This window comes from Acinetobacter sp. SH024 (assembly GCF_000163635.1).
Classification (GTDB): domain Bacteria; phylum Pseudomonadota; class Gammaproteobacteria; order Pseudomonadales; family Moraxellaceae; genus Acinetobacter; species Acinetobacter pittii.
Genome location: NZ_GG753603.1, coordinates 374420 through 472110, shown reverse-complemented (window position 1 = coordinate 472110; position 97691 = coordinate 374420). Strand labels below are relative to the sequence as shown.

The 97691-nt window shown below is 39.4% G+C and carries 103 protein-coding genes, 4 tRNA genes and 2 pseudogenes (1 of these 109 cut by a window edge); 35 read left to right on the top strand and 74 right to left on the bottom strand.

All coding sequences use genetic code 11. The features are described 5' to 3' along the window. Positions 1-217: 217 nt before the first annotated feature. From HMPREF0013_RS21085 to HMPREF0013_RS21075, 3 genes and pseudogenes are all read right to left on the bottom strand, one after another. Positions 218-1304, bottom strand: a pseudogene (locus HMPREF0013_RS21085) (DUF6670 family protein). A gap of 17 nt (positions 1305-1321) precedes the next feature. After that, the gene (gene pssA / locus HMPREF0013_RS21080) at positions 1322-2155 is read right to left on the bottom strand and encodes a CDP-diacylglycerol--serine O-phosphatidyltransferase (RefSeq protein WP_002119541.1); all 834 of its coding nucleotides are present in this window, start codon (positions 2153-2155) and stop codon (positions 1322-1324) included. 41 nt (positions 2156-2196) lie between these two features. Further along, positions 2197-3054 carry a 23S rRNA (adenine(2030)-N(6))-methyltransferase RlmJ gene (locus HMPREF0013_RS21075; RefSeq protein WP_002119552.1) on the bottom strand — a complete coding sequence of 286 codons (858 nt, stop codon included), beginning with the start codon at positions 3052-3054 and terminating at the stop codon, positions 2197-2199. 117 nt (positions 3055-3171) lie between these two features. Here HMPREF0013_RS21075 and HMPREF0013_RS21070 point away from each other — a divergent pair, with 117 nt between their 5' ends. Both HMPREF0013_RS21070 and HMPREF0013_RS21065 read left to right on the top strand, forming a co-directional pair. Then, entirely contained in the window at positions 3172-3777 is a 606-nt protein-coding gene (locus HMPREF0013_RS21070) for a 2OG-Fe(II) oxygenase (protein WP_005804636.1), read from the top strand. A 67-nt stretch (positions 3778-3844) separates the two neighbouring features. Then, positions 3845-4372 carry a hypothetical protein gene (locus HMPREF0013_RS21065; protein WP_005804635.1) on the top strand — a complete coding sequence of 176 codons (528 nt, stop codon included), beginning with the start codon at positions 3845-3847 and terminating at the stop codon, positions 4370-4372. 62 nt (positions 4373-4434) lie between these two features. Here HMPREF0013_RS21065 and HMPREF0013_RS21060 read toward each other — a convergent pair whose 3' ends face one another. The 4 genes from HMPREF0013_RS21060 to HMPREF0013_RS21045 form a co-directional block, all read right to left on the bottom strand. Continuing rightward, entirely contained in the window at positions 4435-4680 is a 246-nt protein-coding gene (locus HMPREF0013_RS21060) for a DUF2789 family protein (protein ID WP_002119522.1), read from the bottom strand. 171 nt (positions 4681-4851) lie between these two features. Continuing rightward, the gene (locus HMPREF0013_RS21055; protein WP_002119517.1) at positions 4852-5838 is read right to left on the bottom strand and encodes a malate dehydrogenase; all 987 of its coding nucleotides are present in this window, start codon (positions 5836-5838) and stop codon (positions 4852-4854) included. A 211-nt stretch (positions 5839-6049) separates the two neighbouring features. Continuing rightward, on the bottom strand, positions 6050-6712 hold the full coding sequence (locus HMPREF0013_RS21050) for a ribonuclease T2 family protein (protein WP_005804634.1): 663 nt from the start codon (positions 6710-6712) through the stop codon (positions 6050-6052). A gap of 57 nt (positions 6713-6769) precedes the next feature. Then, complete coding sequence (locus HMPREF0013_RS21045) at positions 6770-8713, bottom strand: lytic transglycosylase domain-containing protein (protein WP_005804633.1); 1944 nt, start codon at positions 8711-8713, stop codon at positions 6770-6772. Between the two features lie 285 nt (positions 8714-8998). Here HMPREF0013_RS21045 and miaB point away from each other — a divergent pair, with 285 nt between their 5' ends. Genes miaB through ybeY form a run of 3 tightly spaced genes read left to right on the top strand, consistent with a single transcriptional unit; the run spans position 8999 to position 12062 of the window. Next, entirely contained in the window at positions 8999-10450 is a 1452-nt protein-coding gene (miaB, locus tag HMPREF0013_RS21040; protein ID WP_002119558.1) for a tRNA (N6-isopentenyl adenosine(37)-C2)-methylthiotransferase MiaB, read from the top strand. A gap of 37 nt (positions 10451-10487) precedes the next feature. After that, positions 10488-11576, top strand: coding sequence for a PhoH family protein (locus tag HMPREF0013_RS21035; RefSeq protein ID WP_002119513.1), 1089 nt, complete (start codon positions 10488-10490; stop codon positions 11574-11576). Positions 11577-11585: 9 nt separating this feature from the next. Beyond that, entirely contained in the window at positions 11586-12062 is a 477-nt protein-coding gene (gene ybeY / locus HMPREF0013_RS21030; protein WP_005804632.1) for an rRNA maturation RNase YbeY, read from the top strand. A gap of 51 nt (positions 12063-12113) precedes the next feature. Here the strand turns inward: ybeY and HMPREF0013_RS21025 are convergent, their stop codons facing one another. Beyond that, a complete protein-coding gene (locus HMPREF0013_RS21025) occupies positions 12114-12998 on the bottom strand; it encodes an energy transducer TonB (protein WP_005804631.1) in 885 nt (294 codons plus the stop codon). A 232-nt stretch (positions 12999-13230) separates the two neighbouring features. Here HMPREF0013_RS21025 and HMPREF0013_RS21020 point away from each other — a divergent pair, with 232 nt between their 5' ends. From HMPREF0013_RS21020 to HMPREF0013_RS21010, 3 genes are all read left to right on the top strand, one after another. Further along, positions 13231-13902: a hypothetical protein gene (locus HMPREF0013_RS21020; RefSeq protein WP_017386970.1), complete on the top strand. Its 672-nt coding sequence runs from the start codon at positions 13231-13233 to the stop codon at positions 13900-13902. Positions 13903-14060: 158 nt separating this feature from the next. Continuing rightward, complete coding sequence (locus tag HMPREF0013_RS21015) at positions 14061-14774, top strand: DUF3108 domain-containing protein (protein ID WP_002119525.1); 714 nt, start codon at positions 14061-14063, stop codon at positions 14772-14774. Between the two features lie 72 nt (positions 14775-14846). Continuing rightward, a complete protein-coding gene (locus HMPREF0013_RS21010; protein ID WP_002119547.1) occupies positions 14847-15422 on the top strand; it encodes a xanthine phosphoribosyltransferase in 576 nt (191 codons plus the stop codon). A gap of 52 nt (positions 15423-15474) precedes the next feature. Here the strand turns inward: HMPREF0013_RS21010 and wrbA are convergent, their stop codons facing one another. Then, on the bottom strand, positions 15475-16077 hold the full coding sequence (gene wrbA / locus HMPREF0013_RS21005; RefSeq protein ID WP_081313625.1) for an NAD(P)H:quinone oxidoreductase: 603 nt from the start codon (positions 16075-16077) through the stop codon (positions 15475-15477). A 361-nt stretch (positions 16078-16438) separates the two neighbouring features. Between wrbA and HMPREF0013_RS21000 the strand changes: the two genes are divergently transcribed. After that, entirely contained in the window at positions 16439-17686 is a 1248-nt protein-coding gene (locus HMPREF0013_RS21000; protein WP_002119535.1) for a YihY family inner membrane protein, read from the top strand. Positions 17687-17789: 103 nt separating this feature from the next. Here the strand turns inward: HMPREF0013_RS21000 and HMPREF0013_RS20995 are convergent, their stop codons facing one another. Next, positions 17790-18431 carry a fumarylacetoacetate hydrolase family protein gene (locus HMPREF0013_RS20995; RefSeq protein WP_005804628.1) on the bottom strand — a complete coding sequence of 214 codons (642 nt, stop codon included), beginning with the start codon at positions 18429-18431 and terminating at the stop codon, positions 17790-17792. A 39-nt stretch (positions 18432-18470) separates the two neighbouring features. After that, positions 18471-18968: a YcxB family protein gene (locus HMPREF0013_RS20990; protein WP_005804627.1), complete on the bottom strand. Its 498-nt coding sequence runs from the start codon at positions 18966-18968 to the stop codon at positions 18471-18473. A gap of 223 nt (positions 18969-19191) precedes the next feature. Here HMPREF0013_RS20990 and HMPREF0013_RS20985 point away from each other — a divergent pair, with 223 nt between their 5' ends. Then, positions 19192-19884, top strand: a complete 693-nt coding sequence (locus HMPREF0013_RS20985) for a nitroreductase family protein (RefSeq protein WP_005804626.1) — start codon at positions 19192-19194, stop codon at positions 19882-19884. A 115-nt stretch (positions 19885-19999) separates the two neighbouring features. Here the strand turns inward: HMPREF0013_RS20985 and HMPREF0013_RS20980 are convergent. Together HMPREF0013_RS20980 and HMPREF0013_RS25020 are read right to left on the bottom strand one after the other, a co-directional pair. After that, positions 20000-20076, bottom strand: a tRNA-Arg gene (locus tag HMPREF0013_RS20980). A gap of 88 nt (positions 20077-20164) precedes the next feature. Continuing rightward, positions 20165-20284: a hypothetical protein gene (locus HMPREF0013_RS25020; protein WP_225247865.1), complete on the bottom strand. Its 120-nt coding sequence runs from the start codon at positions 20282-20284 to the stop codon at positions 20165-20167. A gap of 372 nt (positions 20285-20656) precedes the next feature. Here HMPREF0013_RS25020 and HMPREF0013_RS20975 point away from each other — a divergent pair, with 372 nt between their 5' ends. Next, positions 20657-22888 carry a beta strand repeat-containing protein gene (locus HMPREF0013_RS20975; RefSeq protein ID WP_005804625.1) on the top strand — a complete coding sequence of 744 codons (2232 nt, stop codon included), beginning with the start codon at positions 20657-20659 and terminating at the stop codon, positions 22886-22888. Between the two features lie 64 nt (positions 22889-22952). On the opposite strand, the gene HMPREF0013_RS20970 is transcribed toward HMPREF0013_RS20975, so the two are convergent. From HMPREF0013_RS20970 to HMPREF0013_RS20955, 4 genes are all read right to left on the bottom strand, one after another. Next, complete coding sequence (locus tag HMPREF0013_RS20970; RefSeq protein ID WP_005804624.1) at positions 22953-23546, bottom strand: HAD-IB family hydrolase; 594 nt, start codon at positions 23544-23546, stop codon at positions 22953-22955. A gap of 105 nt (positions 23547-23651) precedes the next feature. Next, positions 23652-23728 (bottom strand) — tRNA-Arg (locus tag HMPREF0013_RS20965). A gap of 39 nt (positions 23729-23767) precedes the next feature. Continuing rightward, positions 23768-23844 (bottom strand) — tRNA-Arg (locus HMPREF0013_RS20960). Positions 23845-23854: 10 nt separating this feature from the next. Then, positions 23855-23945: transfer RNA gene (locus tag HMPREF0013_RS20955), tRNA-Ser, on the bottom strand. Positions 23946-24206: 261 nt separating this feature from the next. Here HMPREF0013_RS20955 and rnr point away from each other — a divergent pair. The 4 genes from rnr (at position 24207) to HMPREF0013_RS20935 (ending at position 29507) form a co-directional block, all read left to right on the top strand. Then, on the top strand, positions 24207-26624 hold the full coding sequence (gene rnr / locus HMPREF0013_RS20950) for a ribonuclease R (RefSeq protein ID WP_025464190.1): 2418 nt from the start codon (positions 24207-24209) through the stop codon (positions 26622-26624). A gap of 135 nt (positions 26625-26759) precedes the next feature. Continuing rightward, positions 26760-28814 carry a M3 family metallopeptidase gene (locus HMPREF0013_RS20945; RefSeq protein ID WP_005804621.1) on the top strand — a complete coding sequence of 685 codons (2055 nt, stop codon included), beginning with the start codon at positions 26760-26762 and terminating at the stop codon, positions 28812-28814. Positions 28815-28854: 40 nt separating this feature from the next. Continuing rightward, entirely contained in the window at positions 28855-29064 is a 210-nt protein-coding gene (locus tag HMPREF0013_RS20940; RefSeq protein ID WP_005804620.1) for a YheV family putative zinc ribbon protein, read from the top strand. A gap of 11 nt (positions 29065-29075) precedes the next feature. Continuing rightward, a complete protein-coding gene (locus tag HMPREF0013_RS20935) occupies positions 29076-29507 on the top strand; it encodes a hypothetical protein (protein WP_005804619.1) in 432 nt (143 codons plus the stop codon). A 168-nt stretch (positions 29508-29675) separates the two neighbouring features. Here HMPREF0013_RS20935 and HMPREF0013_RS20930 read toward each other — a convergent pair whose 3' ends face one another. The 5 genes from HMPREF0013_RS20930 to HMPREF0013_RS20910 all read right to left on the bottom strand — a co-directional run bounded on the left by HMPREF0013_RS20930 (position 29676) and on the right by HMPREF0013_RS20910 (position 35238). Further along, a complete protein-coding gene (locus HMPREF0013_RS20930; protein ID WP_005804618.1) occupies positions 29676-31886 on the bottom strand; it encodes a TRAP transporter large permease subunit in 2211 nt (736 codons plus the stop codon). A gap of 179 nt (positions 31887-32065) precedes the next feature. Next, positions 32066-32641, bottom strand: a complete 576-nt coding sequence (gene rrtA / locus HMPREF0013_RS20925) for a rhombosortase (protein ID WP_025464189.1) — start codon at positions 32639-32641, stop codon at positions 32066-32068. Positions 32642-32725: 84 nt separating this feature from the next. After that, on the bottom strand, positions 32726-33814 hold the full coding sequence (locus HMPREF0013_RS20920) for a hypothetical protein (RefSeq protein ID WP_005804616.1): 1089 nt from the start codon (positions 33812-33814) through the stop codon (positions 32726-32728). 770 nt (positions 33815-34584) lie between these two features. Further along, positions 34585-34974 carry a hypothetical protein gene (locus HMPREF0013_RS20915; protein ID WP_005804615.1) on the bottom strand — a complete coding sequence of 130 codons (390 nt, stop codon included), beginning with the start codon at positions 34972-34974 and terminating at the stop codon, positions 34585-34587. Between the two features lie 6 nt (positions 34975-34980). Next, positions 34981-35238 (bottom strand): succinate dehydrogenase assembly factor 2, encoded by a 258-nt coding sequence (locus HMPREF0013_RS20910; protein WP_002117064.1) that lies wholly within the window; start codon positions 35236-35238, stop codon positions 34981-34983. Positions 35239-35426: 188 nt separating this feature from the next. On the opposite strand from HMPREF0013_RS20910, the gene HMPREF0013_RS20905 reads away from it, so the two are divergent. Next, the gene (locus tag HMPREF0013_RS20905) at positions 35427-36599 is read left to right on the top strand and encodes an acyl-CoA dehydrogenase family protein (RefSeq protein WP_025464188.1); all 1173 of its coding nucleotides are present in this window, start codon (positions 35427-35429) and stop codon (positions 36597-36599) included. Positions 36600-36649: 50 nt separating this feature from the next. Here the strand turns inward: HMPREF0013_RS20905 and HMPREF0013_RS20900 are convergent, their stop codons facing one another. The 30 genes and pseudogenes from HMPREF0013_RS20900 to HMPREF0013_RS20755 form a co-directional block, all read right to left on the bottom strand. Next, positions 36650-38140: a flavin-containing monooxygenase gene (locus HMPREF0013_RS20900; protein ID WP_002116796.1), complete on the bottom strand. Its 1491-nt coding sequence runs from the start codon at positions 38138-38140 to the stop codon at positions 36650-36652. Positions 38141-38321: 181 nt separating this feature from the next. Beyond that, positions 38322-38699 (bottom strand): 50S ribosomal protein L17, encoded by a 378-nt coding sequence (rplQ, locus tag HMPREF0013_RS20895; protein ID WP_002049717.1) that lies wholly within the window; start codon positions 38697-38699, stop codon positions 38322-38324. An 18-nt stretch (positions 38700-38717) separates the two neighbouring features. After that, positions 38718-39725, bottom strand: coding sequence for a DNA-directed RNA polymerase subunit alpha (locus HMPREF0013_RS20890; protein ID WP_002116730.1), 1008 nt, complete (start codon positions 39723-39725; stop codon positions 38718-38720). A 17-nt stretch (positions 39726-39742) separates the two neighbouring features. Further along, complete coding sequence (gene rpsD, locus HMPREF0013_RS20885) at positions 39743-40369, bottom strand: 30S ribosomal protein S4 (RefSeq protein WP_000135204.1); 627 nt, start codon at positions 40367-40369, stop codon at positions 39743-39745. Between the two features lie 12 nt (positions 40370-40381). Next, complete coding sequence (rpsK, locus tag HMPREF0013_RS20880; RefSeq protein WP_001040166.1) at positions 40382-40768, bottom strand: 30S ribosomal protein S11; 387 nt, start codon at positions 40766-40768, stop codon at positions 40382-40384. A 19-nt stretch (positions 40769-40787) separates the two neighbouring features. Beyond that, entirely contained in the window at positions 40788-41144 is a 357-nt protein-coding gene (rpsM, locus tag HMPREF0013_RS20875) for a 30S ribosomal protein S13 (RefSeq protein WP_000090816.1), read from the bottom strand. 106 nt (positions 41145-41250) lie between these two features. Next, positions 41251-41367, bottom strand: coding sequence for a 50S ribosomal protein L36 (gene rpmJ, locus HMPREF0013_RS20870; protein ID WP_000867907.1), 117 nt, complete (start codon positions 41365-41367; stop codon positions 41251-41253). Positions 41368-41387: 20 nt separating this feature from the next. Beyond that, positions 41388-42707 (bottom strand): preprotein translocase subunit SecY, encoded by a 1320-nt coding sequence (secY, locus tag HMPREF0013_RS20865; protein WP_014207743.1) that lies wholly within the window; start codon positions 42705-42707, stop codon positions 41388-41390. Between the two features lie 45 nt (positions 42708-42752). Further along, complete coding sequence (gene rplO / locus HMPREF0013_RS20860) at positions 42753-43193, bottom strand: 50S ribosomal protein L15 (protein ID WP_002116985.1); 441 nt, start codon at positions 43191-43193, stop codon at positions 42753-42755. A 3-nt stretch (positions 43194-43196) separates the two neighbouring features. Further along, positions 43197-43373 (bottom strand): 50S ribosomal protein L30, encoded by a 177-nt coding sequence (gene rpmD, locus HMPREF0013_RS20855; RefSeq protein WP_000849088.1) that lies wholly within the window; start codon positions 43371-43373, stop codon positions 43197-43199. 6 nt (positions 43374-43379) lie between these two features. Then, positions 43380-43877 (bottom strand): 30S ribosomal protein S5, encoded by a 498-nt coding sequence (rpsE, locus tag HMPREF0013_RS20850; RefSeq protein WP_001141025.1) that lies wholly within the window; start codon positions 43875-43877, stop codon positions 43380-43382. Positions 43878-43879: 2 nt separating this feature from the next. Beyond that, positions 43880-44230 (bottom strand): 50S ribosomal protein L18, encoded by a 351-nt coding sequence (rplR, locus tag HMPREF0013_RS20845; protein ID WP_002049741.1) that lies wholly within the window; start codon positions 44228-44230, stop codon positions 43880-43882. Between the two features lie 14 nt (positions 44231-44244). After that, positions 44245-44778, bottom strand: coding sequence for a 50S ribosomal protein L6 (gene rplF / locus HMPREF0013_RS20840; RefSeq protein WP_002116801.1), 534 nt, complete (start codon positions 44776-44778; stop codon positions 44245-44247). Positions 44779-44791: 13 nt separating this feature from the next. Continuing rightward, the gene (gene rpsH / locus HMPREF0013_RS20835) at positions 44792-45187 is read right to left on the bottom strand and encodes a 30S ribosomal protein S8 (protein WP_002049732.1); all 396 of its coding nucleotides are present in this window, start codon (positions 45185-45187) and stop codon (positions 44792-44794) included. 11 nt (positions 45188-45198) lie between these two features. After that, positions 45199-45504, bottom strand: a complete 306-nt coding sequence (rpsN, locus tag HMPREF0013_RS20830; protein ID WP_002049689.1) for a 30S ribosomal protein S14 — start codon at positions 45502-45504, stop codon at positions 45199-45201. A 9-nt stretch (positions 45505-45513) separates the two neighbouring features. Further along, positions 45514-46050: a 50S ribosomal protein L5 gene (rplE, locus tag HMPREF0013_RS20825; protein ID WP_002116961.1), complete on the bottom strand. Its 537-nt coding sequence runs from the start codon at positions 46048-46050 to the stop codon at positions 45514-45516. Positions 46051-46065: 15 nt separating this feature from the next. Beyond that, positions 46066-46383 (bottom strand): 50S ribosomal protein L24, encoded by a 318-nt coding sequence (rplX, locus tag HMPREF0013_RS20820; RefSeq protein WP_002116820.1) that lies wholly within the window; start codon positions 46381-46383, stop codon positions 46066-46068. A 9-nt stretch (positions 46384-46392) separates the two neighbouring features. Then, complete coding sequence (gene rplN, locus HMPREF0013_RS20815) at positions 46393-46761, bottom strand: 50S ribosomal protein L14 (protein ID WP_001982634.1); 369 nt, start codon at positions 46759-46761, stop codon at positions 46393-46395. A gap of 92 nt (positions 46762-46853) precedes the next feature. Continuing rightward, a complete protein-coding gene (gene rpsQ, locus HMPREF0013_RS20810) occupies positions 46854-47111 on the bottom strand; it encodes a 30S ribosomal protein S17 (RefSeq protein ID WP_002116661.1) in 258 nt (85 codons plus the stop codon). Beyond that, positions 47108-47305 carry a 50S ribosomal protein L29 gene (gene rpmC / locus HMPREF0013_RS20805; protein ID WP_000849928.1) on the bottom strand — a complete coding sequence of 66 codons (198 nt, stop codon included), beginning with the start codon at positions 47303-47305 and terminating at the stop codon, positions 47108-47110. Before rpmC ends, rpsQ begins: the two co-directional genes overlap by 4 nt. Beyond that, on the bottom strand, positions 47305-47718 hold the full coding sequence (gene rplP, locus HMPREF0013_RS20800; protein ID WP_002049688.1) for a 50S ribosomal protein L16: 414 nt from the start codon (positions 47716-47718) through the stop codon (positions 47305-47307). The genes rpmC and rplP overlap by 1 nt, the downstream gene beginning before the upstream one ends. Beyond that, positions 47658-48474, bottom strand: a pseudogene (rpsC, locus tag HMPREF0013_RS20795) (30S ribosomal protein S3). Before rpsC ends, rplP begins: the two are co-directional and overlap by 61 nt. A 1-nt stretch (position 48475) precedes the next feature. Further along, positions 48476-48805, bottom strand: coding sequence for a 50S ribosomal protein L22 (rplV, locus tag HMPREF0013_RS20790; RefSeq protein WP_001982638.1), 330 nt, complete (start codon positions 48803-48805; stop codon positions 48476-48478). Between the two features lie 11 nt (positions 48806-48816). Beyond that, a complete protein-coding gene (gene rpsS, locus HMPREF0013_RS20785; protein WP_001138119.1) occupies positions 48817-49092 on the bottom strand; it encodes a 30S ribosomal protein S19 in 276 nt (91 codons plus the stop codon). A 13-nt stretch (positions 49093-49105) separates the two neighbouring features. Continuing rightward, complete coding sequence (rplB, locus tag HMPREF0013_RS20780) at positions 49106-49930, bottom strand: 50S ribosomal protein L2 (protein WP_002049686.1); 825 nt, start codon at positions 49928-49930, stop codon at positions 49106-49108. Between the two features lie 11 nt (positions 49931-49941). Then, positions 49942-50262, bottom strand: coding sequence for a 50S ribosomal protein L23 (rplW, locus tag HMPREF0013_RS20775; protein ID WP_002049693.1), 321 nt, complete (start codon positions 50260-50262; stop codon positions 49942-49944). Next, positions 50259-50861, bottom strand: a complete 603-nt coding sequence (gene rplD / locus HMPREF0013_RS20770; RefSeq protein ID WP_002049755.1) for a 50S ribosomal protein L4 — start codon at positions 50859-50861, stop codon at positions 50259-50261. Before rplD ends, rplW begins: the two co-directional genes overlap by 4 nt. An 11-nt stretch (positions 50862-50872) precedes the next feature. Beyond that, positions 50873-51511, bottom strand: a complete 639-nt coding sequence (gene rplC, locus HMPREF0013_RS20765; RefSeq protein ID WP_002117051.1) for a 50S ribosomal protein L3 — start codon at positions 51509-51511, stop codon at positions 50873-50875. 58 nt (positions 51512-51569) lie between these two features. Beyond that, positions 51570-51881: a 30S ribosomal protein S10 gene (rpsJ, locus tag HMPREF0013_RS20760; RefSeq protein WP_000070912.1), complete on the bottom strand. Its 312-nt coding sequence runs from the start codon at positions 51879-51881 to the stop codon at positions 51570-51572. A gap of 252 nt (positions 51882-52133) precedes the next feature. Further along, positions 52134-52862, bottom strand: a complete 729-nt coding sequence (locus HMPREF0013_RS20755; protein ID WP_002116949.1) for a type 1 glutamine amidotransferase — start codon at positions 52860-52862, stop codon at positions 52134-52136. Positions 52863-53030: 168 nt separating this feature from the next. Here HMPREF0013_RS20755 and HMPREF0013_RS20750 point away from each other — a divergent pair, with 168 nt between their 5' ends. From HMPREF0013_RS20750 to HMPREF0013_RS20725, 7 genes are all read left to right on the top strand, one after another. Further along, on the top strand, positions 53031-54221 hold the full coding sequence (locus HMPREF0013_RS20750; protein ID WP_005804610.1) for a PLP-dependent transferase: 1191 nt from the start codon (positions 53031-53033) through the stop codon (positions 54219-54221). A gap of 42 nt (positions 54222-54263) precedes the next feature. Beyond that, positions 54264-55811, top strand: coding sequence for a helicase HerA-like domain-containing protein (locus tag HMPREF0013_RS20745; protein WP_005804609.1), 1548 nt, complete (start codon positions 54264-54266; stop codon positions 55809-55811). Then, complete coding sequence (locus HMPREF0013_RS25015; RefSeq protein ID WP_014207750.1) at positions 55801-55953, top strand: hypothetical protein; 153 nt, start codon at positions 55801-55803, stop codon at positions 55951-55953. Before HMPREF0013_RS20745 ends, HMPREF0013_RS25015 begins: the two co-directional genes overlap by 11 nt. Positions 55954-55955: 2 nt before the next feature. Beyond that, a complete protein-coding gene (locus HMPREF0013_RS20740) occupies positions 55956-56720 on the top strand; it encodes a globin domain-containing protein (RefSeq protein ID WP_005804608.1) in 765 nt (254 codons plus the stop codon). Positions 56721-56807: 87 nt separating this feature from the next. Next, complete coding sequence (locus HMPREF0013_RS20735) at positions 56808-57245, top strand: RrF2 family transcriptional regulator (protein WP_002116968.1); 438 nt, start codon at positions 56808-56810, stop codon at positions 57243-57245. 100 nt (positions 57246-57345) lie between these two features. Continuing rightward, on the top strand, positions 57346-58122 hold the full coding sequence (yihA, locus tag HMPREF0013_RS20730) for a ribosome biogenesis GTP-binding protein YihA/YsxC (RefSeq protein WP_002116788.1): 777 nt from the start codon (positions 57346-57348) through the stop codon (positions 58120-58122). A 124-nt stretch (positions 58123-58246) separates the two neighbouring features. Continuing rightward, a complete protein-coding gene (locus tag HMPREF0013_RS20725; RefSeq protein ID WP_005804606.1) occupies positions 58247-59197 on the top strand; it encodes a metal-dependent hydrolase in 951 nt (316 codons plus the stop codon). 45 nt (positions 59198-59242) lie between these two features. On the opposite strand, the gene HMPREF0013_RS20720 is transcribed toward HMPREF0013_RS20725, so the two are convergent. Beyond that, entirely contained in the window at positions 59243-60529 is a 1287-nt protein-coding gene (locus tag HMPREF0013_RS20720) for a dicarboxylate/amino acid:cation symporter (protein ID WP_044118931.1), read from the bottom strand. A 95-nt stretch (positions 60530-60624) separates the two neighbouring features. Further along, positions 60625-61497: an acyl-CoA thioesterase gene (locus HMPREF0013_RS20715; protein WP_002116924.1), complete on the bottom strand. Its 873-nt coding sequence runs from the start codon at positions 61495-61497 to the stop codon at positions 60625-60627. 276 nt (positions 61498-61773) lie between these two features. Between HMPREF0013_RS20715 and plsB the strand changes: the two genes are divergently transcribed. After that, the gene (gene plsB / locus HMPREF0013_RS20710; protein WP_005067259.1) at positions 61774-64347 is read left to right on the top strand and encodes a glycerol-3-phosphate 1-O-acyltransferase PlsB; all 2574 of its coding nucleotides are present in this window, start codon (positions 61774-61776) and stop codon (positions 64345-64347) included. A 46-nt stretch (positions 64348-64393) separates the two neighbouring features. On the opposite strand, the gene HMPREF0013_RS20705 is transcribed toward plsB, so the two are convergent. Further along, a complete protein-coding gene (locus HMPREF0013_RS20705; protein WP_025464186.1) occupies positions 64394-65377 on the bottom strand; it encodes a putative solute-binding protein in 984 nt (327 codons plus the stop codon). Between the two features lie 79 nt (positions 65378-65456). Next, on the bottom strand, positions 65457-66272 hold the full coding sequence (locus HMPREF0013_RS20700; protein WP_005804602.1) for an NAD-dependent epimerase/dehydratase family protein: 816 nt from the start codon (positions 66270-66272) through the stop codon (positions 65457-65459). Positions 66273-66292: 20 nt separating this feature from the next. Between HMPREF0013_RS20700 and recG the strand changes: the two genes are divergently transcribed. Further along, the gene (recG, locus tag HMPREF0013_RS20695) at positions 66293-68338 is read left to right on the top strand and encodes an ATP-dependent DNA helicase RecG (RefSeq protein WP_005804601.1); all 2046 of its coding nucleotides are present in this window, start codon (positions 66293-66295) and stop codon (positions 68336-68338) included. After that, positions 68331-68960, top strand: a complete 630-nt coding sequence (locus HMPREF0013_RS20690; RefSeq protein WP_005804600.1) for a ComF family protein — start codon at positions 68331-68333, stop codon at positions 68958-68960. The genes recG and HMPREF0013_RS20690 overlap by 8 nt, the downstream gene beginning before the upstream one ends. A 1-nt stretch (position 68961) precedes the next feature. On the opposite strand, the gene HMPREF0013_RS20685 is transcribed toward HMPREF0013_RS20690, so the two are convergent. Together HMPREF0013_RS20685 and HMPREF0013_RS20680 are read right to left on the bottom strand one after the other, a co-directional pair. Continuing rightward, the gene (locus HMPREF0013_RS20685) at positions 68962-69363 is read right to left on the bottom strand and encodes an NUDIX hydrolase (protein ID WP_002116701.1); all 402 of its coding nucleotides are present in this window, start codon (positions 69361-69363) and stop codon (positions 68962-68964) included. 14 nt (positions 69364-69377) lie between these two features. After that, positions 69378-69959 (bottom strand): TIGR00730 family Rossman fold protein, encoded by a 582-nt coding sequence (locus tag HMPREF0013_RS20680; protein ID WP_005804599.1) that lies wholly within the window; start codon positions 69957-69959, stop codon positions 69378-69380. A gap of 158 nt (positions 69960-70117) precedes the next feature. Between HMPREF0013_RS20680 and HMPREF0013_RS20675 the strand changes: the two genes are divergently transcribed. Beyond that, positions 70118-71131: a magnesium and cobalt transport protein CorA gene (locus HMPREF0013_RS20675; RefSeq protein ID WP_002116978.1), complete on the top strand. Its 1014-nt coding sequence runs from the start codon at positions 70118-70120 to the stop codon at positions 71129-71131. Between the two features lie 72 nt (positions 71132-71203). Here the strand turns inward: HMPREF0013_RS20675 and HMPREF0013_RS20670 are convergent, their stop codons facing one another. The 9 genes from HMPREF0013_RS20670 to dxs form a co-directional block, all read right to left on the bottom strand. Then, positions 71204-71491: an STAS domain-containing protein gene (locus HMPREF0013_RS20670; RefSeq protein ID WP_005078357.1), complete on the bottom strand. Its 288-nt coding sequence runs from the start codon at positions 71489-71491 to the stop codon at positions 71204-71206. A gap of 11 nt (positions 71492-71502) precedes the next feature. Next, positions 71503-72144, bottom strand: a complete 642-nt coding sequence (locus HMPREF0013_RS20665) for an MlaC/ttg2D family ABC transporter substrate-binding protein (RefSeq protein WP_002116826.1) — start codon at positions 72142-72144, stop codon at positions 71503-71505. Positions 72145-72170: 26 nt separating this feature from the next. Further along, positions 72171-72851 carry an outer membrane lipid asymmetry maintenance protein MlaD gene (locus tag HMPREF0013_RS20660; RefSeq protein WP_005067241.1) on the bottom strand — a complete coding sequence of 227 codons (681 nt, stop codon included), beginning with the start codon at positions 72849-72851 and terminating at the stop codon, positions 72171-72173. Beyond that, positions 72851-73627 carry a lipid asymmetry maintenance ABC transporter permease subunit MlaE gene (gene mlaE / locus HMPREF0013_RS20655; protein WP_002117010.1) on the bottom strand — a complete coding sequence of 259 codons (777 nt, stop codon included), beginning with the start codon at positions 73625-73627 and terminating at the stop codon, positions 72851-72853. Before mlaE ends, HMPREF0013_RS20660 begins: the two co-directional genes overlap by 1 nt. Continuing rightward, the gene (locus tag HMPREF0013_RS20650; protein ID WP_002116999.1) at positions 73624-74442 is read right to left on the bottom strand and encodes an ABC transporter ATP-binding protein; all 819 of its coding nucleotides are present in this window, start codon (positions 74440-74442) and stop codon (positions 73624-73626) included. Before HMPREF0013_RS20650 ends, mlaE begins: the two co-directional genes overlap by 4 nt. A 90-nt stretch (positions 74443-74532) precedes the next feature. After that, positions 74533-74742, bottom strand: coding sequence for a hypothetical protein (locus HMPREF0013_RS20645; protein ID WP_019767452.1), 210 nt, complete (start codon positions 74740-74742; stop codon positions 74533-74535). A 106-nt stretch (positions 74743-74848) separates the two neighbouring features. Beyond that, positions 74849-76699: a DEAD/DEAH box helicase gene (locus HMPREF0013_RS20640; protein WP_025464185.1), complete on the bottom strand. Its 1851-nt coding sequence runs from the start codon at positions 76697-76699 to the stop codon at positions 74849-74851. Between the two features lie 406 nt (positions 76700-77105). Then, entirely contained in the window at positions 77106-77936 is an 831-nt protein-coding gene (locus tag HMPREF0013_RS20635) for an inositol monophosphatase family protein (protein ID WP_002117045.1), read from the bottom strand. Positions 77937-78057: 121 nt separating this feature from the next. Further along, positions 78058-79962, bottom strand: a complete 1905-nt coding sequence (gene dxs, locus HMPREF0013_RS20630) for a 1-deoxy-D-xylulose-5-phosphate synthase (RefSeq protein ID WP_025464184.1) — start codon at positions 79960-79962, stop codon at positions 78058-78060. A 303-nt stretch (positions 79963-80265) separates the two neighbouring features. Here dxs and ribA point away from each other — a divergent pair, with 303 nt between their 5' ends. The 3 genes from ribA (at position 80266) to aroE (ending at position 82915) form a co-directional block, all read left to right on the top strand. After that, a complete protein-coding gene (ribA, locus tag HMPREF0013_RS20625; RefSeq protein ID WP_002116908.1) occupies positions 80266-80868 on the top strand; it encodes a GTP cyclohydrolase II in 603 nt (200 codons plus the stop codon). 128 nt (positions 80869-80996) lie between these two features. Next, positions 80997-81947, top strand: coding sequence for an oxygen-dependent coproporphyrinogen oxidase (gene hemF, locus HMPREF0013_RS20620; protein WP_025464183.1), 951 nt, complete (start codon positions 80997-80999; stop codon positions 81945-81947). 179 nt (positions 81948-82126) lie between these two features. Continuing rightward, positions 82127-82915 carry a shikimate dehydrogenase gene (aroE, locus tag HMPREF0013_RS20615; protein ID WP_005804591.1) on the top strand — a complete coding sequence of 263 codons (789 nt, stop codon included), beginning with the start codon at positions 82127-82129 and terminating at the stop codon, positions 82913-82915. Positions 82916-82962: 47 nt separating this feature from the next. On the opposite strand, the gene HMPREF0013_RS20610 is transcribed toward aroE, so the two are convergent. Further along, entirely contained in the window at positions 82963-85332 is a 2370-nt protein-coding gene (locus HMPREF0013_RS20610; RefSeq protein WP_005804590.1) for a hypothetical protein, read from the bottom strand. Positions 85333-85589: 257 nt separating this feature from the next. On the opposite strand from HMPREF0013_RS20610, the gene HMPREF0013_RS20605 reads away from it, so the two are divergent. Beyond that, a complete protein-coding gene (locus tag HMPREF0013_RS20605; RefSeq protein ID WP_002116803.1) occupies positions 85590-87413 on the top strand; it encodes an acyl-CoA dehydrogenase C-terminal domain-containing protein in 1824 nt (607 codons plus the stop codon). A gap of 69 nt (positions 87414-87482) precedes the next feature. Here HMPREF0013_RS20605 and HMPREF0013_RS20600 read toward each other — a convergent pair whose 3' ends face one another. Further along, positions 87483-88130 (bottom strand): hypothetical protein, encoded by a 648-nt coding sequence (locus HMPREF0013_RS20600; RefSeq protein WP_025464182.1) that lies wholly within the window; start codon positions 88128-88130, stop codon positions 87483-87485. Positions 88131-88378: 248 nt separating this feature from the next. Between HMPREF0013_RS20600 and HMPREF0013_RS20595 the strand changes: the two genes are divergently transcribed. Beyond that, positions 88379-88633: a PspC domain-containing protein gene (locus HMPREF0013_RS20595; protein ID WP_002116779.1), complete on the top strand. Its 255-nt coding sequence runs from the start codon at positions 88379-88381 to the stop codon at positions 88631-88633. 63 nt (positions 88634-88696) lie between these two features. On the opposite strand, the gene HMPREF0013_RS20590 is transcribed toward HMPREF0013_RS20595, so the two are convergent. The 4 genes from HMPREF0013_RS20590 to HMPREF0013_RS20575 form a co-directional block, all read right to left on the bottom strand. Then, complete coding sequence (locus HMPREF0013_RS20590) at positions 88697-89797, bottom strand: HPP family protein (protein WP_025464181.1); 1101 nt, start codon at positions 89795-89797, stop codon at positions 88697-88699. Positions 89798-89929: 132 nt separating this feature from the next. Then, a complete protein-coding gene (locus HMPREF0013_RS20585) occupies positions 89930-90727 on the bottom strand; it encodes a TIGR03915 family putative DNA repair protein (protein ID WP_025464180.1) in 798 nt (265 codons plus the stop codon). A gap of 2 nt (positions 90728-90729) precedes the next feature. Then, a complete protein-coding gene (locus HMPREF0013_RS20580) occupies positions 90730-91992 on the bottom strand; it encodes a putative DNA modification/repair radical SAM protein (RefSeq protein WP_005804586.1) in 1263 nt (420 codons plus the stop codon). A 109-nt stretch (positions 91993-92101) separates the two neighbouring features. Beyond that, the gene (locus HMPREF0013_RS20575) at positions 92102-92518 is read right to left on the bottom strand and encodes a lysozyme inhibitor LprI family protein (protein WP_005804585.1); all 417 of its coding nucleotides are present in this window, start codon (positions 92516-92518) and stop codon (positions 92102-92104) included. A gap of 801 nt (positions 92519-93319) precedes the next feature. Between HMPREF0013_RS20575 and glyQ the strand changes: the two genes are divergently transcribed. From glyQ to HMPREF0013_RS20555, 3 genes are all read left to right on the top strand, one after another. Continuing rightward, positions 93320-94297, top strand: a complete 978-nt coding sequence (gene glyQ, locus HMPREF0013_RS20565) for a glycine--tRNA ligase subunit alpha (RefSeq protein WP_002044989.1) — start codon at positions 93320-93322, stop codon at positions 94295-94297. Beyond that, positions 94297-96366: a glycine--tRNA ligase subunit beta gene (gene glyS / locus HMPREF0013_RS20560; protein ID WP_005804584.1), complete on the top strand. Its 2070-nt coding sequence runs from the start codon at positions 94297-94299 to the stop codon at positions 96364-96366. Before glyQ ends, glyS begins: the two co-directional genes overlap by 1 nt. 223 nt (positions 96367-96589) lie before the next feature. Next, positions 96590-97420, top strand: a complete 831-nt coding sequence (locus HMPREF0013_RS20555) for a hypothetical protein (RefSeq protein WP_005804583.1) — start codon at positions 96590-96592, stop codon at positions 97418-97420. A 57-nt stretch (positions 97421-97477) separates the two neighbouring features. Here HMPREF0013_RS20555 and HMPREF0013_RS20550 read toward each other — a convergent pair whose 3' ends face one another. Continuing rightward, positions 97478-97691: the 3' portion of a YciI family protein gene (locus tag HMPREF0013_RS20550; protein WP_005804582.1), read on the bottom strand. 71 nt of this gene lie beyond the right edge of the window; only the last 214 of its 285 coding nucleotides appear in the window; its start codon lies beyond the right edge, outside the window — the gene reads right to left on this strand; its stop codon occupies positions 97478-97480.

Sequence of the window (97691 nt, the reverse complement as noted above, 5' to 3'; positions counted from 1 at the left end):
TCTTAAAAGTCAACAGGTAATTTCGATATTTTTAAAACTTATCTCTTAAACCAACTTACCATCAAATTCATCACTTAAAGCAACCAATCTAATCACAAGTAACTGTTTTTCAACAAGTTTCCATCTGCATCACCGCCGATGGATGTGCATTATAGACCATCTCATCCCCTTTGCAATACCTTTTTTAATATTAGCGCAACAACAGTTCGCTTTTTAATCAAAAATGATAAAAATAGTCATTTTTTATACAAACATGGTTGTAAAAGCATCAATTTATCTAAAATTTTCTCGTCTTGATTCTTTTCTTGCCATCTAAGTGGGCGACAATCAATATATTCACAGTACCCACCCTCTCCTTGCAAACACTGTTCATTCCAGCTTAATTGATATTGAAAGCTTCCCACATATCCAGCCGCCAAACCAAACTTATAGTCACCTCGGCTTTGTGCATAAAGTTCAAAAATTATTTTTCCATTTTTCTCACATTGCCAAGAAAACTCCCTAGGCAAGTACATCTCTTTACCATTCGGTGTTTTAACCTTTGGATAAACTCGGTGGATATGTAAATTTACGTCTTCTGTAAAACTTTCAACAGGCTTCCCAAATTCTTGAATATCTAATCTTGAACATAGGATGATATTCCACTGATTTCTTATTTGTAAGAATGTAAGCTGAGTAGTTTCATTTAAGTTAATAATTTGGCACGTATAGAAACATAAAGATAAGAACGGCAAGTGCAAAGCTCGCGCGTGTTTAAATCGCCCCAACCCTTCAATTTGATATTTCTGTCCTTTATAAAAAATTTCCCCTTCACATACACATAGTGTTGACCAATAGTCAGAAACACCCCACTGCAAAGCAGAGGCATTAGATATATTTTCTGGAATCTGAATCGTAAGATCACACCCCATTTCTGGGTCTAATCTCTGAAGGCGAATCACGGGAATTTGCCATTGAATCAGATCGGTTTTATCAAATTGATATAGCGTCGAATCAAACTGGCATTGGCGTCGAATAGAATATGTTTTTAAATGTCCCACACTATGTTGGCTATTACTTACAAGCACTGTTGCAGTGTCGATAGCTGAAGTTGTAATGCTGTGGCTGTTATAACACAGAGGAATACGTGGCTGTCCCACTAAACTAATATAATTAAAATAACGAAGTGGGGTTGGTAAATTTGGAAGGATCAAGCCTTGATAAACAATTTTAAAAAAGCCACGAGAAGGTTGATAAACAACCCCCTCTTTAGCATTAGGGCCCAGCTGCTGTAATTGATTAATTTCACTTATCAACTTAGGCATACTGAACCTCTTCTATTTTATGTTTTTAGTGTTTCATTACTCTTGCGTGCAAATAAAGTCGTAACAAAACCAGATAGAGCATAGATAATTGAAACTGTCAAAATGCCCATTGGAATATTATAAGTGATTGCCGCAAAAATCAGTACTACTGGCAACATAACTACAAAAGGAACGCGTTTACGATCCATCTGTTTGAAAGAATAATATTTAATATTGGAAATCATGAGTAATCCCACAATTACCATAAGAACAGCATTAATAGTTTGAATCGCAATATCACGTAAATCAAAAATGAAAGGATAATCGCGAGCAACCCAGACGAGTGAAATAATGATAATAGCAGCGAGTGGACTTGCAATGCCGATAAAATAACGCTTATCAACAACGCCAATTTGCACATTAAAACGCGCTAGTCGGAAGGCTGCGCAGGCTGTATAAACAAAACAACAAGCTAAACCAATACGGCCTAAATCATGCAAACTCCAGCTATACATCAGCATTGCTGGAGCCACACCAAAAGCTAACAAGTCTGAGAGAGAATCATATTGTTCGCCAAAAGCACTTTGTGCACCAATCGCTCGAGCAACTCGACCATCTAAGCCATCTAATAGCGCTGCAATAAAAATGGCATAGATCGCTTGGTTAAAATCCCCATTCATACTTGCAATGATGGAATAGAAACCGGACAACAGAGCAGCGGTTGTAATTAAGTTAGGCCAAAGATAAATACCTCGGCGCTTCACTTTTTGTCCTTCCGGATTATCTTCTTCTTCAACCACTTCAAATGTAATCCCATCAAATGAATGTTCATTATGAGTTAAATCTTGCTCTGGTTTAGGCGCATTTGTCATTATTTTCTATTCCAAACATGTGCATTGATTTAAGTTAACTGTTACTCACCTACCAACCAGCGAACAGCAGCATGACCACCGGTTTCTTGCATGCGAAGATGCGGGAATAACCACTGTAGTGCTTGGTCTGCTTGTTCAGAGAACTGCCAAGGTGGGTTAATCACTAATAGACCACAACCATTTAGACCTACAGGTGTGTCATCTGGCCATACACAAATTTCACAAACTAACTGACGGCGGATGCCCGTTTTAAACATTTTCTTTTCAAAACGCTCAATCATCGCTCGGTCTTTGATTGGATACCAAACTGCAAAAACGCCTGTTGGCCATTTTTTATAAGCTTGTTGTAAAAGTTCAACTAATTGCGGAAAGTCTTTACGTTCTAATTCGTAAGGAGGGTCGATCATAACCAGACCGCGCTTTTCTTTTGGCGGAATTACGCCAAGCAAGCCCTCATATGCATCACGCTCATGTAAACCTGCACGTTTATCACGAATGTTATGACGTAATTGCTGAAATACATCGCGCTGCATTTCAAATATAGTCGCCTTGTCGATTTCACGCATGCCTTGCAGAGCGAACCAAGGAGAACCTGGATAGCTTCCCTTACCTTCTTCAGAACGCAATTGTTCGACTAACTTCAAATATTGTTGGATTGCTTCAGGTGCCTGACGCTTTTCCATTTCAGATAGTTGAACTAGACGATGAATGCCTGTGAGAAATTCTCCAGACTTTTGTGCAGGTGCCAGAGATAAATCATATTTGCCTGCCCCTCCATGCGTATCGATATAACGATAAGGTTTATCTTTAGCATTTAAACGGTTGAGAAGCTGTAGCAAAAGCACATGCTTCATAACATCTGCAAAGTTGCCCGCATGGAAATGGTGACGGTAATTCATGTTGACTTTAATTCCTCAATTCAACAAATAGTTTAACATGAAAAAAATATTCTTTCGTAAGGTTGTGATCATCTAAAATAGAGCTGCTTGATATTTTTACGATCTACTCGAGGTTATATGCGTTCTCACTCACTTCCTGATTCATGGAATTTGGATCAAATTTTAGATGATTTAAATGCGCATGGCTTTGCCATTATAAATCAAGCATATCCAGATCAATATCGCGCACAGGTTTCTCAAGAATGTAGCCATCATATGGATGAATTTAGAGAAGCAGGCATTCAAAACGGCGTTGTAAGCAATATTCGTAGCGACCATATTCTCTGGATTAATGATCAGCTCCCTATTGCTCAGCAACATATTGAAACCTTAACTTTATTTTCACAAAGTCTAAATCAAGCATTCTACTTAGGGATTAAAGAGGTTGAAGCTCATTTTGCTCGTTATAATTTGGGTGAATTTTATGCTTTACACCGAGACAATCCTCAACAAAAAAATGATCGTATTATCTCAACTGTCTATTATCTACATCCAGAATGGCAAGAGGATTGGGGTGGGCAATTGCGACTACAAGATAAAAACGAGAAATGGCATATTGTTAATCCCGAACCCAATCGACTGGTAATATTTCAAAGTGATTTACTACATGAAGTATTAACTTCAAAACAGCAAAGACTCTCTATTACAGCTTGGCTTCGTAGTGGAAATTCCATTTGGGTCTAAAGGTTACTCTTTAAATTTGGTAAATGAACCCGATATAAGAGCTATTGATTAAAAAAGGTGATGGCGTATGTCTATTGAAAGTAAAACAATTGTGAGCCGAATTGGTGAAACAGACCAACTTTATTTGACTGAAAATACGCCTGAGCTTGCTTTAGAGCGTGCCGAGTTACGCATGCAACTTGTAGTATTAAGTCGTGTTCGCCAAGAACAACTTCATTTCTTACAAGAAGCTATTGTCTTGCTTGAACAAGCTCGTATGGAATATGAAGAAATGCCATTGAGCTTATACCTTAATTTGTCTCTACACTTAGCCAAAGCCTATATGCTTTATTTTGAACTCAATAAAGAAAAACGTTTTGCGCTGATTACTCAACAAATTTTGAAGCCATTAGCACATCATGAACATGCAGATATCTATTTCTTTCTGGCATATGCGTCAGCAGCACGACAAGAGTCAGCATTAACCCGACATTGGTTAACTAAATATTTATCAACGTCTACATGTGATCTTGAATTGCTTCATGGCCAACCCGTATTTGACCTTGTACGTCATGAGCCATGGTATAAAGATAAATTAAAAGTAAAGACACATTAAACTCTTCATGTAATAAAGCCTGTTTTACATATTACTTGTAAAACAGGCTTTATTTTTTGAAATTATTTTTTCACACTGTCTTCATGCAGTTGTTCATTAAGCTCATCAATAACCACAATCCATTCATCATCTTTTTCCCAATGACTCTTCAAAAAATCGCTTTGGCCTTTTGACCAAAAAGACGCTTCATGTAATTTTTGCTCGGCTGGCAATTGATGTGTTTTGATAAAGTTTTCAATACTTGCTTCATCAGAATCTAAACCCAACTGATCAAATAAAAGCTCTAAAGTCGGTTGCTGTTCAAACATTGTTATTCTCCTATAACTTCTTTTAAATCATCTATTAACTAATCTAACAATAAAACGTTTTTACTTGCATGATAGTGTATATATTTTCTTGTTGCTTTTTGTGTTTGCTTTTTCAGTATTTAATAAAAAAGCACTCTAAAAGAGTGCTTTTTAACTCATCAAGCTGATGAATTATTTTACCATGTCAGCAATTGCTGCACGTTCTTCTTCAAGCTCGTTTAGAGTGAAGTTGATACGCTCACGGCTGAATTCATCGATTTCTAAACCTTGAACGATTTTGTATTCACCGTTTTCAGTTGTAACAGGGAAACCGAACATAACGCCTTCAGGAATACCATAAGAACCATCAGATGGAATACCCATAGTTACCCATTTGCCGTTTGTACCAAGCGCCCAGTCACGCATATGGTCAATTGCAGCGTTAGCAGCAGAAGCAGCCGAAGACAAACCACGCGCTTCGATGATCGCAGCACCACGTTTACCAACAGTTGGAAGGAATACGTCTTTGTTCCAAGCTGGATCGTTGATTTTGTCTTTTAAGCTTTCGCCATTTGCAGTTGCAAAACGGTAGTCAGCATACATTGTTGGAGAGTGGTTACCCCAAACTGTTAAGTTTTCGATATCAGCAACTGCAACACCAGCTTTTTGAGCAACTTGAGTCAACGCACGGTTGTGGTCAAGACGCAACATAGCTGTGAAGTTTTTCGCTGGAAGATCTGGAGCAGATTTCATTGCGATGTAAGCGTTAGTGTTTGCAGGGTTACCTACAACTAATACTTTAACGTTACGGCTAGCAACTTCGTTTAATGCTTGACCTTGGCCGATGAAAATTTCACCGTTAACTTTTAACAAGTCAGCACGTTCCATACCAGGACCACGTGGACGAGAACCTACCAATAATGCGTAGTCAGCATCTTTAAATGCAACTTTCGGATCATCAGTCCCGATCATGCCAGCCAATAAAGGGAAAGCACAGTCATCAAGTTCCATCATTACGCCTTTAAGCGCTTGTTGTGCTTTTTCAACTGGAACTTCAAGCAATTGTAAAATAACAGGTTGATCTTTACCTAGCATTTCACCGCTTGCGATACGGAATAATAAGCTGTAACCAATTTGACCTGCAGCGCCAGTCACGGCAACACGAACGGGTTGCTTCATGTAATTGTCTCCAATGAGTGTCCTTAATCGGGCTAAATAGGAATTCCATCTAACCAAATCATCATAAACGGCAAAGATTGTACTCTAAAGATTTGGCAGATGCATGTAAAAGCGACTCGTTTTCACCAAAAGTCTGATAGAAAATACAAATTAATCTTTACAAATAGATTCGATGTATGGTGAGCATTTCCTTACGAAATGTTCGTAATCTTTAATAACTACCTTTAATCATGATTTCACCAGGGCAATTCGATACCACATGATTTGCACACTGTTTATATTGGCCCTTTACCGTGTAACAAACTTTCACTTCCGTTAAGACCACATCCGAACGTGATAATTGACAACTAAAACGGATACCATTTTGAGGTAAGCTCGGATTAAGACGTACAAACTGCTGTCTTAACGCGGATTGCTGCATTTCAACATTTGTTGAACTTGTGAGACTAGCCGGAATTTTTAAACGTTCAGCAAAATTAATAACCGTACGGAAATATTGGCTTGCATTCATAGGAACGCATCCGCCTACACTTTTCCATAGCTGTACACGAGCATTATTATCAGGCATAACCCGAGCCACGACTTTAGCTTGCAATGGAGACAAGGTTGCAGAACTGTCTGTTGAGCAATTACTTTGGTTTGTTTCTGGCATGAGACCTGTAATTGTCAGTGAATATCCTTCAAGACATTTACGTTGTTTTTGTTTAGAGGGATCTAATGCACATGCGGCAGGTGTCATTTGCACATGCATAACATACCCCTGTAAATTAACAGGTTCGGCATGTAAAACGGAACTCATCAACCCTACTCCCGCACAGATGAGCCACCATGCAAGTTGCAAAATTGAACGAAGTTCCAAATATCTATATTTCATTTAATTAAAACTTGAATATGCCAATTAAAAGAAGATCCATCATCAACCACCTTAAAGTTAAGGCGACGTACGCATTGGAATGACTTTCATACGCTGCGATAACGACTGGGCCCCTTGACCCAATATTACGCCATAATGTGTTGCATTCGTCATAACGTGCTTGACGTAGTCTCTGGTTTCTAACAATGGAATTGTCTCAGTATATTGGTCAGCCGAAATTGATTGATAGTCCGGTTGCCAACGTCTAGCCCGATTAGGCCCCGCATTATAACCTGCTGTCGCCAAAACAGGGTTATTGCTTAATTGTCCCTGAATCATCGACAAATAAAATGTTCCATATCGAATATTGGTATTCATTTCATTTAATGCAGCCGGATTATAAGTTTCACCCATTTGACGTGCAATCAACTTCGCTGTATCAGGCATAATTTGCATAAGACCACCCGCCCCAACGTGAGAACGCGCAGAAGTTACAAACCGACTTTCTTGACGCATTAAACCATAAGCCCATGCAGGATCAATTCCTGCATTGTAACTATGACTTACGACATTAGTCTTATGAGGAGTCACATAGCGATAAGCATCATTGTGCTTATTTTTTGTACGATCTGCTGCATAAATTGCACGGTCATACCACCCCATGTCATGAGCACGCTTTGCCGCAGCTAAAAGTAAACCGTCATCATGCTGAAGATACGCTTGACGAACTGCCCAATTCCACTCTCGATTCGTATAAGTTGGATTTGCATTAATACGTCTTAAAGTAAAAGCACGATTAAAGTGAATATTCTGATCTAAACGTCTTAAATCACTTGCTGTCGGCTGATCATCATAAGGTTGGTGGTTATAACGCTCACCTAAGCGATCTTTTGCTAAAAGGTTATGATAGTCATCACCCGCCTGAGCCAGTTTTCTATAAATTTGTTGTGCTGTTGCTTTAGAAGCACTATCACCACGCTGCTCTGACGCACGAGCAAGCCAATATTGCCAACGGTCTTCTTGTTTTTGGGTTACCGTCATACTATCGATAGCGCGAATTAAACTTTCCCACGCCCCAAAACGAATCGCCTGACGCGCATAAATTTCAGCTTCTTCCGGACTTAATGGATAACCATAACTTGCATCAAAGTATTGAAGAACTTCACGATTAAAATTATTTTTCATTACCGTGGTGCCACCAATATAGGCTACCGTACGATATAAATATTTTTGAACATTTTGTGGCGTACCTTGGGCAACACGCTGTACATTTGAAAAAGCATTACTCAAATCATTATTAGCTAAACGCCCTAAAGCAAAAATTAAATAAGCATAATCTGCATCATTTGTCTTAGGCGCACTCCATAAGTAGTTAAGTGGGTTGGCCTGAATTTGGTTAAGCTGGGCCAAAGAAAGATTCAAGCCCAAAGTCTGTGCTGTCGCGAGTGCCTGTCCCGACAAACCTGCACGCAATTGTACCCATAGACGCTGTTGTTTATCTTGTGCGCTCATTAAAGGACTAGATAACATCATACGCCCTAAACCTAAGCAAGATTCCGGTTGTGATTCAGTTGCTAACCAAACATCTTTATATTCAGCAAAAACTAATGCATCACCGCTTTTCGCCCGCACTTGTGCTAAAGCACAATTTTCGGCTTGGTCAGGATTGGTAACATAAGATAAGACAGGTTGTGCAGATGCAAAGTCAGCTTGTTTAACTTTTTCTTCAACATAATCGGCTGCTAATTTTTCAGCCATTGCTGATTGTGGATAGCGTTGAGCAAAGCTTACGATAGAGGCAGTAGGTTGAAAGCCAAGGTTGGTATTGAGTTTCCAATACTCTGGATAATATCCCAATACATCATTTTGCATTGCAAGCTGATATTGGTCTAATAACGCAGTATTACCGCTATTTGCAGCATTTAGTGCATCATTAAACTGCTCTTCAGCAGCATAGGTAAATGAACAACCAAGTAAACACATAGCTCCTAACCAGCTACGATGCATATATTTATTTTTCATTACACGACTACGTATTGATGAGCTCTTTCTACTTGGTCTCATATATGTGCTAAACCCTGACTATTCACCTTCAACGCATAGTTTAATTATTCTTCGTGCTTTCTTTTGTTGTGTTATGTAACTCTATGATTCAACATCATTAAAATTCACCTAATTTACTTCACAAAAACCGCGTCATATTCTGAAAGTTTACTGTTATCGGTTCAGCTCAAATACTGCTATAATAGACGGTTTGACCCATTTTGGGCCAATTTATTTTTTTAGATCGATCTGTTAGGAGCCTGCATGACGGTTCAAACCTTCATTCCCAATGGTGCCAAAGCTGCCTCAGAAAACACTGTTACCCAGCCAACGCACACCACTGATGTTTCAATAAAAAAACTTTATATTGAAACTCAAGGGTGTCAGATGAATGAGTATGACAGTCACCGTATGGCAGACCTTTTAGGGGATTCTCACGGTTACGTTTTGACGACCAACCCTAATGAAGCAGACATTCTGCTCATGAATACGTGTTCTATTCGTGAAAAAGCGCAGGAAAAAGTATTTAGTGAATTAGGTCGTTGGCGCAAACTAAAAGACAAAAATCCTGATCTTGTGATTGGTGTCGGTGGATGTGTTGCATCTCAAGAGGGTGACAATATTCAAAAACGTGCGCCTTATGTAGACATGATTTTTGGTCCACAAACATTACACCGTTTACCGCAAATGCTTGATCAACATAATGCTCAAGTAGAAAAACCTAAAAAAGATAAAATCAAACTGGTTGATATTTCTTTCCCAGATATTGAAAAATTCGACTTCTTGCCCGAACCACGTGTAGAAGGCTTTAAAGCATTCGTTTCTATTATGGAAGGCTGCTCTAAATACTGTTCTTTCTGTGTAGTTCCCTACACACGCGGTGAAGAAGTTTCTCGTCCATTAGATGATGTACTTGCAGAAATTGCAGGTCTTGCGGAAAAAGGTGTCCGTGAAATTTCACTTCTGGGTCAGAATGTAAATGGATATCGCGGAGAAACCTTTGAAGGTGGTATCTGTACCTTCCCTGAATTGTTACGACTCGTTGCAGAAATTCCAGGTATTGGACGTTTACGTTATACAACATCGCACCCACTTGAGTTCTCTGACGAGCTAATTCAGTGTTATGAAGATTTACCTCAAATGGTGTCGCATTTACACTTGCCTGTTCAAAGTGGATCTAATGATGTTTTACAGGCAATGAAACGAAATCATACGATTGATGTTTATATCGACAAGATTGCCAAATTAAGAAAAATACGTCCTGATATGCACTTATCGAGTGACTTTATTATTGGTTTCCCTGGTGAAACTGATGAAAACTTCGCCGAAACACTTCAATTTATCAAAGACTTAGATTTTGATCACTCATATAGCTTTGTTTATTCAAAACGTCCGGGTACACCTGCATCAGACTTACCTGATACTACGCCTGAGCACGTTAAGAAAGAGCGTTTAGCTCAAGTTCAGAAAGTGATTAAACAGTCTAGCATTGAAAAAACTGATGCAATGCTTGGCAAAATTGAACGTGTTCTTATTGAAAAAGTTTCGGACCAAGACCCTAATATTTTACTAGGTACAGCCGATAATACACGTCTAGTCACTTTTGTAGGTGATGCTTCTTGGGTAGGTCGTTTTGCAGAGATCGAGATTACTGAAATTAAAACTTTAAATTTAGTTTACGGTGAGCTCTTGAATCTTGAGCCTGACGTGGCGTAATGTAGAGGTATTCTAAAGTCTACTGAAAGGTTTTCTCTTGACTGCAGCGATTCGACGTACCGTAACATTTCCTGAAATTTCAATGGAACGTTTAAAGAGCATCTTGGGTGCCTATAATGGGCACCTTAAGCAAATTGAACAGCGTTTAGATGTCAAAATTACTCATCGTGGAGATGTTTTTCATATCGATGGTGAGATAGATGCTGTTGGGAGAGCCGAAGCATTATTGCAACGACTCTACGAAGAGTCTGAGGTATCCCAACAAATCAGTGCGGATCTGTTGCATCTGTTAATTCAGTCTTCTCAAACTGAACGTAATTTCGAGTTAGTTGGAGAAGAAATGGATGAACATGATGCACCAATGGATGTCTATTTCCAAACTAGAAAAGGTCGTATTAACCCACGTGGTGCTAATCAAAAACGCTACGTACAGCGTATTTTGCAAAGCGATATTTCTTTTGGTGTTGGCCCTGCGGGTACAGGTAAAACCTATTTAGCAGTTGCCGCCGCAGTAGATATGCTCGAACGTAACGAAATTCAGCGTATTTTACTTGTACGTCCTGCTGTAGAAGCTGGAGAAAAGCTAGGTTTCTTACCGGGTGATTTAACTCAGAAAATCGACCCATACCTACGCCCTCTTTACGACGCTCTTTACGAAATGCTTGGCTTTGAAAAAGTTGCCAAGTTAATCGAGCGTCAAGTGATTGAAGTTGCACCTCTTGCCTATATGCGTGGTCGCACACTTAACCATTCATTTGTAATTTTGGATGAAGCTCAAAACACAACACCTGAACAAATGAAAATGTTCTTGACCCGTTTAGGTTTTGGTTCTCGTGCAGTGATTACAGGTGATATTACCCAAGTAGATTTACCTCGAGGCCAACAATCTGGTTTGGCACATGCACTACGTGTACTCGAGAACATTAAAGAAATTCATATTACCCGTTTCCATTCCCGTGACGTTGTACGTCATCAACTTGTCCAAAAAATTGTTGAAGCGTATGAAGGTTGGGATGGTGAACAACAGCGTCTTAATGCTGAAGCACGTGCTGAACGTAAAGCACGTCAAGAAGCATTAGTTGCTGAAAACGATACAGCAGCAGACTTGCAACATCAGGATGCTTAAGGATTCATTTTGAAAATCAGTTTAAGTTTACAACAAGACTTTCAATCACCTGAGTTAGAGCTCAAACGAGCTCAACTCAAAAAAATTATTGAGACAACTTTACACCACGTTGGTTATAAAGAAGATTGTGAAATTGGAGTTGCTTGCGTTGATCTGGATGAAAGCCAGCAACTCAATTTGCAATACCGAGAAAAAGATAAACCAACTAATGTTTTATCTTTCCCAAGTGATATTCCAGAAGAAGTTCTACCAATGCTAGATGCCTTACCACTAGGTGATTTAGTTATTTGTATTCCAGTGGTATTACAAGAAGCATTAGAACAGAAAAAAACTGCCCAAAATCATTTTGCACATCTATTAGTACATGGTGTTTTACATTTGCTTGGCTATGACCATGAAACTAGTGATGAAGATGCAGAAGAGATGGAAGGCTTAGAAATTGAAATTTTAGCAAAAATCAATATTGCTAACCCTTATCAGGAATAATGTGATCATTAGTAAAATGTGGATATCCTAAAAGTTATCCACATTTTTTAATTAGTGAACCTCAAATTCAGCTTCAGCTGGGTCAAAACGCCAAGTACGTACAATACGCAACTCCGAAATATCTTTCATATTGGCATCAAAATGCCCAAATGGTGCGCCGCGGCGTACTGAAGACTTCGCTGCTTCGTCTAGTATTGAATGCCCTGAACTTTCAAGCAGACGGATTGCACGAATTCCCCCTTGAGCATTCAAAATAACCATTAAACGCACTTCACCTCTTAGCTGTTGCTGTTTGGCTTCTTCAGGGTAATAGCGATTACCGTAAAGCTCTACTTTTTCACGAAATTTATCTAAATAAATAGCTGAAGCATCTTTCTTTGCTTGAATACCATCTACTGTTTTAATTTTTTGCTGACGGCTGAAATCTTGTTGGCGTTGCAAATATTGTGCTTCAAGGCTTGCAACCATGGCAGCTTTTGCTTGAAATTGACTTTGTAGTTGTTCTAGTTCTTTTTTTCTTTGGCTTGCATCCGCTTGTTTCTGCCAACTCAAAACCGTCATTAAAACTTTTTCTTCAAATTTAAGCTCTCTTTGTTGATGAATCTTTTGCAAACTTTCTAACTCAGTATCTCCAGTTGAAGCATCATTGAGCATCGGATTTGGAGTATCACTAGAAGTCCGATGAGCTTCACGAAATGCGCCCGAGCCTTGCTGATCTGCTTGTGCCAAAAAATCTGCCTGATGAACTGGCTCATTGCTTGGCCGAATTGAAATTGCAATTTCTTTAGTAGATTGCTCTGATGGGCTAGGCATGGCAAAGTGAATGAGCAACACAAAAATATGCAGTAAGATTGCCAATATTGTTGCAGCAATAAAGACTCGGTCTTGCCACCAATGATGAAAAGGCTCTATGGATAAACTTCTTTTGTTCAACATAATCTTAAAAGCATATAAATGCCTTTTCCCCACGGTTTAATACCGAATAAAATACAAACTAATATTCAAATATGGATAAAAGTGTGATTCACTTCAAATATAGGGTTTTATCCATTTTCATTTTGTCAAAATGTATCAAGTAAATTTGCTACACTGCAATATCAAAACCCGTTTTTTATCATAATAAAGATTGTGTGGGCTCTTTAGTAAATTATCTTCTGGAAGTTCTTTTATGCAAACGCTATTTTCCTCATTAGTCAGACGCCTTCAAAAAGTTTATAAAAAAGCAGAAGCATTCATTGAGGAAGAAAGAGATTTTACATTATCGCAAACCTTTCTGAATGCTACTTTGCAACGTTATGTCACCAATAATGTTGAGTTTTTAGATGACCTGCATGCAGATCTTTATCATGACTGGTTAAGATTATATGCAACTATGCATGTAAAAGGTTTAGAAACCACACTATCGGTTGATTTAAAATTGATCCAGATGGAATTTAATAAAGAACAGCAACTTTTAGTTTTTGAACAAATTAGTAATACACAAATTATTGAAGCGAAATATAAAAACTTTTGGCAAAAGATCGCCGTAAAAGCCGCAATTTTTTATTACCATAAAATTTTGAAAAAAGACCCTTTGGGGATGATTCTTGAACGTTTTAATGTAGCAGAAGAACGCGATGAACTTATATTTCTTGATCTCAACCGTTGGTTTGGCAAAAAAGCTAGCATCATCGAAACATTAGGCAAAGTACATATAAATTACGCACGAGTTCGTGAAGCTGAGTTAGTTGTATTTGGAAATGTGAATTTAGCAGCCTTACTTTCTCGTGATCAGGACGACGATTTTGAAGAAGAATTCGCGGATTCTGAAATAACGCCAATTCAGCAAAAAGATGAATAAACGGTTTATAAATGAAGATTAATTAACTGCCAAAAAACACAAATAGATTACACATTTAGCATAAATCCTGATTTTTTCTCCATGATCAACAGGCATAATATGTTGAAGTTACAGATGCATCAGCACTGACTTTTTAGTCTGTACAAGGATATTTACTTATGGCAACAAAATTTCTGAAATCATTTGGCATCGCAACAGGTATTTCAACAACTTTGCTTTTTGCAGGCTTCTCAAGCCATGCACTTGCCATGAGTCCATTTCAGGCGAATTATCAGTTTACTTACAATAATAAAGGCATGGGGTCGGCTACACGTGCCTTAAGCCAGCAAGGTAATAACTGGACTTATAAATTCACTGCAAAAGCAGGCGGAATTGCGTCCGCAAGTGAAACAAGTAAATTTAGTTTCACCAATGGTAAAATTGGGTCTCAAAGTTTTAGCCGTACCAGCAAAATTTTGATTCATAACAACACCATGAGTATTAACTTTAATCCAAATAGCAAAACTATCTCTACCAAGAAAGATGATAAAGCTCGTTCATTTGCTTGGCAGGCAGGCGTTCTTGATGAGTTAAACGCAGAGTTACAACTGCGTGAAGACTTAAAAAATGGTTCACTGAAGTCGTCTTATCCACTTGCAGATGCAAAAGAGGTTGAAAATCGTCGATTTGTAAAACAAGGTAATGAGAAAATTAAAACCTCTTATGGAACATTCGATACCATTAAAGTGGTTTTACAACACAACAAACCTGAACGCAGTACAATCTTTTGGTTAGCGCCGAAATTAGATTATTTACCAGTTAAAGTAAGTCATATTGATGGTAAAACTTCTTATGGATTGTTATTAACAAGTTATACAGGTAAGACGAATTAAAGCTTGCATTTTTTTGGATGCTTTTTAAAATACGCATTTGCTTTAAAAAGCATCCGTCTAGAGGATTCTCCCGTGCACGCACTAGAACAGAAAATCTTAACAGAAGGTATCGTTCTATCTGATCAAGTCTTGAAAGTCGACGCTTTCTTAAACCACCAAATTGATCCTGTATTAATGCAGCAGATTGGTAAAGAATTTGCCGCTCGCTTTAAAGATGCAGGGATTACCAAGATTATTACCATTGAAGCATCAGGTATTGCACCTGCAATCATGGCAGGTTTAGAACTTGGTGTACCTGTAATTTTTGCTCGCAAATATCAGTCATTGACTTTAAAAGATGACTTATATCGCTCTAAAGTATTTAGTTTTACTAAACAAACTGAAAGCACGATTGCGATTTCAAATAAACATCTTCATTCAACTGATAAAGCATTAGTTATTGATGACTTCTTGGCAAATGGTCAAGCAGCATTAGGCCTGATTGATTTAATTCACCAAGCAAATGCAGAAGTTGTAGGTGTGGGTATTGTGATTGAAAAATCATTCCAGCCAGGTCGTGATTTATTGCTTGAAAAAGGCTACCGCGTTGAATCATTAGCACGTGTTCACTCTCTTACAGATGGCAAAGTAACTTTTGTAAAAGAATAAGATGTACATCTAAAAAAAGAGCGGATATCCGCTCTTTTTTATTTGCTCAAAGTTAATCTAAAAGCTTTTTAGCAATCTCTCCTAAACGTTTTCCTTGAGCTTCACACAAAATCTTTTCGTCCTGACTTAAGTTCTGGTCATGACGCGGTCCACTTACATGGCTTGCGCCATAAGGTGTTCCACCTGTTTTAGTATTAGATAAGGCTGGAATTGCATTAGGTAATCCCAAAATCATCATGCCATGATGAAATAACGGCGGCAGCATAGTCAGCAAAGTACTTTCCTGCCCACCATGCATTGAACCAGAAGAAGTGAAAACGCAAGCGGGTTTATTATGTAATGCCCCATTGAGCCAAAGACTGGTTGTTTGATCCCAAAAATATTTCATTTCACTTGCCATATTGCCAAAGCGAGTTGGAGAACCTAACGCTAAACCTGAACAATTCGTTAGATCATCTAACGTACAATAGATATCACCTTCTTCCGGAATGCTTGGCTCGGCTATTGTGACAGCTGGAGCAATATTTGGTACTGTCCGAATTTTCACTGACATACCCGCAGACTCAACACCGTTGGCAATTAAATGAGCCATTTCTTTAGTAGAACCATATTTGCTGTAATAGAGTACAAGAATGTAAGGTTGCATCGGTTTCATAAATTTTGTTAAAAAGAACACTATACGGGATTTTTTATTTTTTTGGCGCAACCAATTTTATGAAATTCTAGAGGTGATTGATGGTGCAGTACAAAAGATAACACGAGCAAATTTCTCGGACTCATCGAGTAAAAAGTTTATCTACTTTTGGTAAACCCTTGCTTAGACAACAGAAAGCCTACTTTGTTGAAAAAAGTTTATGGCTACAATTCTTTCTATAGCACATAGTAAACTTACAGAACGACTTTAATTCTATAAGTTATTATTTTGCTTTAATCTACGATTTGAGTTCTTAAGCTCATACTTTGATAAGCTATCAATCGCCCAACATGATGATTAAAAAAATCGGGATAGACGACGCATGTTACAACGTTTTTTAAGTAAGCTTCCTTTTTATAATAAAACCTGGTTTCAGTTCGTTTTATATGTATTTAAGCGTTTTGAAGCTGATCGGTGCCGTGAACAAGCTGGCTCTCTCACCTATACAACGCTATTCGCAGTTGTGCCGATGTTAACAGTTTTTCTAGTAATTATTTCTTCAATCAAAGCGTTAGAACCCGCAAGACAACAGCTGCAACATTTAATCTATAGTAACTTTTTACCAAAGAGCACGATCGCATTTGATAAAGCGCTAAATGCTTTTACAGAAAAATCTAGCAACTTAACCGTTATTGGTGTGCTTTTTTTATTCGTTACTACTGTCTTAATGCTGACCTCAATTGAAACCGTCTTTAACCGTATTTGGCGTGTAAAAGAAACTCGTAGTGGTATTATGGGCTTTATGCGCTATTGGACAATCATCTCTTTAGGTCCGATTATTTTAGGTAGTGCATTTGTTATTTCATCAACAGTTGCATCGATGAACTTATTAAGCAATAACTTCACAGGTTATCAACTTGATGGCGCATTTCTACTCTGGCTAATTTCTTTTGTACTCACTATTTTGGGTTTCTTCATTTTATATTGGACCATTCCCAATCGTACAGTCCCAGTTTATGCAGCAGGAATAGCGGCTTGTTTAAGTGCGGTACTGTTCGAAATACTCAAAAATTTCTTTAGCTTTGTGATGTCAAATTTCACTAGTTATGAAATTATTTATGGTGCATTTGCAGCAGTGCCAATTTTCCTTCTATGGATCTTTCTTTCATGGAACATTATTTTACTTGGTGTAGAAGTAAGTTTTGCTCTAACTGCTTTTCACTCGGGTAAAGAGCAGAAACGTCATCCTGTTTTAATGCTATTAGATATTCTCGAGCTGTTTTATAAAAAACAGAAACTCGGTGAAAGTGTAAGTGACAAAGAAGCTTTAGAAATTTTAGGTCGTGGAGAGATTGGCCGCTGGCCAGCTTATGTACTTTTGCTTGAAGAGCAAAATTTGGTTAAACGTACCGATAAAGATGAATATGTTCTTGCGCGCAATTTATCCCAAGTTGACTTCTGGAGCTTTTTCACTGCTCTTCCATACCCTCTGCCATTACGTGAAGATGTTCTAAATGTACACGATGACGATGAATGGATGGAAAAAATAGGACCTGCCTTGGTCGAATCTAATGATTATTTAGCAGCAAAACTTTCTATTCCGCTCTCAACAATTTTTGAAGAGAAATAAGAAAGTAAAACTATTTAACAGTATAGGCACTCTTTCCTACCCAATAAAAAACCCTATTATTAAAAAAATAATAGGGTTAAAAATTGGCAATTTTAGGAATGGGTTATGCTTTTACAAAAGTTTCCCATGCAAAATCTTGCGTTGCACCTTTTAATGTCATTTTCAACTGATCGCCTGCATGTAATGGTCCAACCCCAGCAGGTGAACCTGTCATAATCACATCACCTGGTTCTAGTGAAAAAACCTGATTAATATCAGTTAAAAGTTCACCAATAGTAAACATTAACAGTGCAGTATTACCATCTTGACGCAATTCATCATTAATATGGAAAGTGAATTTGGTCTCTTGCCAATTGGTAATTTCTTTTGTATCAACCCAATCTGCCAAAACACAAGCACCATCAAAAGCTTTAGCTCGCTCCCATGGGTGGCCTTTACTTTTCAGATCATTCTGTAAGTCACGCATTGTTAAATCAAGACCTAAAGTTACTGCCCCAATCGCTTTTAAAGCTTTTCCAGGGTCAGTTTCACCTTTCAAAGGTTGATCAATACGTAACACTAACTCACACTCAAAATGGCAACTGCCCCACGCTGGATTCCAAGAAATACCGTCATTTAAACCAATCAAACTACTCGGTGGTTTAATAAATAATATAGGGCTGTCAGGCATAGCATTATTTAATTCTTTGACATGATCGGCGTAACTTCTGCCCACGCAAACGATTTTTGAAGGACGTGTATTCATGAGGCTTCCTTTGTTATTGCGGCTAATAATTCCAATAATTTATTTCTTAAATGTATTTTCAAATATGGTTTGATCTGAAACCTGTGCAAATGCACGCTTTGGTACAATAATTACAGTTTTATTCTTTAGCTCAAGCATGTAGGTCAATTTACCTTTAGCAAAAGTTTGCACATCCGTATATTGCATCACCTGCTTACGACCATTGGCATAAAGCTCAAAGTAATCTTGATATAAGTCGATTCCCTGCTCACTCTTTCCAAATTGGTAACGAACAAATTGACGCTTAAATAACATAGGTAAAAGCCAGTAACGCATCAGGCCTTGCATCACCAGAAAAAATACGCCTAACCCGACATAATATCGTCCAACCCCAGAGAGACCTAAATAAAATCCCCAAATAATAATTGCGATACTAATTGCAGGTGTAAGAAAACGGGTAAATTGCTTTTTCCCAAATGTCACTAATGAAAATCCATCTTGTGACTCTTCTAAATTCAAATAGTAACGTAAAGATAAAGCTGTTTTTTGCTCAGTCATTGCACTGCATCAATACTCAATAAATCGAAACTATTAGAGCATATTCATTTCAGCTTTAAAATGAATCAAAGGCTATTTTTTATTTTGTTTAAAAGTAGAGCTTATTATGAGATTCGAAGATCAACTACGTTGCATATATAGAACGTAGATTCATATTTTTTGAGCTTATTTCAGTTTTTAAAATTTCTACAATAAGAGCATTACCTTCTTAGTGGAATGTCTCATGTCTTTCTTTGCAAAATTATTTGGCTTAAATCAAAAAGCAACAGTCTCAAAAGATGTGGTTACTCAAGCCACTCAAGAGTCCTCTCTTTTCAATCAGCCAAGCTTTTCAGAATTAATTAAAAAACGTCGTTCTATCTATTCGATCGGGAAAAACTTACAACATACTCCTTCGGAGATTGAAGGATTAATTCAAGAAGCGGTCAAACATAGCCCCTCAGCATTTAACTCTCAGTCATCTCGCGTTGTAATTTTATTTAATGAGTCTCATCAAAATTTCTGGAATATTGTTTTAGATGTATTAAAAACGATTGTTCCTGCCGAAGCACTAGCGGGAACTGAACAAAAAATTCAAAGTTTTGCAGCGGGTGCTGGTACAGTTTTATTTTTTGAAGATCAAGATGTGATTAAAGGTCTACAAGAACAATTTGAATTGTATGCTGATAATTTTCCAGTCTGGTCTGAACACTCAACAGCAATTGCACAATTTGCAGTATGGAATGTATTGGCTGAACAAGGTATTGGAGCTTCTTTACAACATTACAATCCAATTATCGATGAGAAAATTAATACTGCTTTTGATATTCCTGCTCAATGGAAACTAAGAGCCCAATTAGTATTTGGTTCAATTGAAGGCGAAGCAGGTGAAAAAGCTTTTATTGAAGACGAAAGCCGTTTTAAAACATTTGGCTAATTTTTTTCAACTACAAATCATTTAAGAGCTGGTTGCCATGAGCACTAGCTTTTAAATCGAAATAATAAAAAATAGGTACAAAAAAACCGCTATATATAGCGGTTAATTCTTCAAGTGGTGCGCTCAGAGAGATTCGAACTCCCGACCCCTTAGTTCGTAGCCAAGTGCTCTATCCAGCTGAGCTATGAGCGCGTACTTGATGTTGCGCATTATACGCATTTTTTAAGTCTTAGGAAGCCTTTTTTCATCTTTCTGTCATCAAACGTCTAGTTCTTAGCCATCACTCTAGTTTACATAGCTTTGTAGCTAAAATTATTGAAACTTTGCTCACCAAAGATGTATCTGAAATATTTTTTTTCAAATAAGTTTTATAGAATTTTTGAAGCTTTTTGCCATCTATCTAGAAGATAAAGGCTACTGTTTTAGTCAACATTATATAAATAATATATTTCTGGTTGAACCTAACTATTATAAGACTGTTTGAAATTTAACTAAGATAATGCTTCAAATAAGTGAAAATATGATTAAAAAAATGATTAGTTAAAATTATATAATATAAAAATTATTATTATTTTTATGTCTAAATTAAATAAATTATTATTTCTTTAAATATTATTTAATAACAAAAAATGTGACTAAAAATACACATTGACAGCTTTTGAGATCTAACCAATACTAAATCGCAATTATTGAGATACACATCTCATTAATTATAAAGCGCAATAAATAATACTTACTTAAAAATACAAAATTATATAGGAAATAGACCAACATGTTCTTACTAACAAACCTCGTATCTTCGATATCAAAAATTACTCAAGATTTGGGTAATATTGTATCGGTGAACACTACTGTAACTGGTAGCTCTTCTGTTGAAGGCCAGATATCAACTTCTGGTTTACTTTCAGATACTTTATCTACAGTAACAAATACTCTTACAGCAACCACAACAGGCCTTGTTTCTGATGCGGTTGGTACTGTTACTGGCAGTATCGGTTCTACAAGTCCTGTAGACACAGTAACTAATATTATTGGCGGAGTAACTGGCGGTATTGATCTTGGAACTTCTCCAATTGCTCCAGTGATTGACGTTGTTCAAGGTGGCATCGACATTCTTCAGGGTGTTGAAAGCCTAAAAACTGAAATCATCAATACAGGTATCGACACTGTTGCTGATACTATCATTGGTGTCCTTCCTCAAACTGAACACCCTGTTTCTGAAATTGCTGATCTTGGCACTTTAACTTTCGAAACTTCTCGTGACACAGTAAATGGCACGCTTGAAGTCATTTCTGATCTAGTGGGAGGAGACATTCAAGGCGCAACTGAGTCTGCTACTGGTGTCGTTGAAACATTAATCACTAATGGTACAACTGCTACAGGTATTGTTACTGACGTTGTCGGAAGCATTACAGACGTCGTTGGTGGTGTAACTGGTGGCGTTGATGGCAACCCGCTTGAAGTAATTACTGACATCATCGGTGGCGTAACTGGTGGCGTTGACGGTAACCCGCTTGAAGTAATTACTGATATTATCGGTGGTGTAACTGGTGGTGTTGATGGCAACCCGCTTGAAGTAATTACCGATATTATCGGCGGCGTAACTGGCGGTATCGGTGATGGCACATCTCCAATCGCTCCAGTGATTGATGTCGTTCAAGGCGGTATTGATATTCTACAAGGTGTAGAGAGCCTAAAAACTGAGATCATCAATACTGGTATCGACACTGTTGCTGATACTATTATTGGTATTCTTCCACAAACTGAATATCCTGTTTCAGACCTAGCAGATCTTGGCACTTTAACTTTCGAAACTTCTCGTGACACAGTAAACGGTGCACTTGAAGTTGTTTCTGATTTAGTCGGTGGTGATATTCAAGGTGCTACTGAATCTGCTACCGGTATTCTCGATACGCTGATTACAAATGGGTCAACTGCTACCGGAATTATTAATAACATTATCGGCGGTGCAACAAGTGGTGATAGCCCACTTGGCGTGGTAACCGACATTATTGGTGGTGTAACTGGCGGTGTTAGTGGTAATCCTCTTGAAGTCGTGACTGACATTATCGGCGGTGTAACTGGTGGTGTTGACGGTAACCCGCTTGAAGTAATTACTGACATCATCGGTGGCGTAACTGGTGGTGTTGATGGCAACCCACTTGAAGTAATTACTGACATTATTGGCGGTGTAACTGGTGGTGTTGACGGTAACCCACTTGAAGTAATTACTGACATTATTGGCGGTGTAACTGGTGGTATCGGTGATGGAACCTCTCCAATCTCTCCAGTGATTGATGTTGTTCAAGGCGGTATTGATATCCTTCAGGGCGTAGAAAGCTTAAAAACTGAAATTATCAACACTGGCATTGATACAGTTGCAGATACAATTATCAGCATTCTTCCACAAGCAGAACATCCTGTTTCTGAACTTGCAGACCTCGGCACATTAACTTTCGAAACTTCTCGTGACACAGTAAATGGCACGCTTGAAGTCATTTCTGATCTAGTGGGTGGAGACATTCAAGGTGCTACTGAATCTGCTACCGGTATTCTCGATACGCTGATTACAAATGGCACAACTGCTACTGGCTTAGTAACAGAAATCATTGGTGGATTGACAGGAACTATTGGTGGAGTTACTGGTGGAGATAGCTCACTAGGCTTAGTCACTGATTTACTTGGCGGTTTAACTGGTAGCGTAGATGGTGATAGTCCTCTTGGCTTAGTGACCGACCTTCTAGGCGGCTTAACTGGTGGCGTTACTGGCGGTACAGACAACCCTATCGGCATCGTAACAGATATCGTGGGTAGCTTAACGGGCGGTGTGACTGGTGAAGGCGGATTAGATGTTATTTCTAATTTACTAGGTGGATTAACTGGTGGTAGCTTACTCGGTGGAGTAACGTCGACAGTATCAAGCGTAACTAATACAACGCATACTATCGTACCTACATCATTACTTACCGATAACTTCTTAGAAAACTCTTTCAATACTGTTTAATATAAGTCATTAAAATAAAGCCACTTATTACAAGTGGCTTTATTTATTAATATATCTTTAAATATTAATTCACTTCTTCCCATCTATAATATTTCTTATGCGCTAGCTCTAACATTGCATAATCATTAGGTGTATCACCATAAGCATAAATTGTAGAATACTGAGTTAAATCATATTTGTTTTTTATTCTATTTACTTTTTCTAAATAACCACAATCACCATTAATAAAATCACCTGTCAAAATACCATCACGTATTTCAAGTTGATTACATATAACTTCTAAATCTAAAGATTGGCACCAGCTTTCTAAATAAACACCTAATGATGCAGATACAACAACAATCCGATCACCTTGTTTTTTATGCCAAAGAATACGTTCCAAAGCATTTTGACGCACACAGGTAGGAAGGATATTTTTAGCAAACTCTTCCCCCATATATTTTAGGGAAGCCGCATCATAGCCCACGTATCCCACCTGACAGAGTTTAGTTCGAATAGTTTTATCGGTTACCCATCCAAGCTTATAACCCGCTATATAAGGTGCAAGTCGAATACCACCTAGTATTTGAGTTTTTTTATTTAAAGAAAATTTAAGGAATAGGCTGAATGTATCGCTGTGAGTGATCGTGCCGTCAAAGTCAAATAAAGCTAAGTTCATTTATGATTATCTCTAATATAATTAAAAAGTTATAAATTTAGATTTTTTAAAGTACTAAAAAATAGGCACAAAAAAACCGCTATAAAAGCGGTTAATTCTTCAAGTTGGTGCGCTCAGAGAGATTCGAACTCCCGACCCCTTAGTTCGTAGCCAAGTGCTCTATCCAGCTGAGCTATGAGCGCGTAACTTGTGTGCCTTTCAGCGATTCGTTCTATTTTACTTGGTGCGCTCAGAGAGATTCGAACTCCCGACCCCTTAGTTCGTAGCCAAGTGCTCTATCCAGCTGAGCTATGAGCGCATTAAGTAAATGGCGGTGAGAGAGGGATTCGAACCCTCGATACCAGTAATAGGTATGCTTCCTTAGCAGGGAAGTGATTTCAGCCACTCATCCACCTCACCGGAACGAGCCGCCATAATACAAACTAAAACCCTATTGTTCAAGTCATCATAGTGAAATTTTCTTGTTTTTTAGTTCAATGAATTATTTTTTAAGCAATTTTCTCATTATTTTCGTCTTTTTCGATCAAACGCTTGTTAAGATAGATATTATTTCTTCATCAAAATACTGTAGTGCATAACACATTATTGCAAACCTAAACGTGCAGTTCGGGTCTGCATGACTTATGCTAAACTTATCTGCCAAGCGTGAAACCAAACGACATGACAAAAAACTGGGCTGACCCCGAAGCGAAAGCTGAAGCTGAACGTTATGACAATCCTATTCCAAGCCGTACTCTTATTTTAGATACATTGGAACAATTGCAGACACCGCAATCTCATGCAGAACTTGTCGATCATTTTAATATTCATGACCAAAAAAGTATTGAAGCACTCAGTCACCGCTTAAGTGCTATGGTTCGTGACGGTCAAATCATGAAAGACGGGTTTAAATTTCAGTTGGTGGCAGATCAACCGACCTATGAAGCAACTGTTTATATCAATAGTAAAGGTTTAGGCACAGCGCATATTGATGGTCAAAGTGACCTTTTACTTCCTGAACGTGAATTACGTTTAGTCTTTAACGGTGACCGAGTTAGAGTGCGACAGACTTCAGTTGATCGTAAAGGCAAACCTTGGGGATTTATCACAGAAGTTTTACAACATCGTGTTAAACAATTAATTGGTAAATTGTCGGTTCACGATGGCGAATATTTTATTCAGCCCAACAATCCAAATCAGCACCAGCCTATTCCTTTAGAAAAAGAACTGGTAACACATGCTGAAGCAAATGTTGGCGATATGCTACGTGTCGCAATAGACAGTTATCCGACTCGTGAAGAATTTGCGACGGCGCATATTATTCAATCTATGGCCGACAAAGCTGATACAGAAATTATTATTCCGCAGACTATTCTTGAGTTTGGCTTACCTTACGAATTTCCAGATGAAGTTCTAAAAGAAGCTGAAAGCTTTAAAGAACCATCTGCTCAAGACCGTGAAGGCCGCATTGATTTACGAGATTTAGCATTAGTTACGATCGATGGTGAAGATGCTCGAGATTTTGATGATGCAGTTTATGCAGAAAAACGTCCGGGTGGTGGTTACCGCGTTGTAGTCGCAATTGCCGATGTCAGCCATTATGTACGCTTAGACTCAGCCCTCAATGAAGAAGCTGAGGAACGTGGTACTTCGGTATACTTCCCGCATTTCGTATTACCGATGCTACCAGAGGCATTGTCAAATGGCTTATGCTCTCTAAACCCTCATGTAGACCGTTTATGTATGGTCTGTGACTTGAAACTCTCTCGTACAGGCCGTGTAACTGGTTACGATTTTTATCCATCAGTGATGCATTCAAAAGCGCGTTTGACCTATACACAAGTAGCACAATATTTTGACGGCGCAACAGATGCGATTCCAAAAGATCGTGATGTTCATAAATCTTTAAATACGCTTTTCCAGCTTTATCAGATTTTGAAAAATTTACGTGCTGATCGTCATGCAATGGAATTTGAAACCATTGAAACTTACATGACTTTTGATGAGCTAGGCGGGATTAAAGAAATTTTGCCACGTACACGTAATGAAGCACATAAACTTATTGAAGAGTGCATGTTACTTGCTAACGTTGCTGCGGCTGAATATGCATTAGAACATGATGTTCCAATGTTGTATCGCGTGCATGAAGCTCCAGAGTTTTCACGTATTCAGAAAGTAAAAGACTTTGTTAAATTACTGGGTCTACCCTTCCCTGACCAACCAACTCAAGCAGACTATCAAAGAGTAATTGAAGCAACTAAAGATCGTATTGATGCTCCTAGTATTCATGCCGTCTTATTACGCTCAATGATGCAAGCTTATTATGGCGCAAAAAATGCTGGGCACTATGGTTTGGCCTATGAAGCTTATACACATTTCACTTCGCCAATTCGTCGTTACCCAGATTTATTATTACACCGTGCCATTAAAGCACATCTCAAACAAAAGCCTTATCCACTCTCTGGTGCTGCACTAGATGATGCAGGTGAACATTTCTCTCAAACAGAGCGCCGTGCTGATGAAGCTTCTCGTAGCGTAACAACTTGGTTGAAATGTCACTACATGCAGCAGCATCTAGGTGATGAATTCATTGGTATTGTAAGTGCGGTGACCGAATTCGGTTTATTCGTGACACTGAAAGATCTATATGTCGATGGCATGATTCATATTAGCCAACTCGGCGATGACTTCTTTATTTATGACCAAGCGAGCCAAAATCTAGTAGGTCAAAATCGTGGACAAGTCTTTGGTTTGGGCGATGAAGTTAAAATTCAGGTCGCTGGTGTCAATCTGGAAGAACGTAAAATTGACTTCCAGCTCATTAAGCAAGTTACCCATGCAGGCCGAGTAGTTCGTAGCCGTGCGCCGCGTACGACTAAAACTACTACGCAGGCGACTGAAGAAGTTTTCAGTAAACCAACTGTCAGTAGTGATGGTGAGCGACCTGTTCACAAAAAGAAAGAAAAAAGTAAGCCAAGTTCTTACACCAAAAAATCTGGTAAAAAAACCTCAGCAAAAGCCGAGACTAAATCAGAAAAGGTGAAGAAAAAATCTAAGCCTAAAAAGAAAAAGTCGAATGCAAAATCAAAGGCTGAATAGTGAGTAAATAATTATCACGTTTCAAAAATAAGTCTCCAATAGGAGGCTTATTTCTTTTTAAAAGGGGTTATTTTACACATTAAGCTTGATTTCCGACTTGAGAGGACCTACATCTAATACCATGTTTAAAAAATAATGTGGCTATTAGCAATGACTTTACAGCAAGCGACTTTACCAACTCCGCGTTTTGACCAAATTGAATTAGAAAATTTAAAACAAGACATTCAACAAGCGATCCAAGCAGGTCAGGAATTTTTAAATACTCTTACGGCTGCACCTACAGATGCAGCTCAGCAACTTGCCGTACTTGAGCAAGTCGATACGCTTGAAAATAATCTAAGTGAATCATGGGGCGTTTTATCGCATTTAAACGCTGTAATGAGCAATGCAGAAACGAGAGAAGTCTATAAATCTTTATTACCAGCATTAAGTGAATATTACACTCAGCTTGGTCAACACACGGCGCTTTATCAGACCTATCAACACATCCATGATGGTCAAGGTTATAGCTCTCTTAGCCCTGCACAGCAAAGTGCTATCCGTCTAGCTTTACGTGACTTTAAACTTTCAGGTGTAGCCTTAGAGGGTGAAGAGAAAAAACGTTATGCAGAGATTTCTGCGCGTCTTTCACAGCTTTCTTCTGATTTTTCAAACCACGTACTTGATGCAACACAAGCTTACTTTAAACCACTTACCGAAGATCAGCTAAAAGGTCTTCCAGAAAGTAATATTGAGTTATTAAAACAGTACGGCAAACAACGTGAACTTGACCAAGCTGTAGCAACCCTAGATTTCCCAGCATATTTTGCAATCATGACTTATGCAGATGACCGTGCATTGCGTGAAGAGCTTTATAGAGCTTATGTGACTCGCGCATCTGATCAGTCTGAACCAACTGAATTTGATAACAGCAAAATTATGGAAGAAATTTTGAGTCTTCGTCAGGAAATGGCGAAACTACTTGGTTTCAATAACTATGCTGAATATTCTCTTGCAAGCAAAATGGCACCGGACGTAAAAACAGTACATGAGTTTTTGGTTGACCTAGCAGAGCATGCGCGTGCTCCTGCGCTTCAAGAAGTTGCCGAACTTCAAGAAATTGCTAAACAAGATGGTGTTGATGAGCTTAAACCTTGGGATACAACTTACTATTCTGAAAAACTTAAACAGCAACAATTCAACTTATCTCAAGAAGCATTAAAACCTTATTTCCCTGCACCTAAAGTTATTCAGGGATTATTCCAGATTGTGCAGCGTCTATACGGCATTAACATTATTGAAAGACAAGCACCTGTCTGGCATCCAGATGCACGTTATTTTGAATTAGAAGATCAAGGCCAAGTGATTGGTGGCTTCTTCTTTGACATCTATGCACGTACAGGCAAACGTGGTGGCGCATGGATGAATGGCTTCCGCTCGCGCATGCAAACACTTCATGGTTTACAAAAACCAATTTGCTATATGGTGTGTAATTTCACTCCTCCTGTAGGTGACCAACCTGCGTTATTGACTCATGATGAAGTGATTACTTTGTTCCATGAGTTCGGACATGGTTTACATCATATGTTGACCGAAGTAGATAATATCTCGGTTGCAGGAACTCATGGCGTTGCTTGGGATGCAGTAGAACTACCAAGCCAATTTATGGAATTCTGGTCATGGGATAAAGAAAGCCTAGATGTATTAAGTGAACACATCGATAGTAAACAGACTTTGCCACAAGAATTACTAGATGCTTTATTAAATGCTCGATTCTTCCAATCTGGTATGCAAACTTTACGTCAGCTTGAATTTGCATTATTTGACTTGACCATTCACACCAAAACGCCAGCCCTGAACAGTGAGCAAATTCAGCAAACCTTAAACGATATTCGTAAGCAATATGCGGTCGTTCCTACTGTCGACTACAACCGTTTCCAACATAGTTTTAGTCATATTTTTGCTGGCGGTTATGCCGCAGGTTATTACTCTTACAAATGGGCAGAAGTCTTAGCGAGCGATGCATTTGATCGTTTTGAAAATGAAGGCATTTTTAACACTCAAACGGGTAAAGAATTCCGTCAGGCAATTCTAGCTGTGGGTGGAAAAGACACTGCGCTTGAGGCATTTGTGAATTTCCGTGGACGCGAGCCTAAAATTGACGCATTGTTACGTCATCAAGGTTGGACGAATGACAACAAAACCGCTTAAACTATGGGCCTAAATTGATCGTGTGGTTAGGGTGATAAAGATGAAAAAACGTTTCATTGCTGGGGCAAAATGTCCAAAATGTGAAGCCATGGATCGGATTATCATGCTAACCACCGCAGAAGACCAATGGATTGAATGTATCGAATGCGGTTATAGCGAAAATCGTCCGACTCATGTTGATGAGCCTGAAACACCTGCTGAACCGGATGAAATTGGGGTAATACAGTTCAAGCCACGTCGTCCCGACTAAAGGTCTTAAACATGCCACTACAAAGAAAACAAAACTCAAAATTATTATGGATTTTAATTGGGGGCTTAAGCATTGTCGTAGTGCTTTTTTTTGCAGCGCAATGGTTTTTTAAAAAAACCGAGTCGTCAGCACCACTGGTTGATCCACAACCTGTCTCGACTCCTGCTCCTGCTAAACCGAAACCAGCTGACCCATTACCAAGTTCTGAACCCTTAGCTGAAAATGCAAGCTCTCAGCAACTTGTTAGTGAAAATGTGCTTAAAGAGCCTGTCCCTGTCCAAGAGTCTTTAGCAAAAGAAGAAGTATCTAAACTTGAAGATGTTCATCGGCAGCTAAAAGATCAGGAAGCAACCTTAAAAGCTCAGCATGCAGATGCGGATCAATTAACTAAACTCAAAGAAGAACAAGTTAAATTGCTGGAAGCTCAGCTTAAACAGCAATAGTTTTTCAATCAAATCTAAAAAAGCTAAAGTTATCTATCTTTAGCTTTCTAATTTTAAGAAGAAAATTAGATTGTTATCGAACGCAAAATACTCATATTGTATCATCCAAAAAAACACCCTCTTTAAGAGGGTGTTTTTTAATCAAGATATTTACTTCAAATTATTAGATTAGTGATACCAACCGAATAATTTAAAGAAGTAAGGTGCATAAGCAATAATAAGCATTGCAGGCACCATTACAATTAGTGGAAGTACCCATCGCTCGAAGCGGTAGAAGAATGATTTATGACGAACTTCTGCATCTGCTTCAGATACCTCATCGTCGCCAATTGCTTGTCTGGCCAATAAGTGGTTTAAAGCAACTGGAGGAGTAATATAGCCAAGCTCAAAACCAATTAAAGCGATCATCCAGAAATGCACAGGATCAATTCCGTATTTATATGCTACGGGTGCTACGGTTGCTGAAATTAAAATAACAGCACCGAATGGATCCATGATCATCCCAACAAATACCATGAGAATCACAATCAAAGAGATCACAACAAATAGACTATTAATATCTGTTGGGAAAGCCTCCATAATTTCGATTCGTTCCAAGAATCCACCGACACTTACAGACAATGCCATTAGAATAACTAATGCACCAATATGTCCAACAGTTTCACTTGTAGCTGTGTGTAAAGCTGATCGGAAAGAAACTCTACGCTCAGGATTACGTGGATCATCTGTAGACTTTACTTGAGGTACAGGCTGAGAACCATCGGCTGGAGCAGTATAAACATTAAGGGTACTATCCCAATGACCGACTGGTGCTAACGGAGCAGGCTCCCTACGTAACTTATCAAATAGCACCATTAGTAATAAGATTACAGGCATCATGACTGGTGCTGTGAACTCATTCAAATCTGTTGCCAAGGCATGCTTGTAAAACAACCAGATTAGGATAAAAATAACAATATATGGCGATACAGGAACAAAAGCGCGTAAGGATTTAGGAAATGCTATTTTTACTGGTGCAATACGAAATTTTTGCTCAGCAAAAAATAAAGAAACTATTAAAAATAAAGTTGAAGACAGCAGAAATGTATATATTCCATAGTGATATAACAAATCTGTTGTGACTTCTTTATTCAAAGACGCAACAACAACAATCAGCAAACATGGTCGTAACACAACACCTAATGAACCAGACATAGCTGTTGCTGCCAAAGCGAATTGACGGCGACCACCTGCATTCCAGACTTCTTTATAAATAATTGCACCAGCTGCAATAACGAAGATACCCGAAGCCCCTGTATAAGCTGTAGGTAAAGCTGCTGCAATTAGAATTAACCAAGTTAAAGTTTCAGGTGCTAGATTCCAAGGCCGTAGTATATTAAGAAATAAATCAACTATGCGTGTTTGTTTAAGTAACATACCTGCCCATATAAATAGAGCAAGATTTAAAAAGATACTTGAGAATTCAACCAACTGTCCAAGGTAAATACCTTGTCCCATTGGATAATCCATAAAGAAAGTAAATGCAATACCAGTAATAATTGCCATATAGGCATAAAGTGGCACACTTAAGAAAGCAAGCCCAAGATTTCCCCCCTTTTTCGTCGGAGTTGGAGATTTAATCAACTGAAATAAACTGATTAATGTCAAAATCGCAAATAACGTAATCCATAACCAGTAAATCACTTGCATTTCAATTGCTACAGGCACCCCCGAACCCGTTACCGAACGATATTGACTAATCGTTGATGATGTTAAAAGACCATTAGCAAATAACATCGCAATTGAATATACACGAAAATCAATTTTCGTTGCTGGGCTACGTAAACCGATATGATGTGTCTTCAATGTCGCAGTTATCGCGGCCAAAACAACCATCACAACTAAAAGCATTGCCCTATTTTCAGTACCAAATTTAAAGAGACCAAAAAAAGAGGTTTCTATTGTTCGATACGTACGGATACTTGGATGTGCATCCATATAAGCGATTGCTTTATCATAGAACTGATATTTTTCATCACATTGTTGTTGCGCTGCGAGTAGTGATGCACGGACATCACTTTCCGATGCTGCACCAAAGAAACTCGCGAAATCATCAGACGCATTCGCTTTCATTTGTTCTTTTACTTGAGCCTCGATATTTGGATGTCGATCACAAGTTGGCTTTTCAGGCTCAGCACGCAAAAAAGAATATTGCATACCTGTAGCAGGGTCGCCATATAGACGCTCCCCGATACGCAATAATTGTCCGTGGATCATTTCCCCGGTACCAATAATTAGCGTCATTAATAGCAGAATGAGGATGACGAATGTTGAGATCCATTCGTTCCAGATATAACCCAGCAGACCTAATCCAGATCTTTTTTCTTGATGTTCTTGCATAAATATTCCAATTTTGTTCTCTCAAGTCCTTAAAAATTAAAGAATTGAGTCATGCAATTTTTCTTGGTCAGGGGTTAAATCCATCCCCCTTCTACCAATCCCTTTATTCAACGATCAAATTTGCATCAAACTTTGTTAATAAAGAATGACTAAAATCTCTTTTTTAACAGTTTGTATTGTCAATGTTTCTTTTTTAATCTCTGAAAAAGCCAATAGCATCCTCCAAAGATTGCGCCACCAATTGCTCCATATAGGTGAGCTTCAGTTAAAACTGGACTCCCTATTAACTGAGCGGTCCCTGTTTGCCCAAAAGTGTTTTCCCATATAAGTTTGGCAATAATTAACCCTAAAACCAGCAAAGCAAAATTTTGCTCTTTACGATATTGCAGATAGACCAAAGCAACCGCTGTATATAGTCCATGTAAGACACCAGACAGACCTGCGTAAGCTTCGATATAAGGTAAATAAAAGTAGAACACCAAACTAATAAAGAGTGGCAATAGTAAAAGTAGACTTAGAAGATGCCATGCTTTTGTATGTGGAAAGATAAAGGGTAAACAGGCGAATGCCATCATATTTAAAAGAAAATGAACCCATCCAACGTGTACCCAATGTGCAGTCCATAAACGCCAGAATTCGCCAAGTAAACTTTCGCGCCAATAAATAAAAGTATCAGGAAACACCTGTAGACAAGCAGATATGGAAATGCACACTGCGACCAGAAGCACTTTACTATTCAGTACATGATCCTTCATGGCACACTCCTTGAAATTAAACTTCTTACGATTATTGTAGAACTTAACAATAGACTCGCAAGAAGTTAGCCTTTCAAATATTCTTTACTGCGCTGCTGATGGAGCAGATGAATCAGCAGGAACTTCAGACGCGGCTCCCCCATCAAACAACTCATCTAGCTCTGCTGCACCTTCATTCTTATCATCCCAGAAATGAGACATACCATCATCTCCGGTACGTACACCAGTATGTTCAGTCCAGTAACGGTCAGAGATACCACGTACAATAAGGCCAGCCATACTATCAATTAACTTAAAGTTAGGATTGACAGGTTTGTCATCAGCTTGAGACGCCGCATAAGATCTTAATGCATCACGGATTTTTGCATCATCACCGCTTGCTTGGGCAGCTACGGCATATAAGGCATGAGATAGGCGAACACCTTTTTTCTCACCAATCTGAATTGACTGTTTTAAAGTTTGGTATGGATCAGGTTTCCCTTCATCAGCACCTGGCAATAAAGTCCAGATAACAGCACGCGTTGCGTTAGGTGCGCCCCAGAATTTTTCATTATCTAGACAAACCATGCCACGCTCTACAATAGCAGCAATATCTTTAGGAACATTGACTGCGCCGCCTGAGTTAATATCGTTGGTCACAGCCTGAAGACCACTGATCATGCCAAGTAAATAAACGGTTTGATCAGTATCATTACGCATCGTTGGGCAAGAGTCACCTAAGTGATATTTATATTTAGATTCCCAACGATCAGCAAATAACTTATAGCCTGTATACTGACGTTCAGCTGCAATTGCTGCCCAACGCTTCTGTGCAATACGTGCATCTTGGGCTTCTGTCACTTGACCTGCTTTTGAAGCACGTAAATAACGCAGTTCTTGTTCTAAAGCTTGATTTTCCGCACATACACCTGATGCTGCATACATTAATACTGCAACACGTGTCGGATCTGCACCCATCCCTTTAGTAGACATGATTGCAGGTGTTAACGCACTACCGGTATTACATACCATTTCAGCATCTTGCATCGCCAAAATAGGTGGAACGACATGCTTTTCCGTAAAACCTAGAGCAACATTTGCTCCGGTTTTCACGACGTATGAACAACCTGATAAAACTGAAGCTGTAAGAAAACTCACCGCCAAACCTTGGCTTATTTTTTGGACTTTAGACATCTTCCTGTCCTCTATGTAATTTGTTTTTTCCTTTTCAGATGTACATTAGCAGATGCATATCTTGAATAAAAGAGTAATTACTCTAATTGTAGCGCTTATACTTTGACACACTTCACAGCAGATAAAATTGACAGTTTTTTGAGGAAACACAAATTTTAGGCAAAAAAAAGTAGCATTGCGACGGTTCAGCACATGCTACTTATTAACTGGGATAAGCTTTTAACAGCTTATATTATTTTTGTTCTATATAATCCTTAAGTAAAGTTCCTGCTCTTCCTACTACTACAGCCATAACAACTGAAATTAACAGAAACATCCACATTGAAATCTCCATGAGAGACCTCCTTACTACAATCGCACCCAGTTATAAACTGGACACTTGATGAAATTAATCGATTAACCAATTTTAATAATTGACTGATCGACGACCTTGCATCCTCTGTCTCTTAACCTTGTTAAAGCTAACTTTGTTAAGATGTTCCCTGAGTAAAGTTCCTGCTCTTCCTATCACCACTGCCAGAATGATGGCAATGACCAAGAACGACCATGTTGGCATCTCCATTTTGAGACCTCCGACACACTTTACGTTGGTGTTTGTACTTTAACCGATCAAATAGCTACCCATAGGCGAAATTGTCAGACAATTGTCTTTCCTTGGCTTTTTTCTATATTTTAATTAGACAATCCGAAGTTTAATAAAGAAAATAATTATTAAGTTTTTGTTTTTTATGTATTTTAAATAAATATACAATTGTAGAATTGTCTAACAATTAATAGAGTTTTTCTAAAACTTTTAATCTTTTCCACTGCTGAATAGGAAGCTGATCGAACCAAACAATAGCTATATTCGTAGGAGTTTCTTCAAAATAAATAACTACAAATAACTGATAATCAATTATTTTAGTAATTTCCCCACGGTAAATTTCTTTTTTCGAAAAATATGCAATCGACCATAATTTTTGATCTAAATATTCAATTTGAGATATTTGTGCTTGCTTTAGAAAGAAAATAAAACCAATAAATAGAAGAATGACAGCACATAGCCACCATATCGGTGTTAATAATTGATAAAGCAGGATTGCTAAACCCAAACCAACAAAAAGCTGAAATATTACCGAGACACGGCTATATTTCAGCTCAAAATTTAATTCTTTTATCAAAACAGTTTAGCCATGCACATACTGTTTTAGTTTATAAATAAATTCACGTAACTCAGTACGTGGAGGCTCAGAAACTTCCATGAACCAATCTAATAAATCTGGATCTTCTTGATCAACTAGCTCTGCAAATAATGCTTTTTCTGCTGGATCAGCTTTTAAATAATAATTTTTTACATACGGGTCAAAATAGACGTCAATTTCTTTTAAGCCACGGCGTGCTCGATAAATTACTTTACGTTCTTCCAAGGTCATTTCGTCAGACATTTACGTCCCCATCTGTGTTGATAGTGCGCCTAGTTTACCTGATCACATCCTAAAGATCGCTAAAAATATCAAATTGACCAAATTTATCATCTTGTCCGCATAATTGAGCATTCATCACATTGTGGGGCATGAAATGCTTACGTATGTTTAGGGCATAACATCACACCTGAACCAAGGAAGAAATACAAATGCAATCTGGTGCCATCCGTCCTATTCCAAATATGTTACCGAGAAAATTATTCAATGAAGAACACGAAGCTTTCCGTGAGACAGTGCGTAAATTCTATGAAAAGGAAGTCGTTCCCAATATAGAAAAATATGAAAAACAGCAACATGTTGACCGAGATCTTTGGAATAAAGCTGGAGAACTAGGTCTTCTTTGCACCACAATGCCAGAGCAATATGGAGGCTCTGGGGTAGATCGCCTATACAGTATGATTCTTATAGAAGAACAAGCGTATGCGATGGACTCAAGTACTGGTTTTTCTCTACATTCCGATATTGTTGCTAATTACATTAATAATTTTGGTAATGAAGAGCAAAAACAAAAATGGTTACCCACAATGGCAACTGGAGAAGTTGTTACTGCTATTGCAATGACGGAACCAGGCACTGGCTCAGATTTACAAGCGGTAAGAACCACCGCCGTACTTGAGGGTGATGAATATGTCATTAATGGTTCCAAAATTTTTATTACAAATGGCTACTTATGCGACATGGCCGTAGTCGTTTGTAAGACTGGCAATAGTGATAAAGGTTCGGCGAACTTATCCTTAATTATTGTAGAAGCAAATCGTGCTGGTTTTAGTAAAGGTAAACCACTAAACAAAATTGGTATGAAAGGCCAAGATACCTGCGAATTATTCTTTGATAACGTTCGCGTTCCTAAAGAAAACCTTTTAGGCATGGAAGGTATGGGCTTTATCATGCTCATGAAAGAATTAGCATGGGAACGAATGTTAGTTGCTATTATTTGTCAGGCAGGTGCTGAAGCAGCATTTGCACATACCGTCCAATATACAAAAGATCGCAAGGCATTTGGTAAACCTATTGGCGCATTTCAGAATACACGCTTTAAACTTGCCGAACTCAGAACAGAAATAGATTTCTGCCGGACATATTTAGATCGTTGTATGGAATTACAACTTGAAGAAAAGTTAAGTGTAGAAGCTGCAGCAGCTGCTAAATATAAAATTTCTGATATGTTCTCAAAGATTGTAGATGAATGTCTTCAGTTACATGGGGGTTATGGCTATATGCTTGAATATCCAATTGCACGTGCATACATTGATCATCGAGCAAATCGAATTTATGCAGGTACAAATGAAATCATGAAAGAATTAATTTCAAGAACACTTTAATACCTTCATAAGAAAAGGGGCATTACGCCCCTTTTCTTATTTAACACGACTTAAGATACTAATTTTGGTTTACGCTCATTCGCTTCAGAACGCTTATGAAAATGAAGAATGCCATCTTCAAATTTTGCATTTTTCAAAGACTTTCTATCTTCTAAATAATTATTAGTCACCTGCCATGGAGCACGCTTACCTTGTTTAGGAAGTTCATGTGCTGCACGGTTAATATAACCTGAAGATAATTTACCCATTACAGTATCTTCTTCCATCACAGTCTTATCACCCGATGGAATCACTTCATCATAACTATTTTTGTCCATATAGTTTAATAAGCGACAAATATATTCGGCAGCGATATCTACTTTGAGTGTCCATGAAGCATTCACATAGCCAATAATCATAGCCATATTCGGCACATCACTTAGCATTATACCGTTATAAAGCATATGTTCAGATGAGTTGATTGGTTTCCCATCAAGAGTCGCCTGAACTCCGCCCATAATCTGAACTTGTAATCCTGTTGCAGAAACAACGATATCAGCATCAAGATGTTTGCCAGATTTAAGTAAAATACCTTTTTCAGTAAATTTCTCGATTTGATCAGTTTCTACGCTCGCTTTGCCTTCACGTAAAATCTTAAACAAGTCCCCATCTGGCACTACACATAAACGCTGATCCCAAGGATTGTATGAAGGTGTAAAATGCTTCATATCAACCTTACCTTTAAGCTGCACTTCAATTGCTTTTAAAAGTAAACGACGTACAGTTTTAGGATGTTTCTGAGACAGCGCATAAATAGCGCGCTGCATACCAATGTTGCGAGCTCGAGTAAATTTATAAGCTGCCTCTTCAGACATAAATTTACGCGTTTTTTCATAGATAAAATCGATAGAAGGAACGCTAGCAATATATGTTGGTGAACGCTGCAACATGGTCACATGACCTGCCCCACCTTTAGCCATTGCTGGTACTAAAGTAATCGCTGTTGCACCACTACCAATAATAACCACCTTTTTACCTGTGTAATCTAAGTTTTCAGGCCAATGCTGTGGGTGAATGAGTTGCCCTTTAAATGCTTCTTGATTTGGGAAAGAAGGCGCATAACCCTGATCATAATTATAGTAACCTGTACAACCGACCACAAAGTTAGCAATCCAAGTCTGCTGTTTTTTATTGCTATCTTCGACTACAACCTGCCATTTTTTTGAAGCCGAATCATAATTAGCAGAAAGTACGCGATGACCAAAATGAATTTTTTCTTTTAATTTAAATTCATTAATTACTTCACCTAAATATCCTTTAATAGAAGCACCATCAGCTAATACATTCGCTTTACACCATGGTTTAAAGTTAAAACCAAAGGTAGACATATCTGAATCTGAACGGATACCAGGATAACGGAAAAGATCCCATGTTCCACCAAAAGACTCACGACGTTCTAAAATCTCGAATTGTCGTTGTGGTGAATTTTTTGACAAATGGGCAGCAATTCCGATTCCTGAAATACCTGCGCCAATGATTAAAATATCAACTTGCTTTTCCATTTTATTTTTATACCCATTGTTGAGAATATAAGTTTATTAAAACACAATTTTGACAATACACAATGTCAAGTTTGACCGTTTATCTGCTTTTTTATGTCACTTGAGGACATTTTTATAATTTATTTTGTGAATAGAAATAAAAAAGACCGGTATAAAACCGGTCTTTTTTGAATAAAATCAATTATTCAGCTGAAGTGTTTACTTCACGATCTACAAGCTCAACGTAAGCCATCGGTGCTGCATCACCAGCACGGAAGCCCGCTTTAAGAACACGTAGATAACCGCCGTTACGTTCTTTGTAACGAGGGCCGAGTACGGTAAATAATTTACCAACAGTTGCAGCATTACGAGTACGAGCAAATGCTAAACGACGATTTGCTACAGTATCGTTTTTTGCTAGAGTGATTAAAGGCTCAGCAACACGACGTAATTCTTTAGCTTTAGGCACAGTTGTTTTGATCAACTCGTGTTCAAATAAAGAATTAGCCAAGTTTTGGAACATCGCTTTACGATGGCTGCTTGTACGGCCTAATTTCACACCACTATTACGATGACGCATGGTGATAGTCCTACTTAATTAACGGCTACGATAGGCAAAACGGTCGTCCATACGAAGACTAGCTGGTGGCCAGTTTTCAAGACGCATACCGAGTTGTAAGCCTTTCGATGCCAAAACATCTTTGATCTCTGTTAACGATTTTTTACCAAGGTTAGGAGTTTTTAATAACTCAACTTCAGTACGTTGAACAAGATCACCAATGTAGTAAATATTTTCTGCTTTCAAACAGTTAGCAGAACGAACAGTAAGCTCTAGATCATCTACTGGGCGAAGCAAGATTGGGTCAACTTCTTCACGAGGCTCTTGAGCAACTGGAGTTTGGTCTTTCTGAAGATCAACAAAAATTGCAATTTGTTGTTGCAAGATTGTTGCCGCTTTGCGGATAGCTTCTTCAGGATCAACCGTTCCATTTGTTTCAAGGTCGATTACCAGTTTATCTAAATCGGTACGTTGTTCTACACGCGCATTTTCAACGGTGTAAGAAACACGCTTAATCGGGCTATAAGAAGCATCTAATTGCAAACGACCAACAGGACGTGTTTCACCTTCAGGGAAACGAGAATCAGATGTTTCATAACCACGACCTTGAGCAACTTTCAAGCGCATTTTTAATGAGCCTGAAGCACTTAAAGTACCGATTAAATGTTCTGGGTTAACCACTTCAACATTATGAGGTAAACGAAGGTCAGCAGCAGTAATATCGCCAGGACCTTGTTTTTCTAATGTTAAATATGCTTCATTTTGATCGAACAGCTTAATAGACAATCCTTTTAGGTTCAGCAAGAGCTCGACGATGTCCTGCTGCAAGCCTTCTAAAGTACTGTACTCGTGCTCGACACCTTCTATTTCTACTTCAACCACAGCAGCGCCAGGTAAAGAAGACAATAGAATGCGACGTAAAGCATTACCTAGAGTGTGGCCAAAACCACGCTCTAAAGGTTCTAGAATCACTTTTGCCGAGGTCCCGCTTACCGCTTCGACCTTGATCGCTTGCGGAGTTAGAAACTCGTTTGCAGTACGCGTCATTATTGCTACCTCAAGGATTATTTAGAATACAATTCTACAATCAAGCTTTCGTTGATTTCAGCAGGTAAATCAGAACGATCTGGTGCAGCTTTAAACGTACCTTCAAGCTTAGAATGATCAACTTCGATCCAAGCTGGAATACCACGTTGTGCAGCTAACTCAATCGCGTTTTTAATACGCAATTGTTGTTTAGCACCTTCGTGAACCGCAATTACATCACCAGCTTTAACTTGAATAGATGCGATGTTTACACGACGACCATTCAAAGTAATGCTACGGTGACTTACTAACTGACGAGCTTCTGCACGTGTAGAACCAAAACCCATGCGATAAACAACGTTATCAAGACGGCTTTCAAGCAATTTCAACAAGTTCTCACCTGTTGCGCCTTTAACACGAGCTGCTTCTTTATAGTAGTTACTAAATTGACGTTCTAACACACCGTAAATACGACGGACTTTTTGTTTTTCACGTAATTGTAGTGAATACTCAGATTGCTTACCACCGCGTGCCTGACCATGTTGACCAGGTGCTTTGTTAGCTTTTTTAGTTTTGACGTCAAATGGTTTAACGCCAGATTTAAGTTGCAGGTCTGTCCCTTCGCGGCGAGAGAGTTTGCATTTTGGACCAATATAACGAGCCATGAATGTTTCTCCTTACACGCGACGTTTTTTAGGTGGACGGCAACCGTTGTGAGGAATTGGAGTCACATCGGTAATGCTGTTAATCTTATAACCCACTGCGCCTAATGCACGAACCGCAGACTCACGACCTGGACCAGGACCTTTTACAAGGACGTCCAGATTTTTCAAACCGTAATCTAAAGCTGCTTTACCAGCAACTTCAGCAGCTACCTGAGCAGCAAACGGAGTTGATTTACGTGAACCACGGAAGCCTTGTCCACCTGAGGTGGCCCAAGCCAATGCATTACCTTGACGATCAGTAATCGTAACAATGGTGTTATTAAAAGACGCGTGAATGTGTGCAACACCTTCAGAGACGGTACGAGTGACCTTCTTGCGTGTGCGAGTATCTTTAGCCATCTTTTAGCTTCCAGAAATCTTACTTTTTAATCGGTTTGCGCGGACCTTTACGGGTACGTGCGTTAGTTTTGGTGCGTTGACCACGGACAGGCAAGCTGCGACGATGGCGAAGGCCGCGGTAGCAACCCAAATCCATTAAACGTTTAATGTTCATGGAAATTTCGCGACGTAAGTCACCTTCGGTAGGAACCTTAGCAACTTCTGCACGAATCGCATCAAGCTGAGCATCGTCCAACTCACGGATCTTAGTAGTTTCAGTAATACCAACTGTAGCTAAGATATTCTTAGCAGTGTGGCGACCGATACCAAAGATGTAAGTGAGGGAGATAACAGCATGCTTGTTATCCGGAATGTTTACACCGGCAATACGAGCCATTCACTTTCTCCAAAAAGGCAGTAGAGATAATCAACCGCCCCACAAAAATCTTGAGGGGCGGATATTAACCCAATTCGCCTACTGAAATCAACAGGTCTTGATTAGATTAACCTTGACGCTGCTTATGACGAGGTTCTGCGCTACAAATTACGCGAATAACCCCATTACGACGGATAACTTTACAGCTACCACAAATTTTCTTTACAGAAGCTTGTACTTTCATGATGAAACCTCTAAGTGCGCTTATCCCTTAGGATGAGCAGTCGTTTTTCTCATTAATGTTTGATTGTCATATTGATGAGATGTTAAATGCGCTTGTAGCTGAGCCATAAAGTCCATAACCACGACAACTACGATCAATAATGAGGTACCACCCAAATAGAATGGAATCCCAAAAGAGCTTTGTAGAATCATTGGCATTAAACAAATGACCGTAATATAAATCGCACCAATAAACGTCAAACGATTAAGAATATGATCTAAGTAACGAGCAGTTTGCTCACCTGGGCGAATACCAGGCACATAAGCTCCGCTGCGTTTTAGATTTTCTGATACTTCCTTAGGGCTAAATACTAAAGCCGTATAAAAGTAACAGAAAAAGATAATTAACGCACCAAAGAGCACCAAATACAAAGGCTGTCCAGGCGACAATACTAAAGCTAAATCTTGTAAGCTGCTTTTAATAAAACCAGCATTTGGATCTGCACTTCCCACCCATTGACCAAGACTTGCCGGGAACAAGAGTAAAGAACTTGCAAAAATCGCAGGAATAACACCCGCCATATTAATTTTTAATGGCAAATGCGTCTGCTGTGCTGTAAATATACGACGCCCTTGTTGCTTTTGCGCATAGTTTACTGGAATGCGACGTTGTGCTTTTTCAATAAACACAATAGCTGCCAATACACCTAAAGACAAAAGACCAAAGATTACAAGACCAATTAAACTTGTCTGACCATTATCTACAGAAGAAACTGATTGCATAATTAGTTTAGGCAAACCAGCGACAATACCTGCAAAAATAATCATTGAGATACCGTTACCAATACCTCTTTCAGTGATTTGCTCACCTAGCCACATTAAGAACATAGTTCCAGCGACAAGTGAAGTTACTGCTGGGATGTAAAACGCAAGACCAACTGACAGAGTAATACCCTGACCAATCAAACCTGCGCACATACCAACTGCTTGAACCACTGCAAGCAACAATGTGCCCTGACGTGTATACTGATTAATTTTACGCTTACCTTGCTCACCTTCCTTTTTCAAGGCTTCAAGTGATGGAATTACAGTAGACATTAACTGCACAATAATTGACGCAGAAATGTACGGCATAATCCCTAAAGCAAGAATAGACATTCGCTCTAAAGCACCGCCAGAAAACATATTGAATAGCCCAAGAATAGTTCCTTGGTTCGCATGAAATAAATTTTCTAACGCAGCATTATTAATGCCTGGTACTGGAATATGCGCTCCTAGTCGAAAGACCAGCAATGCACCGATTAGAAAACTCATCCGGCGAATAATTTCACGGTATTTCACATGAAATGGCTGACCTTTCATCATGTTGACATGACCTGAAGAACTAGGAGACATAGACACTCGAGATTACTCCTCGACTTTACCGCCAGCTGCTTCAATCGCAGCTTTAGCGCCTTTAGTCAATGCAACACCTTGAACAGTGAATGCACGAGTGATTTCACCAGAAAGTACGATACGAGCACGAATTTGGTCACGACGAACAACATTCGCAGCTTTCAAAGTTTCTAGGCTAACGATGTCGCCTTCAACTTTGCTTAACTCAGATAAACGTACTTCAGCAGTTTTTAAAGCGATTTGGCTAGTGAAACCGAATTTAGGTAAACGACGATAAATCGCAGTTTGACCGCCTTCAAAGCCTGGACGAACGCCACCACTTTTACGTGATTTTTGACCTTTGACACCACGGCCACCAGTCTTACCAACGCCAGAACCGATACCACGGCCTAAACGACGGTGTTCACGTTTTGCACCTTCTGCAGGCGCAAGTTCATTTAAACGCAGAGTCATGGCTTATTCCTCTACACTAACCATATAGTAGACTTTGTTGATCATACCGCGGTTAGAAGGCGTATCTTGCACTTCTACAGTATGACCAATACGACGCAGACCTAAACCTTGTAAGCAAAGCTTGTGATTTTTCAAGCGATGTGAAGAAGATTTAGTCTGGGTAACTTTAATCGTTTTCATGATTGATTACCCTTGAATTTCTTCTACTGATTTACCACGTTTCGCAGCGACTTTCTCAGGAGAAGTCATATCACGCAAACCTTTGAAAGTTGCGTTTACTACGTTTGCAGCATTAGTAGAACCATAACATTTAGCAAGTACGTTATGTACACCTGCAGCTTCTAGAACGGCACGCATAGCGCCACCAGCGATTACGCCAGTACCTTCAGAAGCAGGTTGCATATATACACGGCTTGCACCATGACGAGCATTCACAGGGTGTTGTAAAGTAGTACCTGCAAGGTCTACAGTAATCATGTTGCGACGTGCAGCTTCAAGTGCTTTAGAAATAGCAGCTGGAACTTCACGAGCTTTACCACGACCAAAACCAACACGACCATTACCATCACCCACCACAGTTAATGCTGTGAAAGAGAAGATACGACCACCCTTAACAACTTTGGCTACACGATCAACGGCAACCAGCTTTTCAACAAGACCTTCGTTTTGTTCAACTTTAGCCATGATTAGAACTCCAAGCCGTTTTCACGAGCAGCATCAGCCAAGGCTTTGATACGACCATGATATTTAAAACCAGAACGGTCAAATGCAACTTTAGTTACACCAGCTGCTTTCGCACGCTCTGCGATTAAAGCGCCTACTTTAGTAGCCGCGTCTACATTACCTGTAGTACCGCTACGTAAAGATGCATCCAAAGTTGAAGCTTGTGCTAAAACTTTGCCACCATCTGCTGAAATAACTTGAGCATAGATGTGACGCGGAGTGCGGTTTACACACAAACGAGTCGCACCCAATGCACGAATGTGCAAGCGTGTGCTTTTCGCACGACGCAAACGGGATTGTTTCTTTTCGTTCATAAGAACCTCGCGCCTTATTTCTTCTTAGCTTCTTTACGAAGAATGACTTCATCCGAATAACGAACACCTTTACCTTTATATGGTTCAGGAGAACGATATGCACGGATTTCTGCCGCTACTTGACCTAACAACTGCTTGTTTGCTGATTTCAAAATGATTTCAGTAGCAGTTGGAGTTTCCGCTGTTACACCTTCAGGTAAAGCGTAGTCAATTGGGTGTGAAAAACCAAGGTTAAGGTTTACAACAGTACCTTTAACCGCAGCTTTATAACCAACACCAACTAGCTGCAACTTACGTTCGAAGCCTTCACTAACCCCTTTTACAAGGTTATTCAATACAGCGCGAGCAGTACCAGCTTGCATCCAAGCATCTTTCGATTCTTTAACTGGAGCAAGTTGAAGTTTACCTTCTTCCTGTTTTAGCTCGACCAGCGCATGCAGGTTGAAAGACAATGTACCTTTGCTGCCTTTCACTTCGACCTGCCGGCCGTTCTGAGTAACTGCTACACCATTAGGTACAGTTACTGGGGCTTTAGCCACACGAGACATGAGGAATCACCTATTAAGAAACAAAAGCAATAACTTCACCACCAACGCCCGCAGCACGTGCAGCGCGATCAGTCATGATGCCTTTGCTTGTAGAAACAATTGCAATACCTAAACCTTGCTTAACGCTTGGAAGTTTATCTTTACCACGGTATTGGCGAAGACCTGGACGGCTTACGCGTTTAACCATTTCGATAACTGGTTTGCCTTCGAAATATTTTAAAGTAATTGTCAAAGTAGATTTTGTCTCTTCTTGAGCAACTTCTACATTTGAAATATAACCTTCTTGTTGAAGTACGTTTGCAATTGCAACTTTCAACTTAGAAGAAGGCATAGAAACAGTTTGTTTCTTAGCCATTTGTGCGTTACGAACACGTGTTAGCATGTCGGCAACGGTATCTTGCATACTCATTTAGTCGCTCCTTACCAGCTTGCCTTAACAACGCCTGGTACATCACCCTGCATTACTGTGTCACGTAATTTGTTACGGCTTAAACCGAACTTACGGAAGTAACCATGAGGACGACCAGTTAAACCACAACGGTTACGAAGACGTACCGGAGATGCATTACGTGGCAATGCTTGTAACTTTAACATCGCTTCGAAACGCTCTTCTTCACTTGCATTTACGTTTGCAATCGTAGCTTTTAATTCAGCACGTTTTGCAGCGTATTTAGCAACTGTTTTTTCGCGTTTCAATTCGCGATTAATCATACCTTTCTTAGCCATATCGACCTCTTATTTGAACGGGAAGCCGAATGCACGCATAAGCGCACGGCCTTCGTCATCGGTGCGAGCAGTCGTAGTAATAGTAATATCCATACCACGAATACGATCAATCTTATCGAAATCGATTTCAGGGAAAACGATTTGCTCTTTCAAACCCATTGAGTAGTTACCACGACCATCAAATGATTTCGAAGAGAAACCACGGAAGTCACGGATACGAGGGATTGCGATTGAGATCAAACGGTCCAAGAATTCGTACATTTGGTCGCCACGTAAAGTAACTTTACAACCAATCGGCCAACCATCACGGATTTTGAAACCAGCGATAGATTTACGAGCAAGTGTAATTACTGGTTTTTGACCAGCAATTAATTGCATATCGACAACAGCGCCATCTAATAATTTCTTATCAGTTGCAGCTGCGCCTACACCCATGTTTAGGGTAATTTTTGTGATGCGTGGAATTTCCATCACGTTCTTAATGCTAAGTTCTTCTTGTAACTTCGCTTTAAGTTCTTCGTTGTAACGTGCTTTAAGTCTGGCCATTGCCTTTTCAACCTATTACTTCGCTACCGCCACTGATTCACCATTTGATTTATAAACGCGAGTTTTCACGCCATCAATCACTTGGTAACCAACACGGTCAGCCTTCTGGGTTGTAGCATTTAAAATTGCCACGTTTGAAATATGAAGCGAAGCTTCTTGAGTAACGATACCGCCTTCAGCGCCAGTTACACGATTCGGCTTTTGATGCTTCTTCACTAAGTTAAGGCCTTCAACCTTAACGCGGTCTTCAGAAACAGACAATACAGTACCCTGTTTGCCTTTTTCTTTACCTGCGATCACGATAACTTGATCGCCTTTTTTAATCTTAGCCATGATTGCCTCTTATAGAACTTCAGGAGCCAATGAAATGATTTTCATGAACTGTTCAGTACGAAGTTCACGAGTCACTGGTCCGAAGATACGAGTAGCAATCGGAGCTTTGTTGTTGTTCAGGATAACTGCAGCATTATCATCAAAACGGATCACAGAACCATCTGGACGACGAATGCCGAATTTAGTACGAACTACAACCGCATTCATCACGTCACCTTTTTTAACACGTGCGCGTGGGATTGCTTCTTTTACAGTAACTTTAATAATGTCGCCAACAGAAGCATAACGACGATGTGAACCACCAAGTACTTTAATACATTGTACGCGGCGAGCACCACTGTTGTCTGCTACGTCGAGCATAGTTTCGGTTTGAATCATTGCCCTACTCCAAAACCGAGCATCACCGGTCACAATTTCGAAAGGCTCAAAGAGTACTCGAAATTGACCGATGATGCAACAAGAACGTCGAATTACTCAGCAGCTGCTTCAACTACTTCCACTAAAGTCCAAGCTTTAGTTTTAGAAATTGGGCGGCTTTCTTTAATGGTCACAACATCGCCAAGTTTAGCAACATTGTTCTCATCATGAGCGTGTAACTTAGTTGAACGGCGAATTGATTTGCCATACAACGGGTGTTGAACGCGGCGTTCGATAAGAACAACAATAGACTTGTCCATTTTGTCGCTTACTACTTTGCCGGTTAACGTGCGGACTGTTTTTTCACTCATTGTCCGTTCCCCTGTTTTTCGGTAAGGAGTGTCTTAATACGAGCAATTGTCTTACGAGCAACTTGCACTTCATGCGATTTACCCAACTGACCAGTTGCTTTCGCCATACGAAGACGGAATTGATTAAGCTGTTGCTCATCAAGCAAAGCTTTCAACTCTTCTACCGATTTTTCACGTAGATCTTTAGTTTTCATTACATTACCGTCCGAGTCACGATAGTGGTTTTAAACGGAAGTTTAGCAGCAGCTAAAGCAAATGCTTCACGCGCTAATTCTTCGTTCACACCTTCAATTTCGTACAGGATCTTACCTGGTTGGATCTGGCAAACCCAGTACTCCACGCTACCCTTACCTTTACCCATACGCACTTCAAGAGGCTTTTGAGTAATTGGTTTATCCGGGAATACGCGAATAAAGATTTTACCACCACGCTTAATACGGCGGCTAATAGTACGACGTGCAGCTTCAATCTGACGAGCAGTCATACGACCACGTTCAGTTGCTTTGATTGCAATCGAACCAAATGATACTGTACTACCACGATGCGCTAGACCAGTATTACGGCCTTTGTGCACCTTACGGAATTTGGTACGTTTAGGTTGCAACATGGATTATTCTCCCTTGTCAGCAGCACGGTCACCGCGACGACCACGACGCTCTTGACCTTCACCACGACCACGACCACGTTTAGCTGGACGATCTTCAGCAGGAGCAGGGTTCATGACTTGTTTCATGCCACCTAAAATCTCGCCACGGAAAATCCAAACTTTAACACCAATCGTACCGTAAGTTGTTTCTGCACGCATAGTTGCATAGTCAATGTCTGCACGTAGCGTATGTAAAGGTACACGACCTTCACGATACCATTCTGTACGAGCAATCTCTGCACCACCTAAACGGCCAGACACTTCAACTTTGATACCTTTAGCACCAGCACGCATAGTGTTTTGAACCGCACGCTTCATAGCACGACGGAACATTACACGCTTTTCTAATTGAGAAGCGATTGCTTCAGCAACTAAACGCGCATCTAAGTCTGGGCGATCAATTTCGTTGATACTTACTTGCGCTGGAACACCCATAATGCTGGTAAGTTCGCGCTGTAATTTCTCAATATCTTCGCCTTTTTTACCGATTACGATACCAGGACGAGCTGTGCTAATAGTTACTTTAGCAGCGCCTGATGGACGTTCGATAAGAATGTTGCTTACCATCGCATTCTTAAGTTTTTTAGTTAAAAACTCACGAACTTGAAGATCTTTAAGCAAGTATTCAGCGTATTGTTTCGGATTCGCATACCAGTTAGCGTTATGACGTTTCACAACACCTAGGCGGATACCGATTGGATGAACCTTCTGACCCATATCAAACCCCTACCTTAACGGTGATGTGACAAGTACGCTTAGTAATACGATCTGCACGGCCTTTAGCACGTGGCATAATACGTTTAAGGCTCATGCCTTCGTCAACGTAAATCGTAGATACTTTAAGATCGTCAACATCTAAACTGTTATTGTGTTCAGCGTTTGCAATCGCAGATTCCAATGCTTTTTTTACTAAAACAGCAGCTTTTTTATTGCTGAAGTTTAAGATATTTAAAGCATGCGCAACAGATTTGCCGCGAATAAGATCTGCAACCAAACGTGCTTTCTGTGCCGAGATAGCGGCACCGCGTAATTTAGCAGTTACTTCCATCATGACACCTATTAACGTTTAGATTTCTTGTCAACACCGTGACCACGATAGGTACGAGTTGGCGCGAATTCACCGAGTTTATGACCAACCATATGCTCAGTAACAATTACTGGAACGTGGTTACGACCATTATGAACAGAAATTGTTAAACCAACAAAATCTGGAAGGATCATCGAACGACGAGACCAAGTTTTAATCGGCTTGCGAGAGTTACTAGCAACAGCCGCTTCAACCTTAGCGAACAAGTGCGCATCGACGAATGGGCCTTTTTTCAGAGAACGAGGCATTAGTCAGATTCCTTTACTTGACGCGACGGTCGCGAATAATCATCTTAGTCGTACGCTTATTGGTACGTGTCTTGTACCCTTTAGCTTTTTGACCCCATGGGCTTACAGGTTGAATACCTTTGTTACGCCCTTCACCACCACCGTGCGGGTGATCAATCGGGTTCATCGCCATACCACGTACGGTAGGACGAACACCACGCCAGCGCGAAGCACCAGCTTTACCCAATGAACGAAGGTTGTTTTCTTGGTTAGAAACTTCACCAATTACAGCGCGGCATTCAACATGTACTTTACGCATTTCGCCTGAACGAAGACGAATAATTGCGTAAGAACCATCACGACCCAACAACTGAACAGAAGCACCAGCAGAACGCGCTAATTGCGCACCCTTACCAATTTTAAGTTCAACGTTATGAAGTGTAGAACCGATCGGCATATTACGAAGTGGCAAGCAGTTACCTGGACGAATTGGAGCATCGTTACCAGATTGTACTTTATCGCCAGCACGTAAGCCTTTAGGTGCGATGATATAACGACGCTCACCATCAGCATATTTCAACAAAGCAATATGTGCTGTACGGTTTGGATCGTATTCAATACGCTCTACAACAGCTGGGATGCTGTCTTTGTTACGTTTGAAGTCAACGATACGGTAGTGTTGTTTATGACCACCACCAACGTGACGAGTAGTAATGTGACCGTTGTTATTACGACCACCAGTACGTTTTTTAGCTTCAACCAACGGTGCGTAAGGAGCGCCTTTGTGAAGATGGTCATGAACCACTTTCTCTACAAAGCGACGTCCTGGAGACGTTGGCTTACATTTTTGAATCGGCATAATTTTCGTCCTTATTCCGCTGCGCTTTCAGCGGTATCGCCCAAGTCAGCCATTTCAACATCTTGGCCAGCTTTCAGGGTGACGTATGCTTTTTTAACATCAGAACGGCGTCCCAATGTACGACCAAAGCGCTTAGTCTTACCTTTAGTAATAGTTGTGTTAACTTTAACAACTTCTACACCAAAAAGTTTTTCAACTGCTTTTTTGATTTCAAGTTTAGTAGCATTGATGTCTACTTTAAATACTTGAACACCAACAGTATCACCTAATACTTGTGCCTTTTCTGAGAAGACTGGTCCTTTTAGGACTTGATAGATACGTTCGTTGTTCATCCGAGTTCTACCTCAATTTTCTTAGCAGCAGCTACAGACATCACAACTTTATCAAACGCGATCAAGCTTACAGGATCGATTGCAGTTGCATCTACCACATCTACATGCGGAAGGTTGCGTGCTGCAAGATATAAGTTCTCATCTACAGCGTCAGTAACGATTAATGCACGAGCAGCATTTAAGTCGTTAAGCTTTGCAAGCAATTCTTTAGTTTTTGGAGCTGCAACTGCAAACTCTTCAACTAATACAAGACGATCTTGGCGAACAAGTTCAGCTAAGATACATTGCATTGCACCGCGGTACATCTTACGGTTTACTTTTTGAGACCAGTCTTGTGGACGAGCAGCAAAAGTTTTACCACCGCCAACCCAGATAGGGCTACGAATAGAACCCGCACGAGCACGACCAGTACCTTTTTGACGGAATGGCTTTTTACCACCGCCAGAAACGTCTGCACGTGATTTTTGAGCACGAGTACCTTGACGACCACCTGCTAAGTAAGCAGTAACAACTTGGTGTACAAGAGCTTCGTTAAATTCACGTCCGAAAGCAACTTCAGACAATTCAACAGCAGAGCCGGAAACAGTTTTCAAATTCACGGTATTTCCCCTCAGGCCTTGATGGTAGGACGTACAATCACGTCACCGCCAGTTGCACCAGGAATTGCACCTTTAACAACTAAAACAGAACGTTCAGCGTCAATAGATACGATTTCAAGACCTTGTACTGTTACGCGTTCATCACCTAAGTGACCAGCCATTTTCTTGCCTTTGAACACGCGCCCAGGAGTCTGGTTTTGACCTGTAGAACCTAATACACGGTGAGAAACTGAGTTACCGTGAGTAGCGTCTTGGGTACGGAAGTTCCAACGTTTAACACCACCTTGGAAACCTTTACCTTTTGATTGACCAGTTACGTCAACTACTTGACCAACTGTGAACAAATCAACGCCAATAGTACCGCCAACTTCACGGCCTTCAAGCTCAGCTTCAGTAACACGGAACTCTTTAACTAAACGACCAGCAGCAACACCAGCTTTCGCGAAGTGACCTTTCTGAGCGTTAGTTACGCGAGATTCGCGACGTTCACCAGTAGTTACTTGAACAGCTTGATAACCATCAGTTTCAAGTGTTTTGATTTGCGTAATGCGGTTTGGATCGACTTCGATGACTGTAACAGGTACAGAAACACCTGCATCTGTAAAGATGCGAGTCATACCACATTTGCGACCGACTAAACCAATAGCCATGTGCATAAACCTCTAAAAAAGCGGCCTAATTAACTTAGAAGTTAATCAACCGAAAGCCTTAACCCAAAGCGATCTGAACATCAACACCAGCCGCAAGATCTAATTTCATCAATGCATCAACAGTTTTATCTGTAGGTTGAACGATGTCGATCAAACGTTTATAGGTGCGGATTTCGTACTGGTCACGCGCATCTTTGTTAACGTGCGGTGAAGTAAGAACGTTGAAGCGTTCGATGCGAGTAGGCATCGGAATTGGACCACAAACTTGTGCGCCAGTACGCTTAGCGGTTTCTACGATCTCTTGAGCAGATTGATCAATCAGACGATGATCAAAAGACTTCAAACGGATACGAATTCTCTGGTTAGACATACCAGTAAACTCCAAGCCAAACATATAAAGAATCACCCTTGACGCATCTCACCCATTGGTAAGTGTCAAAGGCAGTGAAAATCACTAAGGTCATGATCGATGCCACGACTGTAATGCACATTTACTACTTTCTTCGCAGTAAATGCCCCTCCTTTTGAGGGTCGCCCATTATAACGATTGTTTAAGTCTTATGCAATTCTCTTTTTCTATTTTTTGTTCAAAACGTGCTTTAACCTAGCATTCATAATTCATCTAGGCATTTATGACAAACTCAATCGCTTTATTTAAGAGTTGATTACCTTGTTCAAATTTTTGTGCTTCTGAATATTGTAGTTCACTCACAGGCTGAACATATTCCCCATTAAAAATAGATAGCTCTTCTTCATTTTCAAGCAACAGTTCTAACGTTGCTGGTGTCATTTCTGGATGAAATTGAAAACCGAGCACATTTTTTCCAATTTGATACATCTGATTACGACAAGCTATATTCTCGGCTAAGTGTATAGCACCTTTGGGTATTTCAAATGTCTCGCTATGCCACTGCATCACCTTTATCTTTTCAGGTAAAGGAAAGCTGTCTTGAGGTAAATTTGCTACTCTTTGAACTGTCGACCAGCCAAGTTCCTGATAGCGGTTTCGACTAACTGCCGCCCCAAGTGCATTAGCAATTAGCTGTCCACCCAAACAGAGACCTATTGCAGGCTTTCCAGCTGCTAAGTAACGACGCAACCATCTTTTCTCTATCTTAAGCCATGGATAATTCGCCTCATCATTTACACTCATGGTGCCACCCATGACTAATAATAAGTCAACCTCATCAATTTGTGGTAAAGCTTCTATTTCAAGTGACCGATCAACCGGAAGTGCAAAAAACTCCGTAGAACTAATAGTCGCGTGGTGAGCTTTCAAAAATGAATAACAACTCCCAAAACCCTCACCCGCGATATGTTGAAAATAATGAACTCTTAAATGCGACTTCATGCGCTTAAACCTATTGTTGTTAGAATGTTGTAGTGGTCTTTGCAAAAATAAAGCCAAGTTTTTGTTTTATAGGTCTACTGTAACGAAACGTCTTACAAAACTTTATAAATCTAGCGAAGAATTTAAATTTCTCTTAATCTAACTTTATCATTTAAAACATAACGCACTATGAAAAAGCATAACGATTTCCAGACTCGTCTCATTCATGCCCCAAGAAAGGCTCCGCAATTCATTGAAACAGTGCAACCTCCCTTATTTCGCGCATCAACTATTATTTTCAAATCAACTTCGCACCTTTTTGATCGTCATTGGACTGATAAGTATGACTATAGCTATGGAACACATGGCACCCCTACCACATTCACCTTAGGCGACAATATTGCGCAAATTGAAGGTGGCTTGCATTGTTTACTTGCACCGAGTGGCCTATCCGCAATTAATATTGTGAACTCAGCATTTTTAAGCACTAATGACGAAGTATGGGTTCCAGACAATATTTACGGTCCAAATCTAGAACATTTAATTTATCTACAAAGTCAATATGGCATTATTGTTAAAGTATATAACCCCATTGACGCTGCAAGTTTTCAACCCACCGAAAGAAGTAAACTATTATGGTTAGAAGCTGCAGGTTCGGTTACTTTAGAGTTTCCTGACCTTAAAAATCTAGTCAAAAAAGCTAAAAAGCATGGTGTATTGACTGCTCTAGATAATACTTGGGGAGCTGGGCTTGCGTTTAATGCTTTTAATTTTTCTGATGAACATCTATCGGTCGATTTAACCGTTCACGCACTAACAAAATATCCAAGTGGTGGTGGTGACATTTTAATGGGCAGCATTGTAACTCGTGATGAGAAACTTCATCACCGCCTATTCCGCACACATGCCATTTTAGGCATCGCAATCTCTGGAGATGATGCAGCTCAAGTTCAACGCAGCCTTGCTCATATGTCTTTACGCTATGAACAACAGTCAGCCAATGCTCACACTCTCCTTAAATGGCTAAAGAACCAGCCTCAATTTGCACAAGTTCTACACCCAAGTGATGAATCCTCGCCAGGCCATCAATACTGGCAAGAAATATGCACAACTGGTCAAAGTGCAGGCTTAGTGAGTGTTATTTTTAAACCTGAATATGACATTACAGCAGTACGTCGTTTCTGCGATGCATTAGAGTTATTTAAGCTCGGCTTTAGCTGGGGTGGACCCGTTAGCCTGATTATGCTTTATGATTTAAAAATGATGAGAAAACTTGAGAATACACATTTACAACAAGGATTATTGGTTCGATTCTGTATAGGACTAGAAGATCCGCAAGATTTGATACAAGATATCGAAAATGCACTGAAACAACTGTAAAACGACAAGATTATAGTGACTCAAACCATAGGATAAAAATATATGGGTACACCGATTGTTATTGCTAAAAATATTAAGGACACATCAAAAGAAATTGTTTTACTTCCCCAGTTTGCTAACCGTCATGGACTTATTGCAGGCGCGACAGGTACAGGTAAAACAGTTACGTTAAAAGTTCTAGCAGAGAGTTTCTCTCGAATCGGTGTGCCGGTATTTCTTGCCGATGCTAAAGGCGATGTTTCGAGTCTTGCAAAAGCTGGTGAAGCTTCGGATAAATTTAATGAACGCTTAAAACTTTTACAAATTGATAGTGTTCCATTTGCAGCGAATCCAGTTGTTTTTTGGGATTTATTTGGTCAGCAAGGTCATCCTATCCGAACCACCATTTCTGAAATTGGGCCAATTTTATTAGCACGCATACTAAACTTAAATGATACCCAAGAAGGTGTTTTATCTGCTGTATTCCGTATTGCAGATGACCAAGGTTTACTTTTAGTCGATTTTAAAGACTTAAAAGCCATGATCACTTTTGTGAGTGAACATGCAGCTGAATTTAAAGCCGAGTATGGCAATTTATCTCCAGCAAGCCTAGGCGCTATTCAGCGCAATTTATTAGCACTTGCCGACCAAGGTGGAGAACAGTTCTTTGGGGAACCAGCTTTAAATATTCTGGATTTTATCCAAACTGATGCAAACGGACACGGCTATATCAATATTCTTGCTGCCGACAAGCTCATGAATACACCTAAGTTATATGCCACTTTCCTCTTATGGATGCTTTCAGAGCTATTTGAACAGCTACCAGAAGTCGGTGACATGGATAAACCTAAACTCGTGTTTTTCTTTGATGAAGCTCACTTATTATTTGATAATGCCAGCCAAGCACTCCAAGACAAGATTGAACAAGTTGTACGTTTAATCCGCTCCAAAGGGGTGGGTATCTACTTTATTACTCAAAACCCACTCGATTTACCCGAAAGCGTTCTTGGTCAACTTGGTAATCGCGTTCAACATGCATTACGTGCATTCACCCCTAAAGATCAAAAAGCTGTAAAAACCGCAGCAGACACTTTCCGTGCTAATCCAGAGTTTAAAGTTGATGAAGCTATTACCCAACTTGGTGTTGGTGAGGCACTCATTAGCTGTCTAGATGAACAAGGTACGCCACAGATTGTAGAACGTGGTTGGGTTATGCCTCCGTACTCTGCATTTACACCGATCACTCCAGAAGAGCGTCAGACTTTAATCTCGCAAAGTATTATTGCTGGCGTTTATGAACAAGCTGTAGATCGTGATAGTGCCTATGAAATGCTACAGAATAAAGTTGCTGAGCGCGAACAACAGCAGCAAGACGCCGAACTTGCAAAACAACAAGCTAAAGAACAAGAAACTTTAGCAAAACAGCAAGCTAAAGAGCAGGAGCGCTTGGCACGTGAGCAACTAAAAGAGGAAGAAAGAGCAGCCCGTGAACGAGCTAAACTCACACAAGACATTGTTGGAACTTTTGCCAAAAGTGCTGCACGTAGCTTAGGAGGAAGTACGGGACAAAAACTCGTAAGAGGCTTGCTCGGCTCTTTATTTGGTAAATAAAAATATTAAAAAAATTGCGTTAATTTTAGGGGATTTTATATCCCCTAATTTTTTTATGGTTTTTTATAAAAAAGTTATTGCCATTAATTTTTTAAAGATGTATTTTAAATACATCTTATATAGCCAGATAAATAAGGTCTAGCCATGACTCCACAACAAATTGAACTTGTTAAATCTACTGTACCGGTTTTACGTGAACACGGCGTTACGCTGACTACATACTTTTATAAGCGCATGCTTAATAACAACCCCGAATTAAAAAATGTTTTTAATTTAGATGACCAAACCAGCTTACGTCAGCCACGTGCTCTTGCAGCTGCTGTGCTTGCTTATGCAGAAAATATTGAGAACCCTACTGTTCTAGCTAAAGCGGTAGAACGCATCACTACTAAACACGTGAGCTTAGATATTCAACCAGACCAATATGCAATTGTTGGGGACAACTTGCTTCATTCAATTAGTGAAGTACTCAACGTACCATTCGAATCAGAGCTTATTGAAGCGTGGAAACAAGCATACTCACAGTTGGCTGATATCTTGATTGGTGTTGAAAAACAAAAATACGAACAACTTGAAAGCTTAAAAGGTGGATGGGCTGGCTGGCGTTCATTTGAAATTACTCAAATTGATCCTTTGGAATCTGGCAAACGCTTCACTTTAAAAGCAACTGACCATGAAGACGTACTGACTAGCCCAGCAAATGCCTTTATTTCAGTTAAAGTACAAGTTCCCGAGCAACAACTTGAACAACCGAAAGCTTTTAAATTTACCGAAGCTCAAGAAGATAACTCGTATCACTTTGAAGTGCAGCCCGAAGAAAATCATACTGAGTTTTCAGTTGCTAATATTTTACTTGAGCATTATAGAGTGGGTGATCAAGTACAGGTTTCAGCCCCTTTAACGCTGTAATGTAAAAACCTCTTGCCTGAAAGTTTTCTTATTTAGACTTTCAGGCTAAGATGATCATCCTTTTCATCTCTTCCATTTTTGGTAATCATGCAGCTTAATAAATTTACCGATTATGCATTACGACTCTTAATGTATGTTGCACGCCCAAGTGATGCACCTTACACGATTGCAGAAATCGCGAAAGATTTGCATGTTTCACAAAACCATCTAGTTAAAGTTGTTCACTTCATGGGCAAGCAGGAATGGATTATTACCATTCGTGGAAAAGGCGGAGGAATTCGCTTAAATCCAGATGCACTTAACTCAAATTTAGGTTCAATTGTTCGAATATTACAAGGTGATAATCAAATCGTTGAATGTAATACGCCACCTTGCGTATTACGAAGTCACTGTGGTTTAAAAGGTATTTTAGATCAGGCTTTAGAGAGTTTTTATCAAAGCCTAGACCAATACACACTCGGAGAAGTTTTGCAGCAATCAAAATCTGCTCCTGCCAACTCCCCTATTGCATTTTTACAAATCTAAGCTCTACTGATTTTGATAAGTCGACTTATTGAAAATTAGCAAGAATACCCAAGCTCCTTTATACTAGGCGCGAGCCCTCTCATTTAAAAAGTTATTTTTTATGCGTCGTAGTGAAAAATCGAAAGACACCAAAGCCAGACTCGCACCCAAGCAAAAGATCAGCTATGAAAAGAAACCAGATCCAGCGATCACGGCATATGCTGTGCAATCACTCAACTGGTTACGCCAAGCTGAGTTTCTAATGAGTGCACCTAAATTGGCACTTTGTGTTGAAGATAGTGGCTACGAGATCGCTTTTGCAGGACGCTCAAATGCCGGTAAGTCTAGTGCTATCAATGCCTTAACTAACAAAAAACAGCTAGCGCGCGCCTCTAAAAAACCTGGCCGTACTCAGATGATTAACTTCTTTAGTTTAGGTAATCCTGATCAACGTTTAGTCGATCTTCCCGGCTATGGTTATGCAGCCGTACCTGAAGATATGAAACGAGTATGGCAAAAAGAATTAGAGAACTATTTAATCCATCGTAAAAGCTTACAAGGCTTAGTATTACTGATGGATATTCGCCATCCTCTACAGCATTTCGACATGATGATGCTAGAGTGGGCTTATTCACGTCATCTTTTTGTTCATATTCTCTTAACGAAAGCAGACAAACTTAATCGTGGCCCTGCAAACAAAGTGCTATTAGAAGTTAAGCAACAACTGAAAAAAATGAAGCTTGATTTCTCGATTCAACTTTTCTCATCACTTAATAAGTTGGGTTTAGAAGAGCTAGCAAGTGTTATGGCTGGACGTCTGCATTTTACGCTTGATCAAGAGCCGGAATTTGACGTTGACGCGATCCCTGAAGCAAGCGATGAGGATACTGAAGAGTAAATCGTCAAAAAAGATACTATTTCTTTATTAAATTTATTTTCAAATTGGCCCCTATTGCTAAACACAAATGTAGGGGCTTTTTTTATACTCGTTATAACTTCATCGAGTTAAAAATCAGGACTAAATGATGAAATTGTTATCTTTTTTGAAGAACAAGGCTTTAGGTTCTTCTATTGACTATAAAATTCTTCCACGTAAAGTAAAATTTGACTGGAAAGATACCCCTGTTGACTGGATTCCAAATCAGCCTTTCGCAAGTTATTTTATTAATGAAATTAATAATATCTTGCCTGCCGGAGAATTCTGGTTTTGCCGTTTGTACAATAAAGTTTTACCGCAAATTAAAGATGAAAAACTTAAACAGGATGTGCAAGCATTTATCCGCCAAGAAGCTATGCATGCCAATGCGCATACTTCTGCCAATAAAGAATATTTAAGCGCACGTAATATTGATATCCAGCGAAATCTGGACATTATGAATTATCTATTTACCACTGCCTTAGCAGATAAACCTTTCGACAAAGAAGTCCCTCAATTTCTACAAGGACAATGGGACCTTTTGCGTTTAGGCGTTATTGCAACTGTTGAGCATATGACCTGTGTATTAGGGAAATATGCACTCTATAACACGCGTTGGGAAGAATTAGGCGCTGACCCTGAAATGGTCGATCTGGTTAAATGGCATGGTTCAGAAGAAATTGAACACCGTACCGTTGCTTTTGATTTATATCGCCATTTGGATGGTGGGTATATTCCACGCTACTATTTAAGCCTTGCAGTGATTGTACTGGTGCTTGGATTATGGGTAGATGGCGCTGCACATATTATGAAACAAGATCCACGTTTTGCAGACGCGGCTAAATCTAGATTTTTCCCAGTATGGGTTGCTGTAGAGTGGTATAAAATTAGCAGAAAAGATAATCAGGTTTTACCAAATCCATTTTGGCTGATTGCCCAACAAATTGATTACCTCATGCCTTGGTATGATCCAGTCAAGGAAGGCAGTACTGAAGATGCGGTAAGTTATTTATCGCAATCTCCAGCAGCAAAAAGAGCCGAGTTACAAGCGGCTTAAAAATAAAAAAGCAGGATTTAAAGTCCTGCTTTTTTATTTAGGAGATTAGACACTGATATCTTTATCTTTGGTATATCGATCTACAACCACACTAATCATCATATCACCCTGCACATTTACCACTGTTCTTACCGTATCCAATAAGCGGTCAATCGGAAGTAAAATTGCAATTGCTTCAGCCGGTAAACCTACAGACTGTAAAACCATAATCATGGTAACCATACCAGCACTCGGAATTCCAGGTGCCCCTAGTGATGCAATCATTGCTGTTAAACACACAATAATTTGTTGTGTCAGGTTTAAGTCTAGCCCCACCAAATTTGCGACAAATAATGCAGCGGCTGCTTCATATAGTGCAGTGCCATCCATATTAAGCTGTGTACCTAAAGGAATCACAAAACCAGCTGTTTGCGGACGAACACCTAAGTTTTCTTGTGCGCATTTCATACTAAGGGGCATTGTGGCAGAACTAGAGCTGGTTGCAAATGCTGTAATTAACGCTGTACGTGTTCCTTTGAAAAAAGCCCAAGGACTCATGTGGCCAAAAATCCAAAGTAGTAAAGGTAAAACAACAGCACCGTGAAAAATGGTAGTGCCCGTCACTACAACAGCAAACTCAGCCAAACGACTGAGTACCGAAACATCTTCCGTTGCCATTAACTTTGCTAATAAAGCAAAAATACCCAAAGGTGCTAGCTTCATTACCCAGCCGACTAGCATCATCATCATTTCAAAAAACTGGTTACTCAAAACACGAATACTTTTAAAACGCTCACCGCCATGGACTAAAGCAACACCAACAAATAGTGCAAACACAACAACAGCTAAAACGTTACCATCGCTAAATGCTTTAAATGGGTTAATTAATGTATTTTGAATAAAATTAGTGAAAAAACTTGCAGGATTTAAACTATCTGGTGCCTGATAGTTTTGCATAGATGACTGAAAAATAGAGATATCTATACCACGTCCTACTTCAAATAGATGAGCACAACTTATACCTAAAATTAAAGCTAGTGTTGTTGTGGTCAAACAACATAAAAAGGTAATTTTCCAGACTGGACCTAACTGCCCTCCCGCCTGCAAATTAGAGACACCCACAACAATCGAGCTAAAAATCAAAGGCACCAACAACATTTTAAGCAGCCCAATAAAGACACTACTTAATATGCCTAACCCATATAAACTATGTTTTACAAACGCAGTATCGGGATACAACGTTAATATAAAACCAAAGGCCAAGCCTAAAATGGCCGCAATAAGAATTTGTGTATTTAAGTTCATATCAGCATTATTTTTTTTCAGTTGGCAATCCTGTTGCAAATATGACATGAGCGCGCTTTTCATACGAGCAATTTTTTGTCACATCGTTTCAATTAAAAATAAAAAAGCCATCTAATCAGATGGCTTTATAAATATAAATAAGCTTATTGCGTTTCAATTTCCCGCAAACGAATTAAACCCTCTTGTACGGTACTGCATACTAGCTGACCATTTTGCCACATACGGCCAAAGTTTAAACCACGAGAAGCTGCGCTGACTGTTGCTTCCATATCGTAAAGCATCCACTCGTCAGCACGCAGCGGGCGGTGGAAATAAATAGCATGATCAATACTTGCACACTGCAAACTTGGAGAAATATAGCTAAGCCCATGCGGTCTTAAAGCAGTTGTCATTAAGGTAAAGTCTGAATAAAACGCAACAATTGCTTGATGCAAAGCAATATCATCTAATTGTTTTGGAATACGGTCATGTGTGCGGATATAGTGCGCATTATACGGCGCTTCAGGTTGCGGTTGAAACGGATTTACCGGATCAATTGGGCGGATTTCTACATGGCGCTCACGCATAAAACTAGCACGAACATTTTCAGGTACGAAGTTTAAAATACCTTCTTTGAGCTCATTTTCAGATTTAAGAGTCTCTGGTGCAGGGTACTCTGGTTCTTGATGTTGATAGTTCAAGCCTTCTTCGGGGTTAGCAAAAGAAACCATCGCCGAAAAGATAACTCGTCCGTGTTGAATAGCACGAACCTGACGGCTTACGAAACTCTTCCCATCACGTAAACGGTCTACTTCATAGATAATTGGGGCATTAATATCGCCGCCATATAAAAAATATGCATGCAAAGAATGCGCTGGACGATCGGTTGTATAAGATGCTGCACGTAAAGCCTGACCCAAAACCTGTCCACCAAAGACACGTTTACCGACGAGATTACGGCTTATGCCACGGTAAATATTTTCTTCTAGCTTTTCTAAAGTAAGAAGATCGACAAGTTCTTGGGTTAACGCATTCATGAGAGATACCTTCATATTTCAGGTAAAAAATCGTATTAAAGTACAGATGTGTAGAATCTATTGTGCCACAAAAAACTATTTGAACATGGAACAATCAGTCAACTTCTGACGAAGATTGCTCATATAACAGCTAAAAATACGATTTTTAACGATAAAATATGCCAAAAGCATTATAATTTATAAGAAAGTAGCATATTGTTTTTTTTAATAAATGCCGCAAAATAATTACCCTCTGCATTTGGTGCTGGGATTTGTCTTTAAGAAGTAGGAGTTCTTATGTCCAAGAGTGGGTTTGGTCAAATGTATCGTCGGCTTTCGAGTAAACTACTTGACCTCGTGGTAACACCACATGTTCTTGGGGAAGTTCCTACTGAACCAGTATCAGAAACAACAGAAACAGAAGCAAAAACTGACCGCCAAAAAGTGGTTTGTTACGTCTTACAAAACCACTCTCGAAGCAATGCTCTGGTGGTTGATGGAGAAACGCGTCGTTTAAATTTAAAACCTGCGTTAGACCCACTCATTGTGGGTACTCATCAGGAAAAAGCATCAGTTTTATTTTTACAGCACAATGATGAAAATAATTTACTGAATCCGCCTCCTCATGCTTTTCCACCGCGTTTAATAAAACTGATTGAAGTTTTACAAGAAAACCCTGAACTTGATATAGAGCTTGTTCCGGTTACAGTTTTATGGGGCCGTTCGCCAGATAAAGAAGATTCTTGGTTTAAATTATTATTTTCAGACACATGGGCAACACCAAGCACAGTTAAGCAGCTGGTTAATATTGGTTTGCATGGCCGTCAGTCTTATTTAGAGTTTCATGAACCACAATCGTTACGTGAATTGGTTGAATATGCACAGCAGCATTATCCAAATCTTTCACCAGCAACTTATATTGTAAGTACGTTAAATGATTATTTAGACCGTCAGCGTGAAGTCGTGTTAGGTCCCGATTTGTCAGATCGCCGCAATGTCATGCAATCGGTTGTTAAATCTCGTGATGTGCAAGAAGCAATCCGCCGTGAAAGTATTCGCGGAAAAGTGAGCATGCTTGAAGCTGAACGCCGTGCGATTGGCTATGTGAATGAAATCGTATCGGATTATTCACATTCAGCAGTGCGCTTTGCCGATCTTGCCTTAACACGCCTATGGACTCAGCTTTATGACGGCGTAGAAGTACATAACTTTAGTACCGTTCGTGAACTAGCGAAAGACTATGAAGTTGTCTATACGCCGTGTCATCGCAGTCACATTGACTATTTATTATTATCATATGTGATTTATAAGCGTGGCTTAATGGTTCCGTATATTGCTGCGGGTGACAACTTAAACCTACCTTTTGTTGGACAGCTTCTACGTGGTGGCGGTGCATTCTTTATTCGCCGCTCTTTCCGTGGAAATGGACTCTACACTACTGTATTTAAAGAATATCTATATAGTATTTTGTCACGCAACACGCCTCTTGAATACTTTATTGAAGGTGGACGTTCACGTACTGGACGTTTATTACCGCCTAAAACCGGTATGCTTGCCATGACAGTTCACAGCCATTTACGTGGCCGTGCCAAACCGATCGTTTTCTTACCAACTTATATTGGTTATGAACGACTCATGGAAGGCTCAACTTACGTAGGCGAAATGCAAGGTAAGCCAAAAGAAGCCGAATCTATTTTTGGTATTGTGAAAACCTTACGAAAAATTGAACGTATCTTTGGTAAAGTCCACGTGAACTTTGGTGAACCCGTTTTCCTTGATGATCTGCTTAAGCAACATAATGCAGAAAACGTTTATATCGAGAAAAATGACGACCCAATTCCTCAAGCTGTTTCAGATGCAGTAAATAGCTCTGCACATGCAATTTTAGAAAATATTAACCGAGCTGTGGTGATTAACCCTGTTTCTTTACTTTCTATTATTTTGCTTGCAACTCCAAAGCATACGCTTGATGAAGAAATTTGTATTAAGCAGCTAGAAGCTTATCGTAACTTGGCATCGAACTTCCCATATGACCAACGTATGGAAGTAACACCACTTTCTGGTAAAGAAATTATTGCGTATGGTTTAAAGCTTAAACTCATTAAACGCGTTCAGCATGCGCTTGGCGATATTATTGCGATTGAAGATAACCAAGCTGTTCTTCTGACTTACTTCCGTAATAACATCTTGCACGCCTTTGTTTTACCTTCTCTAGTAGCATCGCTTGTTGAGCATAATGGAAAAATCAGTCGTTCAGATTTAACTAATGTCATCTATACGCTCTATCCATTCTTGAAAGCTGAGTTATTCCTTAAATGGAAGAGCAGCGAGCTTAAAGCACAAGTTGAGCAATATGCAGATGCTCTAGTTCAATCTAACCTTATTCAACAAGACGATGAAGGTAATTTGATTAGCTCTGCGCCAAATACAGAAGAGCATAATCAGCTTGTTGTTTTAGCTACTCCTGTTAAGCAAAGTCTTGAGCGCTACTACATGACACTTGCGCTCATTACTCAACGTGGTTCAGGTAATATCTCTGCTAAACAAGTTGAAGAATTAAGTCATTTATTAGGACAACGTTTATCAGTTCTCTATGAATTTAATTCGCCAGAGTTCTTCGACAAAGCTTTATTCCAAAGTTTCTTAAAAGTACTTACTCAGCAAAATTACATTCGTACCAATGACCAAGGCCAAATTGAGTTTGATGACAATTTCCGTCAAATGGCTGCTGGCGCACAGTTGGTGCTTGATGAAGTAACCTTGCAAATGTTGCAGCACATCACCACCTTTACTGACGAAGAATTGAAAGATGCTCTTGAAGCAATGGCATCTCAACAAGCTAAACGCCGTTTAAAACGCAAAAAAGCTTAAAGTCTTCAGTCAAAATAAAAGGCAACTTCGGTTGCCTTTTATTTTATTAGCGAATTGGACATTCAAAATAACGTGGATCGTCCATACAACGTAAGCGCTTCATAAGCTGAACGAAATAAGCATCGTAATAACCTGAAAGAACGTACTGATTACGTATTTTGGCAACCATTACGTCATAACTTTGCTTCTCATAAAAAGAGACATCTACCCAATAATAAGCAGGTAAATGATTTTCCCATTGTGTCGCACGATTAGTCAGCAATTGGCTATTATGAACAAACCATCCTCTGATTTTTCGGCCAAAATTAGCAGGATAAGCTTGCGGTTTAATAATTAAATTGACACCGAAATATGCCAAAGGAAAATTGATGACTTGAGTATCTGGTCCAAATTCTTTTTGTAAGTTATATGGCAATAACCCATACACTGGTGCAGGAACAATATCGATTTTATTTTGCTTAAACTGCGCAATCGCGTTTGATAAATCAACATAAACTGGCTGAGCACCTACACTTCGTACCAATGCTTGTTGTGGTGGATTGTTGGGTAGCACCCCAATACGCTGATTTCTTAATTGAGCGACTCTAGAGAGGTTCTTATTTTTTAGAACCATGTAAGCAGTTCCAATTGGAATCATTCCTATAGCTTCATAATTCTTAGAAACTAACCTTTTCTCGATTGTAGGATGATTTAAAAGCTGCAAAAAGCTTTTGGCCGTACGGTTATTAGGAATAAGCCCTATACCCGCGGTACTTCCCATAAATTGGTTATAACGATAAGTATTGAAATTGGATGCAGCTAAACCTGAACATTTTCCACCATCAAAAGCTTGTATGGCCTGCTGTTCTTTTTGATAGGTAACTACTTTAAATTTGACTTGATATTGCTGGGCATATAGCCGAATGTCATTTAAACGGCGAGTAATATCCCCTTGGGACCCGATAGGATCATAGGCACACCACACCTGATCCTCAGCCCAACTCGCAACGGCTGTTACGCTCAAGATAAGAGCTAAACAAATTTTTTTCACTTTCAACCTTTTTATCTTTATCGGCAATTTGACTGCCTCATCAGGTATTTATGTTCTTATTTAAAGTTTAATCAAAATTTCATTTAGTGCTATGAACATTTAAACATAATAAATAGTCATTAAAGCAAATTGGATGTTCCAACTGAAAACCTGTTGTAGATAAATGTTTTGCATAAATTCTTTTACCTGAAATTTGGTTTGATTCTAAAGTTAATTCTGGCAATCCCAATTTTTTTTGAAACCAGACTATAACTTCATGCAAAGGTAATGGTTGATTATTAGTCACGATATAGCTTGCTTGATGACTTTCATAATCAGCCATAAAAGCTAAAAATCTTGCTAAATCATCAATATGTATTCGATTGCTATAATGTATATTTGGATAACTTTGATGATTTTCAGCCATTTTTTTTAAACGGGCAATGGAAGTTCCATAAATACCTGTAGGACGAACAATTACAGATTGAGTTGGATAATATTTTTGCCAGAATAACTCCATATTACGCAATATATGGCCTTGTGCATCATTTGGATGAATTTCACTAAAATCATCAATGATCTCCCCTGCATTTTCACCATACACCCGCGTAGAAGAGACAACAATTATTTTTTTTACTGGATGTATTTTTAATGCTTCTCGAATCGGTTCAATACTATCTACATAAGTATGTTGATAGCCCTCAACCGTACTTTCATTTGGAGAAAGTAAAATATATACGACATCCACAGGTTCAATTTTACTTAAATCAAGTTTAAAGATATCTTGAACAAGATGTGTTGCGTAACTATCCGTTTTTACACTACGGCTGATTGTGGTAATTTGATGTTCTTTCTCAAATAGTTGTTTAGCAACACGCTGAGATGTTTTACCATAACCGATAAATAATATATGCATAGAAAACTCGTTGAGGGGACATGACTTCAGTCCATCAGTTACAAGGCGTTGGATCGGCTTCAGCAGCCCTGCTCGAAAAACTAAATATTTTTACCACAGATGATTTACTGTTTCATCTGCCACGTGATTATGAAGACCGCAGTACGATTATTCCAATGAATCAACTTGTGGTTGGGCGGAGCTATTTACTTGAAGGCGAAGTCAAATCAATTGATTTCCCTCCGGGAAAAAGAAAATCTATGGCAGCCTTGGTGCAAGATGAATTCGGTAAAGTCACCTTACGCTTTTATCATATTTATAAAAACCTGACTGATAAAATAAAACCCGGTCATCGCTTACGTATTTTTGGTGAAGTCCGTGTAGGTGCTCGCGGCCTTGAGATGTATCATCCTGAAATTCAACTCATTCATGAACATACACCTCTACCAAAAACTCAGCTGACAGCAATTTATCCAAGTACGGATGGATTAACTCAACCCAAATTACGCGAATACGTTAAACAAGCTTTAAAGCACCATAGCGACGCCTTACCAGAGCTACTCCCAAAGCAATATACCAATGGCTATGCGCTTAAAGAGGCTTTGTATTACATTCATGAGCCTCCTGTGGATGCCAACATGCTGCAATTGGCTCAAGGCTCGCACCCTGCACAGCAACGGCTTATTTTTGAAGAGTTGGTTGCGCACCAAATTAGTTTACTTAATCGCCGTGCTTATATTCGACAAATTGCGTCACCTGCATTTTCAAGCAGTAAAGTATTAGCTAAAAAACTATTAGAAGCTTTACCATTTCAAATGACCAATGCACAAAAACGTGTATCTAAAGAAATTTTAAATGACTTAAAACAACACCAACCTATGCTACGTCTAGTACAAGGCGACGTAGGTGCTGGAAAAACCCTTGTTGCCGCTGTAGCTGCTTGCCATGCTTTAGAAGCAGATTGGCAGGTTGCATTAATGGCTCCGACTGAAATTCTTGCAGAACAGCATTATTTAAACTTTAAACGTTGGTTTGAACCATTAGGTATTACCGTGGCATGGTTATCTGGCAAACAAAAAGGTAAAGCCCGTGCCCAAGCAGAACAACAGATTAAAGAAGGCCACGCGGAACTTATTGTCGGTACCCATGCCTTATTTCAAGATAATGTTGGCTTCGCTAAATTAGGGCTAGTGATTATTGATGAACAACATCGTTTTGGTGTAGACCAACGTTTAGCTTTACGCAATAAAGGTGCTGAGCAGTTCACTCCACATCAACTCGTGATGACAGCCACTCCGATTCCAAGAACTCTAGCAATGAGTGCTTATGGTGATTTAGACACATCTATAATTGATGAGTTACCTCCAGGCCGTACCCCAATTCAAACAGTTACGATTCCTCTTGATCGTCGAGAGGAAGTACTTCAACGTATTGCTTCAAATTGCAGAGAGGGGAAACAGGCCTATTGGGTATGCACATTGGTTGAGCAGTCTGAGACTTTAGACGCTCAAGCAGCGGAAGCAACTTACCAAGAGATGAAAGAGCGCTTTCCTGAGCTCAACATTGGCTTGGTGCATGGCAAAATGAAAGCCGATGAAAAGCAAGCCGTAATGCAAGCATTTAAAAATAATGAATTACAACTTCTTATCGCAACGACAGTGATTGAAGTTGGAGTAGACGTTCCTAACTCTTCCATTATGGTGATTGAAAATGCCGAGCGTTTAGGGCTTTCTCAGCTACACCAATTACGAGGTCGCGTAGGTCGAGGTGCTCAAGCTAGTTTTTGCGTACTTTTATATAAAACGCCTCTCTCTCAAAATGGACAAGAGAGACTTTCTATTTTAAGAGAAAGTAATGATGGCTTCGTGATTGCAGAAAAAGATCTGGAACTACGTGGACCAGGTGAATTACTAGGGACTAAACAAACTGGGGACATGGGATTTAGAGTGGCTCGTTTAGAGCGAGATGATCACCTACTGAGTCAAGCCCACTATGTGGCACAGCAAGTTTTAAAAGATTATCCAGAACAGGCAGATGCTCTATTAAAACGTTGGCTTCCTGAGGCGCCTCGCTACGCCTATGTTTGATTTTTTAAACTTCAAGCATCTTATTCAGTTATTTTCACCTTGCTCATTGTGCGAGTTAGACACGCGAGAAAAATACTCGCTCTGTAAAGACTGTTGGGAACAGCTACCTTGGCTTAAACAAACGATTCAACGTAATAATCAATCTGTTCTTGTGGCCTGTAATTATGCTTATCCAGTTAACCGGATTATTCAGCAGTTTAAATATGAACAAAAGTTACATTATCAAATCTTATTAGGTGAAATTTTAAAACAATTAAAATTTCCCAAGGTACAAGCTATTGTACCCATGCCTATTTCCAATCAGCGTTTAATCGAGCGTGGTTTCAATCAATCATTACTACTTGCCAATATCTTAAGCAGACACTTAAAAATACCTGTTTGGCAACCAATCCAACGTTTAAACGAGCACTCTCAAAAAGGACTTACTCGGCTAGAACGCTTTGAAAATATAGAACAACAATTTTTACCCCATCATCAAGAGAAACGACGTTATCGCCGCGTTCTCATTATTGATGACGTGATAACCACAGGAAGCTCTGTTCATGCGCTCAGTCAAGCCCTTAAACAATTAGGCTGCACATCCATTCATACGGCGTGCCTAGCAGCGACGCCGAAGAGTTAAGCTATTGCACTGTAGATAAATACTCTTCACACCAAGGAATGACAATTTCTCGGGTCAATGGTGCAAGTTGAGTTTCCGAATCATTTAAATCTATCCACTTCATTTCTGCAATTTCGGCTGCAATTTTAGGGGCCTGATCAAGCTGAACAAGATATAAATGACTCACCAGAATATGATCTGGCTCATTGGCAGCTGCTGTTTCGAAATGACCAATAAATTGCTCAATCACACAAGAGCTTCCGACTTCTTCTAAAATTTCTCGCTGCATGGTGATCTCTGGTGCCTCATTAGGTTCCAGCTTGCCACCCACTTGCATAAAAGCGTGTGTATTACGCTTTCTTACAAGCAACAACTGATTTTGCTCATTTAAGATCACTGCGGCAGCGACCGTAATTGTTTTCACCTATTTAACCTCGTTTATGGTTGGACATCTGCGTTTGTCCATTTTGGAGCAGGAGCCTGATATTGCTCAAATTGTTGAAGAATATCTTCAATTTTGTCTGATGCGATCAATTTATCGACGAACCGTGCTTGGCTGAATCCATTATCCACTGTTCCTTGAATCATTTTAAGTAAATCTTCATAAAAGCCCGCTACATTTAAGAAAGCACATGGCTTTTGATGAATCCCTAATTGCGCCCACGTCCATTGTTCAAAGATTTCTTCCAATGTACCAGCGCCACCCGGCAAAGCAATAAAGCCATCTGAAAGATCCGCCATCTTGGTTTTACGCTCATGCATATTCTCAACCACATATAATCTGGTTAAGCCCGGATGAGCTAACTCACGATCAACTAAAGCACGAGGGATCACGCCAATGACTTGTCCACCTGCTTGTAAGGCGCTATCGGCTACCACACCCATTAGGCCTGAGCGACCACCACCATAAACCAAGGTCTTCCCTTGTTTTGCAATAGCCTCGCCTGTAGCTTGAGCAATTTGTTGGAAAATTGGATTTGAACCAAGAGATGAACCACAGAAAATACAAATTGATTTCATAGTGTAAAAAACCGTTTTATTGAACTGTCATGCTGACAAACTAAACTATCGATAGAGTTTTTTTTTGCAAAATAGCGTATTGGCAAGTGTTTTTCGGCAAATCCTTGTCTAAAATACACCCATCCATTTCCATCAGACTGCGTGAGGAAAAAAGACACATGCTTGAAGCCTTTTATGCCACAGAACGCGGAAGTCTGGAAGATGCCACCATCAATGGTGGATTTGATCTACATCCCGAATTAGTCTGGCTTGATCTTATTGCACCCTCGCAAGAAGAGCAACAATGGGTATTAGATGCCTATGACCAAAATTTACCAACACTAAAGTCGCTTGAAGACATTTCATCTTCTGCACGATTTTACCGTGATGATGACGGTATTTTGCACATCAGTACTTATTTTTTAACGAAAAATAAAAATTATCAGGTGGATGGCGACGCTGAAGAGTCATCACATATGCTTGCCATGGTGCAAACCGTAGCTTTCATTTTACATAAAGACCGCCTCTTTACGATGCGTGGAGAAAAACTAGTTGCGTTTCGTGCCTTTCGTGCCCGTGCTCGCCGAAATGACTATGACATGGACTATAAAGATCCAACGTGGATTTTATTAGGCCTTCTTGAAGCAAAACTCGATGAGCTTGCGGATATCTTAGAAGATATCCACAAAGATTTAGAAAAATACTCCACCGAGGTTCTTAATAACCACCAACGTGAAAAAATTCTAGATCTCGATGACATGATTACACGCCTAGCTCAACAAGAAGACATGCTAGGGAAAGCGCAGCTTTGTCTCATTGATTTAAGACGTGTACTTACTTTCTTATCGCGTCCACGTGCATTAGGCAGTCATATTTATGATGCAGACATTCGAGAGCTCAGTGAAGATGTGCGCTCACTGGTAGAACATGATGCGTTCTTATTCCAAAAAGTACGATTCTTACTTGATACGACGTCTGGATTCATTAACACAGAACAGAATGACACGATTCGTCGATTCTCGATCTTACCAAGTATGTTAGCTCCTCCGATGCTTATTGCCAGTATTTACGGTATGAACACAGACGTATTACCTTTTGCACATGGTACGACCAGTTTCTTCGTTGTTTTGCTGATTATTATGGGTTTCTTTATTGGGCCGATCATTTATTTCCGCTGGAAAAAATGGATCTAAGCTTTGTAATAAAATGCTAATTTCGAGCATAAAAAAGCACCTAAATATAGGTGCTTTTTTACATCAAAAACATCAGATCATTTGCAGATCATCCTGCAAATGACAGGCTTGAATGATCTTCAGCATTTTTTCAGGGACATTTTTAAAATGCAAACCAGTATTTTTTGGAGTCTCTCGTAACCATTGAACTAAAACAGCCAATGCCAAAGTACTACCATGCTCAAGCTCAGTTAAATCCACCACAAGTGGGAAGCTTTGCTGCTTCTTTATGATGGCCAAACCTGCTTGATACTGTTGTTCCGCATTTTCAAAATCAATTTTTCCCGAAACAACCAATTGTTGGTTGAGATACTGAACCACACGTCACCTACTTATTTCTTTTTGTTTTGATTAACAGCTGCGTCTGCATCAGGTTGGAACGTAGCAATTGCTTTATTTAAATCACCGCCATTGCGTTTCACTGTTGCAGCAAACTGATTACGGAACTGTAATCCTAGATCAATACCAGAAACATTGATATTACGGATTTTCCATTGAGTACCTTTGTCAGCCAACTGGAAAGAAACAGGAATTTTTTCACCATTGTGATTAAAGTCCAATGTCACTACAGGGTTTTTACCCGCAGTTGCCTTGTAAGGACGCATGGTATAGCTTTGATTTGTATATTTAGCAAATGCGCTACCGTAATTTTCAATTAATGTATTACGGAAGTTTGTTTCAAACTGAGCACGCTGTGCAGCTGTACTATACTGATTCGTCGCATAAGTACCCATCACAATACGAGTGAACGCTTGTGAATCAACATATGGGTCTAAGTTCTGACGTACAATTGATTTTACTAAAGCAGGATTGTTCTGCAACTTAGCATGATCTGCTTTTAAACGAGCGATCAAGCCATCAGCAACACGCTTGATAAAATCAGGTGGTGCTTCTGAAGGTGCAGCAAAAGCTGTACCTGCAATCATAGTAGACAAAAGACTTGCTGTCAGGGTTTGTTTAAACAACGTATTCACCTGGAACCACTCCTTCAAATAAACTCTTACTCAACAAATGACGGCTGTGCACTGCTGTCGGTACTTGCAGGAGCTTTTTCTTCTGCTGAGGATGAACCAGCGGCAACTTTACCTGCGCCACCACCAGTAATAAATTTACTAATTAAATCTTCTAAATCCATGGTTCCTTGGGTATTTGAAATTGTATCGCCACGTTTAAGATAGTTTAAACCACCACCTGGAACGACTTTCAAATATTTCTCACCCAACAAACCATTGGTTGCAACCATTATATAAGCATCTTCATCAATACTGGTGATGGAGGACATGTTACTGATCAGTTGCTGTTCCATTGCTTTTTGTTGCTCTGGAGAAGCCTGCGTATAGTCAGAACTATAACGTAGTTCATCTAAAGCATTTTTTTGAACTTCTTTTAGCTGCTCAGCATTAAAACTTGTCAATTTTCCATCTAAACCAAAGGTTACCGTAGCCAAACGCGTAACTGGATCAAGGGTAATTGAATCAACACGACCAATTGTGACACCGCTCATCGTTACTTTAGCACGAGGCTTTAAACCATTAACGTTATCAAACTGAGCCTTCATGGTATAACTATCATTTAAGTTAGTACCAACAAGACCACTAACTTTCATGGCTAAAAAGAACAAGGCAATACCGAAGATAATAACAAAGATACCTACGGCCAGCTCACTACTACGTGATTTCATTAAATCCCTCCGAACATGACCGCAGTCAACACGAAATCAAAACCTAAAACACATAATGAAGAATATACAACTGTTCTCGTCATTGCAGTTGCGATTCCTTCTGGAGTCGGATCACACGCATATCCTTGATATACCGCAATCCATGTACATAACAAAGCAAACACAATACTTTTGATAATGCCATTTACGACATCATGCCCAAATTGCACGTTGTTTTGCATACCGCTCCAGAATGAGCCTTCATCGACGCCAAGAAAATCGACACCTACCATTTTACCGCCCACAATACCAATCGCAGCAAAAATGACAGTTAGCATCGGTAAACTGACCACTCCCGCCCAAAGACGTGGTGATACAATTTGTTTTAATGGGTCAACCCCGATCATTTCCATGCTGGCAAGTTGTTCACTTTGCTTCATTGAACCAATTTCTGCTGTTAATGCAGAACCTGCTCGACCAGCAAATAATAACGCAGCAACCACAGGTGCCAATTCACGCAGCAATGTTAAAGACACCATGGTGCCTAGCATTGATTCACTGCCGACGTTCACTAAAATTGAATATCCTTGTAAACCCAGTACTAAACCAATAAATAGGCCCGATACAGTAATAATTAACAAAGACATCACCCCTACCCGATGCATTTGGTAAATAAATCGTCCAAACCCACCAGATGAAGGAAAAGAAAAAACAATTTGTAAGAGCATTAGTGCCGCAACACCAATCCCTCGAATCCGCTCAATAACGAGTCTACCTAACCAGGCAATCGTATTCATGGACGAACCTCGTTATCTAAATAGGCTTGATGACTAAATTGGTATTCAACTGGTCCTTCTGCCGAACCTGTTAAGAATTGGCGCACAAATGGAGAAGCATATGCCTGTAATTCTTCTGGTGTTCCTTCCCCCTGAATTTTTCCTTCTGCTACAACATAAATGTAGTCAGCAATAGAAAGGGTTTCGGGAACATCATGCGAAACAATAATAGTGGTTAAATCTAAAGCTTCTCGCAATGAACGAATTAAACGTGTCAACACGCCTTTTACAATTGGGTCTTGCCCTGCAAACGGTTCATCGTACATGATTAAATCAGGGTCAAGTGCGATCGCACGTGCTAAGGCAACACGACGGTTCATACCACCTGAGAGTTCTGTAGGCATTAATTGTTCAGAACCACGCAAACCAACTGATTCCAGTTTTAATGCAACCAGTTCAGCAATTAGATTTTCAGGAAGCTTGGTATGTGCTCGAATCGGAAATGCCACATTTTCATAGACCGACATATCCGTAAATAAAGCACCGCTCTGAAATAACATTCCCATACGTGCACGGGCTGAAAAAAGTTCCTGACGGGACATTTTTGCAATATCTTTACCGTCGAGCAAAACTTCGCCCTGATCAGGAACTAATTGTCCACCGATCAGACGTAATAATGTTGTTTTACCTGTACCAGAAGGTCCCATAATGGCCGTAATCTGGCCACGACGTATATTTAAACTAATATTGTCATAAATGACGCGTTCCCCTCGATTAAAACTCAAATTTTTCACTTCAATAAGTGGTTGAGTCGAGAGAGGAGTTTTATTATTCATAATGGCAATCGTTCCTGCACTTTTATGCACGCATACTATAACACTGAAAATTGGCAAACTTGTTGTTATTTTGACAAATGCAAAGCTAACTTAGTTGGTAGAAATAGAAGAGGTATGTTCGTAAAAAGAGGTTAATTCAGAAATTTGAAACTGCTCAATAGAACTTCCAGTTATAAAAGCATAGGCAAAATAAACCCCATTACACAAAACAAGTGCAATAAAAAGATAAGGCAAGCCGTGCTGAACTAATAAGTTCTTCAACTGTGCCATCATCGTTTCTTTTCGTTTACTTTTACTCATTATTTAATAAAATATTGAACCAATTCACACTTTGTTATTTTATAGCAAAACTGAAAAATAAAAAAGGCCAGTATTTCTACTGGCCTTTCTTTAAACGAACTTTTGATTAACGGTCGAATTTACGACGCGGTTTATCATCAAAACTACGACGTGGACGATCTTCACCACCGAAGCTACGTTTTGGACGGTCTTCTCCACCAAACGCTGGACGCTCACCACGTGGTTTATCATCAAAGCTACGACGCGGTTTATCATTAAAACCACCTTCGCGACGTGGACGATCTGAGTTGAACTCACGACGTGGACGATCTTCGCCACCAAATGATGGACGCTCACCACGTGGTTTGTCATCAAAACTACGACGTGGACGATCTTCACCACCGAAACTACGTTTTGGACGATCACCAAAACCATTTTCACGACGTGGTTTGTAATCTACGCGGTTACCACGGTTGTCATCATTTGAGTCAAAACGCGGTTTATCGTTGAAACCACCTTCACGACGCGGACGATCTGAGTTGAACTCACGACGTGGACGATCTTCAAAACCACCTTCACGACGTGGGCGATCTGAATTGAACTCGCGACGTGGACGATCTTCACCACCGAATGGACGTTCACCACGTGGTTTATCATCAAAGCTACGACGTGGACGGTCATCACGACCACCTTCACGGCGTTTGAAGTTGCTTTCGCCTTCAAAACGACGACCACCGCCAAAACCGCCACCACGACGACCATTGCCGCCACGACCACGACCACCGCCATCACGACCTGAACGAGCAGGAGGTGGAGATGGCTCTAAGCCTTCAATTTCAGAAACACTTAAACGTGCATCTAAATAGTCTTCAAGCGCACGGATTTTACCGCGTTCACGATAAGTCGCTAAAGTAATTGCTTGACCTGTACGACCAGCACGACCTGTACGACCAATACGGTGTACATAGTCTTCATGTTTCATTGGTAAACCGAAGTTAATTACGTGTGAAATTGTCGGTACGTCAAGACCACGTGCAGCAACGTCTGTCGCTACCAAGATTTTTGCACGACCTTCACGAATACTACGTAAACGACGGTTACGAACTGTTTGTGGCATTGCACCGTGAAGTGCAACTACAGAGTGACCTGCTTCTGCAAGTTCTTCAGCCAACATATCTGTATCTTCTTGAGTGCTCGCGAATACAACCGCTTGATCAAGAGTTTCATCAGCCAACCAGTGAGTCAGAAGTTTCTTCTTGTGTTCGAAACCATCAGTCCAGTGTAAAGTTTGGGTGATGTCAGTGTTTGTACTGTGACCTGTTTCAATTGCAATACGCTCAGGTTCATTCATCATGCGCTCAGCAAGACGAATAATACGGTCAGCGAAAGTTGCAGAGAACATTAATGTTTGACGACGGTTACCAGCTAAATCGCTGATCGCTTCTAAATCTTCAGAGAAGCCGAGGTCTAACATGCGGTCAGCTTCGTCAACGATTAAAGCTTCAACTTTATCTAACTTTAATTGACGACGGTTAACTAAATCTAATAAACGACCAGGAGTCGCAACAATAACTTGCGCGCCTTTAAGTTGTTGGATTTGCTTACCAAAAGGCATACCACCCATGATTGCAGCAATACGAACACCTTTCATGTGACGTACGAAAGCAATCGCATCTTGGCTAACTTGTTGAGCCAATTCACGTGTTGGGCATAAAACTAAAATGTTAGGTTGGGTCACAGCTTTCATACGTTCTTTGAACGGAACAAAAGTTTCTTGACCAGCTAAATTATGTAATGTCGGTAATAAAAATGCCGCAGTTTTACCAGAACCAGTCTGGCTAGATACTAGAAGGTCTTTTCCTTCTAAAGCTGCAGGAATAGATTGTTCTTGCACAGGAGTCGGGGTAGTAAAACCTAAACCTTCAAGCGCTTGTTGTAAGGTTTCATGCAAAGAAAATTCGGCAAAAGTTTTGCTCATAGAGAGTTTCACCCTAGTGGGTGCTCCATTTTTAATAAATACAAAATAGACATCGGCACAAAGCGGCAAAGCAAAGTTAGCTGAAACGTTTTTTTCAGCAGCAATCCGAGTAACGACGATGTGGACTAAACGCACGCTTGATTACGGCCGAACCTGAAGAATCGCTGAGCGATCGGGGCGCAAGAAATGGTCCTCTCTATGGACAGCGTGCGCTTACAATGAATAGAACAGAATGTTCAGGTAATGAACGGAAATTTAAGTGCGTGGGCGGATTATAGCAGAAAGAAATTAAAAGTCATGTGTTTTAATCAACTTTCTTCATATTTATTGAACTAATTAAAATTTACCAATTACTTAAAAAATAAAACCCTCTGATAATAGAGGGTTTTATTTATAAATAATTAAATTATTTTGCAGCTTGACCCCAAGCTGGAACTACAGTTTGCATTAAAGGTTTTAGCATTTTGAGTGAACTTGCAAGCACTTGACCGTTTTCAAGAGACTCATTACCACCACGTGCGTCAACCACTACACCGCCCGCTTCTTTAATAATAAGCTCACCAGCAGCGATATCCCATGGTTTTAAACCAAGTTCAAAGAAACCATCAAAACGACCAGCAGCAACATATGCTAAATCTAGGGCAGCTGAACCACCACGACGAATTTGTGCGCCAGCTTGAGTAACAGCTAATAACGAAGCAAAGTGCTGTTCTGCATAAGATACAATCTCACCAGCACGTTTAGCACGGTAAGGATGGCCTACTGCCAAGAATGTATTTTCTAAAGTATCTTTTACATTTACACGAATACGGCGTTGGTTCATAACTGCACCGCGACCGCGACTTGCAGAGAATAATTCGTCACGCACTGGGTCGTAGATTACACCGTGCTGAGTAACGCCTTTATGCTGAACTGCAATAGAAATACAGAAATGAGGGAATCCATTAATAAAGTTTTGCGTGCCATCAAGCGGGTCGATTACCCAGCACCAGTCTGCATCGTGGCCTTTCCCTTCTTGCAAACCGAACTCTTCACCTAAGAAGCTATGGTTTTTATAACTTTTACGTAATGTATCAATCGTCAATTGTTCCAAATAACGATCTACACGTGTTACTGGGCCATCAATACCTTTCTCTTCAACTTGCAAATCGAGTTTATGACGATTTTGATGCGCTTTTAAAAGCTCTTGACCAACTGTTTGAGCCGCACGCGCAGCCATAACCACCATAGGTTCCATTGAACACCCACTACAATACAAATTTGAAGATTTTGACAAAGAATAATGCATAAAAGCGCATACATTTTAGCAAATGAATGCGCTTTATGGGAAAAAATGTTTCAAAAATTTTATTAAAGGCTTAAACCACCTGATTTAGCTTAAGCCAAGCTCGTTCAATTGAGCTCAAAATACCTTTAGCATCTAGCCCACAATCTTGTAGCATTTGACCATGTGACGCTTGCTGCAAGAACAAATCTGGCAGACCTAAATTAATGATAGGTTTAACAATTTGTTCTTGTGCCATGAACTCATTTACTGCACTGCCTGCACCACCCATAATTGCGTGTTCTTCAACAGTTACAAATAATTGTGTATGTTCAGCCAAATCACGAATAATTTTTTCATCCAGTGGTTTCACAAAACGCATATTTACAACACGCACACCAACATCATGTTTTTGTGCAAACTGCTCAGCAGCTTCTATGGCAACCATAACGCGACTACCAAACGCTAAAATCGTAATCTGCTCATCACAAGCAGATTTAATTTCAGCAACTACCTCTGCCTTACCTAACTCAATAGCAGTTAGCTCTTGCTGAATTTCAACGCCTACCCCAGCACCGCGAGGATAACGTACTGCTGCTGGTCCATTATAAGCATAAGCGGTATGTAGCATTTGACGGCATTCATTTTCATCTTTTGGTGCCATGATGACCATGTTCGGAACTGTACGCATATATGCATAGTCATATGCACCAGCATGAGTTGGACCATCTTCACCAACCAAGCCTGCACGGTCAATTCCAAAAGTCACATCAAGATTTTGTAATGCGACATCATGAATAAGCTGGTCGTAACCACGCTGCAAGAATGTTGAATAGATCGCAACAACAGGTTTTAAACCTTCACACGCCATGCCTGCTGCAAGTGTTACTGCATGCTGTTCCGCAATTGCAACATCGAAGAAGCGCTTTGGAAATTCTTTAGCAAACTTAACCATGCCTGAGCCTTCACACATGGCTGGGGTAATCGCTAATAAACGCTCATCTTGTGCAGCTTCGTCACACAACCATTGACCAAATACATCAGAATATTTTGGTGGCGTTTTACCTGAAGAAGTCGCATTAATTTTGCCAATTGCATGATAGGTAATAGGGTCTGCTTCTGCCGGAGTAAAGCCTTTACCTTTTTTAGTATAGACGTGGACTAAACGTGGACCTTTACGTTTTTTCAAAGCATTAAATACTTGAACGAGTTGATTTACGTCATGTCCATCGAAAGGACCGAAGTAATCAAAACCAATCGCTTTAAATAAATTATCGGCCGCATCCGTTGCCGATTGATGTAAACGAGAGTTGTACGTCCATTTCGGATGTGGCTGTACATACGCCTCGCCATGTTCATCGACATTAACTAAATGGCCTTTTTCCCAAATTGCAGCTAAATGCTTAGCAAAACCACCTGTACTGCAAGAAATCGACATGTCATTGTCATTAAGTACAACAATTAAATCGGCATCGTGTGCCACAGCATCGTTCATGGCTTCAAATGCCATACCTGCTGTCATTGCGCCATCACCCACAATACAAACGACTTCACATGGGTCATTTTGATAGCGACGTGCTAAAGACATTCCTAAACCTGCCGAAATTGCAGTTGATGAATGCCCTACGCCGAAGGTATCAAAAACTGATTCTTCTCTAGCTGGAAATGCTGCTAAACCGTTTTTAGCACGGATTGTTGTCATTTGCTCACGGCGACCAGTCAAGACTTTATGTGGGTACGCCTGATGTCCTACATCCCAAACTAATCGGTCATTTGGAGTATTAAAGCAATAATGCAGCGCAACCGTCAGCTCAACCACGCCGAGGTTAGCACCGAAATGGCCACCACTCTGGCCTGCTGCATATAAAATATATTGACGCAACTCATCAGCCACTTGAACCAATTGGCTATGCTCGAGCTGACGTAATTGTTGAGGATGATCAATTGCATCTAACAATGGCGTAACAGGGCGTTGAGTTGGAATTTCGGTATACAACATATGTGGCAAAGCCTTTATAAGCCTGGCAAATCCTAAGCTGGGTCAAAATGGGTCGATCATACAATCGAATGAAGTCACCTTCAATCAGCCACATTTGCGAACGAGGTCATGCAAAGCAGTCTCTCATACAGTATGGGTATGGTTGGCAGATTATCCTGAATAATCTGACTATTTATCAACTATTATCGTCTTCTTTATACAAAAAAGAAAACCTTAGTGCTCAAAATGATTATGACAATTCGACCAATCTCCCAGCATTACGCTATACTTTAAACCGTTTTCGGTTAAAAGATGAGTTAATCTGTGCCTATAGAGTTCATTGCAACATCAAAACTCCCGACCGCTTTTGGTGAATTCAATATTTCTGTGTTTCAAGATCCAGTATCAGGTGAAGAACATGTGGCACTTTCTAAAGGGTTAGAAAATCCACCCACAGGCCCTGTTTTAGTACGTGTTCATTCAGAATGCTTAACAGGTGATGCTTTTGCGTCATTAAAATGTGACTGCGGCCCTCAATTACAGGCAACTCAAAAGCTCATTAACGAAGCAGGTCAAGGCGTTATTTTATATTTACGCCAAGAAGGCCGTGGTATTGGGCTTACAAATAAAATTCGTGCGTATGCCTTACAAGATCAAGGTCATGACACGGTAGATGCAAATTTACTTTTAAATTTGCCAGCTGATGCACGCCGTTATGACATGTGTAGCATTATGCTTGATCATTTAAAAGTAAAAGAAGTTAAGTTAATTACTAACAATCCTTTGAAAATTCAGGCACTCAAGGATCAAGGTATTAATGTGGTTGGTCGTGTTCCGTTAACGGTTGGACGTAATCCTTTTAATGAACAATATTTAAAAACTAAACGTGAACGCATGGATCACCTTTATCAAAAAGATGATTTCTAAAACAAAATTATAAATTTAAAGATAATAAGAAGGGATTTTTAAGACATTTCTTAAAAATCCCTTACTTTTTTTATGGTTTTGTGTTTTGATGTATCTATCTCCTATCTCAATCATCTTTGAGGGTCACTATGCAGCATCCGACTTCAACAGATATTCAACGTGTCCGCGAATTTCTCCTCGATTTACAAGCCCGTATTTGTGCTGGTTTAGAACAACAAGAAAAAGCTGGCGGTGGTACGAGTGAATTTATTATTGATGATTGGGAACGTCCAGAAGGTGGTGGCGGTCGTTCACGAGTTTTACAAAATGGCACCGTGATTGAAAAAGGTGGTGTGATGTTTTCTCACATCAACATTAGTAAACTGCCCGCTTCTGCTACAGAAAGACATCCTCAAATTGCTGGTGCTAAAGCACAAGCGCTCGGTGTGTCATTAGTGATTCATCCTAAAAACCCAAATATTCCAACTTCTCATGCCAATGTACGTTTATTTGTTGCAGAGCCTGAAGGACAAGATCCGATTTGGTGGTTTGGTGGCGGTTTTGACTTAACACCGTTCTATCCAGATGAACAGGATGTTATCGATTGGCATCAAGCCGCACATGACCTATGCCAGCCTTTTGGTGACAATGTCTATGCTGAACATAAAAAATGGTGTGATGATTATTTTTATTTAAAACATCGTGATGAACAGCGTGGTGTCGGTGGTTTATTCTTTGATGATTTAAATTGCTGGGATTTCGAAACCTGCTTTAAATATATTCAAGCTGTAGGGAATGGTTATTTAAATGCCATTCTGCCAATTTTTGAAAAACATCGTGAACAGCCTTATACCGAAGCTCAACGAGAATTCCAGCTTTACCGTCGTGGTCGCTATGTCGAATATAATTTAGTCTATGACCGCGGAACATTGTTTGGCTTACAAACAGGTGGACGTATTGAGTCTATTTTAGTCAGCCTGCCTAATCTTGCAGCTTGGTCATATCGTCCGGAATGGGATGAAGACTCACCAGAAAAACGTTTAACCGACTATTACTTGAAACCTCGTGACTGGTTAAACCCAAAAGAAAAAGTCGCTTAATTTTTTGCTTTTTGGAGATTCTTTGGCTTCCACCCTAAAGAATCTCCTTTTTTATTTCCAATTTTCTGAATCTCATTCAAATATTTTTTCTTATTAAAATTTGGCTTATAGTGAGGCCTGCTGAAAATTCAGTACAGACCTTATCTGCCTCATGCCATTTTAAAATTTTGGATATAAGAATGACCAAACAGTTTGCAGTAATTGGCAACCCCATCGAACAATCACGCTCTCCTGAATTGCATCATGCTTTCGCTCAAAAAACAGGTATTGACCTAGACTACCAAAAACGTCTTGCCCCTCTTGATGGTTTTGAGCCGAGTATGCGTAGTTTCTTTGAAAATGGCGGGAGTGGCATGAACGTTACCGTGCCGTTTAAAGAACAGGCATTTGCTTTGTGTAATGTGCTGACTGAACGTGCTCAAATTGCCAAAGCTGTAAATACACTTTGGATGGAAGATGGCAAATTGCATGGTGACAATACAGATGGCCAAGGCTTAGTTGCCGCAATTCAAGCTTTAGATTGGAACTTAGAAAATACAGCTATTTTAATTTTAGGAGCCGGTGGTGCAACTCGTGGTGTTATTTACCCGCTTGTGCAGGCTGGTGCTAAAAAGATTGTGATTGCAAATCGAACTCTTGCTCGTGCTGAACAACTTGTAGATGACCTAAAAGCGGCAGTTCCGCAAGCTCAATTACAAGCAATTTCTCTAAATGAGTTAGAAGGGAAATTTGATATTGTAATTAATGCAACTTCTGCAAGCCTGTCTGGTGATGCATTACAACTACCAGAAAGTCTAGAGTTCAAATATGCCTATGAGATGGCCTATGGCAAGCCATCTAGCTTTCTTGATCAAGCTAAACAACGCAATGTGCCTTATGCAGAAGGTTTTGGCATGCTAGTTGGCCAAGCCATTGAAGCCTTCTATATCTGGAATGGCGTAAAGCCAGAATTAAAAGATTTTCTATAAGTCAAAAAAGAACCTACACGAAGTAGGTTCTTTTTTTATCTCATCTATTATTTTTTAGCTGTAACCATCTGCTTATAAACATCTCGGAAAATCTCATAATCAATAAATTCATTATGTTCAGGTTTTAAATTCTGAATTGTTTTTTCCGTAAGTTGCTGTTTGCGAGCAGCGACATAGACTTTACCTAAAATATCAGCTGTTTCTGACAACAAGTGTTTTTCTTCATCAGAACTACCATTTTGTTTTTCAAACTCTAATTGATACTGTTTTGAGAAAAGCTGTTCAGGTTGCTTATATTGTTTCTGTAGTTTTTGCCATGCTTCACGCCCAGCTTCACCTTGTATTGTTGTGATCACAATATGGTCCACAGCTCGACCTAAGTCATTATCAAACTGATCTTCTTGTTCAAGATGATGCTTTTTCTGCAATGTCTCAATACGTTCTAAAGCTTTACCTTGAGGGTTATAAGTTTCCTCTTCAGAGAACCAGTAAGCATAAACCTCGGCAATTTCTTGCAACTGTTGAACTGAATAATAATGAATATATGACGGTTTTTCGGCAGTCAATTTTGCAATAAACACAGCCTTATACGTTTTGTCATAAGCACTTGTTGCATCATAAGTTTGGTTAGCCAACAGCGCTAGAGTCGAGTCTAAATCTTGTACATCGCTATGTGCACCAACTGGATGCTCAGAAACATCACCCTGTCCAAGTTTTTCACTAAATCCTTTTACGAAGTTTTCAAATAAAGAACCTTTGCTTGCCTCTGCAACTGATTTAGCCTGTTTAAGCTGCTGCTGATTAATTGGGGTCGCTTTACCATAATTGAGAATTTGCATGTCTGCTTTAATATTAAAGCGATGGTTAAATTCAGCTGGTGTATACGCAATATCATAATCCGCGTTGACTAAACGGCCCTTTTCATCCAGTCCGACATCAATCGCAACTGGATTTCTTTGTTTTGGTAAAGCTTGTTCAATTTCTGCCTTATGCTTGATCCATAGAGCTTTGAATGCCTCATCATCAACAAACTGGTTTTGATCATAAGCAGCAAAAGTTTGTTTCAACGCAGCTTGACGAGCTTTAATCTGAGTTTTTTCGGTATTTCCAGCGCTCTGATCAAGCACATCAATACCGTAAATTTGACAGTAATTAATATCACCTAAGGCAACGGAACTTTTTTGAGACTGTAATTCGACACACTGATCTTCTGTAAGTGAAGCCACTTCTTCATCTTGTGTGACTTCTTCAGCATCTGCTACAGCAACATCTTCGGCTTGGGCCGTATCAGAAGCATCCTCTTCGGCTTGGGCCGTATCAGAAGCATCCTCTTCGGCCGCCCCATCTTGAGCTGCACTTGATTGGTCTTCATCATACTCAGAATCTAAGGCATTACCGAAATGAGCATTAATAAGTGAATAAAGTTGCTGGCTAACTGCTGCTGCATCTTCTGAAGAAACTTTCTGCTCCTCAGCACCACCTACCTTTCTCTTCGCTTCCGAAGCAGCTAATTCAGTTGCTATAGATTCGGCAATTTTTTCTTCATCAAATCCTAAAACATTTTTTTGCAAATATTTTGCATTGACCTGACTATAGAGCTCTGATTGTAGCAATAACGCTTCAACCGTATCTTTTAAACGAATTTTTTCTACAATCCCCGCTTTACGCTCAGCGTCACTAACTGATAAACGCTGTAAATTTTGTGGTTCAGCCAAACGATAAGATACAGCGCCAGAAGCTTTCGCATATTCAACGAATTTCTTCATATCGACATTCGTAAACAGATTTTTATACTTTGAAAAATCGACATACGCTAAATTATTTTGATTATCTTTATTGACCAGATAAGGCATTAATCCAAAATAATTAACGTAAAATTTATAATCTTTCAGATCAAGTACCATTGGCAATTTTGCCTGTACCAAAAGTGTCGGTTTTTCATACCTTGCTGTAAGGTTTAAAGACCCCATTTTTTGACGATAATGAACCGAACCATCGTAACTAAATTGAAGATCATTTAATAAATTAATTAATACGGCGTTTACTTTTTCTGAGCGTGATTCACCAGAAATGCCTGAATCCGCTTGCTCATTTGCAATTGCGGCATACAGCGCCTGCTTCTGTTTTTTATTCAAATTAATTTTTTGTTCACGTAAATATTGATCTACTTTTTTTTGCACTGCAGCATCTAACTGCACTGTTTTTTCTACATTATTTATTTTTTCTGACTGATTTGGATCAACACTAACTTTAAAATGCCCACGATAGTCATAGCTTGGGTATTCATATATTGCATTCATGCCCTGAATGACTTTTTGATCTAACTGAGTAGATGCTACCGATGGACGTAGGTTATGCTGCGCACAAGCAGTCAAACCCAAACTAAATAAACATAAACTGAGATATTTTAAATGCATAACCTTTTTTAAAACCTTATCGCTTTATCTTTTTAACAAAACTTGCTAAAAATAAGAAAATTAGTTGTTTTTTCACATAAAAGTATAAGTCCTGAATGTAGCAGAAATTATAATTTCAGGTGTATTTATTTTCGACAAAATTCGCTTTTCTGACATTTCTTTCGGGTGCGATTAACATTGTATTTTTATCATGCGAGTGAATAATCAAATCATCGATACAGATAATCCCACAATGATTCAAAATTAGGATTAAAGCCATGCCAGCATATAAAGCTCCGCTACACGATATCCGCTTCTTAATGAATGAAGTACTAGATTACCCTGCTCACTATAAAACTTTATCAAATGGTGAAAATGCTGATCCAGATACTGTTGATATGATTCTTGAAGGTGCGGCAGATTATTGTGAAAACGTATTGTCGCCACTTAACCAATCTGGTGATGAAGAAGGTTGCCATTTTGACAACGGCGAAGTAACTACTCCTAAAGGCTTTAAAGAAGCTTATGACCAATTCGTAATGGGCGGTTGGCAAGGTCTTTCTTACCCAGAAGAATTTGGTGGTCAAGGCCTTCCAATGTCTTTAAACCTGATTAAATCAGAGATGATGGGTACTGCAAACTGGTCATTTACCATGTACCCAGGTTTAAGTTCTGGTTGTATGAACACTATTTTGCAATTCGGTACTGATGAGCAAAAACAAACATACATGCCTAAGCTTGTTGAAGGCACTTGGAGCGGCACAATGTGCTTAACCGAACCTCAATGTGGTACAGACTTAGGGCAGGTAAAAACTAAAGCTGAACCTCAAGCAGACGGTAGTTACAAAATCACTGGTACAAAAATCTTCATTTCTGCTGGTGAACATGATTTAACTGAAAACATCATTCACATCGTACTTGCACGCCTTCCAGATGCACCTGCTGGTACTCGCGGTATCTCATTATTCATCGTACCAAAATTCATGCCTACAGCTGATGGCGGTGTTGGTGAACGTAATACAGTTGCTTGTGGTTCAATCGAACACAAAATGGGGATCCGTGCATCTGCAACTGCGGTACTCAACTTTGATAATGCAACTGGTTATTTAATCGGTGAAGTGAACAAAGGCCTACATGCAATGTTTACCTTCATGAATACAGCACGTATTGGTACTGCTGTTCAAGGTATTGCACACGCTGAGTTATCTTTCCAAGGTGCATTACCATATGCTAAAGATCGTATGTCAATGCGTGCCCTTTCTGGTAAAAAAGATCCAGATAAAGTTGCTGATGCAATCATTCACCATGCAGACGTACGCCGTATGCTGTTAACTCAAAAAGCAATCGCTGAAGGCGGTCGCTCTATGATTTACTACGCTGCTCAAATCGCTGACAAAATGACAGATGCTTTAGCACGTGGTGATCAAGCTGCTTTTGAAGACTACGATGATAAACTTGGTTTCTATACACCAATTTTAAAAGGTTTCTTAACTGAACTTGGTTTAGAAGCTGCTAACCACGGTATGCAAGTTTACGGTGGCCATGGCTACATTAAAGAATGGGGTATGGAGCAAATCGCACGTGACGCACGTATTGCGACTTTGTATGAAGGAACAACTGGTGTTCAAGCACTCGACTTAATTGGTCGTAAAGTGTTGTTAAGTTCAAAAGGTAAAGTAGTTCGTGAATACACTGCTGAAATCTTAAAATTCTGTGCTGCACATGCACGTAATAAATATTTACGTCGTTTTGCTTGGGACTTAACTAAGCTTTGTGCTCAGTGGAACACTTTAACAGTTCGTATCATGCTTGCTGCACGTAAAGACCGCGACATCGTATCTTCTGCTTCTGTAGATTTCTTGATGTTCTCAGGCTACGTGATGATGGCTTATTTCTGGGCTCAACAAGCTGTGGTTGCTTCTGAAAAATTAGAAGCAGGTAACGGCCAAGAAACTGCTGAGTTCTATAAAGCAAAAATCAAAGTTGCTGATTTCTACTTTGACCGTTTATTGCCACGCGCTCAAGGTCATGCAGAATCGATGGTGACAACATCTCGCACATTAACATCATTACCAGTTGAACACTTTAGCTTCGACTACTAATGATTTTTAAGTCGTGAAATAAAAAGAGCGCAATTTAATATTGCGCTCTTTTTTATATTTATCGGATATCTATTCTTTAGTTAAAACATAAGCCTGATTTGGAACAAAATAATTTTGCTCTAAAAATTCACGATTTTTTCCATAGTCGCTATAAAGTAATTTTTCTAAATTTGTGACCAATCTTTTATTTGAATCAATATTAAAATAAAAATTAACTTTAGATAATGGACATTGAATTATTAACTCACGCTCTTTTTCATCTACTTTCCAATTTAGAGTAGGACACAATTGATTTACAGCGGCACTTTTAGCACCGTCCTTACTTCCCACACGACCAAAATGGACAACATTCCAATAAGCCGACCCATTTGGTAATAAATTTAAAATGTATTCTGCTTCGCCTGATTCACAATCAGCAAAAGCATCCTCGCATGAAATACGAGTGTGATATCGCCCTACATATTGCAATGAGACTGCGTTTAATTTTTGGGTTTGATCTGAGGTATCTTCAGGTAAGAAAGTTCGTCCAGCGACATAATCCAATGTTTTTATAGATGTACTACTTTTTATTAAATTTTCTTCATGATTAGAACTAGAACTTGTAGTCGAGTGATCTTTTGAATTGGTATGGTTTATATCGCAAGCACTCAGTGTCATGCACAGTGCAGCCACTACAACCACATGCTTAACTAAAAAACGAAACCACTTCAAAGACATATACATTATTCACAGATAACAGCAACAGCTATATTTACACTTCAAATCAAGTATTAGCTGATTGCCGCTTTAAACTCTTAAGCCCTGAAAGGGTGCATTTTAGTAGATGTTGGTTTCGTTCCTTTCAATCCTTTACATATTTTAACTATTTTACTTTTTAAAAGACTTTAAACCCGTTATTTCGTCTCCATATTTTTATTAAGCAAGAGCAATAGCTTCTTGTAACTTTTATCTTTAAGGAGAATTAGATGGCCAGTTCTGGTTTATATCGCTCGAACCGACACAGCATGATCGCCGGTGTAATGGGTGGTATTGCTGAACGTTTTGGTTGGAACGTAACTTTGCTACGTGTCATTTTTGTTTTGATCTCAATTATGAGTGCTGCCTTTCCAGGAATTTTAGTTTATCTGGTTTTATGGTTAGTGATTCCGAAAAAACAGCCAGAACATATTGAAGGCTATCGACAATCCGTCCGAACAGTAAATGAAGAACAAGTACGTTAATTCATAACTTTGGTCGCTACGGTTGCATCCCCTAATCAACCGTAGCTTTTTTTATTCTAAAAATTATAGCTTTCGATTTAACTGTTGCTGTAATGCAGCAATCATATCTGCACGGCTAATCATTCCTATAAGCTTACGATCTTCAACAACAGGAATGTAATTAAAAGACTTTTCAACAAAGTATGGCACCAAATCTTGAATAGGTTGAGTTGGCAGTACGGTAACCACTCGACGGCTCATAATTTGTTTTACATAATGCTGCCAAGAATTCCTTGGGTCGGCTGCACCTTTAAACCACTCTACGACTTCATATAACGCTAAAGTTCCGACCAAATGGTTTTCTGCATTTACTACAGGTAGGCTCATTAAGTTCACTTGTTTAAACTTATCGAGTGCCTGATGAATATCATCATCTTCATGTAGTTTAATCACATCACGACTCATAATATCCTGACAGATATATTGATTTACCATACGCTCATTGGCATGTTCCTGAGCTTCTAAAATGATTTTTTCTAAGTCGTATTGGCTAATATCTAAAAGTTCAGTGTGATGGCCTAATGCATACTCAATATCTTTCGGCTGAATTGATACTTTTTGAGTTGGCGTTGGGTCTTTACTACGTTCATTTAAATGCGCGGTAACCGGATAATGTCGCCCAATCAATCGATTAAAGAAAATAGCAACCCCAAGTAGAAGTAACGAGTTGAGTAAAACTGGATAAAAAATAAAATAAAAGCCTAATTTATGAATTGTCGCCCCACCTAATACCGCGGTAATTGCGACTGCGCCACTCGGCGGATGTAAAGAGTCGGTGGTCATCATTAGAAATATAGCAAAACCCACAGCCACACTAAAAGCCGTGGTTAAATCAGGAATCCACTGTGCACAGGCAACACCAATAATTCCGGCTAAGGTATTACCAACAATTACATTCCATGGTTGAGCCAAGGGACTGGTCGGCACAGCAAAAAGAAGAACAGATGAGGCGCCCATTGGGGCGATGTACCAAGCATTAATTCCATCCAGAACATACCAGCTAATTAAGGAGGAAATTGCTAAACCACACAACGCTCCAATACCGCAAAGTAACCGTTCTTTTAAGGGTAAAATCTTAAAATTTGGCTTTAAAATCTGTAACCATTCTCGCTGTATAACACTCACAGTACACCTTAGGGGATATGCCGTCATTTATAACGGGCAAAAGTATACGCCCAAAGCCACATAAAGTGCATTTAAATTATACCTTTCAACAGTAAGAAAACTGGCTGAACTATTTTTTATGATTTTAAAACTTTAATATTCCATAAATTTTTCATTTAAATAGCGCCAATACCGCTTCGGCAAATATTGCACATGAAGTTTTATATTCTGGCGTTCAGTAATATTTACGCTGTTAAAATAATCCTTCCAAAGCTGATCATATAAAACTTCCTGCTCATCAAGCTCAAGCTGAAAGCTTTGACTCATCCCATTTTTTAAATTGCGGTCAACCTCAGAGGCTTCGAGTGAAACTTCATGTATTTCACATAAATCATAATAAAGCCCGAACTTGCGTTGCTCGTCATAAATAAGCCAACGCTGATCTTGATAGCGCCGTTTAAAATGTGGCTGAATAAGCGGTAAAACATTAAAATCAGGACGCACCAAACTTAAAAAAAGCTCATCTTTGGTTTTCTTAAATCGAATAAAAGCCTCCATCCGATGCTTCTCTCGCCCGACCTTTTTCGTCCATTGTGCAATCGCTAAAACACTTGGATGTGAATAATCTTTTTCTATGGAAACATGGCTAGTAAACACATAAATACAGTAATTAAATAAATGCTGATAGGCATCTAAAGATTCAGATAAAGAGGCAAAATAAAATTGTTTTAACGAAGAAGATGAAAGCTTTTTTTGTAGCGCTGACCAAACACGTTCTGCATGTTGCTCGTTATTTGAAACCTCAATTTTATCAGCAAATAAGCCATGTTGAGCCGCATCATTCAAGCAAAGCCTGACCTGTAATTCTTTAAATTGAAATGCACGAAAAACACAGCTCAGCAGCCCAACCATCGAACCATCAAAATAGTAAGCTACTTCATCATTAAACATGACTAAAACCCAAGGCTTAATTGTGGCGAGAGTTGCTGCACATATTTCGAAGATCCCTGAGTTAAAATCTGCTGCCGAATAAAACTTGAGGATAATTCTTTTTGGAATTTAGGACTGTCTTCACAGCGAATAAAGAATTTTGCACGTTGGTAAGCTACGCCGAGTTTTTTAAGTAAATCGATATGGATTTTTCCAAAACGGCGAGCCTGAACAATTTTCTTCGCCGATTTCACTCCAATACCCGGCACACGCAAAATCATTTGGTAATCTGCGCGGTTTAAATCTACTGGAAACTGTTCAGGATGCCTCAAAGCCCAGCTTAATTTTGGGTCTACATCCAAATCTAAATTCGGGTGTTTTTCATTGACGATTTCATTGACCTGAAAACCATAAAAACGCATCAGCCAATCGCTTTGATAGAGTCGATTTTCACGAAGCAACGGCGGTGCAGAACCAACTGCTGGCAAGTAATTATTTTCGGTATTAATTGGGATATAACCCGAAAAATAGACGCGCTTGAGTTTAAATTCTTTGTAATGCTTGTCTGCCATAAACAAGACATCTTGGTCTGACTCTTGATGAGCACCAACAACCATTTGCGTAGTCTGCCCTGCCGGTACATATTTCGGTACATGCTTAATGATTTGCCGTTCATCTTTAAGCTGAATCAGTCTATCACGGACCAAACCTAAATCTTTTTGAACTTCCTGATGTGATTTTTCTGGTGCAAAAGTTTTTAGACCAATTTCGGTCGGCATCTCTAAATTAATACTCATCCGGTCAGCATATAAACCTGCCTCATGAATCAGTTCAGGTGATGCTCCCGGAATAGTTTTTAGATGAATATAACCATTAAAGTTTTCTTCAAGACGTAACTTTTTCACGACTTGGAGCATACGTTCCATCGTATGATCCGCCGATTTAAAAATACCTGAGCTTAAAAATAACCCTTCGATATAATTACGGCGGTAAAAATTAATGGTTAAGTCTACGACCTCTTGCACCGTAAATGCTGCACGCTGGACGTCATTAGAACGACGTGAAACGCAATAGGCGCAGTCAAAAATACAAACATTACTGAATAGAATTTTTAAGAGAGATACACAGCGGCCATCTTCAGTATAGCTATGGCAAATTCCTGAATGACTAGCATCTCCTAGACCTTTATCTTTGTTTTTACGGTCACTGCCACTTGATGAACAAGACACATCATATTTAGCAGCATCAGCAAGAATCTGTAGTTTTTCTCGAATGCGATCAGACATATCAAACGACTCATTTATGGCATCGTTTAAAAAATATCATTTTGCATTCTTAAATTTAATCCAGCAGAGTACGCTCGGCGTCATGAGGTGACGTTTAAAATAATCCATCTTAATTAACGTATTCTTCTAGTTGCTTTACACGCTCGGCATACTCTTGCATTGGGCAATATGAATACATCGGTGAACCAATGTATGAGCCTGCATTATTACACTCCTGATCTACATAAGCTTTCCAAAGTCTCTGAGATTTTAAAATATCTTGGTAACGTTCTGGCTGTTTGTATTCTTCGCTTTGTGTACGAATTTGATCAATCAGAGCAACAATTTTTTCTTCATAAGTCTTTTTTGCTTGTTCAGAACAGCTATGCACAACCATATTGTTAATACTCTCGAGCTGCATTTCTTTAATAGTCTGCTCTACACATTGGTTGTATTCATCTTGCTCGTCAGCATCAGTCTGCGCATATAGCCATGGACTACAAAAAAGGCTGGATAAAACAATGAGTTTGCAGCAAAATTTCAGCATAATTAATTCTCGATTCTATAATTTTTAATATGCTTCAATATAACAAAAATTCTGTAACGGTTGCCTATAATCCAAGTTCAAAGAGCAGAACATCAACATTGAATGAACGCTCTCCTCTTTGAATATAGAATTCTTATAATCTGGATGATATTAATTAAACATTTTTATTTAATCGCATTCTTAAATACATTAATTTGCATTCATGTTATATAGTTATAAAAATCAAATTTACATTGATTTATATGAAGAACGCTATCTTTAATAATTTAAAAAACTTCATTCAAAATTTAGATCCAGATAAAGATCAAATTTGGCATTGTCTAATCATGACACCAATCCACCTATATATTATTGGTTTATTCCTATTATTAGGCCACATAACTATCTACGGAAGATTTGCTTTTGGAACTATAGGAGATATTCCTATAATTTTGCTTTTCATGACAGTAATTTATTACGTATTAGTTTTTATACCTGCATATTTTTTACAATTATTCTTGTTGAAATTCAATTTCCTTAATTTCTTCTCCATCCTTGCAAGTGCAATTATTCTCACCTTTTTAATACCTAATATCTTAATATTTTTTTTCGAGACTCATGGGAACTAATGCCATTAGAGGGCTTATTTTTCTTCAGTTGTTTTTCTCTAACTTTCGCTATTACATATTGGATATTACTACTCAAAAGTATAAAAAAAGCAGCTAAACCATCAAATCTGAAATTCCCAAACTAGCCTTTGCCACTCCCCCACAAAATCCTTATACTTAGGGGCAATTTTTCTCATAAATTTGTGGATGCTACATGAGTCGCGCCATCTCGCACATTGATACATTTCAGGGCTTAATTCTTGCCCTACAAAACTATTGGGCCGAACAAGGCTGCGTCGTACTACAACCTTACGACATGGAAATGGGCGCTGGAACATTCCACACCGCAACATTCTTACGTGCTTTAGGGCCTGAAACTTGGAATGCTGCATACGTTCAACCTTCACGTCGTCCAAAAGATGGTCGCTATGGTGAAAACCCGAACCGTTTGCAGCACTACTACCAGTTCCAAGTGGTGCTTAAGCCAAATCCAGACAATATCCAACAGCTTTATCTCGATTCTTTAAAAGCAATCGGGATTGATACGCTTACTCACGACATTCGCTTCGTAGAAGACAACTGGGAATCTCCGACGCTTGGGGCTTGGGGCTTAGGTTGGGAAGTTTGGCTTAACGGTATGGAAGTAACTCAGTTCACTTACTTCCAACAAGTCGGTGGTGTTGAATGTTACCCAGTAACAGGTGAAATCACTTACGGTTTAGAACGTCTTGCAATGTACCTTCAAGGTGTTGACTCGGTTTATGACCTTGTTTGGACTAAAGGCCAATTTGGTACTGTGACTTACGGCGACGTATTCCATCAAAATGAAGTTGAACAATCGACTTATAACTTTGAATACGCTCCAGTTGAAAAACTATTTGAACTATTTGATTTTTACGAATCAGAAGCAAACCGTTTAATTGAAGCAAAACTTTCTCTTCCTGCTTATGAGCAAGTTGTTAAAGCATCCCATACCTTTAACTTACTTGATGCACGTGGCGCAATTTCTGTGACTGAGCGTCAACGTTACATTTTACGTGTACGTACTTTAGCGCGTGCTATTGCACAAAGTTATGTACAAGCACGTGCAGAGCTTGGCTTCCCAATGGCAGAACCACACTTACGTGATGAAGTATTGGCACAGCTAAAAGCACAAGCTGAAAGTGAAGCAGCAAAGGCGGAGAAAAACTAATGAGCAAACATACTGTTTTATTCGAACTTGGCTGTGAAGAGCTTCCACCAAAAAGCTTAAAAACTTTACGTGATGCACTACAAGCGGAAACGGTAAAAGGCTTAAAAGATGCAGGCTTAAACTTCGCATCAATTGAAGCTTATGCTGCTCCACGTCGTTTAGCGCTTAAAATTGTTGATATCGATGCTGCTCAAGCGGACACTCAAAAACGCTTTGATGGCCCTGCTGTTCAAGCGGCTTACGATGCGGAAGGCAAACCAACTAAAGCACTTGAAGGCTTTATGCGTGGCCAAGGCATTACAGTTGATCAGCTTTCTACTTTCCAAGCAGGTAAAGTTGAAAAAGTTTGCTATTTAAAAGATGTGAAAGGTCAAAGCCTTGATGCTTTACTTCCACAGATTTTACAAACTGCATTAGACAATTTACCAATTGCTAAGCGTATGCGTTCTGCTGCAAGCCGTACCGAGTTTGTACGCCCGGTTAAATGGGTTCTTTTACTCAAAGACGACCAAATTGTCGACGCAACTATTCAAGATCACAAAGCTGGTAATGTGACTTATGGTCACCGTTTCCATGCACCAGAAGCTGTGACGTTAGCGCATGCAAATGACTATTTAACTGCTTTAGAAAAAGCTTACGTTGTTGCGAACTTTGAAAAACGTCAAGCAACCATTCAAGAGCAAGTAAAGAAGTTAGCTGATGAAGTTAATGCAACTGCGATTGTTCCAGCTGACTTACTTGATGAAGTAACAAGTTTGGTTGAATGGCCTGTAGCTTTACGTGCAACTTTTGAAGAACGCTACTTAGCTGTTCCTCAAGAAGCTCTTATTACGACAATGCAAGACAACCAGAAGTATTTCTGTTTGATCAATAGCGAAGGTAAATTACAGCCTTACTTCATTACTGTTTCAAATATTGAGTCTAAAGATCCGACTCAAATTATTGAAGGTAACGAAAAAGTTGTTCGTCCTCGTTTGTCTGATGCTGAATTCTTCTTCTTACAAGATCAAAAGCAACCGCTTGCATCTCGTAAAGAAAAATTAGCAAACATGGTATTCCAAGCACAGCTTGGTACGCTTTGGGACAAATCAACACGTATTGCAAAACTTGCAGTTGCATTATCTTCAATCACTGGTGCAAACCCAGCAGATGCTGAAAAAGCTGCATTACTTGCTAAATGCGACTTAACCTCTGAGCTTGTTGGTGAATTCCCAGAACTTCAAGGTATTGCGGGTACTTACTACGCACGTATTGAAGGTGAAAACACTGAAGTTTCAGAAGCTTTAGGTGAGCAATATTTACCAAAATTTGCGGGTGATGTTTTACCTAAAACTAAAACAGGTACAACGATTGCTCTTGCTGACCGTTTAGATACACTTGTTGGTATTTTTGGTATTGGACAAGCACCTACAGGTTCTAAAGACCCGTTTGCTCTTCGCCGTTCAGCAATTGGTATCTTACGTTTAATCATTGAAAATGAATTAGATGTAACGATTGAAGAATTAGTTAATCTTGCCCTGCAAGGTTATGGCGATATCGTTAAAGACCACGACAAAACCCGTGCTGATGCTGTTACGTTCTTGGAAGGTCGTTACCGTGCTAAGTACGAAGACCAAGGCGTTGCTGTTGACGTACTTCAAGCCGTTCAAGCACTCGCACCGAAATCTCCACTTGATTTTGATAAGCGTGTAAATGCTGTTAACCACTTCCGCACATTACCTGAAGCTGCTGCGCTTGCTGCTGCAAACAAACGTGTTGCGAACATTCTTGCCAAAGAAGCAACACCTGAAGGTTCTGTAGTTGAAGCAAACTTGGTTGAAGCTGCTGAAAAAGCATTATTTGCTGAGCTTCAAGCAGTGACACCTGTGGTTGAGCCATTACTTGCAGCAAAAGATTACACTGCTGCCCTTTCTAAGCTTGCAGCACTTCGCGCGCCGATTGATGCATTCTTTGATGGCGTAATGGTAATGGCAGATGATGCTGACTTAAAAGCAAACCGTTTACGTTTATTAGCTCAGTTGCGTAACTTGTTTACTGCTGTAGCTGATGTGAGTGTCTTGCAGGGTTAAAATTATATAAAAATTAATTTTTGTATAATTAGACTTTAATAAAAACCATGTTTTCACTCTAGTTGGAAACATGGTTTTTTATTGAAGAATTTCATTCAATATAATTATAAATGATTATTTTACGTTCAATTAATAAATAAGAATTATTTACTTCCTTCACTTTTTATCCACAATTCAATAAACTAAAACAAATAATTACCAAACTTAACAAAGTCCCATTGCAATGAAAAACTTAAATTTATTACTCATATCAACATTACTATTCACTGGATGTGCAACGACCAAATCGATTCAATATCCAGCAGCGGGTAAACAAACCTCTCTTTCTGTTTCTTCAGAACAACTTTCTTCAATGACTGAATCAGGTGCAGGTGATTACTTTGTAAAGGAAAGCCAAATATTAGTTGGTGATGCAAGTAGTGCTTCAGCCAGTCCAGTTTCTGGAATGTTTGGCCTTATCGGAGTAGGTGTTGCAATGGCAATTGATAAAAATGCAAATAGTTCAGCCATTGAAAAAAGCTCTCTCAATCAACCTATTAAATTTGACCAGTTAATAAATCAAAAAATTAACGATTCTCTCGCCAAAAATAAAGCAGATCCTACTCTAAAACTTCTAAGTTTAAATCAGGCATCTGAAATTAAAATTGTGCCTTATTCACGCCTTTCTTTCCGTGAAAAGCCAATTGTAAAAGTAAATTTTGGTTTAAAGACCCAATTTAAAAATGCGGCAGACAATAATGCAGATATAAAACGCTTATATCACTATGTAAGCAAAGAACGTATTTCTTTAGCTGAATGGGAAGCTCAAAATAATTTATTATTTATGAAAAAAGCAGATCAAGCATTTAGCGCTCTTAGCCAAGTATTCACTTTAGATTTGCAACATCAATTAAACTTAAAAGCATTTGATGAGAACAAGCAAAAAAACTGTAAAACTAATGCAGATACATCCTTAGTTTCTTTTATCCAAACTCCTGACAATTTATGTGTTGGTGTAGTTAAAACGAGTAAAGGAGATGTATTCGAAAATAGTATTTATATTGTTGAGCAATAATAAATATTAACCAAAAGATTAGAGAACTACTTAAATTTAAGTAGTTCTCTAATGTAATCAAACAAATTCTTTAATTTCTTCTAAACTTTTTGATGGCTCAAACCACATAAAATCATAATCAGCCACATCATGAATATAAAACGGATCGTTTTTCATGATTTCTTCAGCTTCTGGAATCGAAGAACTTAAAACTAAAATCACCCCACCTACTCTATTTTCGCGGCGCCCCGACGCTAAAAACTTCTTTTGCTCATAGTAATGATCTAAAAAT

What these genes read in the sequence shown, in the direction of transcription:
- HMPREF0013_RS20990 (WP_005804627.1), bottom strand. Translation starts at nt 18,968, where the DNA reads ATGACTGAGCAAAAAACAGCTTTATCTTTACGTTACTATTTGAATTTA.
- pssA (WP_002119541.1), bottom strand. Translation starts at nt 2,155, where the DNA reads ATGACAAATGCGCCTAAACCAGAGCAAGATTTAACTCATAATGAACAT.
- rpsJ (WP_000070912.1), bottom strand. Translation starts at nt 51,881, where the DNA reads ATGTCTAACCAGAGAATTCGTATCCGTTTGAAGTCTTTTGATCATCGT.
- HMPREF0013_RS20910 (WP_002117064.1), bottom strand. Translation starts at nt 35,238, where the DNA reads ATGTCTGACGAAATGACCTTGGAAGAACGTAAAGTAATTTATCGAGCA.
- rplO (WP_002116985.1), bottom strand. Translation starts at nt 43,193, where the DNA reads ATGACTCTGCGTTTAAATGAACTTGCGCCTGCAGAAGGTGCAAAACGT.
- rplQ (WP_002049717.1), bottom strand. Translation starts at nt 38,699, where the DNA reads ATGCGTCATCGTAATAGTGGTGTGAAATTAGGCCGTACAAGCAGCCAT.
- rpsK (WP_001040166.1), bottom strand. Translation starts at nt 40,768, where the DNA reads ATGGCTAAAGATACTCGCACACGCAAGAAGGTCACTCGTACCGTCTCT.
- recG (WP_005804601.1), top strand. Translation starts at nt 66,293, where the DNA reads ATGACTTCAGTCCATCAGTTACAAGGCGTTGGATCGGCTTCAGCAGCC.
- rplR (WP_002049741.1), bottom strand. Translation starts at nt 44,230, where the DNA reads ATGAACGAAAAGAAACAATCCCGTTTGCGTCGTGCGAAAAGCACACGC.
- HMPREF0013_RS21015 (WP_002119525.1), top strand. Translation starts at nt 14,061, where the DNA reads ATGGCAACAAAATTTCTGAAATCATTTGGCATCGCAACAGGTATTTCA.
- rplW (WP_002049693.1), bottom strand. Translation starts at nt 50,262, where the DNA reads ATGAACAACGAACGTATCTATCAAGTCCTAAAAGGACCAGTCTTCTCA.
- HMPREF0013_RS20750 (WP_005804610.1), top strand. Translation starts at nt 53,031, where the DNA reads ATGAAAAAGCATAACGATTTCCAGACTCGTCTCATTCATGCCCCAAGA.
- glyQ (WP_002044989.1), top strand. Translation starts at nt 93,320, where the DNA reads ATGAGTCGCGCCATCTCGCACATTGATACATTTCAGGGCTTAATTCTT.
- HMPREF0013_RS21065 (WP_005804635.1), top strand. Translation starts at nt 3,845, where the DNA reads ATGTCTATTGAAAGTAAAACAATTGTGAGCCGAATTGGTGAAACAGAC.
- HMPREF0013_RS20660 (WP_005067241.1), bottom strand. Translation starts at nt 72,851, where the DNA reads ATGAAATCACGTAGTAGTGAGCTGGCCGTAGGTATCTTTGTTATTATC.
- HMPREF0013_RS20610 (WP_005804590.1), bottom strand. Translation starts at nt 85,332, where the DNA reads ATGCATTTAAAATATCTCAGTTTATGTTTATTTAGTTTGGGTTTGACT.
- rpmJ (WP_000867907.1), bottom strand. Translation starts at nt 41,367, where the DNA reads ATGAAAGTACAAGCTTCTGTAAAGAAAATTTGTGGTAGCTGTAAAGTT.
- mlaE (WP_002117010.1), bottom strand. Translation starts at nt 73,627, where the DNA reads ATGAATACGATTGCCTGGTTAGGTAGACTCGTTATTGAGCGGATTCGA.
- HMPREF0013_RS20600 (WP_025464182.1), bottom strand. Translation starts at nt 88,130, where the DNA reads ATGTCTTTGAAGTGGTTTCGTTTTTTAGTTAAGCATGTGGTTGTAGTG.
- dxs (WP_025464184.1), bottom strand. Translation starts at nt 79,962, where the DNA reads ATGTTGTATACCGAAATTCCAACTCAACGCCCTGTTACGCCATTGTTA.
- rpsS (WP_001138119.1), bottom strand. Translation starts at nt 49,092, where the DNA reads ATGCCTCGTTCTCTGAAAAAAGGCCCATTCGTCGATGCGCACTTGTTC.
- HMPREF0013_RS20755 (WP_002116949.1), bottom strand. Translation starts at nt 52,862, where the DNA reads ATGAAGTCGCATTTAAGAGTTCATTATTTTCAACATATCGCGGGTGAG.
- HMPREF0013_RS20640 (WP_025464185.1), bottom strand. Translation starts at nt 76,699, where the DNA reads ATGAGCAAAACTTTTGCCGAATTTTCTTTGCATGAAACCTTACAACAA.
- HMPREF0013_RS21075 (WP_002119552.1), bottom strand. Translation starts at nt 3,054, where the DNA reads ATGAATTACCGTCACCATTTCCATGCGGGCAACTTTGCAGATGTTATG.
- plsB (WP_005067259.1), top strand. Translation starts at nt 61,774, where the DNA reads ATGTCCAAGAGTGGGTTTGGTCAAATGTATCGTCGGCTTTCGAGTAAA.
- HMPREF0013_RS20740 (WP_005804608.1), top strand. Translation starts at nt 55,956, where the DNA reads ATGACTCCACAACAAATTGAACTTGTTAAATCTACTGTACCGGTTTTA.
- HMPREF0013_RS20585 (WP_025464180.1), bottom strand. Translation starts at nt 90,727, where the DNA reads ATGTTTAATGATGAAGTAGCTTACTATTTTGATGGTTCGATGGTTGGG.
- HMPREF0013_RS21055 (WP_002119517.1), bottom strand. Translation starts at nt 5,838, where the DNA reads ATGAAGCAACCCGTTCGTGTTGCCGTGACTGGCGCTGCAGGTCAAATT.
- rpsN (WP_002049689.1), bottom strand. Translation starts at nt 45,504, where the DNA reads ATGGCTAAGAAAGGTATGATTAATCGCGAATTGAAACGCGAAAAAACA.
- HMPREF0013_RS21025 (WP_005804631.1), bottom strand. Translation starts at nt 12,998, where the DNA reads ATGTTGAACAAAAGAAGTTTATCCATAGAGCCTTTTCATCATTGGTGG.
- rplN (WP_001982634.1), bottom strand. Translation starts at nt 46,761, where the DNA reads ATGATTCAAACCGAAACTATGCTCGACGTAGCAGACAACAGTGGTGCT.
- secY (WP_014207743.1), bottom strand. Translation starts at nt 42,707, where the DNA reads ATGAAAGGTCAGCCATTTCATGTGAAATACCGTGAAATTATTCGCCGG.
- wrbA (WP_081313625.1), bottom strand. Translation starts at nt 16,077, where the DNA reads ATGAAACCGATGCAACCTTACATTCTTGTACTCTATTACAGCAAATAT.
- HMPREF0013_RS20605 (WP_002116803.1), top strand. Translation starts at nt 85,590, where the DNA reads ATGCCAGCATATAAAGCTCCGCTACACGATATCCGCTTCTTAATGAAT.
- rplV (WP_001982638.1), bottom strand. Translation starts at nt 48,805, where the DNA reads ATGGAAGTAACTGCTAAATTACGCGGTGCCGCTATCTCGGCACAGAAA.
- HMPREF0013_RS20680 (WP_005804599.1), bottom strand. Translation starts at nt 69,959, where the DNA reads ATGAAATCAATTTGTATTTTCTGTGGTTCATCTCTTGGTTCAAATCCA.
- rpsQ (WP_002116661.1), bottom strand. Translation starts at nt 47,111, where the DNA reads ATGAGTGAAAAAACAGTCCGCACGTTAACCGGCAAAGTAGTAAGCGAC.
- yihA (WP_002116788.1), top strand. Translation starts at nt 57,346, where the DNA reads ATGCGTCGTAGTGAAAAATCGAAAGACACCAAAGCCAGACTCGCACCC.
- HMPREF0013_RS20920 (WP_005804616.1), bottom strand. Translation starts at nt 33,814, where the DNA reads ATGTCTAAAGTCCAAAAAATAAGCCAAGGTTTGGCGGTGAGTTTTCTT.
- HMPREF0013_RS20940 (WP_005804620.1), top strand. Translation starts at nt 28,855, where the DNA reads ATGAAAAAACGTTTCATTGCTGGGGCAAAATGTCCAAAATGTGAAGCC.
- HMPREF0013_RS20995 (WP_005804628.1), bottom strand. Translation starts at nt 18,431, where the DNA reads ATGAATACACGTCCTTCAAAAATCGTTTGCGTGGGCAGAAGTTACGCC.
- HMPREF0013_RS21020 (WP_017386970.1), top strand. Translation starts at nt 13,231, where the DNA reads ATGCAAACGCTATTTTCCTCATTAGTCAGACGCCTTCAAAAAGTTTAT.
- HMPREF0013_RS20905 (WP_025464188.1), top strand. Translation starts at nt 35,427, where the DNA reads ATGCAATCTGGTGCCATCCGTCCTATTCCAAATATGTTACCGAGAAAA.
- rplX (WP_002116820.1), bottom strand. Translation starts at nt 46,383, where the DNA reads ATGGCTAAGATTAAAAAAGGCGATCAAGTTATCGTGATCGCAGGTAAA.
- HMPREF0013_RS21060 (WP_002119522.1), bottom strand. Translation starts at nt 4,680, where the DNA reads ATGTTTGAACAGCAACCGACTTTAGAGCTTTTATTTGATCAGTTGGGT.
- rrtA (WP_025464189.1), bottom strand. Translation starts at nt 32,641, where the DNA reads ATGAAGGATCATGTACTGAATAGTAAAGTGCTTCTGGTCGCAGTGTGC.
- HMPREF0013_RS20975 (WP_005804625.1), top strand. Translation starts at nt 20,657, where the DNA reads ATGTTCTTACTAACAAACCTCGTATCTTCGATATCAAAAATTACTCAA.
- rpmC (WP_000849928.1), bottom strand. Translation starts at nt 47,305, where the DNA reads ATGAAAACTAAAGATCTACGTGAAAAATCGGTAGAAGAGTTGAAAGCT.
- HMPREF0013_RS21045 (WP_005804633.1), bottom strand. Translation starts at nt 8,713, where the DNA reads ATGAAAAATAAATATATGCATCGTAGCTGGTTAGGAGCTATGTGTTTA.
- HMPREF0013_RS20735 (WP_002116968.1), top strand. Translation starts at nt 56,808, where the DNA reads ATGCAGCTTAATAAATTTACCGATTATGCATTACGACTCTTAATGTAT.
- HMPREF0013_RS21050 (WP_005804634.1), bottom strand. Translation starts at nt 6,712, where the DNA reads ATGAAATATAGATATTTGGAACTTCGTTCAATTTTGCAACTTGCATGG.
- HMPREF0013_RS21000 (WP_002119535.1), top strand. Translation starts at nt 16,439, where the DNA reads ATGTTACAACGTTTTTTAAGTAAGCTTCCTTTTTATAATAAAACCTGG.
- HMPREF0013_RS20715 (WP_002116924.1), bottom strand. Translation starts at nt 61,497, where the DNA reads ATGAATGCGTTAACCCAAGAACTTGTCGATCTTCTTACTTTAGAAAAG.
- rpmD (WP_000849088.1), bottom strand. Translation starts at nt 43,373, where the DNA reads ATGAAAACGATTAAAGTTACCCAGACTAAATCTTCTTCACATCGCTTG.
- HMPREF0013_RS21070 (WP_005804636.1), top strand. Translation starts at nt 3,172, where the DNA reads ATGCGTTCTCACTCACTTCCTGATTCATGGAATTTGGATCAAATTTTA.
- HMPREF0013_RS20985 (WP_005804626.1), top strand. Translation starts at nt 19,192, where the DNA reads ATGTCTTTCTTTGCAAAATTATTTGGCTTAAATCAAAAAGCAACAGTC.
- rplE (WP_002116961.1), bottom strand. Translation starts at nt 46,050, where the DNA reads ATGGCCAGACTTAAAGCACGTTACAACGAAGAACTTAAAGCGAAGTTA.
- HMPREF0013_RS20725 (WP_005804606.1), top strand. Translation starts at nt 58,247, where the DNA reads ATGATGAAATTGTTATCTTTTTTGAAGAACAAGGCTTTAGGTTCTTCT.
- HMPREF0013_RS20650 (WP_002116999.1), bottom strand. Translation starts at nt 74,442, where the DNA reads ATGAATAATAAAACTCCTCTCTCGACTCAACCACTTATTGAAGTGAAA.
- HMPREF0013_RS20930 (WP_005804618.1), bottom strand. Translation starts at nt 31,886, where the DNA reads ATGCAAGAACATCAAGAAAAAAGATCTGGATTAGGTCTGCTGGGTTAT.
- HMPREF0013_RS20575 (WP_005804585.1), bottom strand. Translation starts at nt 92,518, where the DNA reads ATGCTGAAATTTTGCTGCAAACTCATTGTTTTATCCAGCCTTTTTTGT.
- HMPREF0013_RS20745 (WP_005804609.1), top strand. Translation starts at nt 54,264, where the DNA reads ATGGGTACACCGATTGTTATTGCTAAAAATATTAAGGACACATCAAAA.
- HMPREF0013_RS20595 (WP_002116779.1), top strand. Translation starts at nt 88,379, where the DNA reads ATGGCCAGTTCTGGTTTATATCGCTCGAACCGACACAGCATGATCGCC.
- HMPREF0013_RS20555 (WP_005804583.1), top strand. Translation starts at nt 96,590, where the DNA reads ATGAAAAACTTAAATTTATTACTCATATCAACATTACTATTCACTGGA.
- glyS (WP_005804584.1), top strand. Translation starts at nt 94,297, where the DNA reads ATGAGCAAACATACTGTTTTATTCGAACTTGGCTGTGAAGAGCTTCCA.
- HMPREF0013_RS20720 (WP_044118931.1), bottom strand. Translation starts at nt 60,529, where the DNA reads ATGTCATATTTGCAACAGGATTGCCAACTGAAAAAAAATAATGCTGAT.
- HMPREF0013_RS20970 (WP_005804624.1), bottom strand. Translation starts at nt 23,546, where the DNA reads ATGAACTTAGCTTTATTTGACTTTGACGGCACGATCACTCACAGCGAT.
- hemF (WP_025464183.1), top strand. Translation starts at nt 80,997, where the DNA reads ATGCAGCATCCGACTTCAACAGATATTCAACGTGTCCGCGAATTTCTC.
- HMPREF0013_RS20635 (WP_002117045.1), bottom strand. Translation starts at nt 77,936, where the DNA reads ATGGAACCTATGGTGGTTATGGCTGCGCGTGCGGCTCAAACAGTTGGT.
- HMPREF0013_RS20900 (WP_002116796.1), bottom strand. Translation starts at nt 38,140, where the DNA reads ATGGAAAAGCAAGTTGATATTTTAATCATTGGCGCAGGTATTTCAGGA.
- HMPREF0013_RS20675 (WP_002116978.1), top strand. Translation starts at nt 70,118, where the DNA reads ATGCTTGAAGCCTTTTATGCCACAGAACGCGGAAGTCTGGAAGATGCC.
- HMPREF0013_RS20700 (WP_005804602.1), bottom strand. Translation starts at nt 66,272, where the DNA reads ATGCATATATTATTTATCGGTTATGGTAAAACATCTCAGCGTGTTGCT.
- rpsH (WP_002049732.1), bottom strand. Translation starts at nt 45,187, where the DNA reads ATGAGTATGCAAGATACCGTTGCCGACATGCTAACACGTGTTCGTAAC.
- HMPREF0013_RS20945 (WP_005804621.1), top strand. Translation starts at nt 26,760, where the DNA reads ATGTGGCTATTAGCAATGACTTTACAGCAAGCGACTTTACCAACTCCG.
- rnr (WP_025464190.1), top strand. Translation starts at nt 24,207, where the DNA reads ATGACAAAAAACTGGGCTGACCCCGAAGCGAAAGCTGAAGCTGAACGT.
- rplP (WP_002049688.1), bottom strand. Translation starts at nt 47,718, where the DNA reads ATGTTGCAACCTAAACGTACCAAATTCCGTAAGGTGCACAAAGGCCGT.
- miaB (WP_002119558.1), top strand. Translation starts at nt 8,999, where the DNA reads ATGACGGTTCAAACCTTCATTCCCAATGGTGCCAAAGCTGCCTCAGAA.
- HMPREF0013_RS20690 (WP_005804600.1), top strand. Translation starts at nt 68,331, where the DNA reads ATGTTTGATTTTTTAAACTTCAAGCATCTTATTCAGTTATTTTCACCT.
- rpsM (WP_000090816.1), bottom strand. Translation starts at nt 41,144, where the DNA reads ATGGCTCGTATTGCCGGTGTAAACATTCCGGATAACAAGCATGCTGTT.
- rplF (WP_002116801.1), bottom strand. Translation starts at nt 44,778, where the DNA reads ATGTCTCGTGTGGCTAAAGCCCCAGTAACTGTACCTAATGGTGTAGCA.
- HMPREF0013_RS20580 (WP_005804586.1), bottom strand. Translation starts at nt 91,992, where the DNA reads ATGTCTGATCGCATTCGAGAAAAACTACAGATTCTTGCTGATGCTGCT.
- HMPREF0013_RS20890 (WP_002116730.1), bottom strand. Translation starts at nt 39,725, where the DNA reads ATGACGCGTACTGCAAACGAGTTTCTAACTCCGCAAGCGATCAAGGTC.
- aroE (WP_005804591.1), top strand. Translation starts at nt 82,127, where the DNA reads ATGACCAAACAGTTTGCAGTAATTGGCAACCCCATCGAACAATCACGC.
- rpsD (WP_000135204.1), bottom strand. Translation starts at nt 40,369, where the DNA reads ATGGCTCGTTATATTGGTCCAAAATGCAAACTCTCTCGCCGCGAAGGG.
- rpsE (WP_001141025.1), bottom strand. Translation starts at nt 43,877, where the DNA reads ATGGCTAAAGTTGAACAAAACGAAGGTCTTGTTGAAAAGCTGGTTGCC.
- HMPREF0013_RS20645 (WP_019767452.1), bottom strand. Translation starts at nt 74,742, where the DNA reads ATGAGTAAAAGTAAACGAAAAGAAACGATGATGGCACAGTTGAAGAAC.
- rplB (WP_002049686.1), bottom strand. Translation starts at nt 49,930, where the DNA reads ATGCCGATTCAAAAATGTAAGCCAACGTCTCCAGGACGTCGCTTTGTA.
- HMPREF0013_RS20935 (WP_005804619.1), top strand. Translation starts at nt 29,076, where the DNA reads ATGCCACTACAAAGAAAACAAAACTCAAAATTATTATGGATTTTAATT.
- rplC (WP_002117051.1), bottom strand. Translation starts at nt 51,511, where the DNA reads ATGGCTATTGGTTTAGTCGGTCGCAAATGTGGTATGACTCGCATCTTT.